At 58.4% G+C, this 89,763-nt stretch carries 76 protein-coding genes and 4 pseudogenes; 21 read left to right on the top strand and 59 right to left on the bottom strand.

Going from position 1 to position 89,763, the window contains the following annotated elements; all coding sequences use genetic code 11:
- Positions 1-407 precede the first annotated feature (407 nt).
- From SOP85_RS17260 to SOP85_RS17230, 7 genes and pseudogenes are all read right to left on the bottom strand, one after another.
- Positions 408-1,778, bottom strand: coding sequence for an ATP-binding protein (locus tag SOP85_RS17260; RefSeq protein WP_323627633.1), 1,371 nt, complete (start codon positions 1,776-1,778; stop codon positions 408-410).
- Positions 1,778-2,432 (bottom strand): annotated as a pseudogene (locus SOP85_RS17255) (response regulator). Before SOP85_RS17255 ends, SOP85_RS17260 begins: the two are co-directional and overlap by 1 nt.
- An 11-nt stretch (positions 2,433-2,443) precedes the next feature.
- Entirely contained in the window at positions 2,444-3,088 is a 645-nt protein-coding gene (locus SOP85_RS17250; RefSeq protein ID WP_323627632.1) for a tetratricopeptide repeat protein, read from the bottom strand.
- Positions 3,085-3,894 (bottom strand): SDR family oxidoreductase, encoded by an 810-nt coding sequence (locus SOP85_RS17245; RefSeq protein WP_323627631.1) that lies wholly within the window; start codon positions 3,892-3,894, stop codon positions 3,085-3,087. The genes SOP85_RS17250 and SOP85_RS17245 overlap by 4 nt, the downstream gene beginning before the upstream one ends.
- Positions 3,881-4,555, bottom strand: a complete 675-nt coding sequence (locus SOP85_RS17240) for a TenA family transcriptional regulator (RefSeq protein ID WP_323627630.1) — start codon at positions 4,553-4,555, stop codon at positions 3,881-3,883. Before SOP85_RS17240 ends, SOP85_RS17245 begins: the two co-directional genes overlap by 14 nt.
- Entirely contained in the window at positions 4,552-6,033 is a 1,482-nt protein-coding gene (locus SOP85_RS17235) for an AMP-binding protein (protein WP_323627629.1), read from the bottom strand. Before SOP85_RS17235 ends, SOP85_RS17240 begins: the two co-directional genes overlap by 4 nt.
- The gene (locus SOP85_RS17230) at positions 6,023-6,700 is read right to left on the bottom strand and encodes a thermostable hemolysin (RefSeq protein ID WP_323627628.1); all 678 of its coding nucleotides are present in this window, start codon (positions 6,698-6,700) and stop codon (positions 6,023-6,025) included. Before SOP85_RS17230 ends, SOP85_RS17235 begins: the two co-directional genes overlap by 11 nt.
- Positions 6,701-6,889: 189 nt before the next feature.
- Between SOP85_RS17230 and SOP85_RS17225 the strand changes: the two genes are divergently transcribed.
- Together SOP85_RS17225 and SOP85_RS17220 are read left to right on the top strand one after the other, a co-directional pair.
- Entirely contained in the window at positions 6,890-7,438 is a 549-nt protein-coding gene (locus SOP85_RS17225) for a cytochrome b (protein ID WP_323627627.1), read from the top strand.
- Between the two features lie 492 nt (positions 7,439-7,930).
- On the top strand, positions 7,931-8,365 hold the full coding sequence (locus SOP85_RS17220; RefSeq protein ID WP_323627625.1) for a hypothetical protein: 435 nt from the start codon (positions 7,931-7,933) through the stop codon (positions 8,363-8,365).
- On the opposite strand, the pseudogene SOP85_RS17215 reads toward SOP85_RS17220, so the two are convergent.
- A pseudogene (locus SOP85_RS17215) lies at positions 8,346-8,831 on the bottom strand (heavy metal translocating P-type ATPase); the annotation flags it as partial. The gene SOP85_RS17220 and the pseudogene SOP85_RS17215 sit on opposite strands and share 20 nt — an antisense overlap.
- A gap of 49 nt (positions 8,832-8,880) precedes the next feature.
- Complete coding sequence (locus tag SOP85_RS17210) at positions 8,881-11,253, bottom strand: phosphoketolase family protein (RefSeq protein WP_323627624.1); 2,373 nt, start codon at positions 11,251-11,253, stop codon at positions 8,881-8,883.
- A 223-nt stretch (positions 11,254-11,476) separates the two neighbouring features.
- On the opposite strand from SOP85_RS17210, the gene SOP85_RS17205 reads away from it, so the two are divergent.
- On the top strand, positions 11,477-12,223 hold the full coding sequence (locus tag SOP85_RS17205; RefSeq protein ID WP_323627623.1) for a helix-turn-helix domain-containing protein: 747 nt from the start codon (positions 11,477-11,479) through the stop codon (positions 12,221-12,223).
- A 13-nt stretch (positions 12,224-12,236) separates the two neighbouring features.
- Positions 12,237-13,219 (top strand): annotated as a pseudogene (locus tag SOP85_RS17200) (zinc-dependent alcohol dehydrogenase family protein).
- A 37-nt stretch (positions 13,220-13,256) separates the two neighbouring features.
- Here the strand turns inward: SOP85_RS17200 and SOP85_RS17195 are convergent.
- The 4 genes from SOP85_RS17195 to SOP85_RS17180 all read right to left on the bottom strand — a co-directional run bounded on the left by SOP85_RS17195 (position 13,257) and on the right by SOP85_RS17180 (position 17,119).
- The gene (locus tag SOP85_RS17195; RefSeq protein WP_323627622.1) at positions 13,257-13,781 is read right to left on the bottom strand and encodes a c-type cytochrome; all 525 of its coding nucleotides are present in this window, start codon (positions 13,779-13,781) and stop codon (positions 13,257-13,259) included.
- A gap of 343 nt (positions 13,782-14,124) precedes the next feature.
- Positions 14,125-14,640, bottom strand: coding sequence for a hypothetical protein (locus SOP85_RS17190; protein WP_323627621.1), 516 nt, complete (start codon positions 14,638-14,640; stop codon positions 14,125-14,127).
- Positions 14,641-14,714: 74 nt separating this feature from the next.
- Complete coding sequence (locus tag SOP85_RS17185) at positions 14,715-16,100, bottom strand: MBL fold metallo-hydrolase (RefSeq protein WP_323627620.1); 1,386 nt, start codon at positions 16,098-16,100, stop codon at positions 14,715-14,717.
- 98 nt (positions 16,101-16,198) lie between these two features.
- The gene (locus SOP85_RS17180) at positions 16,199-17,119 is read right to left on the bottom strand and encodes a universal stress protein (RefSeq protein ID WP_323627618.1); all 921 of its coding nucleotides are present in this window, start codon (positions 17,117-17,119) and stop codon (positions 16,199-16,201) included.
- A 299-nt stretch (positions 17,120-17,418) separates the two neighbouring features.
- Here SOP85_RS17180 and SOP85_RS17175 point away from each other — a divergent pair, with 299 nt between their 5' ends.
- Positions 17,419-17,844, top strand: a complete 426-nt coding sequence (locus SOP85_RS17175; protein ID WP_323627617.1) for a potassium channel family protein — start codon at positions 17,419-17,421, stop codon at positions 17,842-17,844.
- A gap of 99 nt (positions 17,845-17,943) precedes the next feature.
- On the opposite strand, the gene SOP85_RS17170 is transcribed toward SOP85_RS17175, so the two are convergent.
- A complete protein-coding gene (locus SOP85_RS17170) occupies positions 17,944-18,828 on the bottom strand; it encodes a universal stress protein (RefSeq protein WP_323627616.1) in 885 nt (294 codons plus the stop codon).
- A 51-nt stretch (positions 18,829-18,879) separates the two neighbouring features.
- A complete protein-coding gene (locus tag SOP85_RS17165; protein WP_323627615.1) occupies positions 18,880-19,785 on the bottom strand; it encodes a universal stress protein in 906 nt (301 codons plus the stop codon).
- 224 nt (positions 19,786-20,009) lie between these two features.
- Here SOP85_RS17165 and SOP85_RS17160 point away from each other — a divergent pair, with 224 nt between their 5' ends.
- On the top strand, positions 20,010-20,573 hold the full coding sequence (locus SOP85_RS17160; protein WP_323627614.1) for a GNAT family N-acetyltransferase: 564 nt from the start codon (positions 20,010-20,012) through the stop codon (positions 20,571-20,573).
- Positions 20,574-20,626: 53 nt separating this feature from the next.
- Here SOP85_RS17160 and SOP85_RS17155 read toward each other — a convergent pair whose 3' ends face one another.
- The 4 genes from SOP85_RS17155 to SOP85_RS17140 form a co-directional block, all read right to left on the bottom strand.
- Positions 20,627-21,550, bottom strand: coding sequence for a universal stress protein (locus SOP85_RS17155; protein WP_323627613.1), 924 nt, complete (start codon positions 21,548-21,550; stop codon positions 20,627-20,629).
- Between the two features lie 104 nt (positions 21,551-21,654).
- Positions 21,655-22,893: an MgtC/SapB family protein gene (locus tag SOP85_RS17150; RefSeq protein WP_323627612.1), complete on the bottom strand. Its 1,239-nt coding sequence runs from the start codon at positions 22,891-22,893 to the stop codon at positions 21,655-21,657.
- Positions 22,894-22,938: 45 nt separating this feature from the next.
- Positions 22,939-23,181, bottom strand: a complete 243-nt coding sequence (locus SOP85_RS17145) for a hypothetical protein (RefSeq protein WP_323607598.1) — start codon at positions 23,179-23,181, stop codon at positions 22,939-22,941.
- Positions 23,182-23,221: 40 nt separating this feature from the next.
- Positions 23,222-24,295, bottom strand: a complete 1,074-nt coding sequence (locus SOP85_RS17140; RefSeq protein WP_323627611.1) for an NAD(P)-dependent alcohol dehydrogenase — start codon at positions 24,293-24,295, stop codon at positions 23,222-23,224.
- Between the two features lie 272 nt (positions 24,296-24,567).
- Here SOP85_RS17140 and SOP85_RS17135 point away from each other — a divergent pair, with 272 nt between their 5' ends.
- The gene (locus SOP85_RS17135) at positions 24,568-25,488 is read left to right on the top strand and encodes a universal stress protein (RefSeq protein ID WP_323627636.1); all 921 of its coding nucleotides are present in this window, start codon (positions 24,568-24,570) and stop codon (positions 25,486-25,488) included.
- A gap of 1,368 nt (positions 25,489-26,856) precedes the next feature.
- Positions 26,857-28,320, top strand: a complete 1,464-nt coding sequence (locus SOP85_RS17130; protein ID WP_166619386.1) for an aldehyde dehydrogenase family protein — start codon at positions 26,857-26,859, stop codon at positions 28,318-28,320.
- 89 nt (positions 28,321-28,409) lie between these two features.
- Here SOP85_RS17130 and SOP85_RS17125 read toward each other — a convergent pair whose 3' ends face one another.
- The 6 genes from SOP85_RS17125 to gabT form a co-directional block, all read right to left on the bottom strand.
- Positions 28,410-29,753 carry an OprD family porin gene (locus tag SOP85_RS17125; RefSeq protein WP_166619385.1) on the bottom strand — a complete coding sequence of 448 codons (1,344 nt, stop codon included), beginning with the start codon at positions 29,751-29,753 and terminating at the stop codon, positions 28,410-28,412.
- A 66-nt stretch (positions 29,754-29,819) separates the two neighbouring features.
- A complete protein-coding gene (locus SOP85_RS17120) occupies positions 29,820-31,025 on the bottom strand; it encodes a DUF1624 domain-containing protein (protein WP_151143015.1) in 1,206 nt (401 codons plus the stop codon).
- Between the two features lie 26 nt (positions 31,026-31,051).
- Positions 31,052-31,822 (bottom strand): DUF4198 domain-containing protein, encoded by a 771-nt coding sequence (locus SOP85_RS17115; protein ID WP_323627610.1) that lies wholly within the window; start codon positions 31,820-31,822, stop codon positions 31,052-31,054.
- 394 nt (positions 31,823-32,216) lie between these two features.
- On the bottom strand, positions 32,217-32,705 hold the full coding sequence (locus tag SOP85_RS17110; RefSeq protein WP_027616181.1) for an Lrp/AsnC family transcriptional regulator: 489 nt from the start codon (positions 32,703-32,705) through the stop codon (positions 32,217-32,219).
- A 45-nt stretch (positions 32,706-32,750) separates the two neighbouring features.
- Positions 32,751-33,407: a 2-haloalkanoic acid dehalogenase gene (locus tag SOP85_RS17105; RefSeq protein WP_151143019.1), complete on the bottom strand. Its 657-nt coding sequence runs from the start codon at positions 33,405-33,407 to the stop codon at positions 32,751-32,753.
- 95 nt (positions 33,408-33,502) lie between these two features.
- Positions 33,503-34,795, bottom strand: coding sequence for a 4-aminobutyrate--2-oxoglutarate transaminase (gene gabT / locus SOP85_RS17100; RefSeq protein WP_323627608.1), 1,293 nt, complete (start codon positions 34,793-34,795; stop codon positions 33,503-33,505).
- Positions 34,796-35,074: 279 nt separating this feature from the next.
- Here gabT and SOP85_RS17095 point away from each other — a divergent pair, with 279 nt between their 5' ends.
- Entirely contained in the window at positions 35,075-36,001 is a 927-nt protein-coding gene (locus SOP85_RS17095) for a 2-hydroxyacid dehydrogenase (RefSeq protein ID WP_166619381.1), read from the top strand.
- Positions 36,002-36,190: 189 nt separating this feature from the next.
- On the opposite strand, the gene SOP85_RS17090 is transcribed toward SOP85_RS17095, so the two are convergent.
- The 12 genes from SOP85_RS17090 to SOP85_RS17035 all read right to left on the bottom strand — a co-directional run bounded on the left by SOP85_RS17090 (position 36,191) and on the right by SOP85_RS17035 (position 50,429).
- Positions 36,191-37,270, bottom strand: coding sequence for a tartrate dehydrogenase (locus tag SOP85_RS17090; protein WP_151143025.1), 1,080 nt, complete (start codon positions 37,268-37,270; stop codon positions 36,191-36,193).
- Positions 37,271-37,296: 26 nt separating this feature from the next.
- Entirely contained in the window at positions 37,297-38,754 is a 1,458-nt protein-coding gene (locus SOP85_RS17085) for an NAD-dependent succinate-semialdehyde dehydrogenase (RefSeq protein WP_323627607.1), read from the bottom strand.
- Positions 38,755-38,993: 239 nt separating this feature from the next.
- Entirely contained in the window at positions 38,994-40,151 is a 1,158-nt protein-coding gene (argE, locus tag SOP85_RS17080; protein ID WP_323627606.1) for an acetylornithine deacetylase, read from the bottom strand.
- Complete coding sequence (locus tag SOP85_RS17075; RefSeq protein ID WP_166619378.1) at positions 40,148-41,302, bottom strand: NAD(P)/FAD-dependent oxidoreductase; 1,155 nt, start codon at positions 41,300-41,302, stop codon at positions 40,148-40,150. Before SOP85_RS17075 ends, argE begins: the two co-directional genes overlap by 4 nt.
- On the bottom strand, positions 41,299-42,690 hold the full coding sequence (locus SOP85_RS17070) for an FAD/NAD(P)-dependent oxidoreductase (RefSeq protein ID WP_323627605.1): 1,392 nt from the start codon (positions 42,688-42,690) through the stop codon (positions 41,299-41,301). The genes SOP85_RS17075 and SOP85_RS17070 overlap by 4 nt, the downstream gene beginning before the upstream one ends.
- Entirely contained in the window at positions 42,672-42,980 is a 309-nt protein-coding gene (locus SOP85_RS17065) for a (2Fe-2S)-binding protein (RefSeq protein WP_166619376.1), read from the bottom strand. The genes SOP85_RS17070 and SOP85_RS17065 overlap by 19 nt, the downstream gene beginning before the upstream one ends.
- Positions 42,977-44,818, bottom strand: a complete 1,842-nt coding sequence (locus tag SOP85_RS17060) for an ABC transporter ATP-binding protein (RefSeq protein WP_166619375.1) — start codon at positions 44,816-44,818, stop codon at positions 42,977-42,979. Before SOP85_RS17060 ends, SOP85_RS17065 begins: the two co-directional genes overlap by 4 nt.
- A 1-nt stretch (position 44,819) precedes the next feature.
- Positions 44,820-45,695 carry an ABC transporter permease gene (locus tag SOP85_RS17055; RefSeq protein WP_166619374.1) on the bottom strand — a complete coding sequence of 292 codons (876 nt, stop codon included), beginning with the start codon at positions 45,693-45,695 and terminating at the stop codon, positions 44,820-44,822.
- Positions 45,692-46,648: an ABC transporter permease gene (locus SOP85_RS17050; RefSeq protein ID WP_166619373.1), complete on the bottom strand. Its 957-nt coding sequence runs from the start codon at positions 46,646-46,648 to the stop codon at positions 45,692-45,694. Before SOP85_RS17050 ends, SOP85_RS17055 begins: the two co-directional genes overlap by 4 nt.
- Positions 46,649-46,693: 45 nt before the next feature.
- Positions 46,694-48,331: an ABC transporter substrate-binding protein gene (locus SOP85_RS17045; RefSeq protein WP_323627604.1), complete on the bottom strand. Its 1,638-nt coding sequence runs from the start codon at positions 48,329-48,331 to the stop codon at positions 46,694-46,696.
- Positions 48,332-48,425: 94 nt separating this feature from the next.
- Positions 48,426-49,700 carry an NAD(P)/FAD-dependent oxidoreductase gene (locus tag SOP85_RS17040; RefSeq protein WP_166619371.1) on the bottom strand — a complete coding sequence of 425 codons (1,275 nt, stop codon included), beginning with the start codon at positions 49,698-49,700 and terminating at the stop codon, positions 48,426-48,428.
- A 60-nt stretch (positions 49,701-49,760) separates the two neighbouring features.
- Positions 49,761-50,429, bottom strand: coding sequence for a haloacid dehalogenase type II (locus SOP85_RS17035; RefSeq protein ID WP_151143046.1), 669 nt, complete (start codon positions 50,427-50,429; stop codon positions 49,761-49,763).
- A gap of 597 nt (positions 50,430-51,026) precedes the next feature.
- Between SOP85_RS17035 and SOP85_RS17030 the strand changes: the two genes are divergently transcribed.
- A complete protein-coding gene (locus SOP85_RS17030) occupies positions 51,027-51,881 on the top strand; it encodes a GNAT family N-acetyltransferase (protein WP_323627603.1) in 855 nt (284 codons plus the stop codon).
- A 57-nt stretch (positions 51,882-51,938) separates the two neighbouring features.
- A complete protein-coding gene (locus tag SOP85_RS17025) occupies positions 51,939-52,646 on the top strand; it encodes a cupin domain-containing protein (protein ID WP_323627602.1) in 708 nt (235 codons plus the stop codon).
- A 579-nt stretch (positions 52,647-53,225) separates the two neighbouring features.
- Here SOP85_RS17025 and SOP85_RS17020 read toward each other — a convergent pair.
- From SOP85_RS17020 to SOP85_RS16990, 7 genes are all read right to left on the bottom strand, one after another.
- Positions 53,226-54,638 (bottom strand): DUF1254 domain-containing protein, encoded by a 1,413-nt coding sequence (locus SOP85_RS17020; RefSeq protein WP_323627600.1) that lies wholly within the window; start codon positions 54,636-54,638, stop codon positions 53,226-53,228.
- A 168-nt stretch (positions 54,639-54,806) separates the two neighbouring features.
- The gene (locus SOP85_RS17015; protein WP_442967915.1) at positions 54,807-56,354 is read right to left on the bottom strand and encodes an arylsulfatase; all 1,548 of its coding nucleotides are present in this window, start codon (positions 56,352-56,354) and stop codon (positions 54,807-54,809) included.
- Between the two features lie 42 nt (positions 56,355-56,396).
- Positions 56,397-57,851 carry a DUF1254 domain-containing protein gene (locus SOP85_RS17010; protein ID WP_323627597.1) on the bottom strand — a complete coding sequence of 485 codons (1,455 nt, stop codon included), beginning with the start codon at positions 57,849-57,851 and terminating at the stop codon, positions 56,397-56,399.
- Between the two features lie 136 nt (positions 57,852-57,987).
- The gene (locus tag SOP85_RS17005) at positions 57,988-60,366 is read right to left on the bottom strand and encodes an efflux RND transporter permease subunit (protein ID WP_323627596.1); all 2,379 of its coding nucleotides are present in this window, start codon (positions 60,364-60,366) and stop codon (positions 57,988-57,990) included.
- 3 nt (positions 60,367-60,369) lie between these two features.
- Positions 60,370-61,326: a WD40/YVTN/BNR-like repeat-containing protein gene (locus SOP85_RS17000; protein ID WP_323627595.1), complete on the bottom strand. Its 957-nt coding sequence runs from the start codon at positions 61,324-61,326 to the stop codon at positions 60,370-60,372.
- A gap of 72 nt (positions 61,327-61,398) precedes the next feature.
- Positions 61,399-62,754: a DUF1329 domain-containing protein gene (locus tag SOP85_RS16995; protein WP_323627594.1), complete on the bottom strand. Its 1,356-nt coding sequence runs from the start codon at positions 62,752-62,754 to the stop codon at positions 61,399-61,401.
- 23 nt (positions 62,755-62,777) lie between these two features.
- A complete protein-coding gene (locus SOP85_RS16990; protein ID WP_323627592.1) occupies positions 62,778-64,652 on the bottom strand; it encodes a DUF1302 domain-containing protein in 1,875 nt (624 codons plus the stop codon).
- Positions 64,653-64,914: 262 nt separating this feature from the next.
- Here SOP85_RS16990 and SOP85_RS16985 point away from each other — a divergent pair, with 262 nt between their 5' ends.
- Entirely contained in the window at positions 64,915-65,967 is a 1,053-nt protein-coding gene (locus SOP85_RS16985) for an AraC family transcriptional regulator (protein WP_323627591.1), read from the top strand.
- Here the strand turns inward: SOP85_RS16985 and SOP85_RS16980 are convergent.
- The 4 genes from SOP85_RS16980 to SOP85_RS16965 all read right to left on the bottom strand — a co-directional run bounded on the left by SOP85_RS16980 (position 65,958) and on the right by SOP85_RS16965 (position 70,360).
- Positions 65,958-67,037, bottom strand: coding sequence for a zinc-binding dehydrogenase (locus SOP85_RS16980; RefSeq protein ID WP_323627589.1), 1,080 nt, complete (start codon positions 67,035-67,037; stop codon positions 65,958-65,960). The two genes, SOP85_RS16985 and SOP85_RS16980, sit on opposite strands and share 10 nt — an antisense overlap.
- 49 nt (positions 67,038-67,086) lie before the next feature.
- A complete protein-coding gene (locus tag SOP85_RS16975; RefSeq protein ID WP_323627587.1) occupies positions 67,087-68,109 on the bottom strand; it encodes an NAD-dependent epimerase/dehydratase family protein in 1,023 nt (340 codons plus the stop codon).
- Between the two features lie 57 nt (positions 68,110-68,166).
- Entirely contained in the window at positions 68,167-68,685 is a 519-nt protein-coding gene (locus tag SOP85_RS16970) for a 2,4'-dihydroxyacetophenone dioxygenase family protein (RefSeq protein WP_323627585.1), read from the bottom strand.
- Positions 68,686-68,893: 208 nt separating this feature from the next.
- Positions 68,894-70,360: a DUF1254 domain-containing protein gene (locus SOP85_RS16965; RefSeq protein ID WP_323627584.1), complete on the bottom strand. Its 1,467-nt coding sequence runs from the start codon at positions 70,358-70,360 to the stop codon at positions 68,894-68,896.
- Positions 70,361-70,651: 291 nt separating this feature from the next.
- On the opposite strand from SOP85_RS16965, the gene SOP85_RS16960 reads away from it, so the two are divergent.
- A complete protein-coding gene (locus SOP85_RS16960; RefSeq protein ID WP_323627583.1) occupies positions 70,652-70,939 on the top strand; it encodes a hypothetical protein in 288 nt (95 codons plus the stop codon).
- Between the two features lie 360 nt (positions 70,940-71,299).
- On the opposite strand, the gene leuD is transcribed toward SOP85_RS16960, so the two are convergent.
- The 3 genes from leuD to SOP85_RS16945 all read right to left on the bottom strand — a co-directional run bounded on the left by leuD (position 71,300) and on the right by SOP85_RS16945 (position 74,909).
- The gene (gene leuD / locus SOP85_RS16955) at positions 71,300-71,956 is read right to left on the bottom strand and encodes a 3-isopropylmalate dehydratase small subunit (protein WP_323627582.1); all 657 of its coding nucleotides are present in this window, start codon (positions 71,954-71,956) and stop codon (positions 71,300-71,302) included.
- An 11-nt stretch (positions 71,957-71,967) separates the two neighbouring features.
- A complete protein-coding gene (gene leuC, locus SOP85_RS16950; protein ID WP_323627581.1) occupies positions 71,968-73,386 on the bottom strand; it encodes a 3-isopropylmalate dehydratase large subunit in 1,419 nt (472 codons plus the stop codon).
- Between the two features lie 167 nt (positions 73,387-73,553).
- Positions 73,554-74,909: a dicarboxylate/amino acid:cation symporter gene (locus SOP85_RS16945; RefSeq protein ID WP_323627580.1), complete on the bottom strand. Its 1,356-nt coding sequence runs from the start codon at positions 74,907-74,909 to the stop codon at positions 73,554-73,556.
- A 484-nt stretch (positions 74,910-75,393) separates the two neighbouring features.
- Between SOP85_RS16945 and SOP85_RS16940 the strand changes: the two genes are divergently transcribed.
- Positions 75,394-76,332: a LysR family transcriptional regulator gene (locus SOP85_RS16940; RefSeq protein WP_323627579.1), complete on the top strand. Its 939-nt coding sequence runs from the start codon at positions 75,394-75,396 to the stop codon at positions 76,330-76,332.
- Positions 76,333-76,409: 77 nt separating this feature from the next.
- Here SOP85_RS16940 and SOP85_RS16935 read toward each other — a convergent pair whose 3' ends face one another.
- Positions 76,410-77,330 carry a LysR substrate-binding domain-containing protein gene (locus tag SOP85_RS16935; protein WP_323627578.1) on the bottom strand — a complete coding sequence of 307 codons (921 nt, stop codon included), beginning with the start codon at positions 77,328-77,330 and terminating at the stop codon, positions 76,410-76,412.
- Positions 77,331-77,439: 109 nt separating this feature from the next.
- Between SOP85_RS16935 and SOP85_RS16930 the strand changes: the two genes are divergently transcribed.
- Both SOP85_RS16930 and SOP85_RS16925 read left to right on the top strand, forming a co-directional pair.
- On the top strand, positions 77,440-77,880 hold the full coding sequence (locus tag SOP85_RS16930; protein WP_323627577.1) for a carboxymuconolactone decarboxylase family protein: 441 nt from the start codon (positions 77,440-77,442) through the stop codon (positions 77,878-77,880).
- Positions 77,881-77,885: 5 nt separating this feature from the next.
- The gene (locus tag SOP85_RS16925; protein ID WP_442967914.1) at positions 77,886-78,539 is read left to right on the top strand and encodes an HD domain-containing protein; all 654 of its coding nucleotides are present in this window, start codon (positions 77,886-77,888) and stop codon (positions 78,537-78,539) included.
- Between the two features lie 101 nt (positions 78,540-78,640).
- Here the strand turns inward: SOP85_RS16925 and SOP85_RS16920 are convergent, their stop codons facing one another.
- From SOP85_RS16920 to SOP85_RS16890, 7 genes are all read right to left on the bottom strand, one after another.
- The gene (locus tag SOP85_RS16920; RefSeq protein WP_116582664.1) at positions 78,641-78,970 is read right to left on the bottom strand and encodes a hypothetical protein; all 330 of its coding nucleotides are present in this window, start codon (positions 78,968-78,970) and stop codon (positions 78,641-78,643) included.
- A 20-nt stretch (positions 78,971-78,990) separates the two neighbouring features.
- Complete coding sequence (locus SOP85_RS16915) at positions 78,991-80,337, bottom strand: dihydroorotase (protein WP_323627575.1); 1,347 nt, start codon at positions 80,335-80,337, stop codon at positions 78,991-78,993.
- The gene (locus SOP85_RS16910; RefSeq protein ID WP_323627574.1) at positions 80,334-81,590 is read right to left on the bottom strand and encodes a Zn-dependent hydrolase; all 1,257 of its coding nucleotides are present in this window, start codon (positions 81,588-81,590) and stop codon (positions 80,334-80,336) included. Before SOP85_RS16910 ends, SOP85_RS16915 begins: the two co-directional genes overlap by 4 nt.
- A complete protein-coding gene (locus SOP85_RS16905; RefSeq protein ID WP_116582661.1) occupies positions 81,587-82,522 on the bottom strand; it encodes a dihydroorotate dehydrogenase in 936 nt (311 codons plus the stop codon). The genes SOP85_RS16910 and SOP85_RS16905 overlap by 4 nt, the downstream gene beginning before the upstream one ends.
- Positions 82,519-83,352 carry a dihydroorotate dehydrogenase electron transfer subunit gene (locus tag SOP85_RS16900; RefSeq protein ID WP_323627571.1) on the bottom strand — a complete coding sequence of 278 codons (834 nt, stop codon included), beginning with the start codon at positions 83,350-83,352 and terminating at the stop codon, positions 82,519-82,521. The genes SOP85_RS16905 and SOP85_RS16900 overlap by 4 nt, the downstream gene beginning before the upstream one ends.
- 210 nt (positions 83,353-83,562) lie before the next feature.
- Positions 83,563-84,825 carry an MFS transporter gene (locus tag SOP85_RS16895; RefSeq protein WP_323627569.1) on the bottom strand — a complete coding sequence of 421 codons (1,263 nt, stop codon included), beginning with the start codon at positions 84,823-84,825 and terminating at the stop codon, positions 83,563-83,565.
- A 186-nt stretch (positions 84,826-85,011) separates the two neighbouring features.
- Positions 85,012-85,872 carry a hypothetical protein gene (locus SOP85_RS16890; protein WP_323627568.1) on the bottom strand — a complete coding sequence of 287 codons (861 nt, stop codon included), beginning with the start codon at positions 85,870-85,872 and terminating at the stop codon, positions 85,012-85,014.
- Between the two features lie 460 nt (positions 85,873-86,332).
- Between SOP85_RS16890 and SOP85_RS16885 the strand changes: the two genes are divergently transcribed.
- From SOP85_RS16885 to SOP85_RS16865, 5 genes and pseudogenes are all read left to right on the top strand, one after another.
- Entirely contained in the window at positions 86,333-87,208 is an 876-nt protein-coding gene (locus tag SOP85_RS16885) for a helix-turn-helix domain-containing protein (protein ID WP_116582657.1), read from the top strand.
- 14 nt (positions 87,209-87,222) lie between these two features.
- Positions 87,223-87,374, top strand: a pseudogene (locus SOP85_RS16880) (IS5/IS1182 family transposase); the annotation flags it as partial.
- Positions 87,375-87,466: 92 nt separating this feature from the next.
- A complete protein-coding gene (locus SOP85_RS16875; protein WP_323627634.1) occupies positions 87,467-88,663 on the top strand; it encodes a patatin-like phospholipase family protein in 1,197 nt (398 codons plus the stop codon).
- 382 nt (positions 88,664-89,045) lie between these two features.
- Positions 89,046-89,498, top strand: a complete 453-nt coding sequence (locus SOP85_RS16870) for a DUF6861 domain-containing protein (protein WP_323627567.1) — start codon at positions 89,046-89,048, stop codon at positions 89,496-89,498.
- Positions 89,498-89,763: DUF3630 family protein (locus tag SOP85_RS16865; protein ID WP_323627566.1), on the top strand; the 266-nt coding region annotated here is incomplete at its 3' end. The genes SOP85_RS16870 and SOP85_RS16865, both read left to right, overlap by 1 nt.

Here is an 89,763-nt window from a genome sequence, read left to right as displayed (position 1 = left end):
TCGGTTACGAAGACGCCAATTCTTACTTCCGGGCCTTCCGGCAGTGGGAGAAGATTTCGCCAAGCGAATGGCGACGTATTAACGCATAAGGCTTACGGCACAAACGGTTGGCCCATATCGGCCAAGTCGTGACCGTCCGCTTCTGGCCGTTAGCGGTCGCTTGCAAACTTCCGCTTATGGCTGCAATCGGAATCTCGTTAGCAGCAGCGGCCGGACAAAAGAGGATTCTGGTCGCAGTCTGGTTTCGAGATAAAGTGGATGTCTTGGACAAAACGCGAAACGGCATCAAACCATTGATGGAATTCAAATTTCCCGAAAATGTTTCACAAGCCTGAATGTGGGGCCTTGCCGCCCCTTAGGATGTTTACCGACTGTGCGAAACGAAATAATCGATTGATGCTTTGCAATTATTCTCTGGCTGGAATTGATAACGTCGCCCTCAAACCTCCCTCTGCCCGGTTTACGAGTTCGATACGGCCGTTCAAGCGCAGGGCGATCGTGTTGACGATGGTTAGGCCTAACCCCGCGCCTTGCGCAGTGCCACGACTGTAGAAACGCTCAAACAATCGCTCTCGACATGACTCATCAATTCCGGGCCCGTGATCGTCCACCGTCAAATTACAGAAGCCATCAGCCTGGCTCAGTTGTACGGTGATTACCCCATTTTCGGGAGAGAAATTGGCTGCGTTGGTGATCAGGTTGTTCAGCGCGATGTCGATGGCGGCGGGGTTGGCGAATACGTGAAAGGGCTGGTCGCTGACGTCGAAGATCAGTTCAAGGTGTTTACTCAGTAACCACGGTGTTAGTTGCACGAGGCTGTTGCGCACGGTTTCGCTAAGGTCGATGCGTTGTAGCAGCGGTGGATTGGGTTTTGGCTCCAGACGCGCCATGGTCAGCAACTGGTTGACCAGTCGGCTGGTGCGATCGACGCCTGAGATGAGGAACTCCAGCGATTCGCGACGCTCCTGTTCAGTGCCTGCTTCCAGCAAATTCTGCGCGTGCACTCGCAGCACAGCCAATGGTGTACGCATTTCGTGGGCGGCGTCGGCAATGAAGCGTCGTTCGCGGCCAAGCACTTCCTGAATCTGCGCGAGCATGCGGTTGAGCGCCGCTTGCATAGGCTCAAGTTCACTGGGTAGAGGCTTTAGTTGCAAAGGCTCAAGTGAGCCGCTGTGGCGGGCCCGCAGGGTCTCAGCCATGTTCGCCAAGGGCTTGAGCCCCCAGCCGATCGCGAGCCAGACCATCGCCGCGAGCAGCAAACTGCCGACAACGTTTGGCCACAGCGTATGACGCACGATGCGGCCGACCAGATCCGCGCGCACATCATCGCGCTCGCCGACCCAGATGCGCATGCCGTTCTGCGGGTCTTCAAGGAGGAAAGCGCGCCAGTGACGCTGCTTTAAATCGACTACATCACTGAAGCCCGGCTGAGTCGGCGGATTATTGAAGGAGGGCGCGCTGGCGGTATGCACCAGCACCTCGCCGCCAGGGTTCCATACCTGAAAGGCAACCTTGCGTTCGTAAGGGTGACCATCGCCGCGCGGCACCGCTTCACTCAGTGCGGTATTGAACGCCCGGTACAGATCGGCGTGTTCTTTGCTCGCCAGTGGCATGCGCATGACGCCTTGCAACAGGCGCGCATTCTGCGCCAGTTGAGCGTCGTAAACCTCGGCGATTTCGTGATTGCTGTCGTGCAGATTGAAGAGGCTGAGCACCGCCAGACCGGCCAGCAACAGGCCGATGATCAGGGTCAGTGTGCGGCGGCGGATGGAAGTCATCAGCGTTCCTCCACTAGATAGCCCACACCCCGAATGGTGCGGATCAGCTCAGTCGAGAACTTCTTGCGCAGGTGATAGATATGCACTTCCAGAGTGTTGCTTTCCGCTTCTTCGTTCCAGCCGTAAAGCAGTTGAATCAGTTGATCACGTGTCATCACTCGGCCCGGCGGTGAGAGCAGTTCATGCATGATATTCCTTTGGCGTCAGCGCTACAGGATGGCCCTGATAGCTAACCTGCTGGGTGCCGGGGTTGAGGCTGATGCCGGCGTGTTCGATCAGCGCTTGCGCGCGGCCGGCGCTGCGCCGTAACAGGGCGCGCAGTCGCGCTTTGAGTTCAGCCAGGTCGAACGGTTTGATCAGGTAATCGTCGGCACCGGCATCAAGTCCAGCGATGCGATCTTCAGTGGCATCGCGGGCGGTGAGTATCAGCACCGGCAGGTTTGAGCCGCTGTCGCGCAGGCGTCGCAACACTTCGAGGCCGTCCATGCGCGGCAAACCGAGATCCAGTACGGCGACATCGAACGTTTCGCTGAGCAGGGCGTGTAGCGCGCTGCTGCCGTCCTGGAGCCAATCAACGGTGTAGCCCTCGCGCCCCAGCGCTTGATGAATGCCTTCACCGAGCGCCACGTCATCCTCAATCAGTAATAAACGCACGCGGACTCCTGTCAGTCGAGTTTCTTGTTGACGTCCACCAGCAGGGCGGCGATTTCTTTGCGGCGCCCGGCGTCCGCCGTTTCACGGCCGGGACGCGGCGCCGCTTGCAGGGCTTTTTGCAACGCTTCTTTTGCTTCAGCGTAGCGTTTCTGACGGTAGAGGTGATCGCCCCAGAAGTACAGGCTGTCGATGCCGTCGGGGTTGAGTTGCAGCGCCTGCTTGAGCAGTTGTTCCGCTTTATCGCTGTCGCCGAAACCGATGGGCCAGCCGGGCACCCGGTCATACAGCGCCGCCAGGCTGGTGTAGGCCGAGCCTTGCAGGGCCTTGGGGTCGAGGGTCAGCGATTTTTCCAGGTAAGCCTTGGCGTCCTTGGCTTTTCCCAGCGCTCCAAGTCCGCCTTGGGCTCCGGCCCAACTGCTGGTGACGATACCTTGCCAGATCCAGGCTTCGGCCAGCACCGGACGCTGTGACGTGAACGCCTGGGTTTCACCGGACAATTGTTCGAACGCGGCGGCGCGCTGTTTTTCCGCCACTTCATATTGGATGTGCGCCCAGCGGTGTTGGATGCTGCTGAGGCGCTGTTGGTCGGCGGCCTCCAGCGCCCAGACGCTTGGACTAAGGGCTGCGATCAACAGGCACGCGAAGATTTTTTTCATGGCTTGAGGCTCTCGTTGTCGGGTTTTTCGCTGAGGCGGCGGATCAACGGCAATTGCTTGCGCAGACCGCGATCGACCAGATGCGGGAGAAGATTGTTGAGGCGCACGAAGAAACGCTCGGGCCAGCCCAGATACAAATCGCGGCGGTCGCCGACAATCGCGTGAATCACCGCCGAGGCCACGGTTTGCGGGTCATCGACGTTGGCCTTGAGCGCATCGTTCAAGGCTTGCGCCGCCGCGCTGTTCATCGACGTGCGGGTGGCCCGAGGCGCAACGTAGAGTACGTTTACACGGGTGTCGGCCAGTTCTCGGCGCAACGCTTCGGAAAAACCGCGCAAGGCAAACTTGGACGCGCAATAGCTGGCGTAACCGGCATAGCCGATCGAACCGTAGGTCGAGCCGACGTTGACCACCATGGCGCTGTCTGCCTGGTTGAGCAGCGGCAGCAACAGCTTGGTCAGGCAGATCGGCGCGCTGATGTTCACCGCGAGCATCGCGTCGATGTCGCCGTCGTCGAGCTGTTCGAGCATGGCGAAGTGATTCACCCCGGCGGCGTTGATCAGCAGATTGACGCCGCCGATCGCTTCGGCGGCGGCGAGCACTTTGCGCCGGTCGCTGAGGAACGTCAGGTCTGCCGCGACCCAGCACAGGGAGTCGGGGTAGCGTTCGAGCATCGGGGCCAAGGCTTGCTGGTGCCGCGCGACAGCCAATACCCGAGAACCGGCGGCGCACAAAGCGTCGGTAATGGCCATGCCGATACCGCCACTGGCGCCGGTCAAAACCACCCGCGCGTCATGCAGCTGCATGTTCAGTCTCCGTGTTACGCGGCAGACCACGGAACATGTCGATGTACAGTCGATACACCACTTTAGAGGCATGAACCACCGCCGCTTGATCTTGAGGATCTTCCAGTCGATTCATCAGGCGGCGATAGGTGTGCATGTGTTCGATGTCGAGCGAACCGTGTGAACTCAGATAAGTAAAAGCGGTTTCCGGCAACGCCAGACGCTCGCGAATGCTCCCCGCAGCGTGCGTGGCCAGCGCGATGCTGGTGCCTTCAAGTACATTGACCATACCGAACAGACCGACCGGATTACCACGGGCGATCTGGTCATAAAGAAAGCTGATCATCAGCTCGATTGGCAGCGACGGCCGGCCATCGCGCACCGCATCGCGATCACCACCGCAGGCTGCAATGTCGTTGAGCACCCACTGCTCGTGGCCGTATTCGTCTTCGATGTACTCGCACACCGCTTTGCGCAGCCATTCCAGGCGCGTCGGCAAACGAGCCCCGCACGCCATCATCAACGGCACGGTGTGACGCACGTGGTAGTAGGCCTGCGCGAGAAACGCCCGATAGCCATCAAGACTGACTTTGCCGTGCAACGCATCGACGATGATTGGCAGGTTGAACAGTTCATGGCGTTCACGCTGTGTGGCTTCTTGCAGAGTGTCGAAAAAACTCATGATGCGGATTCCTCCCGGACAACGGATTCGGTCAATTGCGCGTGGTACTGCGCGACGATAGCGTCGCGACGGGGGCGACCATTGGCGGTAAGCAGCCCATTGGCGTTGGTGAAGGGACACGGCAGGCGCGTCCATTGATGCACTTGGGCGTAATCAGGCAAGGCTTTGTTGGCTTCGGCGACGGTGGCGGCCAGTTCGGCATCGGTGCAGTCAGGTCGATGTGGCCAGAGCAGGGCGAGGTTGCGCGGAAGGGCTTCGCCGTAAACGAAGGCCTGGGCGATGTGGCGGCGTTGGGTGAGTTCCGACTCGACCCATTCCGGGTTGACGTTGCGCCCGTAACTGGTGATGAACTGGTGCTTTTTGCGGCCCTTGATATAGAGAAAACCTTCCGGGTCAAATTCGCCCAGATCGCCGCTCGGCCACCATTCTTCGCTGTACGGCGTTTCCCCCAGATAGCCCAGCAGCGACGAGCCCTTGATCAGCACTTCGCCGTCATCCGCCAGGCGTACCTCAACGTGCGCAAGGGGCCGGCCGACACTGCCCGGACGCCGTGCACCAGGTCGATTGAGGCAAACCACCGAGGCGCATTCGGATAGCCCGTAACCTTCGTAAACTGGAAGCCCGACACGTTGCGCGCGTTGCAGCAAATCTTCGCTGACGCGTGCTCCGCCGACAGCGGCAAACCGCAGGGTTTGTGGATCAAAGGCTTTTTGTTCCGCTGCGCCGACCAGCAATGACAATAATTGCGGCACCAGAATCAGGCTCTGCGGCGCGCGACTGGCCAGATAACTCAGCAGGCGTGGGACGTCGACACCACTGGCGCTTTGAATGCCGAGGGTTTTCTGGCTCGGCAGACTCAGCATCGCACCGGCATACAGCGCAGCGTAACAGCCAAGGTTTTCCAGAAGAATCGCCAGCGGTAGCAACGCCAGATGATGCTGCGGGTCGGCAGGCTCGCTCGCCTGTTGCAGCTCCCGTGCGACGCGCAACAGGCTGTCGCTACTGAGGCAAACACCTTTCGGTGTGCCGGTGGTGCCGGAGGTGAAGGTCAGTTTGGCGGTGCCCATCGGCATGCGTCTTTGGTCGCTAGAGACGCGGCACCAGAACTCGCCGCGTAGCTCATAACCTGCGGCAAGCAACTCGGAGTCCAACTGCGGTTCGGCAATCACGCGTTCGGCCTGACTTTGCTCCAGGCAATGGGCGCGTTGTGCTGGGCTGAAAAACGGCGGCAGCGTTACGCAAGTCAACCCTTCGAACAATACCGCCAGATCCCAAAGCATCGCGTCGACGCCGTTGTCCAGCGCCAGGGCGACAACTTGTACTTGTTCATCACGCAGGCGTTCTTGGCGATACAGCACTTCTGCATACACAGTGGCGTAGTCGAGCTTCAGCGTGTCGCTCCACATGGCGGTCGCGTTGTCATTGCGCCTGGCATGATCGCGCAGGGTTTCTTGAAAGCGTTGCAGTTCAAGCGACATGGCAGGCTTCTTCAATCGAGGTCGGCAAGCCCAGGCGGCTGAACAGGCCGATATTGCTAAGATGGACGAACCCGGCGCGGATGTTGCCGACGTGCACCCAGGGTTTGCTTTCGTAATAACTGCCCCAGTGTTGACGCTCGTCACCCAGTCGATCCGGATCGGCGGCGCACAATGTCAACGGTTTCAAACCGAGACGATGGAAGCTGTTGACCAGTCCGATATTGCCCGTGAACGTCACCCATTGCAGGCCACCCATGGCCAGCAGATAGGTCATCGCGATGATGCTCAGGCGCGCGCTGCCGGTGTCGCTCGCTGCCAGATTGCCGACCTCGACAATGGCACTGCGGTCAACCGGATGATCAGCCGCCGTGCTGATCAACGGCTCGATCGGTTCATCAAGATACCTCTCCAGAAACAGCGGTTCTAAGTGCGCGCGACGCACGCCGGCCACTGCACATAATTGCCCGCCGCCGTTGTGCATACCGAAAAGCTCGGGCATGAAGTGGCGGATGTCGGCACCGTGAGCCTTGCGGAAACGCTGCTGGATAAACGCTTCGAACGCCCCTCGCAAGACGTTGTCCGAAAGCGCGCCGGTCAGTGTTAGCGGGGGCGTTTCGGCGGGGCCGAAGCGCAAGGGTAGCGGGATGTTCCAGTCAAAATCGGGCATGGCTCGAACGCCTCCCTCAATGGGTTTGAGCGAAGTATCCAAGCCATTTCTTAACGAAGTCTGAAGGTGAAAAAAGGTTAACCTGAGAGCCGATCTTCAGACTCTCTTAAGACAGGACGAGCAATGTGGCGCGGCCGGTTCAAGGCAACTGGATTGACCGTCGCTCACAACAACCAAAAGGCATTTTTTATGACCCGCGACACCGCTGTAACTCGTTATGGAAAACTTTCAATCACCTTGCACTGGCTGATGCTGGTGCTGTTTGTCGGCGTGTGTGCCTGCTTGGAAATCAAAGGCTACATGCCCAAAGGTAGCGAAGCGCGTGGTTTGCTCATGGGCTTCCACGGCCTGTTTGGCGCAAGTATCTTCGCCCTGGTCTGGATTCGCCTGCTCGGTCGCTTGAGCCCACGACCACCCATCATCCCTAAACCCCCGGCCTGGCAGACCGCTATCGCACATCTCACCCACCTGGCGCTGTACGCCCTGATGATCATCACGCCGATCCTGGCTTGGCTGATGCTCGCCGCAGGTGACAAGCCGTTCCCGTACTTCGGTTTTCACGTACCGGCGCCGGTGGCGATTGATCCTGACTTTGCCAAACAGCTCAAGTATTGGCATGAGCTGATCGGTACAACAGGGTATTGGCTGATTGGTCTGCACGCAGCGGCGGGGCTGTTTCATCACTTTTGGGTAAAGGACAACACGCTGGAAAGGATGTTGATTGAGCGGAACACATGAGGGACAGCTATTGGCCGGTTTCTGCCTTCCAGGACCGGCTGAAAACGGCCAGAAGCGGACATTCGAATCTACGTTCGCTGCGGGTCGTCGTAATTCGGCAACTCGATCGCATCAGACTTCGGAGGAAGGATTTTTCCGGATAAGGCCTTTAATCCTGGTGCGGTGGCCATCCTCAAACCTCGTGACCGAGCGAGATACCAAATCGCGAATGCGGCGATGCCAGTCTAGGAGCGAACTTGGGTACGCTTTGCGCCTGACCGACGTAAGGACGCATCAGTTTTTCGTAAGCCGCAAATGCGCGCGCGTGGTCGGCGTGGCGCTCAGTTCGCCAACACATAAGCGCCGCACAGTCCCAGACTTGCGCCCAAGCCGCTGATAGACGATGCACAATAGGCTGCGTCACCCACTAGCTCGATGCGCCTCCTCCAGCGCAACGAGCACGCGAGACGTATCACAGCCGGCGTCGGCAAACATCTGCTTGAGTAAGGTTTTTTGTTCGTCCTACGCGAGATTCTCGTATCCGCTCGGCGCCTGCTGAAAAGACAAAAAGGCGAGCGTGGTGCCCGAGCTATCAGGGCGCAAACAGACACAGCGGCCGCCGGGAATATTGTACCAGCGTATGACTCGGCCATCGCTCGGTTGTCAAGGCTCGGAGAAATAGGCAGTGTAGAGATTAAGAGCCCGCCGCTGGACTTCGTTGCCGAATACCTGATTGCTCGTAGTAGAGCCGATCACTTCAGCCACGATCACCAAATCGTAAATTTGCTCGCCTCTCTGCTCGAAGCTCATATGAACCTGCTCGCCATCGTCATCCATGGTGTTGGTGCTGATGTGGTTTTGACCCAACTGCTGACTTCAGCTGACCCATTGGCGGTCTATGAAGATACGAAAAAGACCATCAATTACAGAGGATGGCGGCAGCGCTGAGCAGGCGGCCGTCGACCGGCACGACTTCTCCCAAGCGTACCAGCAAGGTTTGTCGTGGCTGGATCTGGTCCACGGGGATCTCGCGTAAGCTGCCCTCTTCCTGCAACCAGGCATAACGTGGCGCGCGGTCGATGAGGGCTCGCAGTTCGCGCTCGGCGCGTTGTGTGGTAAAAAACTCCAATGTACGTCCGGATGCCAGCATCAAGGCGATCACCGCCGCCACCAGTGTCTGCTGGAACGTCAGCGCGGCGACTATCGACACCAATGCGATCAGATCTACACCCGCGTCCCCTCGAACCAGGCGCCTGGCAATCTCGACGAGCAGGATCACCGCCATCACCAGGCTTCCTGCAGCCCAGCATATCGACGCCCAGTCAGGTTTTTGCCCAAGCTGCGCAACGCCCCCAACCAGCAGCGTCAAGGCGGTGAGCAACAACAGCAGGGGGTCCAGCCATTTACCGGGCATCAAGGCAGTACCTCAAACAACGATTGGCCTCCGATCGCCCCCGCGTCAATCAAGGATGCGCTTGCGTCCATTGCCAATACAGGACCTCGGGCATGTCCTGCCCGTGCTCGATGAGATAAAGCTTGTGCCGCTCCATCGTCGACCAATATCGCGCCTTGGCGACCGGGACCTGATCCTGCAGACGAGGTACCCGTTCAATGACGTCCAGCGCCAGCTGATAACGGTCCAGATGGTTGATCACCGCCATGTCGAAGGGGGTCGTCGTCGCGCCCTCTTCCCTGAAGCCTCGCACATGGAAATTCTCATGATTGGTGCGTTTGTACAGCAAGCGATGAATCAGCGCCGGGTAGCCGTGAAAAGCAAAAATCACCGGTTTGTCCAGCGTGAATAAATCATCGAATTCTCTGTCCGGTATGCCGTGGGGATGCTGGTATGACGGCTGCAGTACCATCAGGTCCACGACATTGACCACCCTCACCCGCAAATCCGGTGCGTACTCACGCAACAAGGTGACGGCGGCCAGCGTTTCCAGGGTCGGCACATCACCGGCGCAGGCCATTACCACGTCGGGATCGTCATCATTGCGACACGCCCAGTCCCATCGACCGATACCCTTCTGGCAATGCCCAATGGCTGCATCGATATCCAGCCACTGCCATTCCAGCTGTTTGCCTGCGACGATGACATTGATGTAATTGCGGCTTCTGAGGCAGTGGTCCGCCACCGACAGCAGGCAATTGGCATCGGCAGGCAAGTAGATACGTACAATGTCCGGTTTTTTGTTGGCTACCAGATCGATGAACCCCGGATCCTGGTGGGAAAAACCGTTGTGGTCCTGACGCCAGACGTGGGATGTCAGCAAATAATTGAGCGAAGCAACGGGTTGACGCCAAGGCACTTCGGCGGCGGTCTTCAGCCATTTCGCATGCTGGTTGACCATCGAGTCGACGATATGGATGAAGGCTTCGTAACAGGACAACAAACCATGGCGTCCAGTCAGTAGATAGCCCTCGAGCCAGCCCTCGCAGACCTGCTCACTCAGAATCTCCATCACCCGACCATCGGTGGCCAGATTGAGGTCGTCCGGTTCCAGCGGCTCCATCCAGGCCTTGGCGCTGACTTCATAGACCGCATCAAGGCGGTTCGAGGCGGTTTCATCCGGGCCGAACAGGCGGAAATTACTGGCGTCAAGGTTGTTTTTCATCACGTCGCGCAAATACGAACCCATCACCCGCGTAGCCTCCGCGCGCAGGCTGCCAGGTGTTGCAAACTTCACGGCATAATCGCTGAATCGCGGTAAAATCAGGGGCCGCAACAACACACCACCATTGGCGTGGGGGTTAGCGCTCATCCGCCGGTGTCCGGTCGGTGCCAGTGCCGCAATCTCGGGCAATAACGCGCCATTTTCATCAAACAGTTCATCAGGGCGGTAGCTGTTGAGCCACTCTTCCAGTTGGTGCAGGTGCAGCGGCTGCTCGAAACCGGCCAATGGCACTTGATGCGCGCGGCACGTGCCTTCGACCCGTTGACCATCGACGAATTTCGGACCGGTCCAGCCTTTGGGGGTACGCAAGACCAACATTGGCCACAGCGGCCGTTGCGACGGCGCGGCTTGCCCCGGCCGGCGCGCGTCGAGCTGAATGTCACGAATTTTCAGAACCATCGTGTCCAGTGTCTTCGCCAGCGCCTGATGCACCTGCGACGGGTCATCGCCTTCAACGAAGTACGGATCGTAGCCATAGCCATACAGAAGCGCTGACAGCTCATCCTCACTGATTCTGGAAAGTACGGTGGGATTGGCGATTTTGTAGCCATTGAGGTGCAGGATCGGCAATACCGCTCCATCCCGCGCGGGACTGAGAAATTTGTTGGAGTGCCAACTGGCCGCCAGTGTCCCGGTTTCAGCCTCGCCGTCTCCGATCACGCAAGCGACGATCAGATCCGGATTGTCGAACGCGGCACCGTAGGCGTGGGCCAGGCTATAACCCAGTTCGCCACCTTCGTGGATTGATCCGGGAATCTGTGCCGAGACATGACTGGAGATGCCGTAGGGCCAGGAGAACTGCCGAAACAGGCGTAGCAGACCGTTTTCATTACACTCCACAGAGGGGCAGAACTCGGTGTAGGTGCCCTCTAGGTAGGTTTGGGCCACCACCGCCGGTCCCCCATGGCCGGGACCAGCAATAAATATCATGTTCAGGTCATACTGGTTGATCAATCGATTCAGATGGGTGTAGATCAGGTTCAACCCGGGCGTCGTACCCCAATGGCCCAGCAGCCGTGGCTTGATATGCGCCAGGGTCAGGGGTTGTTTGAGTAGCGGGTTGCTTTTGAGGTAAATCTGCCCGACCGCCAGATAATTGGACGCCCGCCAATAAGCATCCAGGCCCTCCAGTTGCTCAGCATTCAGGAAATCGCTCATGAACTTCTCCGCCGAAGGAACAGGCTATAGGTAGGCTTTGAACGAGTCTGGAAGTCTGGGACGCTCAAGACTTGACCTACATCAAATTCCCGCACCGGTATTCGGGTAAAAGGGTGCAAAGGGGGTCCATTCGTCTATTACACCGGTTATTCCGGGAATCCTGTGAGTCCGGGTCCCCCTGCCGCCTATCCTTAGTGAGTCATCCCTATTGACGTCACTTCTCATGCCAGACGTTCGCGCTTTGCAAGTACATGTCCTGAAGGCTGCGTGCTCGAGCTGCAGTGTGATGGAGTTGTGCCTACCCATCGGCATGACCGGCCAGGAAGTCGAGCGTCTGGACACGTTGATCGTGCAACGCTTCAAGGTCAAGAAGGGCGCGACGCTTTACCGAGCAGGCGATCCGCTACGCTCGCTGTATGCGGTGCGCATCGGTTCGTTCAAGACCAGCATTCTTTCGGTCGATGGTCGCGAGCAAGTCACGGGGTTCCAGATCCCCGGCGAAATGCTAGGTCTGGACGCTATCAGCACGGATTTGCATGCGTGCGATGCAGTTGCCCTCGAAGATAGCGAGGTCTGCCCCATTCACTTTGCTCACCTGGAAGAACTGGCCCATGAGCTGCCATCCCTGCAGCACAACCTGAACAAAGTCCTCAGCAGGGAAATCGTCCGCGATCACGACATGTTGATGATGCTGGGCAACATGAGCTCGGACGAGCGTCTGGCAGCCTTTCTGCTGAACTTGTCGCAACGTTTGAAAACCCGTGGCTATTCATCGACGGATTTCGTGTTGAAAATGCGCCGCGAGGAAATCGGCTCCTACTTGGGGCTACGCCTGGAAACCATTTGTCGTGGCATCGCCCATCTGCGGGATCAGGCACTCGTGGAGATATCCGGCCGTGACGTCAAGATCCTTGATCTGGAAGGCCTCAAGCAGTTGATTGCCGGCTGCCATCGCCCTCCTGCCTGTTGATCCCGGTCATCCTATGCGCGCCATGGTTTTACACACTCCCGGTCAGCCGCTGCAACGCGAAGAGCGGCCCGTTTCGACACCCGGTGCCAATCAACTGTTGATCAAAGTCCTCGCCTGCGGCGTCTGCCGCACCGATTTACATTTGGTAGACGGTGAATTGCCTCAAGCGGTGCTGCCCAGGGTGCCGGGGCTTGAAATCGTCGGTGAAGTCATGGCTGTGGGCAGCCATGCAGACCTCGAGCGCATCGGCCAGCGGGTGGGAGTGCCCTGGCTTGGCAGGACCTGTGGTGCGTTCGCGTTCTGTCAGTCCGACCGGGAAAACCTCTGCGATCAGGCCATGTTCACCGGATGTGATCTGGACGGTGGTTACGCCGAATAAGCCGTGGCTGACCAACGCTTCTGTTTTCCAATCCCTGAGGCCCTCTCCAATACTGAGGCCGCACCGTTGCTGTGTGCCGGGTTGATGGCTTTCGCGCCTTGCAAATGGCACAAGGCGCCAGCCACCTCGGGTTTTATGGTTTTGGGGCCGCAGCGCATCTGGCCATTCAAGTCGCACGGGGACGTGGCCAGCAGGTATACGCCTTCACTCGACCGGGCGACACTGAAGGTCAGGCGTATGCCCTATCCTTAGGCGCGAAATGGTCCAGTTCGTTGGACCAGACTCCTCCTCACCTGCTCGATGCCTGCCTGATTTTCGCTCCGGTAGGGGCGATGGTGCCGCTGGCGCTGGCCGCCACCGTCTAGGGGGGATGCTTGGTTTGCGCCGGCATTCACATGAGTGACATCCCGGCCTTTCCTTATCGGCTGCTCTGGGGCGAGCGTAGCGTGCGATCTGTGGCCAACCTGACCCGCGGCGACGGCACCGCGTTTTTTAAAGCGCTGCAACACACGCCCGTGCACTGCGATACCACTCAGTTTTCCCTCGACGATGCCAATCAGGCACTGGCGCTGTTGCGCAGCGGTCAGTTCAACGGCGCGATTGTGCTTGTGCCGTGAGACGCGTTCGGCTCCTCTCTGATCCCACCGTGCATGATCATTGCTTTGCACCGAGCGCCGCCATGTATCGGGCGACGGATTCGGCATCAGCTAGGGAAAGTGCATGCTCCATCGGCAACATCGGAGCACCGTTGGGGCGTTGCCCGGTCTGCTGAAGAACCATGATCTGATGGCTCATATAGCTGGCATGCTGGCCCGCCACCCGTGGAATCACCCCATTGCCCCCGCCGTCCTTCCCGTGGCAAGCGCTGCACGGTGGGACACCCCTTCCAGGCAAGCCCTGGCGAAAGATCACTTCACCTCGCGCATCTGGCGTCCCGGTGTCAGCCTGCATGGCTCGCTGGCTCGCAAAATAGTCGGCCAGTTCGGCAATCTGAGTCTTGGTCAAATGGGACAATCCCGCCATGTACCGGTTGTCCGTAGCAGCGCTACGTCCATGGTTTTTGAAGTCGGTCAATTGCAACTGCAAATACTCGTTTTGCTGGCCAGCCAACTTGGGAAACTTGGGCGAGACAGACTCCCCCGTCGGCCCATGGCACAGCGAACAAACGCTGTCCGCCATGGCGATCCCCGACAGGGTGGACGTTTGCTGAGGCTCCTCTTCGCTTGTACCCGTGCAACCCATAAGCGTGGCCAGGCAAAGGGCCAGAGCATGAAGTGACCGGCTATCCGTAGATCGCATCCTGGATACGTTCATGGCTGTTACTCCGGGCGTTAGCGGATCACAATCATCGCCTGCGCGATGGCGCTCTTTGTTGATAAACCTCAACCAATCCTCCTCCTTGTTCTCGACGCCGCGACAATCACCGCCATTGCCCACGCCTCCCAGACCCTGTTGAAGTCGTGGGACGGTTTGCGTGAATATCTGCCGCATGCAGCGAGGCTATGGCGCAGGTTCAAGGGCATCACCCCTTAGCCAGTTCGAAAGTGGGCAGCCCCAGAGCGCTGATGCAGGCCTCTTTGTCCTTTTCGGTAATGGGTTCAAGGGCCATCGGATCAAGCATGTGCTGGTTAAGCATGGCCAGACGCACCATGCCGTTTTTGTCGAGGAGAGAATGTGCCATGCATTCACACAACGACCGAGGCAGGGCTTGCGGAAGGGACTCCATCTCAGCATTTTCAAACTCGATCACTAAACGCGCTGTACACATATCCACCAAATCCTGCACCGCGTGAGAGGCGAAGTTAAACGCCGTTAGGTAGCCCGCCATCAGCGCCATCGAGACCGATAGCAGGAGGGTTGCCTCACGCTTCCAGGAAAGGGTGCCCGTCCAGTGCAGGTATTTGTGCGCCGCTTCCCTGCTCCCGTGCTGAACACTTTGATACAAGCTTAAAAGCTTGTGGTTTGACATGACTGGATCACTCGCCGTCTTTATCCAAAGAATGGCGTCCACTGAAAAAAGTCGTTTGATCTGGATCAAACCAGGCGCAGCTGAGTCCCGTCTTCTTGACCTGCAAGCAACCCTGCCTCAAACGGTGATGGCTTTTGGGGTGATTATGATGAACCTGCATTGAGGTCAATGCTTGAGAGTTCGACACTATCGCGGTACTCCGGCACCGACACCGACCACCCTAACTCCAGACTGATGCGCCGGCGCAGTACATCCGACGCGTTAGGTTCCCCATGGACGACAAAGGTATGTTTTGGCGGTCGTTTGAACCCACGAAGCCACTGCATGATTTCATCGGCATCGGCGTGTGCGGACAGTGTTTGCATCGGTACCACCTCGGCGCGGATCGGAACATCCTTACCGTGGATACGCACCGAAGACACTCCCGCAACAATTTGCGCGCCACGGGTGCCACCGGCTTGGAAGCCAGGCATTAGCAGCGTGTTGTTCGGATTGGGAGCCAGTGCCTTAAGGTGATGGACCACCCGCCCTCCTGTCGCCATGCCGCTGGCGGCAATAATCACCGCCGGGGTGCGTTGCTGATCAAGCGCTCTCGACTCATCGACCGTGTGTACGAATTGCGCCACATGGCACATGCCTTCGCAGTCTTCCATCGATAATCTGTGCTCGCTCCGGAAACGCTGGTACAACAGCGTGACATCAGTGGCCATCGGACTGTTGAGGTAGATTGGAATATCGGGAATCGCCCGTTTGAGCTTCAACTGATACAGGTGATACATCAGCAGTTGAGCGCGCCCAACAGCGAACGATGGCACAAGGGTAATCCCTCGGCGCAGTGCCGTGCGGGTGATGATGCCGGCCAATTGCGCCTGTGGCGCCTCGACCGGATGTTGACGATCACCGTAGGTAGACTCCACCAGCAGGTAATCCGCCTGTTCGACAGTTTCAGGAGCCAACATCACAGGATCGTCTGGCCGCCCCAAATCCCCTGAAAACACCAAGGTCTGGCCGCCAGCAATCACCTCGACCGTTGCGGCACCTAGGATATGCCCGGCGCCACGCAACAGGATGGTCATGTCCGCGGCGATTGCCACCTTGTGGTGCAACTCCACCGGCCGCAACAGTTTGAGGGCTCGCTCAGCATCTTGCTCGGTGTAAAGCGGCAGCGCCGGGCTGTGCTTTGAGAAGCCATGCCGGTTGGCGAACTCCGCTTCCTCTTCCTGCAAGCGGCCACTGTCCAACAGCAGGATTTTCACCAATTCACAGGTGGCAGGCGTTGCGTAGACCGGACCGCGATAACCATTGCGCACCAGTACGGGCAGATACCCGCTGTGATCAAGATGGGCATGGGTCAGCACAATAGCATCGAGGTCCCTGACGGGAAGCTGGAACGGGTCGCGATTGTGCAGTCGCAGTTGCTTGTAGCCCTGGAACAGTCCGCAGTCGATCAGCAGATGTTGATTGCCATGTTCCAGCAGATATTTGCTACCCGTGACCGTACCAGCGGCACCTAGAAATGTGATTCGCATGGCCGTTGCCCTTGAACATTCAGAGGAGCGTTATTGATCGCTCCTTTTGGCCCAGGGTCAGTTGATTTTTATCAACTGCTGGCTCGATGGGGCCTTGTTCAACCGAATGAGCGTAAAGGCTTGACGATCATCAAACTGCACGGGGCCCGGTTCAACAGGCTCTCGACGGTATCGCCAATAAACCGTTCAGGTGCCTGGTGATAAACCGTGCCCAGCACCACGATGTCGAAGGCATTTTGTTGGGCGAAAAGCCCGATGACCTTGTGAGGGACGCCAGTCAGTGAGTGTCGCCGCGTACTCTTGATGCAATAGCGCTCAGCCAACACATCGAAAGCCTCTTGCTGGGCATCCTCAATCGCGTCCCTCAAACTCTCATCAAGAGTGCCAGTCGGCACACTCATCGGCGCCTCGCTTATCTCTGACCAACGACAGACGTTAAGTAAGTGCAGCGAGGCACCGCAGCTGGCTGCCAGGGTCGACGCCAGATCGAGTATTCGGTCATTTAAACCCTGAGTCAGCTCCTCCAAATGGGACAGATCGATCGCGGCAAGAATTTTCAATGGTTTGGGATTTCTGGCACTGGTCACCAGGTGCAGGTGGGTTGGACACTCGCGCAGCAGGCGCCAGTCCAGGGGGCGGTGAAAGGCTCGGTCGAGTGCTGGCACGTAATGGGTGTCTTTGATCACCAGGTCCGGATGGAAGTCAGTCACGTATTCCAGCAGGTTGGTCAGGCTCGACTTGGCCCAGACCACTTCGGTGCTTACCTGCAGGTCGCCGCATCGGTACAAACGGGCCTGCTGCTCCAGCCAATGACGGTGCACTTGCAAATAGCCTTCTCGTGCCTGGGCCATCGCTTCGTGGTCCAGCAGACCGGCTACCGCCAACGCTTGAACATAATCGAACGCGACAATGTGCAACAACGCACCGGTTGCACACGCCAGGGCATGTGCACGCTCAAACGCCGGGGTATGGGTCATTTCGCTGGGGGCTATCAATAGAATGCGTTTGAGCTTGAGCATCACGTACCTCGCCTTGAGTCCTGTCTGCCAGTTGATTATTGGGTGCCATACCGAGGGGAAACCTGACTTTTGTCAACGAATCAGCCGCTGTCGACAATGGAAGGACTCGCAATCGGTTAGTCAATCCATGGTTGATTCAGCTCAACCTTCTTCTGGCTTTCAGGTGTAGAACTGGATTGACCACGGAAGCCCGTGCGCAGCTGCTGCCTGAAAAGAAATGCAGGCATCTATGTCATTCCGCTGCTCTTGCGCCATGCAGCGTGCCCCGACTACCCGCCCCTTCTCGCTGGAGCTTTGCCATGTTGGCAGTTACGCTGATCAATATGCTGGTGGTCATCATCGCGGTCGTGATCCACTACGAATGCCTGCTACGGCTGAACGATTGGCTGCCCCGGCTCAAGTTGTGGAGCCGCTTCAGGATTGTCGTTGGGGTATTCGGCGCTCTGCTGGCCCACGCAACAGAGGTCTGGTGCTTCGCGTTGGTCTACTACCTCATGGTGCACACCGGTAAATGGGGTAGCTTGACAGGCAACTTCGACGGTTCACTGATGGACTGCGTTTACTTTTCCTTCACGACCTACACGACGATCGGCTTTGGCGATATTTCACCCGTGGGCGACATCAAGTATTTGACCGGGCTGCAAGCCCTGACCGGGTTGGTGCTTATCACCTGGACCGCCTCCTTTCTGTTTCTGGAAATGCAGAAATACTGGAAACGCAAATAGTCGTTATCCCGGTCGAATCAGCCTCAACGGTCGGCTGCGCTCCGAGTGCATCGACAAGCTGTCGAGCTCATTTGTGCCATAACGCTGTACACATTCGAGCTAAACCGCCAAAACGCAGCATGGCGCCTGATACAAAATATGCTCGGTCGTGCTGCCCAGGAGTTTGTCCAAACCATGGGACTGGACCCTGCCCATCACGATCACATCCACGTTGTGTTCCTCAGCAAACTCACTCAACACCTTGACCGGGTGTCCGTCTATGAAATGTCGACGATCCGGGGGCACACCGAACCGTCCTGCTAACCGAAGGAAAGACTTTTCCAGGTCCCCGCGAAGCGCTTTAGTCAGGTCAGCGAGCGTGAGGCCGTCCATGTCCGCCAGAAAAACAGCCGAGATCTCGCAGGCAAAAAGCAAATGCAGCTCGGCATTGCACTGCATGGCAAGACTGCAAGCCTGCTTGATGATTCGGTCATTAAGTTCGTCGTCAGCTGACTCGACGTCCGATACTTCGACTGCCGCGACAACCTTACGCGGCAAGGCCAAGCCACTGCCGCCCACAAGATAAACCGGCACCGAACAGTGACGTAACAAATGCCAGTCCAAAGGCGTAAAGAAGGCCCGCTTGAGCACCGACGCATGGTCAATTTCCTTGATCAACAAGTCCGGTTGCATGTCCGTGACGTGATCGATGACGTCTTGCTTCATGTCCTCAGCCCACGTTACCTCCGAGGTCACCTCAACCCCCCGGCCACGCAGGTTCTGCGCCTGAGCCTCAAGCCAGCCGCGATGGTCCTGCAGGTATTGCTCGCGGGCCAACGTTCGATCCCCCTCTTCAAGCAGCGATAACCATTTAATCGAGGGAATCAGCGCGGCGATATGCAAACTCGCGCCGCTGGCCTTGGCAAGTGATGCTGCATGATTCACGGCTGGGGAATGACGCAGCGCCGGATTGATGATCAGTAACAGACGTTGATACTGGCTCATGATCAATCTCCAAATGACGGGAAATACGACGCAAACCGCTATGGTCAGGCGTCAGCGATTGACCCTGACTGCCAGAATGCTGCCAGGCACAGAGTACAGTGCTCGCTCCGTGTTGCTGCCGATTAGCCGGTCGACACCCGTGCGATGCACGGTGCCCATCACCACGACGTCGGCCAGGTATTGCTCGACAAACTCACTGATCACCGGCACCGGCAATCCCATGACGAAATGCCGACGTTCCGGTGGCACGCCATAGCGCTCCGCCAATGCAATAAACGCCTGGTGCAAGGATTGGCGCAGTTCCTCGATCAAGTCCACGCCCCAACCGCCACCGGCCAGTGGTGCGTCGCTATTGAAAGCGGGCGATAAATCGTAGGCGTAAAGCAGGTGTAACGGCGCATCGCATTGCAGGGCCAAGGCGTTCGCCGTCTGGATGATGGTGTCGTTCAATCCGCTGATATGTGTCGAAGGGTCGAACGGGTCGACTGCCGCGACAACCCTGTGAGGCAGGCTGTAGCGGACTTGGTTGACGAGATGCACGGGGATCGGGCACTCACGCAACAAATGGCAATCAAGTGGGGTAATAAACACCCGCTTGAGCACGGGCTCAAGGCTGACATCTTTGATCAACAGCTCGGGTTTGAGATCTTCGACTGTCCTCAGAATGTCCTGCAGCGGATGAGTGGTAAAGACGGCTTTGACCGTTACCTCAAGCCCCAGCTCGCTGAGCCGATCCAACTCTTCGACCTCCCAGCGGCGGTAGCGACGCAAGTAGCGCTGATGCTCTGCGTCGTCGACTTTTTCTTGCCATAAATGCACCACCGGCGCCGGGTCGACAAAGGCCCGCACATCCAGCACGGCCCCGGCCGTCTTAGCCAATGCGACGGCACGCAACTGGGCAGGAGACTGATGCAGGGTTGGGTCAGCGATCAGCAGAAAACGTTGATATTGCCCCATCACACACCTCCGCTCGACACCGGTCATAAATTGCCGGCATGGTTGAAGACTGCGCGTCATCCCTTCGTGCGGTTTGATTTACATCAAGCACAAGCAAATCAATGCCACCGACACCGGTGTCTGATCCAGATCAGATTCAAGCATCGACCGCGGTGTAGAAAGGATTCAAGCGTGGCTCTTTTGCCGCGAGCCAATCTTTCAAACCGCACTGGAGGAAACACCCCATGCTTACCGTCAAAGACCACAATGATCGGGCTGCAGCCGCCTACGCTGCGGTCCACGGCCAATACTGGATCGAAGCACTCAGGGACGGTCGCCATGTGCTGATTCGACCGCTGGCGGAAAAGGATCGTGACCGTGAATATGCCTTCATCAAACGACTGTCTCCCGAATCCCGACACATGCGTTTTCTCGCGCAGATCAATGAACCCGGCGCTGCGATGCTCAATCAGTTGATGGACACTGACAATAAACAGCGTGTGGCCTATATCGCCCTGGTCCATGACAACGGGCAACTGGTCGAAATCGGCGTCAGCCGTTTCGCGGCTACCCGCGAGCATGAGTGTGAATGTGCCGTCACAGTCGCCGATGAATGGACGCACCTGGGGTTGGGCACATTACTGATGGAGCATTTGATCAAGACAGCCCGCAAAAACGGCTTTCGCCAAATGTATTCAGTGGACTCGTCCAGCAATGCCCCCATGCGCGACCTGGCCAAAGCGCTCGGATTCGAAACTCACAACGATCCAGACGACAGCCGTCAGGTGATCCATCGACTTTACCTGTAGAAAGCCGCCCCGCAATGTCCCGGTCAACGGCTCATCGCGGGGCGATCAAGCCCTCACGATTGCAGCATTTTTCCCGGTTTGATCGCCAGTACACTGCACGGCGCCCGATGCAAAAGTTGTTCGGCCGTAGTGCCCAGTAGTTTGCTCAAGCCCTTGTGTTGCACCGTGCCCATAACAATGACATCCGTGCGGTACTCGGAGACAAATTCACAAATACTCGGCACGGGGGCGCCCTCTATGAAATGACGACGCTCCGGTGGCACGCCGTGGCGTTCGGCAATGGCCGCAAATGCTTCATGCTGAGCCGATCCCAACATTTCATAGATACCGGAGGCCAGAGGCAGCGCGGCAAAGCCCATGTCCTGGGCGTATATGGCCGTCCAGTCATACACATGCAGCAGTTCAAGAGTGGCACCACAGACTGCGGCCAGTTTCGTCGCCGCGTCGATAATCTGATCGTTGAACACATGGTCCTGATCCTCATTGCGCAATACATCAATGATGGCCAGTACGTTGCGCGGCCGGGCATTCAACGGAGTCGTCACCAGATGCACCGGCACAGGACAATCACGCAGCAGCTGCCAATCCAGCGGCGTGAAAAACACACGCTTGAACGACGACTCTTCCTCTGCGTCCTTGATGATCAGCGTCAGCGGCATCTCATTGATGAAGTTCAGGATCTCCTCGTAAGGATGCTGTACCCACACCACTTCGCTGCTGACCTCGACGCCATGCTTGCTCATCAATCCGGCCTGATCGGCTAGCCATTGGCGATGTGTTTGCAGATAGCCGTCCCGGGCCAGCGCGAATTGTTCCGGGGCGAACAACCCGGCCACTGCCAAGGCCTGTGAATAGTCGAACGCCACGATATGCACTGGCAATTGCATCGCCAGCGCCAACGCCGCAGCCCGGTCGAATGCCGGTGTCCGAGTCATGGCTGAAGGAGCGATCAAGAGTAAACGCTGAGATTGCGACATGGGGTACCTCGGCACTCGGCCATTTCAACTAAGGAGAAGAACCTCAGATTGATTGCTCCCTGTTCCGACCACTTGATCTTTATCAGTTAGACGCACGATCTCAATCAGAGCAAAACCATCCCCGCCCACAACGCCAGGGTCAGCATCACTTGGCCCGGGATCACGTAAGCGGCGAAGTGTCGCCCGCCGCTGACCCACGCCACCACGCATTTGCTGATGGAGTTGCTGCTGATTGCAATCAGCACAGGCCCGACAATGGCATCGAAGGGCAACTGACCGGACTTGGCCAGCGTAGCAATCGACGCCGTGGAGGCGTGCGCATCGGCAAAACCGCTGATCGTGGCCGTCAACATCACGCCCACCTGGCCGAAATGGCTGAGCATCACAGACGAAACAAAGGTGATGCCGGTCATGGTCAATGTGACGATTAGCGCCAGTTTGAGGTTGAACGCCCCACCGACTTCGATCGGCTGGTTGGTCACGGCCGCTGGTTTGGGAAACATCAGGCTTATTCCATATAACGCCGTGGCGGCGGCTCCGGACATCAATGGCCCCCACATATGGCGCAGCAAACCGGGGTCGACCGCCCCCAGGATCAGGCCAACCTGCGTAACGGTAGCCAAATTGGACAGGATCGCGGCCGCGCTCAGGATCTTGATATTGTCCGGCTGCCGGGCGACGAGATGGCCCATGGCAGCGATCGTCACGGTGCTGGAAGCGAACCCGGAGGCGATGGCGCTGATCGCATATCCATAACGGGTTCCCAAGGTTCGAACGGCGATATGCCCAACCGCTCCCACCGCCATAAGCAATACGGTCAGGCTGCAAATAGTGCGCAGATTGATCGCAGCATAGGGGCCGATAAAACGGTCAGGCACCAAAGGCAGCACGACCAGTGCAGCCGTCAAGAGGATGAGGCCGTCACCTAGCTCCGCATCAGTCAATTGGCTGCGGGCAAAGTGGTGAAGCTTCTCTCGATAAGTCAGCAGTCCCGCCAGCACCACGCCGACAGCAATCGCCAGTTCGGGGCTCGTGGCGCACAACGCACCCAGCACTAACACCGTCAACAACGCCACTTCGCTGGTGACCCCGGGATCGTCGCTCAGGCTTCGCCAATAAGCTACGGTGACGAGCAATCCCAGAGCGATGGCCACGATGCCCACCAGTAAACCACCACCGACCTGCATCGCCACATAACCCAGCAACGCCGTAATGGCGAACGTCCGTAAACCGGCACAAGCTCGGGTCTCGCCCTGCCCCTTGTGCCGTTCGCGTTCAAGACCGATGAGCATGCCAATCCCCAGCGCTGCAGCTGCACCTGTCAGCCCAATGGCTGAGTTCATTGGGTTGTCATCTGCTTGAACTGCGCCCTGAAATGGCTCACATCGTTACTCCACGGGGTCGGCGCAAACACGTTTGCCATTGGCGTTAGCCGTTTGACGGCCGGGCATCTGTCTTGCGTCATTTGCCAGACCAGCGCCACTTGGCCAGACATGGGGTGCCGCGATACGTGCCTTGAGCAGGCCCACAAATGCCTGCGCTTCTCCCAGGCTGTTGAAGTTCACTTTAAAGGCATCCATGCACACGACCCAGCAATGGCTTGCCGGTTTCTCCGCGATATCAATGATCATAGAGACCTCCGTATTGCTTCGAGAATCAGCGCGCACAGCTTCACGGCGTAATCGCGACCTTCATGACACCGTCCCGTTGGTGGGCAAACAATTCATAGGCCGCTTCAATATCATCGAGTTTGAAGCGGTGGGTCACCAGCGGCGACAGGTCCACACCACCGCTCTGCACCACCGCCATCAAGCGACGCATGCGCTCCTTCCCACCCGGGCACAGGGTAGTAACAATGCTGTAATCGCCCAACCCTGCAGCAAAGGCGCCCAGGGGAATGCGCAGATCGCTGGAGTAGACGCCGAGGCTCGAGAGTCGACCACCCGGACGCAGAACCCGCAACGCGGATTCGAACGTGCCCTGCGTACCCAGTGCCTCGATGGAAACATCGACACCACGGCCATCGGTCAGCGCCATGATTTGCTCGACCACGTCGCCGTCCTTGAAATTGACGACATGGGTTGCACCCAAACTTCGTGCGACGCTCATGCGCTCGGCCACAGTATCCACGCCAATGATCGTCGTCGCGCCTTTAAGCCGCGCACCCGCGACCGCGCAGAGTCCGATGGGCCCCAGGGCAAACACCGCAACGGTATCGCCAATATTTACCTCACCCCGCTCAGCCCCGGAAAATCCGGTGGACATGATGTCCGGGCACATCAATACCTGCTCGTCACCGAGCCCATCGGGAATGGGGCATAAATTGGCAAGTGCGTCCGGTACCAGCACGTACTCGGCCTGGCAACCGTCGATGATGTTGCCGAACTTCCAGCCACCGGTGGCGCGAAAGCCGTGGCGGGTATCTGGACCATCCTGTGAACCGCAGCCACACAGGCACGCGTAACTTTGTCCGCTGGGAGTGATGGCACCGGCGATGACCCGCTGCCCTTCGAAAAATCCGCGCACCTGCGATCCCAGCCGCTCAACAACGCCAACCGGCTCGTGGCCCACGGTCAACCCTTTGGCCACTGGATATTCACCGCGCAGGATGTGCACATCGGTTCCGCAAATCGTGGTGGTGGTAATACGGATCAATGCGTCCAGCGGCCCAACTTCAGGGACGGGTTTGTCTTCCAGCACTATCCGGTTCTTTTCAACGAAAACAGCCGCTCTCATGGTTGCCATGGTGATCCTCCTTTTCTTATGTAAGCCAAGGTCTGTAAGAGCCCAAAGACTGCGCCGGGGAGCCAGACGAAAGATTGATAATGGTCAACAATTTCGACACTGGACCAAGCCCGGACAACCGTGCGTCGGGCAACACCATCCTTTCCCCTCCCTTTGATAAAGATCAAACCCGATGCCCTGCACTGCGGCAGGCTAGGTTCAAGGCTTCACTGCCCAATAACGCCGCAGCCATTGGGGCGAGCGATTGCACCATTACCCACCGGAGGTTTGTCATGACTGATCAATCACGTTTCATGCTGGTCGCCTCGCCATTGATGGAAAACAGCCCAGCCTTCGACCGTGCCGCCGCATTGGCCAAAGCTTCGGGCGCCGCCCTGCACATTGTGGCGTTCGATTACCTTGAAGGACTGGCGACAGCCGGAATGGTCAACGAACAGGCGCTGGAGCAGATGCGACTGGGCTATGTCGAGCGTCATCGCCAGTGGCTCGAAGACCAGGCCCGCCCCTTGCGTAAGATCGGTGTGCATGTCACCACTGAAGTCGTCTGGGTCGAAAGGCCGTTGCAGGAGATCCTCATTCATCTCAAAGAACAGCCGATGGACGTATTGATCAAGGCCCTGGAGCACGAATCTCTGTTGTCACGCCTGATGTTCACGCCACTGGATATCCACCTGCTTCGCGAATGCCCGGTGCCCCTGCATTTTGTCAGTCATTTGCACAATGTCTTGCCGCGCAAGATCGTCGCCGCCGTCGACCCGTTTCATTCTGATGACGAATACCAAGGCTTCAACGACAGAATTTTGCGTGAGGCCTGCAAACTGGCGAGCACCTGTAATGCAGAACTGGACGTGATCTACGCGCATGACCTCTCAAGCATCAGTGCGGACGAATTCGGTTTCAGTAATGGCTCAGGGTTTTTCTCCTCGGGAAAAGCCAAATCCCTGTTCGACGCGCAGGCTGATGCGTTTCGAAACCTTTCTGAGCGCAACGGTATTCCGCCGGAACACCAGCACATGATCATGGGCAATCCGGCCAAAGTGCTTTCCAGTTACGCGCAGGCCTACGACATCGATGTGATTGTCATGGGACGTGTTGGACATCGAGGCATGGAGCGTTTAATTGGCAGCACGGTGGAGCATCTGCTGTACAAGTTGCCCTGCAGCGTGTGGGTGGTTTCCCCAGAAAAAATCTGAACGATGGATAAAGCCGTATAAAAAATAGGTCATGGGAGAATGAGGAATGAACGCTCAACTGACCGAACCGGCCAAATTGTTTCTTGTGTGCCTGCTGGCATTGGTGCCACGTTATGGCAGCGGAGACAGAAATACCTACTCAATCCTCCTCTAGCCAAGTTACTGCTTCGAATGAGGCGGACGCCAAGCAGGCTTTCCATCAGCGACTGATCAAAGTCCTCGATAAATTCCCTAAAACATGGGACAGGATCGAGATGCTTGATGGGGGAAAAACCGATGTGCGAACGGCGCTCTACTACTGAGAAGATGCCATGCTGACCAACTACGACGAGGTTGCCAAAGACACTAGATCTGTCGTCAGAGCGATTCTGAAAATATTGTTGGAGGACGGGCACGACCCGTCGAAAGATTACTACTTCATCGTGACCCATGCTTATCAACCGGCGGGTACTGGCGAGACAGGGAAACCATTGACGCGCAAAAGTCGAGCTATGACCGGGAGGGCGATCAGATCAAGTACCGCGATCCGACTAAATACTAGGTATCAACCGAAATTGGCCGAATTCTACCAGCGCCGACCGGCTGCAATGGGTCGATTTCGCTAAGTTTCGACAGGCAACAATCGGCCAGAAGCAGTCGTTCGCAAGCCTGTTGCGAAGCCCTGGCACTATCGTCGATTTAAATCCTTAGTTTGATCTGGTCGAGCGGCAGCTTTGCGAGATGAACTTGTGTCTGGAGGCTACTGCGCCACACACACCGACTCTCAATGCCACGGAGCTGGGCACACTGCTCTATGCAGGGATGGGCTTCGTCGACTTCGCGCGAATCCAATAGCATCAAGGTGTACCAAAAACACCGGCGTTGATCCCGTTGATCAAGGGCTCGCATTATTGCGTAATAGGCCCGGCCGATTACCCAAGGCTGATTGAATTAGCCAATGCGGTTAGTGGCCTTAACCGAACCAGGGCACCTAACAATTTTCTCCCATGGCCGAATACGTGGCCGGCATTGACGTAGGTGGACAGCTAAAAGGCACTGCTTTACACCGTCGTTTTTGACCGTGGCCACATCATTGGTCCGGATGTCGCCAAAAATCTAGAGCAGGCCAAGGGCTGACTAACCGCCTTTTGCACTTGATACCTGGCGCGTTCGTTTCGACACTCTGAGCGATTACAAAGTTAGCCCGTGAGATACAGCAGATTATCCCTTGCCGACTAAAACAACGGCATATTTTGCCTGAGCTCTTTTGCTAGTTTATTGAGATGACAGGGCCCGGGGATGTGTTGGCTGCCACAGCGCTGTCCTGACTCGCAATCTCTCCCGCTCTGCTGTTCGCAGCGCCTATTTCCGCACTAAGGAGCTAGCTGGATGACAACTCAATCTTCGAATAGCTATCGCGTTGATCCACAAACGTCTCACCAGTTTTATATCAACGGTCGCTGGTCTTCCCCGGCAAGCCCTGCGAGCTTGCCCGTGGTCAATCCGGCCAGTGAAGCCGTTGTGACAGAGGTCGCCCGAGGGACTGCCGAGGATGTTAACCGGGCAGTGGCGGCGGCCCGTGCTGCGTTTCCAGGTTGGGCTGCCACCAGCGCAGAATCGCGCGCGCTTTTTCTTGGAAAGATCTACGACCTCATCCTTGAACGCAAAGAAGAACTTGCGCAGGCGCTCTCTCTGGAAATGGGTGCGGCGATCAGTTTCTCACGGGCCATGCAAGTGCCTCTAGCGGCTGAACACGTGCGGGTCGCCCGTGATCTTCTGTCCACCTATCACTTCCAGACGGTTGAAGGCAGCACCGCGATTGCACGCGAACCCATCGGCGTCTGCGGTCTCATCACGCCGTGGAATTGGCCGCTCTATCAAATCACCGCGAAAGTAGCCCCGGCTATCGCTGCCGGATGCACAGTGGTCCTCAAACCCAGCGAACTGTCGCCACTGAGCGCCCTGCTTTTCGCGCAACTGGTGCACGATGCAGGCCTGCCCCCGGGGGTCTTCAATCTGGTGAATGGCAGTGGTCCCGAGGTCGGAGAAGCCATCGCTGCGCATCCCGATATCGATATGATTTCGATCACCGGCTCGAATCGCGCGGGCGCGCTGGTGGCGCAGGCGGCCGCCCATACAGTCAAACGCGTCACTCAAGAACTGGGAGGCAAATCGCCAAACGTGCTGCTCCCCGATGCCGACTTCGCCAAAGTCGTGCCACTGGGCGTTATGACTGCGTTTCGCAACGTAGGACAATCGTGCAGCGCACCGACCAGAATGATCGTGCCAAAGGACAGGCTGGCTGAGGTCGAAGCGCTGGCTGCCGCGACCGCCAATGCGATTATCGTGGGTGATCCCCAATCGGAACACACGGTACTCGGTCCGATTGCCAACGAGGCTCAATACAAGCGTGTGCAAGAAATGATCGAGGCGGGCCTGAATGAAGGTGCAAAACTCGTTTGCGGCGGTCCCGGTCGCGTAGCGGGCCATGAAACGGGCTTCTACGCTCGGCCGACTGTTTTCTCCGAGGTGGAATCATCCATGCGTATCGCCCAGGAAGAAATCTTTGGGCCGGTACTCTGCATCATTGCCTATGAAACGATCGATGAGGCTGTCGCTATCGCAAACGATACGGTGTATGGACTGAGCGCCCATGTTCAATCACAGAGCCTTGATCATGCACGTGCCGTAGCCTCGCGGATCCGCGCTGGACAAGTGCTGCTGAATCACCCCGCCTGGAATCCAATGGCGCCTTTCGGTGGCTACAAACGATCCGGTAATGGTCGTGAGTTTGGTGTCTACGGGTTTGAAGAGTATCTCGAAACCAAAGCCATCGTTGGCTTTGGTGAGTGAAACAAACCGCACAAAAAAGGGGGGCAGTTAGCTGTCCCCCTTTTTACTTTGCAACTACCACGATCACCTGAGCACGTTACGCATTTCTTTCAGAACTTCCCACCCAGCGGATACTCGATCGCCAGACGAATCTGATTCGCATCCAGCTCCGCCTGTGCGGCATTGCCACGATGGACCGCATGGCGCAGGTTGAATGCGAGGTTCTTTGCCACCCCCGACTGCACCACGTACCTGGCCTGTAGGTCCCGCTCCCAGTGTTTACCTCCCTGCCCGTACCCAAGCCATGTGTAACCGCCGTTGGGGTCCATGTGGCTGCCGTCGATGCCGCTGCCGCGTACATAGAGTGCACCGAAGGTCAGGCCGGGAACGCCGTATCCGGCCATGTTCAGGTCGTAACGGGCCTGCCAGGATGCTTCCTGCGGTGCATTGAAGTCGGACAGCGCGACGGCATTACTCAGGTAAATCGCACCACGGGTGACATAGTCGAAAGGCGTGTCGCCGTCGACTTTCTGATAGCCCACGCCGAAGCTGTGGGAGCCGATCCGATAAGTCGTCAGTAAACTCCAGGTGGTGTTATCGATCCGGCCGGACAAGGCTTTGCCGGTATCCTGAGTGCGATATAGATTCAGGTCAAAGGCCAGATCCTGGCCTTCCACGACCGGCTGGGTGTAGATCGCACCAAGGTACTGCTGACGCCAGGTGTCCTCGTAGAGCGCGCTGAACAAACTGGCATTGAGCCCTTTGAGCGCCGTGTTGCGCACGCCGACCAGGTCGAAGCTGTTGCCCTGCTTGCCGTTGGAGTAATTGACCACAAACCCCTGGTCGTGACTGGTGGCATTACGGTCGGTGCTTTCATTGAAGTGCCCGCCGTACAGCGTGGTAGCGGGCAGTTCGCGACTCGTCAGCAGCCAGCCGGTGGCGGTTTCGGGCAGCAAACGGCTGTCGGATGAGCCAAACACCGGGGTTTTTACCCGTTGCTCGCCGTAGCGCAATTCAGTCGAGGAAAAACGCATTTTCGCCACGGCGCCACCGCGACCGATCTCTTTCTTGGGATGGCCGTCATTGTCCACGCCGAGCAGCCGCGCCTTGCCGGCCCGCCCGCCTCCGCTGTCCAGTTCATAGCCGGAATAGGCATGGGCGTCGATGCCCAAACCTACGGTGCCACGGGTAAAACCGGAGGCGACGTCAGCCATCAGGCCATAGCCCCATTCTTCGGCGAGCTCGCTGCGTTCTGCGCGGGGCTTGAAGGCATTGCGCGCCCCGTTGCTGCGCGAGCCGTGTTCATAGTCGCGACGGTCATAGACGCTGCGATTGAGCAGGCTCCACTGACTGTCTTCGATAAAGCCTTTTGCGTTGTCTTGCTCTGATGCGCAGGCGAGCAGGGACTGCCCGCCCAATGCCAATAGCAGGGTATGCGTCGATAAGGTTTTCAAAGTGCAACTCCACAGAAATGGGGATCTGCAAGGTGTCCCGCCAGACGGGGGACACCTTTGGGCGCCTCAGAGGTATTTGAGGATCGCGATGTCGCGACGGCGCTGTTTCAGTGCGGCGAACCAGCGTGTCGGGAAGAACAGCAACACGCCGAGGATCGCACTCCACAACCACACCATGGGCAGGCCATCGAAGCCGTAGTACGCGCCCTGATTGGCACCCCAGATGGCGACTGCTACCAGGTACATGGCCTTGAGCACATACAGGTGCAGCAAGTAGAAGAACATCGGCGCCCCACCATAAATGGCCAGCGTCGAGGTGGACCAGCGATCCTGCATCTTCTCGAATAACGCCAGCAGCAGGAGACTTAAACCCAGGGTCGGCATCAGGAACATCAGCGACGGCGGGTACTTCTTGGCGCTCATGAAACTCATGAAGGTGCGCAACGAGTCACCGGTCTGCACCCAGGGTTTCTCGCCATAGACGTTCAGGTAACGGATGAACACGAAGGCCACCAGAAGACCAACGCCCAGCTTGAGCAGGCGGGACAAGCGCTCGCTCGGTTCCATGTCCTTGCCGAACCACGGCCCGATCGCCCAGCCCAGCACAATCACCCCGATCCATGGCAACACCGGGTACGTGGTGCGAGCGCGGGTGAACTCGGTGATGTCGATGAACACCCGCTGGTGCAGGATCGACCACGGCACAAAGAACGGCGACTCCGGCCCCACGGTCACGTTATCGAGCAGGTTGTGCCCGGCAACAATGGCCACACCGAGCACAATCAGCCAGCTGCGCTTGAAGTGCAGCAACCCGGCCAGCACGATCATGCAGATGCCAATGCACCAGATCACCTGCAACCAGAGGGTCTTGGGCGGAAACTCGGCGTTCCAGGCGAAACACACGAAGGTGATTTCCAGAAACACCAGGAACAAACCGCGCTTGAGCAAGAACACCGAGGTTTCACGGGCCGTATGTTTCTGGCTATAGAGCCAGGCCGACAGGCCGGTGAGGAAGATAAACGCCGGGGCGCAAATCTCGCTGAGCATTCGGGTGAAATACAGGTCCGGCGTCACGCTTAACGCGTCAATTGGATCGGTGACCTGGCGGTGCAACAGAAAGGTTTCTCGTACATGGTCAATCAGCATCAACAGCATGACAAAACCACGCAGGGCGTCGATCGCCAGCATCCGCGTGTTGGCTTTTACCTGAGTGGTGGCCAGCGCAGGGGAAATACTTCCCACCTGCCCGGCCAATCCTGAGGATTGGGACATATTGGTAACTCCTGTAGGGACGGAGGTCAGGCTTGTTTTTTCAGCCGGGCGACTTCGGAGGCTGGCAGCTGCGACGGTGCCCGTGGCAACGACGGCTTGCCTTGCACCCGATAGAACGACAGCGTGGAGCTGAAGCTCTTCAGGTCAAACGGTTCAGTCTTGCCGTCGGGACTGACACGCTCACCAGAGGTGCGATCCTTGTATTCGGCAGCCACCACATAGGTGCCCTGCCAGGGCAGATCGAAGCTGACTTTGCCTGACTTGTCGGTGCGCTGGGTAACGACTTCGCCCGAACCGGTCTCGAGCATAACCTCTTGATCTACCAATGGTTTTTTCGAATAAAAGACCTGGAACTGGGCCTTGTTGCCCTCGACCTGTCCGGTGGGCACGATGTCCAGCGTGAGTTCCGGGGTGCGCGCGCGCAAATCGCCGACCCAACGGGTGGCGGGCGTCCAGTAGGTCTTCAGTGCCTTGTCCGCCTCGTGGGAATCGAAGATCGGATAATGCGGGTCCTGGGCCAGCAGCGAATCATCGCTCTTGCCCTGATGGGCCACCGCGAAGGCCTGACGCTGCAAGGTCAAACTCAATGGCTGTGATTTGTCGCCGACTGACCAGCCCTTGAGTTGCCGGAACCGGTCCATCCCGCCCGGCGTAACCTCCAACATATTTTTGTCATACTCGCCGTAGTACAAAGATAGAGATTGCCCGGGTGGTTGTTCGTACCAGATCTGGTGCGCTTCGCTGCTGCCGGCCAACAGGAAGATGCTGTAACCCAATAGTGCTTTTGCGTTGCTCATTCGCATTTTTTGGCTCCGATTGGTGTTATTAAACGATTCGTTGCTGACGCTTCATCCTCCCGAAATCAGCGACATCACAAACCGCGTCCCTCTCTCCGTACGCATTACAACTCAGAGACTTTGGCGCTTTGCTCCGAAAATGGCGCATGCGGGGCAATCGGAAACTGTTTTTGCAGGTAGAAACAGATGTTTATGCGGCTTGCGCGAGGATGAGGCGTGTTTGCGGGTTTGAGCGGTTTGATGTCCAAACACAGTGCATCGCGCACCACAAAACAACTGTGGGAGCGGGCTTGTTAGCGATGACGTCAGCACATCCGGCATCCATGTGTCAGACGTACCGCTATCGCTAGCAGGCTAGCTCCCACAGTGGGGATTTATGTTGGTTGAGGGGATTTCAGTGCCGCAGCAATTTACGCAACGGCACGCCATCCTTGAGCACGGGGGATTTGATGACGATATAACTGAAGTACTTGGAGATGCCGATGTTCTTGTCCAGCAGGCTTTCGATCACTTCCTGATAGTGCTGGATACTGCGGGTCATGAAGCGCACCAGGTAATCGTAGCCACCGCTGATCAGATGGCATTCGAGCACTTCATCCACCAGGCGAATATTGGACTCGAACTTGGCGAAGTCTTCGCGCTTGTGGTCACTCAAGGTAATCTCGGTGAAGACCGTCACCGACTCGGTGATCTTGGCCAGGTTCAGGTGTGCCTTGTAGCTGGAAATGTACCCGGCCGATTCCAGCCGTTTGACCCGTTGCAGGCAGGGGCTGGCCGACAATCCCACGGCATCGGCCAGGCTCACATTGGTCATGCGCCCGTCCTTCTGCAACTCAACCAGGATACTGATGTCGATGCGGTCCAGTTTGACTAAACCTTCCATTGCGAACCTCTTGACTGCCATTTGTAAGACAATCTTCTAGCAAAATCAGCGCCGTAAAGACAGCTGATGTTGAGCCACCAGGTCCGCCATGCTGTTAATGCAGTAGTGCCCGGCACAAGGCGTCGGCTGTGCGACCCGCTCGCGACAGATCAGGCACACATCGACTCCCGCCTGTCGACTGGCTGAAGGCCGGGTCACTTGCAGGATCAGGGCAGGCTCAAGTTCGTTGCTCTTCAACCAATCCGCATCCTGCAACGGGTCGCTGGCCAACGAGACGAAGTCCTCGGCCATGATCCCCAGGCGCTCACAGAGCACTCCACGATCCTCGGCATCCCGATCGCCCTTCACCAGCAGCCGATAGAACTTGCGCAAGTACAACATCGCTCCCGGCGCGTCCTCGAACAACGACCAGCCAGCCACCGAACGGGCGAAACTCATGCCCTCCTCCCAACTGGCTTTCTGCCCCCAGCGCTCGGCCAACTGGCGATGGGCGAAACACAGCAGTCCACTGAAACCCAGTTCGCCAAAGCGTGGATACAGTGCCCGCACCACCTCGCGAAATTCAGCCAGCACCTGTTCCTTGTCCGGGTGTCCGCCCCGGCTGTCGAGCAGCGGTTGCAGCGCCGCCCAGACCCCCGAATCGCGATCGACCAGGACCTCATCGCAATCGATGAGCAGCGCTCGATAATCAGTCAGCCCCATGGTGTACATAGCCTCCGATGATGCATTCGATCAATCCATGCTCCATAAACGCTCACGGGCGATGCCTTGCAGCACCGCCCGGAGTCGGCAGCACGTCAGTTCAAGACCCGTGCCAAGGCCGCTTCCAGAATCTGTAGCGCTTCATCAACCTGTGCTTCGGTCGCCACCAACGGCGCGAGGAAGCGCAGCACGTTGCGGTACACGCCGCACTTGATCACCAGCAAGCCACCCTTGCGCGCTTCATCGATCAGTCGCTGGTTCAGATCGGCGTCCGGTGTGCGGGCCTCGTCGTTCTTGATCAGCTCAATGGCGAGCATGAACCCGGTGCCGCGCACATCGCCGATTTGTGGGTAACGACTCTGCAAGTCAAGCAGTCCTTGGCGCAATTGCTCGCCCAACACGTCACCGCGCGCCAGCAACTGTTCCTCTTCGTAGGCATCAATGACCGCAAGTGCCGCCGCGCAGGACAACGCGTTGCCGCCGTAGGTGCCACCCAGCCCACCTGGCAACGGCGCGTCCATGATCTTGGCCTTGCCGACCACACCGGACAGCGGCAAGCCACCGGCCAGGCTCTTGGCGACGGTCACCAGGTCTGGCTGGATGTCCGCGTGCTGGAAACCGAACCACTTGCCGGTTCGGCCGAACCCGGTCTGGATTTCATCGAGGATCAGTACGATGCCGTGTTTCTCCGTCAGCGCGCGCAGTCCCTGAAGGAACTCTTTGGGTGCCGAGAGGAAACCACCATCACCCTGCACCGCTTCGATGATGATCGCAGCGACCCGCTCCGGCGCAACCTGGGTGGCGAGCAATTCGTCCAGCGCCTTGAGCGCCATCTCGCTGGTGACGCCGCGATAGGCGTTTGGATACGGCGTATGGAACACCTCCGGCGCGAACGGCCCGAAGTTCTGTTTGTACGGCTGGCTCATGCCAGTGAGGGTGCTGCCCAGCAAAGTCCGCCCGTGGAAACCACCACGGAAGGCAATCACAGCCGAACGGTTGGTGTGAGCCCGGGCGATCTTCACCGCGTTTTCCACGGCCTCGGCGCCGGAGGTAAAGAACGCGGCTTTATAGGCCTCGTTACCGCCGATCATTTCGCACAGGCGCTGGGCCAGATCCAGGTAAGGCTTATAGGCAACCACCTGGAAGCAGGCGTGGGAGACCTTTTGCAGTTGCGCCTGAACCGCCGCAACCACTTTTGGGTGGTTGTGGCCAATGTTCAACACGCCGATGCCGCCGACAAAATCCAGGTATCGCTGGCCGTCCACATCCCACAATTGGGCACCTTGGGCGCGATCGATCACCAATGGATGAGCGGTCACCAGGCCCCGCGGCACGAACTGATCGCGCTGACGGAGCAAATGAGGGGTTTGGTCGACTTTGCTGTTCATGGCATTTCCCATCGTGAGTCCGGCAGCCCGGAGGTAATTGGTGATTTCCGATGGTGTCCAGATTAAGGCTTGCGCGGAACGAACTACGCCGAACTTGGCTTCTCAGAAATCCGGATCCACTGTTTTCACCCTGCCAAACGGCAGATTCCTTCAGTGCGCCGAATATGCTGCAGGCCTGCCGATCCGAAGGGATGCAACGCGTTTAAAGCGGTGCTTTCAACAGATCCTGCGCCAGCGTTGCGCGATGATAGGAACACCTTCACCTGTAAGGAATTGACCATGGCCTTGCTTTACAAAGCTGACCCTGTGCGCGGCGAACAGTGGAAAGCGCTGTTCGCCGAACACGCCCCGGATATCGAATGGCGCGCCTGGCCGGACATTGGCGACCCCAGGGACATCGAGTACCTGGCGGCGTGGCAGGCACCGGATGACATTGAGGCCGTGCTGCCGAATCTGAAGGTGTTGTTCGCGTTGTCCGCCGGGGTCGATCAACTGGACCTCGGTCGATTGCCCAGGGACTTGCCCGTGGTGCGCCTGTTGGACCCCGGCATCACCGCCGGCATGTGCGAGTACGCCAGCTTTGCCGTGCTCAGCCTGCACCGGGACATGTTGCGTTATCGCCAGCAGCAGGTGGCCCGTTGCTGGCAGGCGCACATGCTGCAACCGTCGGCCAAGCGTCGGGTCGGCGTGATGGGGCTGGGCACCCAGGCGCAACAGATTCTCTCGACCTTGCAACCTTTGGGGTTCAAGTTGAAAGGCTGGGCTCGCAGCGCTCATCACATCCCAGGCGTGGATTGCTATGCCGGTCGCGAGCAACTGCCGGCGTTTCTCAGTCAATGCGACATTCTGTTGTGCGTGCTGCCGCTGACCGAGCAAACCCAGGGCATTCTTGATCGTCAGTTGTTCCGACAACTGCCCCACGGCGCGGCGCTGATCAACATGGGCCGTGGCGGGCATCTGGTGGAAAGTGATCTGCTGGAGGCGCTGAACAGCGGGCAGCTCAGTGGTGCGGTGCTGGACGTTCTGCAGGAAGAGCCGGCGCCGGCGGATCATCCGTTCTGGGGCCACCCGCAGATTCTGCTGACACCGCATATCGCGGCGATGACCCAGCCTGAAAGTGCGTTTGGGGTGTTGCTGGAGAATATCCGGCGGTTCGAACGGGGTGAGTCCATGGTGGGCCAGATTGATCGCATGCAGGGTTATTGACGCAAAACACAATCCACCTGTGGGAGCTAGCCTGCTAGCGATGACATCAGCACATTCAACATCAATGTGTCAGAAACACTGCTATCGTTAGCAGGCTAGCTCCCACAGGGATATATCGGCGAACACAGAATTTGATTTCACCCAAATCAACTGTAGGAGCTAGCTGCTCCTACAGGGTTTTGTGGTGGGTTAGAGGATGTTGGCGATGGCTTTGCCGACGTCCTGTGTCGAGCCCTTCCCGCCCAGGTCCGGGGTAATCGGCCCCTCAGCGATCACCCGCTCGATCGCTTGCAAGATCCCGTCGTGCGCCGCGCGATAACGCTCGTCTCCATTGCCCAGGAAATCAAGCATCAACGCCCCGGACCAGATCATCGCAATCGGGTTGGCGATGTTTTGCCCATAGATGTCCGGCGCCGAACCGTGCACCGGTTCGAACAGCGAAGGAAACCGCCGCTCGGGATCCAGGTTGGCCGACGGCGCAATGCCGATGGTTCCGGCACACGCCGGCCCCAGGTCGGAGAGGATGTCGCCAAACAGGTTCGACGCCACCACCACATCGAACCGATCCGGTTGCAACACGAAGCGCGCACACAAGATATCGATGTGCTGCTTATCCCAGGTGATCTCAGGGTACTTGGCCGCCATCAATGCCGTGCGCTCATCCCAATACGGCATGCTGATGGAAATCCCGTTGGACTTGGTCGCTGCCGTCAATCGTTTGCGTGGCCGGGTCTGGGCCAGGTCGAAGGCGTACTTGAGAATGCGGTCCACACCACGGCGGGTGAACACGGACTCTTGCAGCACAAATTCATTTTCAGTGCCTTCGAACATTTTGCCGCCGACCGATGAATACTCGCCTTCGGTGTTCTCGCGGATCACCACGAAATCGATATCCCCCGGTTCACGCCCGGCCAACGGACACGGCACGCCGGGAAACAGCCGTACCGGGCGGATGTTCACATACTGGTCAAAGTCTCGGCGGAACTTGAGCAGTGAGCCCCACAGGGAAATATGGTCGGGCACCTTGTCCGGCCAGCCCACGGCGCCGAAGTAGATGGCGTCGAAACCCTTGAGCTGTTCGAACCAGTCCTCGGGCATCATCTGCCCCTGTTCCAGGTAGTAATCGCAGTGCGCCCAGTCGAGCACTTCGATGCTCAGGTCCAGCTGCCATTTCTTCGCCGCCTGCTCCAACACCCTCAGCCCTTCCGGCAGGACTTCCTTGCCAATGCCATCGCCAGCAATCGCGGCGATCTTGAATACCTTGTTCATCAGTTGTGGCTCCTCGTGTCTGTGAATTACAAGCCGCCGATGTGGAAGGCTTTAACTTCAAGGTATTCATCCAGGCCGTACTTACTGCCTTCACGGCCCAGGCCCGATTGCTTGATGCCGCCGAACGGCGCGACTTCCATGGAAATGATCCCGGTGTTGAGGCCAACCATGCCGAACTCCAACGCCTCGCCGAAACGCCAGGAGCGCCGAAGATCCTGAGTGAAATAATAGGCACCCAGACCGTAAGGCGTAGCGTTGGCCAGCGCGAGGGCTTCGGCTTCGTCGGTGAAGCGCATTAACGGCGCGACCGGGCCGAAGGTTTCTTCGCTGGCCAGCAGCATGCCGGCGTGGGCATCTCCGAGCACCGTAGGTTGCACGAATTGGCTGTCACCGTCGGGAATACCCCCGTACAGCAACTGCGCACCCTGGCTCAGTGCATCGTCGATGTGCCGCGCGACTTTGCTCACGGCGGCCTTGTTGATCAACGGGCCGATGGTCACGTCAGCTTCCAGGCCATTGCCAACATTGAGCTTGCCGACCTCCTCGACCAGACGCTGGGCGAAGCGCTCATAGATGCCGTCCTGCACCAGAATCCGGTTAGCGCAGACGCAGGTCTGGCCGGCGTTACGGAACTTGCTGAGCATGATCCCGGCAATCGCCTGCTCCAGATCCGCATCATCGAAGACGATGAACGGCGCGTTACCGCCCAGCTCCAGGCTCAAGCGCTTGATGTGTTCAGCACTCTGGCGCATCAACAAACGCCCCACGGCGGTGGAGCCGGTAAAGGAAATCTTGCGCACGGTCGGGTTGCCGGTCAGCTCTTCGCCAATACCGGCAGGCATGCCGCTCAACACGTTGAACACCCCTGCCGGAATGCCGACGCGTTCGGCCAGTACCGCCAACGCGAGGGCCGACAGCGGCGTCAGGTCTGAAGGCTTGACGATGATCGGGCAGCCCGCGGCCAATGCCGGCGCGCACTTGCGGGTGATCATCGCGTTGGGGAAATTCCAGGGGGTAATCGCTGCGCAGACGCCGACCGGTTGCTTGAGGGTCAACAGTCGACGGTCGCCGGTGGGAGCCGGCATGGTTTCGCCGTAGACCCGTCGGGCTTCTTCGGCGAACCATTTGACGAAGCCTGCGCCATAGTGGATTTCGCCCTTGGCTTCGTTCAGCGGCTTGCCCTGTTCACAGGTCATGATCAACGCCAGATCGTCGAGATTGTCGATCATGGCCTGATACCAACGCTCAAGCAGCAGCGCGCGTTCGGCTGCCGGACGTGCACGCCAGGCGGGCCAGGCTTTTTCTGCCGCCTCAATGGCACGCCGGGTTTCCGCGTCTTGCATCGCTGGTACGCGAGCGAGCAAATGACCGCTGGCCGGGTCGAAGACGTCCAGCGTCGCACCATCATCGGCACCAATCCACTGCCCGTCTACATAAGCGAGTTCTGCCAAAAGGCTGGGGTCTTTCAAGCGATTCTTGAGCATGGTCGAGTCCTTATCCGAGACAGATTCCAGTCTAGGGAGACGCGGCGGATGAGGATGCTGAAAGCGCTTTGCGGACAGTGTCGGATGCTGAAAATGGCGGTGGAACGGCAGATTTTTATTTGTCAGCTAAACACAATTTTCTGTGGGAGCGGGCTTGCTCGCGAAGGCGGAGTGTCAGGCGCAATCAATGCTGAATGTACTGACCCTTTCGCGAGCAAGCCCGCTCCCACATTTGTTTTCTACAGTTTGATGGAACCCAGCAATCCACCCAGAAACAGCTCCCCAGCCTCCATCTGGCTGATCTCGATAAACTCGTCCGGTTTGTGTGCCTGTTCAATGGAGCCTGGGCCACAGACCACCACTGGCACATCCAGGCGCTGATTGAATAACCCGCCCTCGGTGCCAAACGACACCTTGGCCGTACCGGTATCCGGCGCCGCGAAGTTTTTCAGAAAGCGCACCGCTTCGACGCTCGGGTGAGTGTCCAGTCCTGGGTAGACGTTGATCGTTTCGATCTCGATGGCCGCCACGCTGGAGAGCTTTTTAGCCTCGCGCACGATCACCTCGGCGCGCTCCTGCATTTGCGCCAAAATCTGCTCCAGATCATCCGCCGGCAAGTTGCGCACTTCGAAATCCAGGGTGCACAGGTTCGGCACGATGTTCAGCGCACGGCCACCGCCGATCTGCCCGACATGCACGGTGCTGTAAGGCACGTCGTAATCGGCATCCTGGGCGCCCTGCTCCTGCAGTTGCTGCTGGGTCTGGCGTAACACCCCAATGAATTCACTGGCCACGTGAATGGCATTGACCGACAGCGGCGCCAGCGAGGAATGCGCCTCCAGGCCCCGGCAGTAGGTCCGATACGAGCCCTTGCCTTTGTGCCCGAGGACGAATTGCATATTGGTCGGTTCACCGATCATGCACAAAAACGGCCGCACCGGCGCCAGGTGCAGCACGTCCAGCAAACGCCGCACGCCGACACAACCGATTTCTTCGTCATGGGACAACGCCAGTTGCAGCGGTCGGCTCAGTGAGTGATCCGCCGCATCGAGCATGGCATCGATGGCCAAGGCGATAAAACCCTTCATATCGCAACTGCCACGACCGTAAATCCTGCCGTCCTTCACCGTCGCCTCAAAGGCTGGAAAGGTCCAGGCTTGCCCTGCCGCCGGCACCACGTCGGTGTGCCCGGACAACAGAATCCCCGGCAGCTCTTTTGGGCCGGTGCTGGCGAACAGGTTGGCCTTTTTCCCGGTGGCATCCTTGACGATCAACGACTCGATGCCCTTAGTCAACAGCAAGTCGCGCACGTAATCGATCAGGGCCGTGTTCGACTCCGAAGAGACAGTGTCGAAGGCCATCAAGCGTTTGAGAATATCCAGTACACGCGGCTTCATGAGGCCTTGCTCCGTAGTTCGGCAAAATGGGCGAACCGGCGAATGGAGAACGGCTCAATCAAGGTGCTGGTGCTGCCGGTGCTGATCAGTTCAGCCATAACGTCGCCGACGCCCGGGCCGAGCTGGAAGCCGTGACCACAGAAACCGAACGCGTAATACAAGCCATCGACGGTGCCGCTGGGGCCCATGATCGGCAGGGAGTCCGGCAGGTAACTTTCGATACCACTCCAGACCCGGATGATGTTCAGGTTGCCGACGCCTGGCAGCAGGCGTTGCATTTGCGTGATCTGGTTGAGAATGCTGCGTGGCTCGACGTAGGCCCGGCGATTGAGCATGTCCGGTTTGCTGCGATAACCGCCGCCGATGACGATGTTGCCACGGGTGATCTGCCGGAAATAAATCACTTCCTCCGGGATCTTGGTGTACACGCCAATCACCGTCGGCAAGGCGTAGGGCACAGGCTCAGTCACCGCCATCTGCGGGCCATGGGTGTCCAGCGGCACCGGTTCGTCAAATTGCTCGGAGAGCTTGTGCCCCCACGCGCCGGCAGTGATCAGCAACTGGGCGGCGTTGAATTGACGACCATCGGTGGTGCTGACGTTGAACTCGCCACCGACCTTTTGCACCTCGGCCACTTCCGTCTGTTCTTCGATGCGTGCACCGAGGCGCCGTGCCGCCCGGGCAAACGCCGGGGCGGCCAGTCGCGGGTTGGCGTGACCATCATGAGGTGCGTAGGAGCCCCCCTTCACGTCCGGCCCAAGGAACGGAAAGCGTTCGTGCAACTCAGCGCCGCGATAGATTTTCAGGTCCAGTTGCGCCGCTTCCGGTGCGGCGGCGTAGGCCTCCAATTCCGCAATTTCGTCTTCGCGATAACACACACGCATGTGGCCGCTGGCGATGAACTCCAGGTCGTCGTCGATCAGTTCCGGCAAACGCTTCCACAGCGCCCAGGAGCGGTTGGCCAACTCCAGCTGCCCCAGGTAGCGCCCCTGGCGCCGGACATTGCCGAAGTTCACACCGCTGGCGTACTGACCGATCTGGTCGCGCTCCAGCAGGGTCACCGAGTGTCCACGTTTACGCAGGAAAAACGCCGACGCCGCGCCCATGATGCCGCCGCCGATAATCAGGACATCGCTTTTTTGCGGTTTCATGAGGGCTCCTCAATGATGGTCATCGGCAAGGGTTTGACCGGGGCCTGGCCCCGCTGTCGACCGACCTGTTGCACGCTGACGCCAGCGGCGGCGGCAATCACCTCGGCTCCGGCCTGGGAGCAGTAACGGCCCTGGCAGCGACCCATGCCGACCCGGCTGAACGCCTTGGCCCGGTTAACCTCGCAGGCACCCTTTTCGCTGACGGTACGGCGCAGTTCACCGGCGCTGATCATCTCGCAGCGGCAAACGATGGCGCTGTCGGGCAAGGCCTTGGCTTGTTCGGCCGGCCAGGGAAACGCCTGGGCCAGGCCAAGACGAAACTGGTCCATCACCGCCAACGCATTACGTTGTTCGTCACGCAAGCTGGCGTTCACCGGTTGCTGCAGATCTTCCAACAATGCCATCGCCACCAAGCGACCGGCATGTTCGGCAGCGTCGGCACCGCGAATCTTCGAGCCGTCACCGGCGGCATACACCCCGTTGACCGTGGTCCGGCCCTCTTCATCCACCGACAGCCACCATTGGCCCGACGCATCGTCAAAGCGCATTCGGCAACCGGCCAGATCCGCCAACTGGGTCTCCGGGCGCAAGTGATAACCGAGGGCCACGGCATCGCACTGCACATTCAACGTCTCGCCACGGGTGGTCAGTACGCGTACGCCGCTGACCCCGCTGGCCGCATCGCCCAGCACTTGCTGCGGTTTAATGCCCAGGTGCACGGGGATTTTCGCCTTATACAACTGCGCCAACAGTTTCATCCCGGTGAACAGCAATCCGGGGCGCGCCAACAACTTTGGCAACGCGCCAATACGCTTGCTCAGCGGCGAAGTGTCGAGCACCGCCGCGACGTTGGCGCCAGCCTTGAGGTACTGAGTGGCGACCAGATACAGCAATGGCCCGCTGCCCATGAACACCACGCTGTGACCAATGGACACTGCCTGAGACTTGAGCGCAATCTGCGCGCCCCCAAGGCTGTAGGTACCCGCCAACTGCCAGCCTTCAATCGGCATCAAGCGGTCGGTGGCGCCGGTGCACAGGATCAGCGCGTCGTAATCCACCGTCGAGTGGCGACTTTGATTGACGCAATGCAGCTGCCCTGGTGTCAGGTTCCACACCAGCGTGTTCGGGCGATAGTCGATACGCTCGCGCAAGCGGTCGAAACTTTCGTGAAGGTTTCGGGCCTTGGCGGCTTCGGTGCCGTACAGGGCGCTGTAGTCCCGGGTAAAACCCTCCGGCTGGCGCCGATAGATCTGCCCGCCATCGCGGCGATTTTCATCGATCAAGATTGGCTTGATGCCCGCCGCCAGCAGGGTCTCGGCGCAGCGGATACCGGCCGGCCCGGCGCCGACAATGACAACTTTCCTGGAACTCAGCCGCGCAGTGGCCATATCGCCTCCGGTTGTGTGGTGACGATATCCAGCCCCTCACGGACTTCGTTGGAGCACGCCCGCAGGCGTTCGCCAGTGCGGGTCCAGACCCAGCAATCCTGGCATGCGCCCATCAGGCAGAAACCGGCGCGCCGACCGGAATCAAACTCCGACTGACGCAAGGCATTGCCTTGGGTCAGCAGTGCCACCATCAGGGTGTCGCCTTGCAGCGCCTCGATGGGCGCGCCATCGACCTTCAAGCTGACAGTCGGCCGACCCTGCTCCGCCAGCCTCACAAAACGCCCGTTCATGCGTAGGCTCCCTGGGTCATGGTGATCAAATTCTGCTGGGTTTTGAGCAACTCGGCGCTGTCGTGGTGGCAGAGGATTTCACTGCCGCCGTCGATGATGCGTCGATTCGGGGCGGTGCGATTGCACAGGCCATCGACGCGTACCGGGCAACGATTGAGGAAGGTGCAAAGTTCCGCCACGTTGGCTTTGGGGCCAATGGGTGGTAGCTCGCAGCTAGTGGCCCCGCAGTTTTCCAGCCAGCCCTGACGCAGTTCCGGCACCGAATGGATCAGTAGATCCGTGTACGGATGGAACGGTGCCTGGATAAATGACTGCCGGCTGCCGGCTTCGATTTTGCGGCCGCTGTACATCACCACCACGTCGTCGCACAGCGCACGCACGGTGGAAATGTCATGGCTGATGAACAGGTAAGAAACCCCCAGTTGCTGACGCAGGTCGCGCAGCAGTTCGAGAATCGCCGCACCGACTACGGTATCCAGCGCGGAGGTCACCTCATCGCAGAGGATCAGATCCGGTTTGGCGGCCAGCGCCCGGGCCAGGTTGACCCGCTGTTTTTGCCCGCCGGACAGTTCGTTTGGACGGCGCTCGGCCAGTGTCCGGGGCAAACGCACCAGATCGAGCATTTCGCCGATACGCTCGCGCAACGCCGCGCCCTTGAGGCCGAAATACATCTTCAATGGCCGGCTCAAGATAGTGCTGATGCTGTGCATCGGGTTGAGCGCGGTGTCGGCGTTCTGGAAAACCATCTGGATGCGGCGGAACTGGTCGTCCGTGCGCTCGGACAGGCTGCCACCCAGTGGCTGGCCATCGAAGGTCAAGCCGCCCAACGCCGGCGTCAGCAAGCCCGCCACCACCCGCGCCAGAGTCGATTTGCCCGAGCCCGACTCACCGATCACGCCAATGGCCTGGCCACGACGCACGGTCAGGTCGATGTCTTCCAGTACGCGGATCGCCGGCATGCCTTGGGCGTTCTTGTTGCCGTAACCGGCGGTCAGGCCCTTGATGGTCAGCAGCGGTACGTCTTCAACGACGCCACAGGGAGGACGAATCGTGGTGTCCGGTCGCGCGGCCGCCAGCAGGCTGCGGGTGTATTCGTGGGCCGGGCCCTTGAGCAGCGGCGCGGTGGCGCTCTGTTCGAAAATCTGGCCACCGTTGAGCACGACGATCTGGTCAGCCATTTGCGCGACGACCGCCAGGTCGTGGGAGACGTAGACCGCTGTCGCGCCCCGCTCGCGCACCACGCGTTTGAAAGCGCGCAGCACGTCGATCTGGGTGGTCACGTCGAGGGCGGTGGTCGGTTCGTCGAGCACCACCAGCAACGGATCGCTGATCAGTGCCATGGCTGCCATTACCCGTTGCAACTGCCCGCCAGACACCTGGTGCGGGTAGCGCTGACCGATGTTGTCAGGGTCCGGCAAGGCCAGGTCGCGGAACAGTTCGATGGCCTTGGCTTCGAGCACGGCGCGGGTACCCAAGCCATGGATCAACGCCCCTTCCACCACTTGATCGATCAGCTTCTTCGCCGGGTTGAACGCTGCTGCCGCGCTTTGCGCGATGTACGACACCCGATTGCCACGCAGGCCCTGCAACTCGTGCTCACTCAGGGCGAGCATGTTGTGCTCGCCGACCTGCACCACGCCGCCGGACAACCGGCAACCACGCCGGGCATAACCGAGCAGGGCCAGGGCGATGGTGGTCTTGCCGGAGCCGGACTCACCGATCAACGCCAGCACTTCACCTTTTTCCAGGGCGAAGCTCACGCCTTTAACAATTTCCGTTTCACCGCGCTCGCCACAGGCGACCACGCGCAGGTCTTTGACTCGAATCAATTCGCTCATTTCAATGCCCTCCCGTGCGGCGACTACGTCGGGACGACAGTCTGTCGATAAACAGATTCACACCGATGGTCAGGGTGCCGATGGCCAGCGCCGGGATCACGATGGCTGGCGCGCCCTGGTTCAAGCCGCCGATGTTTTCCCGCACCAGCGAACCGAGGTCGGCATCGGGCGGTTGCACACCCAAGCCCAGAAAACTCATGCCACTGAGCAGCAACACAATGAAGCCAAAGCGCAGGCCCAGGTCAGTCAGCACCGGGTTGAGCATATTGGGCAGGATTTCCACACACGCGATGTACAGCCGGCGTTCGCCACGAGTTCGGGCGACTTGCACGTACTCCAACGCTTCAATGTTCACCGCCATGCTGCGGGCGATGCGGAACGCGCCGGGGGTGAAACTCAGCACCGCGGTGCAAACCAGCAAGGTCACCGAAGAGCCAAAGGCCGAGACCATGATCAGCGCCAGCATCTTGCTCGGGATCGAGATAAAGGCATCCATCAGGCGACTGATGACTTCGTCCAGCCACTTGGGCGACACCACCGACAGCAGCGCGCAACCGGTGCCCAGGCCACTGGCCAACACCGCCGCAATCAACGCCAGGCCAACCGTGAAGCGTGCGCCGACCAGAACGCGGCTGAGCATGTCGCGCCCCAGGTAGTCGGTGCCGAACGGGTAAAGGGCGCTGATGCTGTCAAAGACATTGTCAGAGACCACTTCGCCTACCGGGTGTGGCGCCAGCCACGGCCCGAGAAACGCCACCAGCAGCCAGATGACGCACATTGCAGCCCCGATCAGGCCCAGCCACGCCGGGCCATGAGACACCTTGCCCGCCGACAGGTCGGGCGCTGCAGGCGTCGATTTCACAATGAGATTGTTCATTGGTTTCTCAGCCTCGGATTGGACAGAATCGCGCACAGGTCGGCAATCAGCACCAACCCCAGGTACGCCGCGCAAAACAGCATGGTGCAGGCCTGGACCAGCGCCATGTCACGGTTGGTCACGGCATCGACCATCAAACTGGCGATGCCGGGATAGTTGAAGATCGTCTCGACGATCACCACCCCACCCAACAGGTACGACAGGCTCAGGGCGATCGCGTTGGCAATCGGCCCGATGGCGTTGGGCAACGCATGGGTCAGCACGATGCGCATTGGGCCTACGCCTTTGAGCCGGGCCATTTCCACATACGGGCTGTCGAGTTGATCGATCACTGCGGCCCGGGTCATGCGGGCCATTTGCGCGACGATGACACAGCACAAAGTCATCACCGGCAAGGCGTAGGTGCGCATGAATTGCCAGGGTGAAGTGATGTCGCTGGCGTAGGACAGCGCCGACAACCAGCCCAGGTTCACCGCAAAGATCAGCACCGCCAGGGTGGCCACCAGAAACTCCGGGACGGCGACCATGGCCAGGGTGAAGAAGCTCAGGAAACTATCGATGCGCCCGCCGCGGCCCATGGCCGAACCGATGCCCAGAATCAGCGCCACCGGCACCGATACCAGCGCCGTGGCCGCCGCCAGCATCAGGGTGTTGGGCACCCGGCCAGCCATCAACTCCCCGACCGGCATGGCGTTGGACACCGACTGGCCCATGTCCCCGCTGAGCAGGTTCATCAACCAGTGCAGGTAACGCACCACACCGGGCTGATCGAGCCCCAGTTTCAGGCGCAGTGCCGCCACCTGTTCCGGCGTGGCGAACTGCCCGAGCGATTGCTGCGCCGCGTCCCCGGGAAGGACTGCCGTGATCGCGAACACGACCATCGACACGATCAACAAAGTCACGATCGCGGCGCCCAGACGCCGGCCGATCAACCACAGTGTGTTGCTATTCATCGCCTACCCTCCTGCACTGTCCCTGACGTACTACTCAGATCACCATCAAGCGTCCAGCCAGATCTGCTCGGCGAACATGTAACCCATGAAGCCACCCAGCGGGTTGCTGCCGTAGCCCTTGATGCGCTGGTCCACACCGTCGATATTGCTGATGAACACCGGCACGCCGATACCGCTGTGGTCATGCACCAGAGTCTGCATGTCCGCGTACATTTTGCTGCGCTTGGCATCGTCGGTTTCAGCACGGGCGAGCATCAGCAGCTGGTCGAACTGATCGTTCTGCCAACCGGATTCGTTCCATGGCGCCTTCGACTGGAAGAACTGCGAGAACATCACGTCGGCGTTCGGCCGCGGGTTGATGTTGCCGAAGCTAAGCGGGTGCTTCATCCAGTGGTTGGACCAGTAGCCGTCGCTCGGCAAGCGGTTGACGTCCAGCTTGAGGCCGGCCTGCTTCGCCGATTGCTGCAGCAGCACGGCGATGTCCACCGATCCGGTGGCGGCTGGCGAAGCGACCAGCGGCATGCTGATGCTTTCCATGCCGGCCTTCTTCAGCAGGAACTTGGCTTTTTCCGGGTCATAGACTCGTTGCGGCAAATCGGCGTTGTAGTAGCGCGAGCCGGGAGCAATCGGATGGTCGTTACCGACGACGGCAAAGCCACGGAATACGGCGGATTTAACCTGCTCGCGGTCCAGCAGGTACTTCATGGCCTGGGTGAATTCGGCGCTTTTGCCCGGCATCTGATCCTGACGGATAATCAAGTCGGTGTAGTTGCCCGACGGTGCATCCACGACCCGGTGCTTGGCGCTGGCCTTGATCCGGTTGGTGGAACGCGGGTTGACCTCGTTGATCATATGCACGTCGCCGGACAGCAACGCGTTGACTCGCGACGGTTCGTCGCCAATGGCGATGAACTCGATCTCGTCGAGGTACGGCAGACCTGGCTTCCAGTAGCCGGTGTTGCGCTCGGCAATCGAACGTACGCCCGGTTTGAATTCCTTGACCTTGAACGGCCCGGTGCCGATGCCCTGGTTGAAGTCAGTGGTGCCTTCGGGAACGATCAGCAAGTGCGACACGGCGAGGATCGACGGCAGCTCGGCGTTCGGAGCGCTCAGACGGATCTTAACCTCGTTGGTGCCGGTAGCCTTGATTTCGGCGAACTGTTCCATCAGCGGCATGACCTTGGAGCCGGTCAGCGGATCCTTGTGGCGCGTCAACGAAAACACCACGTCGGCGGCGCTCAGGGTTTTGCCGTTGTGGAAGGTCACATCCTTGCGAAGGGTGATGGTCCACAGCGTGGCATCGGTGTTGTCGATGCGCTCGGCCAACTCCAGTTGCGGCACCAGGTGCGCATCGAAACGGGTCAGCCCGTTGTAGAACATGAAGTGGCGTACATAGTCGGTGGACAGCGCGCCTCTGGCTGGGTCGAGGGTGTCGGCGGTGGAGCTGGACATGCCAGCGACACGAATCCGCCCGCCTGGCTTGCCTTTGCCGGGGGCCGCGGCTTCGTCAGCGAACAGTTTGCCAGCGGCGCCAAACAGGCTGCCTGCGCCCGCTGCGGCGACACCCGCCACACCGAGCATTTGCAGCGCACTGCGACGCGACATGCCGCGATTGAGACCTTCGAATACTCGCAGGCTTTCCTGGCCGGAGATCAGCTTGGAGTCGTTATTGTTGTCTGTCATATCGGTTGTACCTGTCGAAAATAAGAAGGCTCGAGTGTCCCGGTTGACCGGAACGTCCTGGAAACGCAAACGACGGTGACGCCACAACATCAACTCAATGCAAATAGTCCTGGAAGCGGTAATAGGCGCCCACGAACGGCAGGAACCATGGCTTGCCGAAATGTCCGGGGATCGCCGGCCAGTCGAGTTCCCGCCAGGGGTTCGCCTCGACCTTCCCGGCCATCACGTCGGCCATGACCTGGCCCATGTGCACCGACATCTGCACGCCATGGCCGCTGTAGCCCATGGAGTGATAAACACCGCCGTGCTGGCCGGCCCGAGGCAAGCGATCGGACGTCATGTCCACCAACCCTCCCCAGCAATAATCGATTTTGACGTTGGCCAATTGCGGGAACATCTGCACCATCGCCGCCTGCAGCACTTTGCCGCTCTTGGCATCGTTGACGCTGTCCGACATGGCAAACCGCGCACGACCGCCGAACAGCAGACGGTTGTCCGGCGTCAGACGGAAATAGTTGCCAATCATCCTGCTGGTGACATAGGCACGATGACCGGGCAGCAACTGATCAATCAGCGCTTGAGGCAGCACTTCGGTTGCAATCACGAAACTGCCCACCGGGACGATCCGCCGCCGATACCAACCCAAGCCGCCGTGCTGACAGGCACCGGTCGCCAGCAATACTTGCCCGGCGTGCAGCGAACCCTTGCTGGTGTTGACCTGATAACCGCCGGCCCGGGCTTTCCAGTCCAGCACCGAAGTGCCTTGGTGGATCAGCGCGCCGTGACGCACCGCCGCCTCGGCCAGGCCGACGCCGAAACGCCCGACGTGCATCTGCACGCCGTTGCGCTGCAGCAAGCCACCGTGGAACTGCACCGAATTCACTTCAGCGCGGGTCTGCTCGGCGGATAGCAACTCGACATCGGCATCGACTTCACGGCGAATCAATTCGCACGTCCGCGCCAGGCCTTCGTAGTGCATCGGCTTAGCGGCCAGCTTCAACTTGCCGTTGCGGATCAGATCGCAAGCGATACGCTCCTGCTCCACCAGCGACACCACACTCTGCACCGCGCTTTCGTAGGCCTGGTAATAGGCCCGCGCCTTGTCGGCACCGAGGCTGGCACTGAGGCCGACGTAGTCCTGAGCGACCCCGGTGTTGCACTGACCACCATTGCGGCCGGAGGCCTCACCGATCACCCGCCCGGCTTCCAGCACCACGACACTGGCGCCCTTGAGGGCCAGCGCCCGAGCCGCCGCCAACCCGGTGAAACCGCCACCGACGATGGCCACGTCGACTTGCCCGGGCAATCCGCCGAGCTGTGCACCGGTGAAAGCCGGTGCGGTGTCGAGCCAGTAGGACTCACTGCCCATGTTCAATCCGCCTATACCAAGAAGACTCTGCCAATAAACCTATGCCAATGAAGAGTGCCGTTACAGACCAACCAATCCAGCCAGACCACCGATGTCCGGGATCTGGTGGTAGCTGTAGAAGGCATTGCCCGGTACTTCGTGGCCGCGAGCGACGAAGGCCTTGTTCTTGATCTTCATGTCGTGTGCCGGCATCAGGTCGTAACGGAAGCTGGAAGATACATGCAAGATGTCTTCCGGGCCGCAGTTGAGGTTGTCGAGCATGAACTCGAACGCCGCCAGACGCGGTTTGTAGGCCTGGGCCTGTTCGGCGGTAAAGACCTTATGGAATGGTGCGCCGAGCTTGTCGACGTTGGACATGATCTGGCTGTCACTGGCGTTGGAGAAAATCACCAGCGGGATCTTGTCGGCGATTTTCGACAGGCCGGCCGGTACATCCGGGTGCGGGCCCCAGGTTGGCACGGCGTCGTAATAGAGTTGACCTTCTTCGCGGTAGGCAATTCCCCAGCGCTTGCAAGTGCGTGCCAGGGCCGTCTTGAGAATTTCGTCATAAGGCCTCCAGTCACCCATGACCTGGTCCAGGCGATAGGCCGAGAAATCCTTGACGAACTGATCCATTTGCTCCGCTGGAACGCGGTCAGCGAACAACTCGCGCGTCATCGTGCCCATGTGGAAATTGGTCAGCGTACCGTAGCAGTCGAACGTAATGAATTTGGGGCGAAGAAAGCTCATTGAGTGCGTTCCTGAAGTTCGTTGAGGTCATTGGCGCGACAAGCATTTGCCTGGTTTGCGAGGCAGCGATGTAACGCTGCAGCACACCGCCATTACAACACTGTGAAATCAGCAGATGGCGTTAAAAGCGATCGTCGTTCGATACAAATCACCGTTTTAGCCGTTTCCCTCAGCAGACTTTGCGGTGCGCACAAGCCTTGGGCAAAGCCCCTGTTTATGCGCTCTTATGGACCTTTATCAGCCTGCGCGGGCTGCTGGCACCGACTTTTCCCGCAGAAACTGCGCCCCTGTGCAGGATCCGCGTCAGTTCATGCGGCACTCGCCAATCTCCCGCCGGATTCAAGCAATTGATGGCACATTCCAACCCTATGTCGACGCGTCTCAGCGTGAACCTTTTATAGGGTAAAAAGCCCCAAGCATTTGCTGCCGGCCTCAGGCGGCAATTAAGTAGTAAGTGTGGTCTTGGGGCCCGTGCCTCGCGGAATCTGCCGAATATTCCCTCCCCCCTTGCCAGGCTTTCACACAGATGGGATACAGGCGTCAACACGCCGGAAAACCCGTCGCTCGCGCACACTCTTTCTTTATCGGAGATTCGCCATGCCCGCCCCGCTCCCTTCCTACGTCTATCGCCCGATGACCCCCGCCGACCTGCCTGCGGCCCATGCACTGTCCGTGCAATTGAAGTGGCCCCATCGGCTCGACGACTGGGCCATGCTGCAACGGGTCAGCCACGGCTTTGTCGTGCTCGATGGCGAGCGCCTGATCGGTACGGCGTTCGCTTGCCCGCAAGGTGACTTCACCACCATTGGCCTGGTGATCGTCAGCGACGATTACCAGGGCAAGGGCATCGGTCGCAAACTCATGGAGCAAGCGCTTGGTGCCTGCCAGTCAAGCACTGCGATGTTGAACGCAACCCTGGCCGGTGCGCCACTATATGCCAGCCAAGGTTTTGTCGAATTCGGCTGGATTCAACAGCACCAGGGCCAGGCACAAGCGCCGCTGCCCGTGCCATTGGCAGACGGTGAAGAATGCCGCCCGCTGCGCGAAGCGGATCAGGCGCTGGTGCTGGAACTCGCCAACGCCGGCAGCGGGCTGGACAGGCAAGCAGTACTCAGTGATCTATTCGCTGTCATCGAGCATTCGGTGGGCATTGTGCGCGACAGTCAGTTGCACGCTTTCGCCCTGCTGCGCCCGTTCGGTCGCGGACGTTGCATCGGCCCGGTGATCGCCGAAAACCTCGAGCAGGCCCAGCACATGATTGCCACATTGCTGGCCCAGGTACCGGACGCTTTTGTGCGCATCGATATTCCAGCCAATTGTGGTTTGGCAGATTGGCTGGAAGCGACCGGCCTAAAAAAGGTCGACACCGTGGCCCAAATGGCCCGCGGCACAGCGCCACAATCGACCAACGGCGTTCGGCAGTTTGCCCTGGTCACTCAAGCCATCGGCTAATCATCAGGACTGCGTCTGTCACTACCCTACTCCCCTATACACATGGAGCGACACCCTATGTCCGAACCTACCATTGTGCTGTTGGCTCGCGCCAATGGCAGCCGCGTCGACACACCTTTCAAACAACAGCCATTGAACGCTGCGGATCCATTCACAAATGGACGCCAGATCGCCTGGTCAGGGACTGACGGTGTGTCTGCGGGCATCGTCGAAGCAGGCAAAATCCTTGATATCGAGGACTTCCCGCACACCGAAGTGATCGTGGTTCACACTGGGCACGTGACGTTGAAAACCCAGGAGCAGACGCTGGAACTGTCTGTCGGCGCCAGCGTTGTGATCGGTCGGGGCACAGCCCTGCGGATCGAAGCACAGACCGGAACCCAGTGGGCGTTTTGCGCCATGACCACCGAAGTAACAACGCCTGGCCTGACTTGGCTCGATCCGCTGGCGATCCTGTCTCCCTCAGCAGCGCCAGAGCAACAGATACTGATCGGTCCAACGCCGCAATGCCGGTCACGTAATGCCTTCGAAGATGCCACAACCGATCTGCGCGTCGGCGTGTGGGACTCGACGCCATACGAACGTCACGGCCGAGCGCACAAACTCAATGAGTTGATGTATTTGATCGAAGGCACCGTGACTTTGCTGGCACCTGACGGATCGAGCATGACCGTTGGCACCGGGGACAGTGTATTCGTGCCGCAAGGTGCACAGTGCGCATGGAAAAGCACGCGCTATGTACGCAAAGTGTATGCCGTTAAGTAGCCTAGATTGATCACTGAAGATCAACTGCATCGCGGACTGCTGAGCAGGCAATATGTAGCTCAACGGTCCGGATACCGGTGGCAATGTGTCGAACCTAAACCGAGTCATAAGTCCAAGCTGATCGACCGAACTCCTTGCTGGCCAACCCGGCTGAGGTGATCCCACTCACCTGCCGTGTCTATTTGATGGTGCTTGACTGACTCGTTGATAGTTCACCAAAGTGGCACACCTGCACCGAGAAAGGTTAGTCACCGGCCTCTGGCTAGTGACTCAACGAGTCTTTAACGTTTTCACACCGCGTGGGTCCTTAGCAGCCTGTCGCGACCGGCAGCTATCGGCCGATTGTGTTGAAAAAGTCGGTCCTTCCAGATCGCCTGCGTACAGGCTGCTGAAAGCGTCTTTTTTGCGCGCAGCTACGCGAAATCTGAGCTCGGAATCCTCTGCACAAAGTAAAGATTTCAATCTCAAGCGCGTACTTTTCTGCCTCGGAAACCATGGCCGACTTTTTCAACAGAATCGGCCAATAGCGGACATTGCGTCAAAGCCATTGGCCAATGAATCCATGTCAACTTCCTGCGCTCAATTGACCTTGTTCAGCTGGGGAAGCTGCCACTTGCCCGAGAGCGCATCCTCTGAAGGTTGGTACAAGCGTAACATCACGTAGAAACCGCCTTCGGGTGCTGGGAGCCAGTTGGCGGCATTCTCTCCCTCCGGTTTTTTGTGGGAAATGGGAATGGTGATCGACCCGTCTGCCGCGACTTTCAACCCCTTCGTATCGGGGCCGACCTTGTAGCGACCGATCTCGTTATCGACCAGCATTTTGTCGCTGGCGTCATACATGGTCAGCGACCAAAAGGCATTCACCGGCGGGGCCGAAGCCAGTTTTATTTCGTATTGATTGGCCCCAGCGAGCGGTTGGTTTTTGCTGTCGGTGAAGCGCAGTGGATACATCGCTTCATGCTCACCCTGACCGCCCAAATAGGGCCCGGCCACCATGGCACGCAGCGGGTAGTTGTAGCCAAAACTGTCAAGACCGGTCACCCAGTTCCAGCCATTGCGCACTTCCGAGGTGCTGGCCAGCGACGCAATCGCAACGAAGGGCGCAGCTTTCAAACCTTCCTCCAGGCCTTTGCGCGTGGCTGGATTAAGCTTATCGGGTGAAAAACCCTTTTCCGTCAGGCCGATGCGGGCGAACTGGGCAAACAAGGCAGCGTCAGCCGGTTTGACCGGATTGTCCTTGAGCGCCGAAGCCAGTTCGGTGAAGAAACCCAGCGGGTCGTCGCCGGTCTGCGGCAACGCAGGCAAGGTTTCATCCTTATTGGTTTTACCACTCAAGGGCACGACACTGAACTGTTTCTGCAACGCGAGGATCGGTGCCACATCTTCACCCTGCTTGACGTGAATGCGCCCCCACAGCCAGATTTTTTTGGTCGAGACGTCAAGACGCTTGGCATCCTTTGGCAGTTCGCCCTTCCAGCCCGGCGGCACCAATACATATTTTCCGGCCTTGGTGCCTGTCGTACGCCGCCCCACATAGTGTTCAAGTTCCTGCCACATGTTGAACACATCGACGACGTAATAACGGTCATGGGTGTCGGGCACGGTCAATACGTAGGGCTCGGTCAGATCCAGCACCGCGCTCATGTAGTAGGTGTCATTGTTGGCAGTGGGCATGTCCTTGGCGGACGGTGACGCCAGCGAAGTGGCCCAGCCGATCTGGTTCAGGCCTGCGCGGTAGCTGGTGTCGGGCTTGGGTGAGGGTACCTTGGTGTATTCACGCGCCACTCGTTCCATGCGAACCAGCGGATAACCCCAGTTGTAGGCCGAGATCGCCAGGCTGTAGCCATCGGCCTGCATGCCCTTCTCTACTGCATCGGGCGTCGCCGGAGTGGACAGCAATAAATCCGGTGTAGCGGCTTGGGCGTGCATGACGCTGCCGAGCGCGGCACACAGGGGCAGAATACAAAACAGGAACTTGCGTGATGAAGCCATATCGAGCGTCCTTTCAAAAGGGAGTGCGGTGGGCGCACCCCGTATCAACTGCCAGTCTGACGACTGAATGTTTGCAAGAACCCTAGGCACAGGGTTCCGGCTCGTCAAACCGGCATGGGAAAATTTGCAATCGATGGCCGCAGACTGATGCCTGCGGCCACCCGCGCTTCACTGGGTCTGGTAATGCATGAACTTCTCGACCATCTGGTCTGCGGTGAAGGTGGCCGGACGTTGGCGCGGCGCAAATTGCTGGAAGGTGCCGAGGAATTGCTGGACCCGCACCAGCGCCGGCATGGCGACGATGCCGACTTTCCTGTCCCACCACTGGTTGTAGTTGTTGGAGTCAGTGTCCGCGCGCTCGAACGGATCGCGTCGCAGGTTGAAGACCTTGGGGATGCGCAGCTCGACAAAGGGATCACGCCACACATCGAACTGGTGTGCCCGCTGTTCGGCGAACACCAGTTTCCAGTCACCGTCTCGCACACCGAGCAATTTGCCATCGTCGCTGAAGTAGTAGAAATCGGTGCGCGGGCCCTTGTCCTCCTGGCCTTGCAGATACGGCAGGAAGTTGTAGCCATCCAAATGCACCTTGAAGGTCTTCACGCCGGCCTTGTAGCCCTTGAGCAACTGTTCCTTGACGTCGTTGACCCCGGCCGCAGCCAGCAGCGTCGGCATCCAGTCCTGATGCGACATGATCTGGTTGGAAATGGTGTCGGGCCTGATGTGGTTCGGCCAGCGAACGATGGCCGGCACGCGGAATCCGCCTTCCCAGTTGGTATTCTTCTCGCCGCGGAACGGGGTGATGCCTGCGTCCGGCCACTGATTGAAGTGCACACCGTTGTCAGTGGAATAAATGACGATGGTGTTATCGGCGACGCCCAGCTCATCGAGCTTTTTCAGTAACTGGCCTACCTGGTCATCGTGTTCGAGCATGCCGTCGTTGTACTCGCCCTGCCCCGACCTGCCGGCGACCTTGTCGCTAATGTGGGTGTAGTAGTGCATGCGCGTGGAGTTGAACCAGACAAAGAAGGGCTTGTCCGCCTTGACCGCCTTGTCCATGAAGTTGGTCGAGGCTGCGAGGAATTCTTCGTCGATGGTCTCCATGCGTTTTTTCGTCAGGGCGCCGAGGTCCTCGATCTTGCCGTCCACCGTGCTGTGAATCACGCCGCGGGGACGGAACAGCTTGTCCATCGCCGGGTTCCTGGTCCAGTCCGGGTCTTCAGGGCCTTCTTCGGCATTGAGGTGGTAGAGGTTGCCGAAGAACTCGTCGAAACCGTGGTTGGTCGGCAGGTACTCATCGCGGTCACCCAGATGGTTCTTGCCGAACTGCCCGGTGGCGTAACCCAAAGGCTTGAGCAGCTCGGCAATGGTTGGGTCTTCAGGCTTCAAGCCCACGCTGGCACCGGGAATGCCAACCTTGGTCAGGCCGGTGCGCACCGGATGCTGGCCGGTGATGAAGGCCGCACGCCCCGCCGTGCAGCTCTGCTCGCCGTAATAGTCGGTGAACATCACGCCTTCCCTGGCCAAGCGGTCGATATTGGGCGTCTGATAGCCCATCAGGCCGTTGCTGTAGCGGCTGATGTTGGTGATGCCGATGTCATCACCGAAAATCACCAGAATATTCGGTTTGTCCGCGGCCATGGCCTGCGACGAAACGCCGGCCGCGAGCAATGCGATCGCACTGCACCAGCGCTTGAGCCTGGAGCTCGAATTCATCATCCCTTTCTCCTGATTTGTAATTGTTCAATGGGGTATCTGTCAGTCCTGGCGAACAGCGCCCGGTGGCGTCCATTCGCCGCTGAGCACCTCGGCCTTGGGCCAATAGGTGCGGATGGTCACCTCAAATTCGCTCTCGGGCGCCGGGAGCCAGTTGGCTTCCTTGTCCTCGCCGGGGGAGTCGTGCTGCACATACAGGGTCAGCGAGCCGTCGGCGTTGTACTTCATGCTTTTGCTGTTTTTAGTTCCGAGGGAATAACGGTCAAGGCCGTTGGGGGCGAAGAAGTGCTGAGGGTCGTACATCGTCAGCGACCAGAAGCCGTCCGCCGGCGGCGTCTTGCCTTTGGGGAAGGTCAGCGTGTAACGATGATCGCCCTGCAGACGCCGGCCCTTGTCGTCCACCTCAAGGAAGAAGTAGCGGGTTTCTTCGGGTTGATTGGTGTACATGTTCGACTTGGCGGTGGCCGTGCGCGTGACGTAGTCATTGCCCCAGCGCGCCACGTTGGTCGGCGAGTTCCAGCCATGGGGCAGCCGCGAGCCATTGGTCTGGAACGAGAACAGCGGCGACACGACCTTTTCCTCAGTGTCGATGGCCGCCTTGACGATGGCGTTCTTGACCGCCGGGTCCTTGGCGGCGGCATCAAGTAGCGCCTGCATCATCGCGTAGCGGCTTTCTTCCCCGGCAAGCGCTGGAACCTTGGCGAGCACTTCAGGCAACTGATCGAAGAATGTCTGGGGATTCACCCAGCGCACCTCCGCAGACGTTTTTGGGGGTGCAGGGAAATGCGGCGTGGCTTTCCAGTCCTTGGTGACCGTCTTGCCGGTGTACTGGCTCAGGGGGTAAACCACCACCTGATTGAGGACGGGCTGAATGGCCTGGCGGTCTTCGGCACTGTCGTCCAGAAAGATGCGCGGGCCGACGGCGACCAGTTCGGTCGGCGACTGGATGACCTGGGTGATGCCCTCGGGCACGCTGCCCTTCCAGTTCGGCCCTACCACCAGATAGTTGCCGGGTTGGGTGCCGTACTGTTTGCCCAGCCGGGAGAACTCTTCGCTACGGGCATCGTAAAGCGCGTACACCCAGTAACGATCAGCGAAGTCGGGCACCTGCAAGACCATCGGCTCGTCGTCGGTGGCGCCGTAACCAAAGCCGTACACCACGTCCTGGTTGGGATGCGCGATCCAGTGTTGCTCCGGCGTTATGTAGTCGGTGAGCATGCTGATATACCCGGTCGGCGCCGCCGGCAGGATGCCGCCTACCAACCCCGGTTCCGGTGCGCGGGAGAAGGACGCCCGGCGGTTGAAGGCATTGACGATCGGCCAGCCCCACAGGTAGGCGTCCTGGGCGATGACCGTGGCGCTGGCGGGTGTGATGACGGTGTCGGTCGGGACGCCCGGAATTGCGTTGGCTGGTTTGCCGACATCAGCCTGGGCGCCGCCTGCCAGCACAACGACCATGGCAAGGGCCAGCAAGGAGTAGCTGAAGGTGTTCCTCATTGGATTAACGCTCCTTTTGGATGAAAAAAACCTGACTCAACAGTGAGCCAGGTATCTCGGCAATGACTCCGACAAGCGTCGATTAGAGACGTCAACGATGACGCGGGCTGCCTGAATGCCCGCGTTGTCAGGGGGATCAGATTCGGCGGGGCAGCAGCCAGGCCGCCAGCGCCGGCAGCAGAAGGATGGCGCCGAGCATGTTCACCAGGAACATGAAGGCCAGCAGGATGCCCATGTCCGCCTGAAACTTGAGGTTCGAAAAAGCCCAGGTGGCGATCGACAGGGTCATGGTCACGGCGGTGAACACCGACGCAGTGCCCCGCTGCTTGAGGGCTTCCACGAAGGCCTCGCGCAGGTCCAGTCCGCCCTCGTGCATCTCGTGCTTGATGCGCTCGAACAAGTAAATCCCGTAGTCCACGCCAACCCCCACGCCCAGCGCCACCACCGGCAAGGTGTTGACCTTGACGCCGATGCCCAGCAGCGCCATCAGTGCATTGCACAGCACCGTGACCAGCGCCAGCGGGATGATCACGCAGAGGGTGATGCGCCAGGAGCGGAACATCCACAGGCACAGCAAGGTCACCGAGGCAAACAGTGCGCTGTTCACCAGCCGGTCGCCGGCGTGCACCACTTCATTGGTGGCCGCCATGACCCCGACGTTGCCCGACGCCAGCTGGAAGGTGACCTGGTCGTTGTCATAGGCCGCCTTGAAGGCCTTGATCCGGCTCATCAGGCCATTGATGGTCTCGGCCTGGTGGTCCTTGGTGTAGATCGACACCGGGATCGCATTGCACGCGCTGTTCATGTATTCGGTGCCGACCCGGGTCGCGAAGCCCACACCTTGGGCGATCTGCGCAGTGGGTTCGGGCAACACGCGCCACTTCAGGTCGGTTTCGGCGTAGGCCTGGGTGATGTTGCCGACAAAACTGGCGAGGCTGCGCACCGACGACACGCCGTCGTCCTGGCGCAAATACAGTTCCAGCTCGCTGATCGGGTCGAGCACCTCGCGTTTGACGCAGGGGGTTTCATCGCCCTGGGCCTTGACGATTACCTGCAGCAAGTCGACGCCGATGGCGAAGTCCCGGGTGATGACCGCCACGTCCTGGTTGTAGCGCGAATCGGGACGCAACTCGGGCACACCGGCGCCGATATCGCCGACATGCAGGTGCCGCGCCTCGAACAAGCCCCACCCCAGCAACAGCGCCGCACACAGCAACGCCCAGGCGGCACCGCGACGGGTCGCCAGCACACCCAGGCGCTCCCACAGTCCCGCGCCGAGGGTTTCCTTGCCCCGCAGTTTCTGCGCGTCAGCCGCCGACAGGCGCATGAAAGACAGCAGGATCGGCAACAACATCTTGTTGGTGACGATCATTACCGACACCCCCAGGGTCGCGGTGATCGCCAGTTCGCGCACCATCTCGATGTCGACCAGGGCGATGACGATAAAGCCCAGGGCGTTGGCCAGCAGCGCCACGGCGCCGGGCACGAAGAGTTTCTGGAAGCAGTTGCGCGAAGCGGTGACGCCGTCGGCGCCGTTCAGGGTCTCCAGTTTCCAGGCGTTGGTCATCTGCACCGCGTGGGACACGCCGATGGAGAAGATCAGGAACGGCACGAGGATCGACATCGGGTCGAGGGTCAGCTTCAGCAACGGTAGCAGCCCGAGCAGCCAGACCACCGGCACCATGGCGCAAATCAATGCCCAGCCCGTCAACATCAGCGAGCCGCAATACCAGTACAACAGCAGCGCACTGATGACGAAGGCGATGATGAAGAACACCAGCACGCCGGAAGCGCCCTCGGCGATGTCGCCGATGGATTTGGCGAAGCCGATGATGTGGATGCTGATATCGGGGTTCTGGTTGTCCTGGCGAATCTTCTCCAGGGTGTTCGCCACTTGCTGCAGGTCCAGGCGCTTGCCGGTGCTCGGGTCGGTCTCCTGCAGGTTGGCCACGACCATGGCCGAACTCAGGTCGTTGGAGACAATGCGCCCGACCCAGTCGGACTTGAGCGTGCGCTCACGGGCCTGGGCGACCTGCTGCGGGGTGCCGGCATAACTGGAGTCCACCAGGTTGCCACCGGTAAAACCGTCCTCGACCACCTCGGTGTAGCGCACGTTGGAGGTGAATAGTGAAGTCACCGAACTGCGCTCCACGCCGTTGATGAAGAACACCTCATCGGACACCTTGCGCAGGATCGCCATGGCTTCGGGGGTAAAGATCTCTCCCTTATTGCTCTTGACCGCCACCAGCACCTTGTTGGCGCCACCGAAGTCCTTCTGGTAGTCGAGGAAGGTTTTCATGTATTCGTGGTGCAGCGGGATCATCTTGAAGAAACCGGCCTCGACCTTGAGGTGCGTGGCGCTGTAGCCCAGGGCCACGGTGATCAAGATAAACAGCGCCAGCAGCGCTTTACGCTGGTGGAAGATCCAGTAGGAGACTTTGCCGACCATGCCTTGGGCAAAGTCCTTGCGCGCGAGTCCTTCGCCATCGGTCACGTATTTTTCCTGAATGCTCATGGCTTACTCCTGACGCTCGGTCACGTTGGCGCCGAGCGCCGTGACACCCCGGTCGCCGACCGTGAGCAATTGGCCGTCGGCCAATTGCAGCGCCTTGGCCAGGCTGGTGTGGGTGGAAGGCTGGGTCTGGAAATTGCGTCCCTGATCGTCGCTGGCCAACATAAGCCCGCTGTTGCCGAAGACCAGGACGCGTCCGGATTTGAGCTGCACCGCGCCGTTGAAGGCGAAGGTGGTGGCGGTGTCACGCTTGGTCCAGGTCTGGCCGTCGTCACTGGACAGCCACAGGTTGCCGCGCATGCCGTAGACCAGCAGATCGCCGTTGTGCAGTTGCAGGGCGCCGAACAGGCTGCCGGCATAAGGGCTTTGCATGGCCTGCCAAGTCTCGCCGTGGTCCCGGGAGCGGGCCAGCGTGCCGCTCTCGCCGACCATCAGGCAATCGCCGCCCGCCAGTACCCTGATCTGGGAAATGTGTCGGTCGAAATCGTTGTCCAGCACCGGCAAACGCACCCAGCTGGCGCCGTTGTCCTTCGACAACAGGTACAGGCCGAACGCGCCCCAGGCGGCCATGCGCCCTTCCCCCAGCGCCGCGACGCCGAGCAAGGAGTCACCGTTGGCCTCAGTCTCCACAGACGTCCAGTGACTGCCGCCATCTTCGGTGCGGATCAGCGTGCCGCCGTGGCCGACCGCGACACCGATTTCGGCACTGGCAAAGGCCACGCCGGAGAGGGTTCGTGTGGTGTCCGAGCGCACCGAGCGCCACTCCCGCGAGCGCTCGTCGGCAATCATCACCACCCCGCGCTCGCCGACAGCGACCAGATGCTTGCCGCTGTCGGCGATGTTGAGCAGGAACACGTGATTGGCGCTGATCTGATAGTCGAGCTTGGGCGGCTCGGCGCGCAGTGAGGTGGCGAGCAGGCACAGGCCGACGCCCGCCAGCAATTCCAGATGGCGTAGGGACATAAAAGTATTCCGGTGAGTCTGCGAACCACTCGGGGGCGGCTCGCAGCGGGGTTCAGGAAAAACGCGGTTCGATCACTTGCCCATGCGACGCAATGCGTCGGGTTGGAAGTCGACGAAGCGCCCTTTGATCCCGAACTTCCACGGTTGCTGCTCTTCGTTGGCGAGACCTGCGAGGTAGTAGCCGCCGTTGCTCAGGTCATGCCAGATGTTGGCGCGGTACCACGGCACTTGCGCGTCGTAATACTGGATAAGCGGATGCACGCCCACGCGCCACAAGGTGCCACGGGTGTCGTAGGCATCGCTGGCCAGGACGGTCCAGGAGTCCTCGTCGAGGTACATCACGCGCTTGCCGTAGACATGCTTGGCGTCCGGGCGCAGCGTCCCTTCCACCACCCAGACTCGGTGCAGCTCATAACGCATCAGATCCGTGTTGGGGGTATTGGCGGTGAGGATGTCCTTGTACTTGACCTGCCTGGAGCCGAGCTTGTAGTCGTTGTACGGCACAAACATTTCGCGCTTGCCCAGCAGCTTCCAGTCGTAGCGGTCGGGCGCGCCGTTGTAGCCGTCGAAGTCATCGGTCACCCGCAGGCCTTCGGTGCCATCGTTGACGTTGTCATAGGCGAGGTCGGGGGCACGGCGCACGCGACGCTGGCCGACGTTGTAGATCCAGGCAGAACGCACTTCCTTGACCTGGTCGATCGGCTCCTGCACCAGTTGCACGGTACCGGCCAGGGTGGCCGGTGAGATAAAACGCGCCGAGTAGTTGAGCAGGCGGTTGTCCGACTGTTTGTCCATGTTGGTGTCGAAGACGCGGTTTTCCTCGATGCGCAAGGTGTAGTAATCACCCCCACCGCGAACCGGGAAGGAGGCATAGGTGCGCTGCAGACCGCCGCCGAGGTAACGCACGTTGTGGTTCCAGATCGCTTCGAGGCCGTTTTTCGGAATCGGGAAAGGCGTGGTCGAACCGTTCAGGTTATTCACGCCGAAGCCGTTGAGCTCGACGTGCGGCGCTTCCTGCTTGACTTTGTCGGCGACTGTCGCCGGCACCATGGCGGTGCGATGGGTCGGGTAGACCGGCATCGAATAGCTCGGGTACTTGGCCAGCAATGCCTGCATGCCAGGGGTGATTTTATCCTTGTATTGCGCCATGTTCGCCGCAGTGATGGTGAACAGCGGTTTCTCGCTGGCGAACGGGTCGATGTAGCCCTGCTCCGGGCTCCAGCCGGCCGGTGGTTGGGCCAGGCCGCCGGTGTAGGCGGGAATGGAACCGTCGGCATTGCCGGCCATTTCGCCACCCAGCGGCGTCAGGTCCTTGCCCAGGCGGGCGGCTTGATCGGCAGTGATCTGGGCATGCGCCGTGCTGCTCAGGGCGAGCAGCAAGGCAGACGCCATGCCGCCCAGGCGCGCGGCATGAAAAATCGTGTTCATCGGACTTACCTCTTATTGTTCTGTCAGAAGCTGTAGCTGTAGTTGGCGGAGTAGAAATCGCGGTCGTGCAGCGGGTCGTATTCGGCGCTGTTGTCGAAACTCACGTAGCTGAAATCGAGCTTGTGCTGCTTGTTGTAATCGAAGGTGATGCCCAGGGCGCTGGTGATCCGCCCTTCGTTGAACTGGCCGTCCATCGAAACCCCGTCGACGTCCTGCCCCACGAACGCGTAAGGCGATGCCGTGACGCTGGTGCCAAGGAAGTTGTTGTAATCGAGCTGGCCACGCAGGCGATAACCCCAGGCGAAGTCGGTGACGTAACCATCGTTCTTGCAGCCGGCCGGGCTGGAGTTGACCAGGCTTGGCACCGGACTGGTACAGGTGTTGCCACCGGCGGGAATGGTCGGTGAGGAACCCAGGCCGTAGATAAAGCCACGACCGTAGCGGCGGTCATCGTCATCCTGTGGAATGTTGTTCCACTGGAAGCCGACCTCGGCGACTACCGTCAGGTTCTCGGCCTTGAGCACGTTGGGGAACACGTTCACGCCATTGACCTGGAACTGGGTTTTTTCATAACGATCCCAGCCGGCGGTAAACGACTGGCTTTGCACTTTGACCAGCTGTAGCAGGTCGGCCGCCGGGCCGACACCGGCCAGGGCACCGTTGAGCAAATCGCCGCCATTGATCTGCGCCGGCTGGTTAGGCGAGTAGCTCAGTTCCGAGCCGATCGACCATCCGCCCAGGGTCGTGGTGAAGCTCAGGCCGTACAGGCGAATGTCTTCCGGGTATTCCCAGCTGGGTCCGACGAACTGGCCTTGAGCGTTGCGTGCCACCGCTCCCGGTACACCGGCATTGGGAAATTCCGTCTGCGCTGCGCTGCCGGTACTGCGCAAGCCCAGGTACGGCGTGCGCGAGTGATAGTTGAGGTAGTACAGGCCCAGCTCACCGTCGAGGGCATCGAGCGGGAAGCGAAACGCCACGCCCCACTGGCCGCTGTCGTGGGGCTCCTTGCCCTTGATCTCGGGCAAGTAGGCGCCGGCGGCAATCTTGGTCGGCGACGACGGATTGGTGCCACCGAGGAAGGTTCCCAGCTGGCAATCACCAAAGTCCTGGCCGATCGCGCTCTCGGTGACCGACCAGTAATGCCCGCAACCTTCGATGGCGGTGGCTTCGTACTTGAGCTGGTAGAACGCCTCCATGGAAATCCCGGCCGGCAGGCCGATGTTCATGTAGCCCATCCACACGGGGATCAGGGCTTCCTTGAGTTCCGTGCCAGGACGGCGCAGGGCCGGCACGTCGAGCGGGTTGATCTGGTTGATGCCCTGGATGTAGGCGCTCTCGCCCCAGTTCACCACCTGGCGGCCGAGGCGCACCTGGACCGGTGTCTCATCGAAGTAGTACGTGTTGTAAGCGTAGGCATCGAGCAGATAGACCCCGCTGAATTTCTGCAGATCGGCATAGCCGTCGTCGTTCAGCGGCCTCTTGCGATAGCCGTTGGACGCACTGCCGAAGTTGACGTCTTCGTCTTTCAGCGCCTCGTCATACCAGCCCTTGACCCGGACCAGGCCGCCCATGTCGCCATTGCGCAGAGAAAGGTCGGTGACGAACTTGGCGATGGTCGAGACGCGGTCGCCCTTGTCGTAATTGAGGTTGCCGGCGTCTACCGATCCTGCGGTGCCGCCGGATTTTCCGAGCAATGCGCCGTTGGCCGCGCTGTAGAGATCGTGGTCCTGATCCTCCGCACGCCATTGCGAACCTACCGACAGCGTGGTGTTCCACTCCCCTTCCCAGCCGTTATCGAGCTGAAATGGCAGTGCTTGCGCCGCGCCCGCAGACGCCAGCGAAACGGCCACGGCCAGGGGTTTGACCAAGGATCGAACATCGTAATTCTTGTTGTGCATGCAGATCTCCGCCACCGCCCTTACCGTGCGGAGTCGGTGTTGACCCCGCGGCTGAGCGTTCTTGTTTGTTTGCGCAAGCATGCAGAGAGGGACCGGAAAATCCTTTGTCATTTAACGTCAGTTGTTTGTCATTTGCCGTCACCAGTCGAATTGAACTGTTCGATCATGGAAAATGCAGAGACGATGGCATGGCCCGCATGAAAGGGGAAAATACGACCCGGCAAGGCGCCCGTATCAAAAACACGAGCCAGGAACCGCGACCATGACTGCCTTGATCAAAACCGCTTCGCTGACGGGTTTCCCCGAGCTCGTACGGGACCTGGGCGGCAACCCCGAGGACCTGCTGCGCCAGTTGCAGATTGACCCCAGGCAGCTGGACAACGGTTCGGCAGTGATTCCGTACCGGACGATGATCAACCTGCTCGAATCAAGCGCGGAACAGCTTCAATGCATCGACTTCGGCCTGCGCCTGGGGGAGCGGCAAAGCATCCAGGTCCTTGGTCCGTTGGCGGTGATCGCGCAAAACGCGCGCAACGTCGGCGAAGCGCTGTCGGAGGTCACCCGATACCTGCACACCTATAGCCCGGGCGTGCAGGTGACCCTGGACACTGAAATCGACGCCGTTCATCCGTACCTGATTTATGAGTTACGTCTGCGCCCTGCGCCTCGTCAACGGCAGATCATCGAGCTGACGCTTGGGGTCATGTTCAAAACCTTGCAGATGCTCTACGGGCCGGGATTCCGTCCGCATTCAGTGCTATCGCGCACCGAAGCGCGATTGCCGCAGAGTCGCTATCAGCGCTTCTTCGGTGCCCGCACGTACTTCGGCCAGGCGCATAACGCCCTGGTGCTGTTGCCGGATTGTCTGAGCAAGCCCATCGACCAGCACAATATCCAGCTGCACGACACCATGATGGATTACGTCATCAACATGGGTGTGGCCAACCCACTGGAGATCGGCAGCCAGGTCGAAACCTCGATCCGCCGCTTGTTGCCCACCCAACGCTGCGCCCTGCCGTTGATCGCCGAACAACTTGGCCTGCGCGAACGCTCGCTGCAACGGCGCCTGGCGGAAAGTGATCTGGTCTTTGAAGAGATGGTCGAGCAAGCACGCCAAGAGCTGGCCGAGCTGTATCTGGCGGAAGCGAACATGCCCATGGCACAGATTGCCGGCCTGCTGGGCTATGCAGAACAAAGCTCGTTCAACCGCGCCTGCAAACGCTGGTACGGTGTGCCGCCGCGGGTACGACGTGCGCAATTGCGCGCCGCCTCGAAGGCCGACGCGCTGCCCAGGGCGATGACAACTCAGTCGTAGGTGATGATGATTTTCGCGTGCTCGTCGGGCTGGGCCAGGTCGGTGAAGGCACCGGCCACCTGGTCCAGCGACACGCGACCGGTGATCATCGGCGCGCCATCGAGCGTGCCGTCGGCCAAGGCGTGCAAGGTCTGGGCGAACTCTTCCCCGGTGTAGCCGAAGGAAAAATGCACATTCATTTCCTTGCTGATGCCCATCAGCGGTTCGATCCGGTCGCTCTCCATGCACACCCCGACCACGATCAGGCGCGAGCGCGGCGGCGCATTCTGCAGCACCTGCTGAATCAGCCCGGGAATACCGACGCATTCGAAGACCACGCACGGCCTGGGCTGCGGGCCGAGACCCAGCAGCGCCATCGGGCCGTTGATGTCATAGCCTTGCGGCGCTGCCACTTGCAGCCAGGACTGGTAAGGCGACTGCTCGGCCGGATTGACCACCACATCGGCGCCCATTTTCTCCGCCAAGGCGCGGCGCCCCGCGGAAAAATCCGACGCCACTATCGGTCCGATACCACGGGACTTCAGCACCGCGATCAACGCCAGGCCGATGGGGCCGCAACCAATCACCACCGGCACTTCGCTGCCATCAAGGCCCGCCCGATTCACAGCATGTGCGGCCACGGTCAAGGGTTCAGTCAGCGCCGCGATATCCGGCGGCAAATCTCCCGGTACGGGCATCAACATTTGTTCGGCCAGCACCATCTGCTCGCCATAACCACCCGGATAATGGTTGGAGAATCCGATGTGGTGAAAGTGCTGCGCGGTGATCACGAGCGGCAATGAACACACCCGTGTCCCCACCTTCAACTTCTTGTCGCTGCCTGGGCCGTGGTCGAGGATCTCGGCACAGTATTCGTGACCGAATACCACGTCCTGTCGATCATCGAACGCGATCGGAATGTGCCCGCGTTTAAAATTGGCCAGCACATGCTCGCAATGATGGAACATGTGCAGGTCCGAACCGCAGATACCGCAGGCCAGTGTCTTGACCAGCACCTCACCCTGCCCCGGCGTCGGAGCAGCAATAGAATCCACCAGCAGTTGCTTGTCACGCATGACAACGGCTTTCATGAAAAATCCCCTTTCAGATCAGGCTGCCGCAACCGGCCGCCCGTAGCTATCAGCTCAATTGCCCGACTTCGCGCAGCCAGGCTTCGGAGCGACGCAATCCCTCATCAAGACTCACCTTCGGCGCGTAACCGAGCATTCGCCGAGCCTTGTCGATGGAAATACCGCCGGTGCGCGAGAACATGTACATGGTGTCGGGCGTGACTTCATCCTGGCGGCGCAACAGTCGATTGACGTTCCAGATCAGCCCTGTCAGCGTCACCGCCAGCCCCAACGGCAGGCTGCGCGGTGAACCGGTGCGCCCCGCCCAATGCCAGTGATGACTGAAGAACTCGCGGCAACTGACCGACTCGCTCGAACTGACGTGGAAGATCTGTCCAATGGCCTGTGGCAATCCGGCGGCCAGCATCACGCCATCAAGCAGGTCATCGATGTACACCGGTGTCCAACGACCTCTGCCGCCATTGGGCAGGATCAGCGCGCCGGCCTTGGCCATCTTCAGCGGTTCGCTGAGCCAGGCCCGAGAGCCCGGGCCGTACACGTCACCCGGCCGCACCACGGTGCAGTCGATCTCACCCGCCGCATGCGCCGCCAGCACCACGTGCTCGCTCGCGCCTTTGGCCACGCCGTAACGATAATGCTCACCGATGACCACATCGCAGCGTTCGTCCGCCTGCTCGGGGTATTCCCAGCCAAGGGCGGCGATGGAGGAAAACTGCACGAAGCGTCGGGCACCGCTTTTGATCGCGACGTCCAGGCAATTGCGCACCCCGCGAACCGACACCTCGCGGTACTGCTTCCACGGTGCGGCCAGGGACACGACCGCAGCGGTGTTGATGAACAACTCGCAACCGCGGGCATGATCAGCCCAGTGCTGCGGGCTAGTCAGGTCGCCGGCGACCACGCCGTTGGCCGCGTCGGCGCGCAAGTCCATACCGCGAACCTCGACCCCCAGTGCCCGATAACGACGGGCCAGGGCCTGACCGATAAAACCATTGGCACCGGTGATGAACACCGAACACGGCACGTCAGGCGTCTGCCCTTCGATACCGGTCGGCATGGCAGGATGGCTCATTGAGCACTCTCCGAAAATGACTGGATTGACGGACGCCATTGCGTGCGTCGCGAGTGCTCAGCCGACGGTGTAACCGGCGTTGCCGGGACGGATATAGCGGGCTGGTTCCAGGCCACGCTCCTTCACCAGGCGATCGATCATCTGCATGATGTCGGTGGCATCCATGATGTTCACGAAGTTGCCGTTCTGGTCGAAGTTCACATTGGCGCCGTGCACCACCATGAAGGTATCGGTAGGCTCGGTGTTGTCTTCGGGGACCATGAAGGTATGGATCGAGCCGCCCGGCTCGTAGAGGTAGCAGCCAGCAGTCTGCGGCTGATCCGGGTACTCGACGTAGTGCCACTTGCCCGACATCGTGAACAGATGAACCGGGCCGGTGTGGTAGTGGCAAGGCAGGCGCACGCCTGGCTGAAAAATCACCCGCAACGTCCAGATTCCCAGGTTCGGATCTAGGTAGAGCGGCTGCACATCGACGCCCGGAAAATGAGGTGCCATGACGTCTTTGTAGATCGGCAGCTCGTTGGTATTAAGGGTCAGCAGTTCCTTGTGATCGAAGTACGGCACAGGCATTGGCATTATTGTTTTCCTCATGCAGGCGACAGGTATGGGTTACTACGTCCTCCCATACTGCTGTTGTTACTGGCTGAAGAATTGTCATTTCCCGTCAGGCGTTTAGCATTTGCTGCCATCCCGCCGGGCAGCCGCTTGCGCGAACAACCGCTTGATACCCGGGCGCGAACGGCATGCTTACCGATCGCGACCGAGGTACGTTTCAGGGAGTTGTTCACTCAACCCGTTCGAAATCCGGCAGCTTGAAGCTCTTATCGTTCAATGCCTCAGTGCCGCCATAAAAGCGCATGGCCGGTAGCGGCCTCTTTCCGGCGGTGGGAATCCAATTGCTGTCCAGTCCGGCGGGCGCTTTGGGGCCGATATAAATCGTGACGCCACCGTCGGCATTCTTCTTCATTGCATCCAGATCGTAGGACGACAACGTCGTGCGATTGGTATCGCTGTAGATGAACGACATGGTGTCACGGTTATAAACGGTCAACGCCCAGAACTGCTTGACCGGCATCTTCGCGGGTACCTCGATCTTGTAATTCTGGCCGGCTTCGAGGGGCTTGCCGTTTTTATCCGCCATGGCCATCAGGTATTGGGTGGCCGGTGAGTCGCTCAACTCCTTCGGCATATAGGTACACCAGAAGTACTCCGCCGCCCGCCCGATCAGGTCAATGCTGTCAGGGTATTCAAAAGAAAAACGCTTGTTTTCGTCGGTCATCAGCAGCGAGGCATAGTGGCGATCGGGCCAATAGAACTTGTCTTTCGGCAAGTTATCGAACCAGTGTTGCAGGTAGAACCAAGCGTCAATCGCAGCCTGGCGCATGGCTTTTTTGGTCACCTCGTCCGGGGCAAACGGCTTGCCTTTCTCGATGCCGAGTGAACGCAACATGCCCAGCATCACCTTGTCCTGTGGACGTGCGGGTTCGGTGCTCATTACTGCATACATGTCATCGAAGTGTCGCTCGTCATAGAAAGGCAGCGTCGGGTAAACCTTGTCGATCGGGTCTATAAAGCGCTGCTGCGGAGGATTGCGGGCCTCTGCCAGGTAATACATGCGTAGTTTTTTTGCATACCGATAGGCGTCAGCATCGGTTTTACTAGGGGCGCGTACGGAGCGGAATGCGAGGGCGATTCGGTAATTGGGTGACGGAACGTGAATGTAGCCAGCGGGGACTTCGCCGCTATAACCGGGCGGCGTGAACAGCAATTTCCCGCCCTTGCCCTTGTCCAGACCCGATGGACCAACGTCGGCGATGGTCAGTTGCCACGCATCCACCACCTGGCCGTAGACGCTACCCTCCTCGCCGGCAGCGGGTAATTCGAGGACGACTGGCCCTTTCTGCAGGTCGGTGAATGCCGTGATGTAGGGTGTGCTGCTGTTGGCCGTAATCGCTTCCAGTTTCGGCGTCGCCGGCGCCGAATAGGCGATGATGTCATTGTCCTTGACCCCCAGGCTGTCAAAGGCTGCGCGCCTGAAACTATAGATGGCGATCGCCGGCATATTCCACAGCACAGCTTCGAACGCGCGCTGATACTTGATCTGGTAGTCGAAGTCCTGAATGGAACTGCGCGACCCTGCAGGCGGTTGCCCTCCCTGAGTTTCCATTCCAGCCTGTGCGAGACTGGCATGAGGATTCGCCAGCACCGCAAAGGCCAGCACGCTGACAATGAACACCCTGTTTTTGCGCATCGATTATATTCCCGCAATTGATCCCTGATTGGCAGGTAGCCGACAAACACTATAGTCAAAGGATTAAACATTACGGTTGTAGCGGGGGAGTTACTCGAAATGAGCATTGGGCTGTAGCGAGAGGTGGCCGGTGAGGCCGAAGACGCTTCGCGAAAGAGATGTGAGGGCAGTAACTTCGAGGGATATACCACGAATAAACCGTAACAGCCTAAACCGTGGCCTGCCTCTGGCTGTCATTAGAAGTGTTAATCATGGATCAACGGTCTTCACCAACGAACCAGAGACTTTCACATGATAGTGATGAACCGAATAATTCACGCCACCACAGCCCTGGCGCTCGTGACGATCTTCAGCTTCCTGAGCGGACCGGCACAAGCCGGCCTGGAGGAAGGCGTCACGGCCTATCAAACCGGTGACTTGCCGCTGGCAATCAAGGAATTCAGCACCGTTGCGGACACAGGCAACGCCGATGGCCATCATTGGCTGACGGCAGGGGGCGCAAAGCCGATGTCAGCTATGGGCTCGGTCACGGCCCTTCGCGATAGGCAACTACCGGCCAAAAGCGGCCCGTGGCATTGACGATAAAATCGCAAGACTCCTACGTATTTTTACTGGACTTTGGGAGGCACCGCCTCCGGGAATCAGCTTCAATCGAAGCCAAGGACTAAGGATCGATTCTATACAAGAGCAGAGGTAATTAAGTTTTCGCACGAAAAACGTGGTGTTGTCGGGGCTCTATCTCATATCGATTATCGCACTGGGGTATTAAAAATAATGGGTTCCCTCTCCATCTGAAAGCTGACCAAGAAGCAGCGATGCGTGGTCGTCCGCTTGGTTCGCTCTAAAACCAGAGCGAGAGGGCATATCAGCCTCTTTCGAAACGAACGTGGCATCACCAAGACATTAGTGATGCCACGGCCACGTGCATTTCTCCAGCGATTACATCAATTCATCAGAGTCCCTGAACAACCAAGGCTGGCTGGCACGGTGCTTGACCTCAAATGCTGCAATCGCATCACCGTCTTGCAACGTCAGGCCGATATCGTCCAGCCCCTTAAGCAGGCAGTGTTTGCGGAAGGCGTCTATCTCGAAACTCAACACTTTGCCATCCGGACGGGTCACGGTCTGGGCCTGCAGATCGATTTGCAGCTGGTAGCCCGTATCGGCCTCGACCTGCTGGAACAGCTCGTCGACTTCAGCGTCGTTCAAGATGATCGGCAGCAAGCCGTTCTTGAAACTGTTGTTGAAGAAGATGTCGGCGTAGCTCGGCGCGATGATGCTGCGAAAACCGTATTCTTCCAGCGCCCAAGGGGCATGCTCGCGACTGGAGCCGCAACCGAAGTTCTCCCGGGCCAGCAATACGCTGGTGCCTTGATAACGCTCTGCGTTGAGAACGAAATCCTTGTTCAGCGGCCGCTTGGAGTTGTCCTGGTACGGCTGCCCCTCATCCAGGTAGCGCCATTCGTCGAACAGGTTCGGGCCGAAACCGGTTCGGTAAATCGACTTCAAGAACTGCTTGGGAATGATCTGGTCGGTGTCGACATTGGCACGATCCAGAGGCGCGACAAGTCCAGTGTGCTGGGTAAATGCTTTCATGCTGCGCTCCTTTAGATCAATTGACGGACGTCGACGAAACGACCGTTCACCGCGGCGGCGGCGGCCATGGCCGGGCTGACCAGGTGGGTACGACCGCCGGCCCCCTGACGCCCCGCAAAGTTACGGTTGGAAGTTGAAGCGCAATGCTCGCCGGACTCCAAACGGTCCGGGTTCATCGCCAGGCACATTGAGCAGCCCGGCTCGCGCCATTCGAAACCGGCTTCGAGGAAAATCTTGTCCAGGCCTTCCGATTCAGCCTGGGCCTTCACCAGGCCCGAACCCGGCACGACGATGGCCTGCTTGATGGTCGAGGCCACTTTGCGGCCCTTGGCAATCACGGCCGCAGCGCGCAGGTCTTCGATCCGCGAGTTGGTGCAGGAACCGATGAATACGCGGTCGAGGTGAATGTCGGTGATCGCCTGATTGGCGGTCAAACCCATGTATTTCAAGGCGCGTTCGATGGAACCGCGCTTGACCAGGTCCATTTCCTTCGCAGGATCGGGAACGTTCTGATCGACAGCCAACACCATTTCCGGCGAAGTGCCCCAGCTGACTTGTGGCTTGATCTGCGTGGCGTCGAGCTCGATTACGGTATCGAACCGGGCGTCGGTGTCAGACACCAGATCCTTCCAGGCTTCGACGGCCAAATCCCACTCCACGCCTTTCGGGGCGAATGGACGGCCCTTGACGTAAGCCACGGTTTTTTCATCGGCTGCTACCAGGCCAACACGGGCACCAGCCTCGATTGCCATGTTGCAGATGGTCATGCGGCCTTCGACGGACAACGCACGAATTGCGCTGCCAGCGAACTCAATGGCGTGGCCGTTACCACCGGCGGTGCCGATCTTGCCGATCACCGCGAGGATAATGTCCTTGGCGGTCACGCCGAACGGCAATTGGCCTTCGACCCGTACCAGCATGTTCTTCATTTTCTTGGCGACTAGGCACTGGGTGGCGAGTACATGCTCGACCTCGGAGGTGCCGATACCATGCGCCAGTGCACCGAAGGCACCATGGGTGGCGGTGTGGGAGTCGCCGCAGACCACGGTCATACCTGGCAGGGTCGCCCCCTGTTCCGGAGCGATGACATGAACGATGCCGTGGCGGACGTCGTTCATCTTGAATTCGGTGATGCCATACTCGTCGCAGTTGTCGTCGAGGGTCTGCACTTGCAAACGCGATACCGGGTCGGCAATGGCTGCGATGCCACCCTTGCGCTCCGGCGTCGTCGGTACGTTGTGGTCCGGGGTCGCGATGTTGGCATCGATGCGCCAAGGCTTACGCCCAGCCAGACGCAAGCCTTCGAAGGCTTGCGGCGAGGTCACTTCGTGAATGATGTGACGGTCGATATAGATCAGCGCCGACCCGTCGTCGCGCTGCTTCACCAAATGCGAATCCCAGAGTTTGTCGTAAAGCGTTTTGCTAACCATCACACTATCCTCATTTGAGTTTTTATATGCCAAAAAAACCTGGCTCGTGCGTCGACTCGAATAGCTAAAACTTTTTTCTATTAGTTACGTCTGCATACGAATCTTCAATTCGAGCACACACCGAAGCGATCCCGCTCAGTCAAAGACAACAGAATATGGATTAACATTTAAGAGGCCCGGTTAGTTATATCGGTTAGTTGCACAATAGTGTCAGCCGATGGCGTCGCCGATTTGGAGGCTTCGGGTCGCACAGAGTTACGCACTTCCTCCAGTTCCTCGCCATTGAGCGCTTTATTCATCTTGAACGTGTCCAATGCGCCAACCCATTTAGCTATGGCCATCGTGCCTACACCATTGCCAATCGTATTCGTAATTCCTCGCGCCTCAGACATAAAGCGATCCACACCTAACAGCAAAACCATGCCAGCCACTGGGATGGTGTCAAGCGATGCCAGGGTAGCCGTCAGGATAATGAAGCCTGCCCCCGCCACGCCTGCGGAACCCTTGGATGTAAACATCAGAACTGTCAGCACAATCAACTGATCGGTCAATGTCAGCGGAGTATTCGTCGCTTGGGCGATGAATATAGCTGCAATGGTGTAGTAGATGGCTTGCCCATCGGGATTGAAGGTCAATCCGGAAGGAATTACGAGCCCTGCCACTGGCTTGGATACGCCAGCCTTTTCCATTTTTGAGATCATTTGCGGCAACACCGATTCGGATGAACAAGTACCCAACACGGTGAACAGCTCTTCTTTGATGTACTTCAAGAACTTCCAGAGGCTGAAGCCACTGTATCGGCAGATCGGCCCCAACACGAAGATCACAAAGATCGTGCAGGTCAGATAGACACAAGCCACGAGCTTACCCAACGAAAATAGGGAGCCGAATCCGTATTTTCCGATGGTGAATGCGATCGCACCGAAGGCACCGATTGGCGCCAGGCGCATTACCATGCTAACGATCCGAAACATGCCTTGCGTCAAGCTTTCGAGCATGTCCACGAATAGTTTTGCACGTGGCCCGGCATTAGCCAGGGCTACCCCTAGCAAAACTGAAAACAATAGAATCTGCAGCACATTGCCTTTAGCGAAAGCATCGACGATCGTCTCGGGAATGATACTCATCAAAAAGTCCATAGCCGATGTGTGCTTTGCTGCTGTGGTGTAACTGCTAAGACTTGACGTATCCAGAGAGGCGATATCGACATTCATCCCGGCGCCGGGTTTAAATACGTTGACGACCACTAAACCAACAATAAGCGCCAATGTGGAAACCACTTCGAAATAGATTAAGGCGCGGAAGCCAACCCGCCCAAGATCTTTCATGTTTTCCATGCCTGCGATTCCCGTCACTACCGTTAGGAATATGACAGGCGCCAAAAGCATTTTTATGAGTTTGATGAATGCATCACCTAAAGGTTTCAGCGCTGCACCTGTTTCAGGAACTAGCACGCCGACGACAGCACCAATTATCACAGCGATTAGTACCTGTACGTATAGTTTTCCGAGCATTTTTTTCATTATAAAACCCTGAATTTTTATTTTTGTCAGGAGACATCGAGTAACCGGCTTTTGACCGACCTCGGGATATACGGAATTATCACTTGACGCAATTAAAAGCTGTCAGCGATTAATCAACGCCAGCAATGCGTTCGTCTAATGCCCATGTAGTCTTTGTGCTTTCATGTAGGAGCAAACCGGGTGCAAATATCTCCTCGAGTGAAGTCAAAGGCCTGATGTGAACCAATTTAACAGGGCAAAATTCGACGCCGAATTTCTTCGACAGCGTGTGCAAACCTTTTACGCCCGCGGCATCGTTTTCACGCCATTACACTCGCCTGAAACTTTAGCAATTTTTGTTCGCCTTATAATTGGATCCACCCGGCTCGCCGGTTTGTGATCCTGCTGGCTCCAGGCTGTTCAGCAGAGTGTGATCGGAGTATATATAGTGATCTCTACCCTGTGAGTTCTTTGAAATTACTACTTAATTAACTTTGAGTTACTAATGAGCCAAACCCTCGATCTATCTTTTTTTCATCTCCTGGCCGAGAAAGGCAGCCTGGCAGCAACAGCCCGTGAACTGGGGGTAACGCCACCTGCGGTGAGCAAGCGTCTAAGCGCGCTTGAAGCACGCTTGGGCATTCGATTGGTCAACCGCACAACCCGCTCCATGAGCCTGACGGCTGAAGGTGAGATGTATTTCAGCCACGCCGAGCGCATCCTCACTCAGATCAATGAGGTGGAGCAGATGGTCAGCAGCTGCCGCGCCACACCCAAAGGCCTGATACGGGTCAATGCGACATTGGGTTTTGGCCGACGCTATATCGGCCCGGCTCTCGCTGCATTTCACACTCGTTATCCGGAAGTCAAGGTGCAGCTTGAAATCAGCGATCACCCTTTGGATCTTGCTACCAATGGTTTCGACTTAGCCATCCGGATCGGCAATCTGCCCGATGCAGCTTTCCATGCACGCAAGATAGCTTCCAATCGCCGACTGCTATGTGCCTCCCCTCTGTATTTGGAAAAACATGGCATCCCCACCCGGCTCGCAGACCTGCAAAACCATAGCTGCATTTTCCTGCGGCAGAATGAAGCGACGTACGGCGTCTGGAATTTCAATAAAGGCGGGCGAACTGAGAACATCAAAGTCCAAGGTGCACTGAGCTGTAACGACGGTGAAGTTGCCATGGACTGGGCATTGGAAGGGTATGGGATTCTGCAGCGTTCCGAGTGGGATCTCGCTCGCTATGTACGCAGCGGTCGCCTGAGGCTCGTATTGGAGGACCACACTGAGCAAGCGGATATTTACGCGGTTTACCCGCAACAATTGCATCTTTCGGCCAGAGTGCGCAGCCTGATCGACTTTCTAGTCGAGCGTTTTTCCAACATAAACAGTATGGGTGAAGACATAGGCCATCCTGATGTTGCGACGCTGAAAAACTGACGGGCACTGCTCGAAATGATCATCAAGCGAATGGCGAACGGTTAACGGCATAGCAATTTTTTACATAATGGACCTGGTTAGGAGTTCAACTTCCAATTTGAATCGTTAGCCATCAGCGCTGCTGCCCAGTCGACGAAGACCCGTACCCGAGCAGACAAATGCCGTGAATAGGGATAGACGAGACTGATTGGCATGCTGCCCAAGGTCCAGTCCGGCAGCACCTCCACCAACCTCCCGGACCGAAGGTGCGGATTGGCTTCAGCCAGAGGCACTGAAACGATGCCAAGCCCTGTGAGTCCGGCTGTGATGTACGCGCCACCATGGTTAAAGCGCATTGCCGGCACCTGATCGATCGCGAAGCTTTTATCGCCGTTCTGGAGCACGGCAGTCAGCTGTTTGCCTGACCCTGGAAATGTGAAACCGAGATACCGGTGTTCCAATAAGTCGCCGGGTTTGAGTATAGGGTTGATATTGCTCAAGTAAGCTGGTGAAGCGCAAAGGCAAAAATGCATCTGTCCAACCGAACGGCAAACCAGTTCTTGGTCCGTTACCGGCCCGCCCCGAAACGCACAATCAATGCCCTCCTGCACAAGATCAACCACGCGTTCACTACAACCAATGTCCAGTTGGATGTTCGGGTGCAATGCCGAAAAATCAGAAAGCGATGGAATGATGAGGCAAGTCCCAACCGGCGACGGCATATCCACCCGCACTCTGCCTCGCGCCTCGCTACGAACTTGCGAAACCGACATTTCCAACTCGTCTATATCTTCGAGCACTGCGCGGGCCCGCTGATAGTAAGCGGCACCATCGGTGGTGGGAGTCACCCTTCTTGTGGTTCTGTGCAGCAGTTTAACTGACAGCAGCGATTCAAGGCCCTGTATCTGCCCTGAAATTGTGGTCTTCGCCACGTTCAACGAATGCGCTGCCCGAGTAAAACTTCCCACCTCGACAATACGGCAAAATGCTCGCATCGCTTCTAATCGATCAAAAGCCATTACTATCCGAGTTCTCGCACAATGAAGCCGAAATCACCAAGTTTATCCAGAATTCCACAGCCAATATAGTCACTTCAAGACCGAAGCCTTCGGCTGCCTGGAGAGAGACATGAATTCAAAACGCCTCAACTATTACGCCGCCGCCCCTGTAGCGATGAACGCCATGATGGGACTTGAAAAAGCCGCTTCTGACTCAGTGCTCCCACGCTCCCTGCGCGAACTGGTCCGCATCCGGGCGTCTCAAATAAACGGCTGTGCTTACTGTATTGACATGCATACCACTGATGCTACCCATCAGGGTGAAACCCTACGTCGCCTGGCGGCTTTGAGTGCCTGGAAGGAGACACCGTTTTTCAACGAGCAGGAGCGCGCGGCTCTGCTTTGGACCGAGACGCTGACGCTGGTTGCAGCCACTCATGCACCGGATGATATCTACGAAAAGGTCGCCGCCGTTTTCAACGATCAGGAGCTCGCTGAATTGACCTTTGTCATTGCTGTAATCAATGCATGGAATCGCTTTGGCGTGGGCTTTGCGATGCAACCGGAGTGAACGCCATGAAGCTGCCAATCAATACCAGTGTCGACGTCAGCATTCCCGACAGCCAATTAGCGCGCGAAGCGACGCAACTCATTCGCGACACCGAAAGCGAGTTGCTGTTTTCGCATTCGACCCGGGTCTATTTCTGGGCCGCCCTGATGGGTCAACGCAAGGGATTGGTCTTCAATCCGGAGCTTCTATACGTGGCCTCAATGTTCCATGACATCGGCCTGACCTCGAAGTACCAGAAGAGTCAGATTCGCTTCGAAGTCGACGGCGCGAATGCCGCACGTGAATTTCTACGCAGTCATGGCATCGGCGAGGATGATGTAGCGAAGGTCTGGAATGCCATTGCTTTGCATACGACACCGGGCATACCGGAACACATGCATCCAGAGATCGCCCTGGTGCAGGCCGGTGCCGGGATGGACGTGGCTGGACGTGGCTTCGAGCAGTTCAGCGAACAACAACGTGAAGCGGTGATCGCTGCATATCCACGCGAACCCGGTTTCGCTCACAAGATGATTGACGAGTTTTACCGCGGGATGAAAAACAGGCCGGACAGCACATTCGGTACCTTCAACGATGACTTCCTTGCCTTCAAGGATCCGGGTTTCAAGCGAAAAGATCTTTGCAGCATTATTTTGTGCTCACACTGGGAGCATCGTTAAAGCTCTCAACGTCCGCACTTTCTGCCCGATAAATCCTTCCTCCGGGCCATGAGTGCAAGGTCAGTGACCTGGCACTCATGGGGTAGCCATCAGACGCAAATTCATATCAGACCGCGGCTGCCTGCGTAGTCGGCTACCACTTGATTCAATGCAGCGCTCATTGCGCGCTCATCTTCGCTTGTCAGCGCCATTTCAAGGCAGTCCATGTACCCCAGCAATTGTGCCTTGACCCGATGGGCGAATTCCGGACTCACTTCCTGGTCCTCATAGAACAGCACATACGCACGACAGAACTCGCCAATAACGAAACACATCGTCGCGTGTTCGGGAACATTGCGGATGATCTGCTCACACTGCACGCGCACGCGTTTGAAGGCGTCCGTGCCGGGCAAGGCTTGGCGAAATTCCTGGACTGCGGTGGAAAAATTCATGACTGACTCCTTGGACGTAATTAACGATCGAATGCCAGGCGCTGGCCGTGCTGGCCCGACAGGATTGCCGTTCCATCCCAGACTCTTTGCCCATTGACGAAGGTGCTGACAATGCTCGAAGAAAAGGTGTTGCCCTCGAACGGACTCCAGCCGCATTTGGATAAGACCTCGGCGCGCTGGACGGTGTGCTGCCGACAGGGATCGACCAATACCAGGTCAGCGGCATAACCTTCACGCAAGAAGCCTCGATCTTTGACTTCAAATAATCTTGCAGGGGCATGACTGACTGCCTCGACCACCCGTTCGAGAGTCAATTCACCCGCGAACACCCGCTCCAGCGCCACTTGCAGGGCAAACTGCACCAATGGGACGCCTGACGGGGCTTTCTGGTAAGGGGCGTTTTTCTCTTCGAGCAAATGAGGTGCATGGTCAGTGGCCAGCACATCAATGAGCCCTACAGCCAACGCCCGGACAATCGCCACTCGATCGCGCTCGGTCTTGACCGCCGGATTGCATTTGAGCCGCATCCCCAAACGCTGGTAATCGCCGTCATTGAAGTGCAGGAAATGCACACAGGTTTCCGCAGTAATGCGCTTGCTCGCCAACGGCCCGAGCTCGAAAAGCTCCAGTTCCTCGGAAGTGGAAATGTGCAACACATGCAGACGCGCGTTGTGTTTACGCGCCAGTTCGATCGCTAGCCGGGTGGACTTGATACACGCCTCGCGCGAACGAATCAGTGGGTGCAGGTGCGCGGGTATGCCTTCGCCGTAACTGCGCAGGGCCTTTTGCAGGTTGTCCTCAATCATCGGCGAGTCTTCGCAGTGGGTGATGATCGTCACGGGCGAATCGCGGAAGATGCCGTTCAACACCTCGGGGTCATCCACCAACATGTTGCCAGTAGACGCACCCATGAATACCTTGACCCCCGGCGTACTTTTTGGATCGATCGCGCGAATAGCCTCCAGATTGTCGTTGCTCGCACCCATGTAAAAGGCGTAATTGACAACCGAGGATTGCGCCGCGATTGCGTATTTGGCTTCCAGAGAATCGCGATCCAGTGCCGGCGGCCGGGTGTTGGGCATTTCCATGAAACTGGTGATGCCACCGGCTGCGCAGGCCCGGGATTCGCTGGCGATGTCGGCCTTGTGAGTCAAGCCCGGTTCACGAAAGTGCACCTGATCGTCGATCATTCCCGGCAACAACCAAAGCCCCGTGGCATCAATTACCCAATCGTCCCTACGCGGCTCAATGGAAGGGGCAATCTGCGCAATCCGACCGCCCTCAATGCGCAGGTCGCTGCAAAAGCGCTGACCTTCATTGACCAGTGTTGCTTGGCGAATGAGCCAGGATTGTGGTGAGCGTTTCATAGCGTCAGTTCCTGTGTGGTGTGGTAAAGCACCTCGGTGGCCTCGATGAAATCATCCAGCACCATTGCCTCATGAGGGTTGTGCGAACCGTGCTGGTTACGGATGAAGAGCATGGCGCTGGGGATCCCGGCGTTGGCGAAAACCGCAGCGTCATGCCCTGCACCACTCGGTGTCAGGACGCCCTCCCAGCCATGCTCGCGGGTCGTGCGCACAAAGGCTTCGACCCAGGGTTCATGCATGGCCGCCGGTTGCGTATCGATGCGTTTATCGAACTTGAACCGCACCTGACGGTGCTCCTCGATCTGTCGGACTTCATCCAGGATCAAGGCATGGAAGGCCTCCAGCGTAGGTTGATGCAGACTGCGGATTTCCAGGCTGAAGTTGACTTCGCCGGGTATCCGCGAGACTGCGTGATGCGCGGCGTTAGTGCCCAGGGTCCCGACCGTGACCACCAGATCGCGGTCGTCATTGAGCCACTCGCCCCACAACTGATCGATGCGCGCCACCAGTTCGCTGACGGCAAAGACCGAGTCATGGCGGTCCTCACGGGACACCGCGCCGGAGTGCCCGTCCTCGCCCAGGCATCGCACCAGGTTGTGTCGCAGATTGCCGCGAATACCGGGTACTACGCCTATCGCTTGGCCCATTTTTTCCAGGGACTCGGCCTGTTCGATGTGCACTTCCAGATAACCGGCGAACTGCTGGCGGTCGATCAGCCATTGCTGACTGCGAATTGCATCCAGATCAGCGCCGACCGCCTGCATGGCCTCGCCCAGGGTCCTCTTACTGAAGCGGTTGACCAATGCCAGGTCGTTAGACGTGAGCCCCCCCATCAACGCTCGTGAGCCCATATAGGATTTACCAAACCAGGCGCTCTCTTCACCGCGCAGGCCCAGCACGCGAATCGGACGCTGGGTCCGAACCGCTTGCTGATCCAGTCGACACAAGCACAACAGCCCCGCGACTACACCCGCCAGACCATCGTAATTACCACCCTGGGGCACTGAGTCCAAATGTGAGCCAATCCAGATTGCTGGTTGCCCGTCGTCATCGGCCCGTTGAAAAAACACGTTGCCAGCAGGGTCGGTGAGAACCCGCAAACCATTGTCACGAGCGAACTGCGACAGGTAGGCAATCGCAGCGTTTTCGCCAGCACCATAGCTCTCACGGGTAATGCCGATTTCCGGGTCACGGGACAGTTCACTGATTTCGCTGAACATGCGCCGCGCTTGTTGTTTCCAGAGAATGCTCATGGCAAGGCTCCAAAGGCTGCGGCCGGTGAATCGTCGAGGCTGCCGACCAGTGCGCTCAAATGGCTGATGCCCTTGCGCCGGCAATACACTTCCAGTTCATTGACCATCAGGTTCATGGTCTTTGGATGAATGAAGGTAGCGGTACCGACCTGCACCGCACTGGCACCGGCATAGATGAACTCCAGCGCGTCATCGGCAGTGGCAATGCCGCCGCAGCCGATCACTGGAATCTGCAAGGCCTTGGCGCACTGATAGGTCAATCGCACCATCAGCGGCTTGATCATTGCGCCGGAGATCCCGCCCATAAAATTACCCAGCCGTGCCCGACCTTTTTCGATGTCGATCGACAGCCCGAGCAAGGTGTTGCCAACCACCACAGCGTCCGCGCCTTCATCCTGCGCGGACAATGCGATGTCGACGATTTCGCCTGCGTTGGGGGTCAACTTGACCCACAGCGGCAACGAGGTACTGGCGCGCATCAACTTGATGACCTGCCGCGTGGTATCGGCGTGCATACCAAACGACGCGCCGTGGGCTTCAATATTGGGGCATGAGATATTCGCTTCGATACCGGCCACGCCTGGCACATCGCTCAGGCGTGCTGCCAGTTCGGCAAAACCCTGGGCGGTCGGTGCCGAAATGCTGACGATCAGTGGCGAATCAAAATTGCGGTAGAACGGCACCACCTTCTCGATGAATAGATCGGCACCTTTGCTCGGGATCCCGATGGCATTCATCATGCCGTCGGCCAGTTCACACACCCGCGGCATGGGGTTGCCGGTGCGTTTTTCGCTAGTAATGGTCTTGGTGACCAAGGCGCCCAGATTGTTGAAGTCCAGCAGGTGGGTGAGCTCTTCGGCGAAGGTGCCGGATGCCGGCATCACCGGGTTCTTCAGGCGCAGGCCGCCGATGTTTACGCTGAGATCAATCATTCCAACACCTCCGCCAGGTCGAATACCGGGCCTTCCAGACAGACACGTTTGCCGATTTTCAAACCATCGACTTCGAAGACATCGACGCAGCATTGGCACATGCCAAGACCGCAGACCATTTGCTGTTCCAGCGCGACCTGGCCAGCGAGGCCCAACTCGTTCGACAAGCGTTTGAGCAGGCGAGTCAGGCGTTTGGAGCCACAGGTGAACAAGGCGTTGCTGCCCTCGTGGGCAATCACCTGGCGTAACAACGCTTCAATATTTTCCAGCGAACTGCTGCCATCCTCGTCGAGTGCGCAAATGACTTCGGCGCCCAGGGAGGCAAAGCGCTCGCGTGATAACAGGCTTTTTTCACTGCGGGCGCTGAGCACTGCGGTCAGCTTGATCCCCAAGGCATGGGCTGCTTCGGCCAACGGCGCCAGGGTCGCCAAGCCGACACCACGGGCAACGATGGTCATATGTCGCCAGTTCGGATCAAGGTCGAAGCCCTTGCCCAAGGGGCCGAGGATTTCCAGGGTTTGCCGCTCACTGAGGGTTTCCAGACCGAAGGTGCCCTTGCCGGTGACCTTGTACAGAAACTCAACCTGGCCAGTGACCGGGTCGGCCTTGTAGGTGCTCATCGGCCGGCGGAAGAAAGGTTTGTGTTCGCCTTCGCTGGGGCACAGCAAGTTGAAAAATTGCCCAGGCTGCGAATGGCACGCGGCGCCATCGGCTTGCAGGATCAGACGTTTGTATTCGTCGTTGACCCATTCGTTGGACAGCACCACCGCCAGCGTATCGTTAGGCGGGGTGACGGCGATGGCCTGGCAGCAGGTCGAAATTCCGGTCATTTTGAAAGCCCTCTTTGTTCTTGTTTAAGCGCTTTGTCTAATTTTTGATACTGTCGAGTGAAAAGAGAAGCAACGCCGCCTAAATCATTCGGCAGCGTCGCGACTTTCACTACATCTCTGGGTTTACTTTACGCCTTTGAAAAAGGCTCGTCTAATTTTTGATACAATTTTTGCAATAATTTTTCAGCATCAACCGTTCGTTTCAAATGCCTATTTTTGCTGCGCTGACAGCGGGTTCGCCAACCGAGCTTCACCGCTGTGGCCTTGACTGCGTGGCAGCAGGAACAGCGTGGCGGCCATCGCCAACAAGTAGATTGAGGCGAGCAGCATGATTGCCGCCGAAAACGAATACGCCAGGGCTATCGCTCCGACCACCAGTGGCCCGAATCCACCGACCCCGCGTCCGACGTTGAACAGTACGTTTTGCGCGGTGGCCCGGACTTGAGCGGGATAGAGATCCGAGATCAACGCGCCGTAGCCACCGATCATGCCATTGACAAATATGCCCATCACCACGCCAGCGAACAGCATGCTGATGGGGTTACTCAGGTTGGCATAAACCAACACCATCCCCGCTGCGCTGGCCTGATACAGCAAAAAGATCCGCCAGCGGCCGAAGCGGTCCGCCAGTTGCCCGAACAACCAGATGCCGAAGGCCATCCCTACTACCGTGGCAGCGGTCCAGGTGCCGGACGCGGTCAGCGAGAAACCGAACTGGCGCGACAGGTAACTGGGCATCCAGATCATGATTCCGTAATAACCGAAGTTCTGCACCGAGGTCAGTACCATCACGCCGATACTGGCTTTGGTGGTTGGCACATCCTTGAACAGTTGGCCAAAGCGCTGGGTAAAGGAGATAGGGTTGACCGTGGCTTTGATAAACTCCTCCGGCTCGCCCATGGTGTGGCGGATCACGAAGGACAACAACGCCGGCACCAGTCCGACCAGAAACATTCCGCGCCAACCGATATGTGGCAACAGCAGCGGAGTCAACAGTGCAGCTGCCAGTACACCAGCCTGCCATCCCATGCCGACGTAGGATGATGCGCGGTTGCGCTTGTTGGCCGGCCAGGTCTCGGCGATCAGCGCCATGCCGATACCGAACTCGCCGCCCAGGCCAAATCCGGCCAGGGTTCGGTAAGTCAGCAAGTCCCAGTAACCCTGGGCCAGCGAGCACAAACCGGTGAAAACTGAAAACACCAGAATGCACACGCTGAGCATCTTCACCCGGCCATAACGATCGCTGAGTTGGCCGAAGATCAAGCCGCCCGCCACAGCACCGAGCAACGTCCAGGTGACCAGCGAACCTGCTTCGGAGGTGGTCAGCCCCAGGCCGAGGGTGATGGCCGGCAACATGAAGCCGAGGATCAGCAAATCGAACCCATCCATGGCGTAGCCGGTCACGCTGGCGATCAACGCCTTGCGCGGTGACGCATCCGCCTTGACGGCGCTTGAGTCGTTATGAGTTTTCACAATCATTACCTCTTATTGTTATCTCTGGTTGACGGGTGAGCCGGGATCGGGGTCACCGCCTGACTCGTCCCTGGAAGGAAAAGCGCCGTCCTTCTTTCGCCGGAGCGATGCGCTGAGTCTACGAACAAATGAGACGCCTTGTCTAATTTTTGATACGGCACCGGCGAAAAATTAAGACTCCGCTTTTTACAGGTGCCACTCCAGGTTGATCGATAGCGCATCGACATCCGTACCCGGCCCCTTCTCATTGCCGAACTTGTTGCGCCAGTACTCGTATCCAGGCCCGATCCACAGCACGTTTTTTTCGCCCCAACCCAACTGCCCGACATCCAGCATCAACGAAGTGCGCATCAACTGTTCAGCGGCTGTGGGCCGGTTCTGATAGTCGTCACCCTTCTTGCTGCTGTAGGTGTAAAAGCCCTGAAATTTGAGTGGCAGCGGGCCCGCCATGAACGGCACGCCCCACGTGAGGTTGAACTGAAAGAACGGATCAAACAGTAGATCGTTGTGATTACCGGGCTTACCGCACACGTCCAGACCGCAGTGATTCCATTCTCGGGCGTAGAGCACGCTGGCGTCGAGAAAACCCGCGGGCAAGGCAAACTTCAGCGTCGGACCAAGCACCAACAGGCGTTTTTCAGAAGCGAACTCATTGTTCTTGGTGTTGTAGTCAAAGCCGGCGGTCAAGGCCACGTCCTTGACCGGGCCGAACGCCAGCGGCTTGTCGAATACCTTGCCGTACTGCAACTGGTTGCGATATGTCAGGTAAAACTCGGTAGCACCGGTGCCTCCGCCCTTGGCTGGGTCGGTACTGTCTGACTTGAACACATCCAGGTTAATGAAGTTTTGCCCCAGCCTGTAGCTGCTGACATGGGTAATTTGCAGAATGTTTTTCGCCACATCCTTGGTTTTGCCGGGATCGCTGTAATGATCGCTATAGCGGTAGCCAATCAAAGTGTCGCTGTAGCCAGGCGCCGCCAGCGCGCAAGGCGTCACGACAGCCAGTGAAATCGCCAGCAATGACGGTAAGCCTATTGAATGGTCCATTGTTGTGCTCCGTATTTTTATTGATTTAGGGGCGAATCAGGTCGCGCAATCAGAGTTATCTGTTCACGGCCTCACGTTTTGTTTGCGGTGCGACAAGGTCAAGGGTTCAGGTCGATGAGGTTCTCCGGGACTGGTTTTCAGGCATGACAAACCCAGTGCGCCTCAATAAAGGCGACGGGATTCAGGGTTCTACATCAGTGAGAAAGGGACCGCTCGCCAGGGATCATCCTGGAGCCAGGCTCGGCACAGGAATCTGGGGTGGGATATTCATGGACATGGCCGCACCATTTTTGTATTTTTTAGACAAACAAGTATTGCCCGTCTAAATATTGATACAGCGAAGTCGTGAAGAGGTCAACAATTTCCTTGTTCGAACCGCATGAACGGCAGGCATCGTCCGCGCAGAAAATGGTTGGCGCAACGTGTTCCGCCCCATTTAAATTAGCAATTCGGAGTTTTAGTGAGCCAGATCGACTACCAGGCAATCGGTGAGCGCCTTCGGGCCTACCGCATCGGCCGCCAATTGAACGCCGACCAGGTGGCCGAGAAACTCGATATTTCCCGTGCAGCGGTGTATCGCCTGGAACTGGGAAAAATCGTCAAGCTCGAGACCCTGGATCGCCTGGCACAGTTGCTCAAGGTTTCCCTGACCAGCCTGTTGGGTTCCGACACCGAATACTTCGACAATGCCCTGGGTTACTTCGAGCGCATGCGTCAGCTGGAAGCGCGCTCGTTGAGCATCCAGTCGTACTTCGACCCCTTTTCCTATCTATTGACCTCCCCTGCTTATTCCGAACTGTTCAAGACCATGCTCGACGAAGCACGGCCGAAGAATTTCGACGCAAACCAAGCGGCGATGCAGGCGCAGATTCTCGAGATTCTCAACGAACGTAAAGCGACGTTTTCCAAACAAAAGTTCGAGGTTCAATCAATCATCAGCCTGCGCCAGATCGAGCGCTACCTGCATATCGGTCTGGTCGGTCGCCTCGACCTACCACCAAGCGTCAGGATGGAGCGCTCACTGCTGGCGCGGCGCGAAGTCGAAAACCTGATTGACCAGATCGGTAGCGAAGGCTCGCGATTCAATATCTACCTCATCGACGAAACCCTGCCCAGCGCCACCTTCCAGATTTTCGAGCAACAGCACACGAGCTATGTGGCCGTCAGCCCCTACCGTCTCGGAGAACTGCCCAATATTCATACCGGCATTGCCAGCGTGAGCTCGTCACCCGAAGCCGTCGAAATGTACAGGAGCATGACCCGCGGGTTACTTGAGCGCGCGCATTCAGGTGAGGCGGCAAAACGGGAGCTGAGCAGGTTGTTGGCCAAACTCTGAGAAGTCGCGTTGTTTCGCCAGAGATGATGCGAGTTTGAAACGGCCTATTGAGCATCCCTTCGGGACATTCGAACAATGGATGGGTGAGGCGCACTTCATGACGCGAAAGCTGGTCGGGGTGATTACGCAGATAAGCTTGAATGTGCTCGCCTACAACTCACGTTAAGATGGCGGTAATCATCTAAGCACCATGAGTCAGGACTTTCTTGTTCACGATGAGCGCGTTTGCTGTCGACCGGCAAGGCCGGAGGAGGCGATGTGAGACCATTCCCGCTCAGACCTGGCGCCTCTTTGGACATGTTTCTTCAAGCGTGCCTGCCACGCAGAGACGCGGTTCCTCCAAACTTGACGGAAAAAGCCATCATCCCGGGCATCTCGAATGCTCGCTACAGGCTGTACCACGATCAGACTCCTTACATTGAGGATGCAGTTCAGTCCAACAAACGTGAAAGCCAGGTGCTCGCCGAGGCTGGAAAGCCGAACCATATCTTGCCGCTGGCACACATGCTGGCAGTTTCCGGCGGTGGCGATGCGGGCGCATTCGCAGCGGGACTGATTGCGGGATGGACCACGCATGGGACCCGCCCCGTATTCAAGGTCGTCACGGGTATTAGCGCGGGTGCCCTGGTAGCCCCATTCGCTTACCTGGGATCTGAGTACGACGGCGTGATTCGTTATGTCTCCAACGCAATCGGTCCAAAAGACATTTTTCATTCGCGAAACGTGTTAACACGTTTTGCCAGCGACGGTATTGCGGACAGCAAGCCACTGTCGCGGCTCATCGCAAAATACATCACTGCAGAGATTCTTGCGGCGATTGCGTTGGAGCACTCCAAAGGACGAAATCTGCTGATCGGCACAACTGACCTTGATTCAGGGCGGCCAGTCACCTGGAACATGGGCGCCATCGCCTCCAGCCAGGCACCGGGAGCGCTCGAACTCTTTCGCAGCATCATGCTCGCTTCAATGAGTATTCCCGGTGCAGTCTCACCCGTCATGATCGATGTGGAGGTTGACGGTAAACAGTTCCAGGAAATGCACGTGGACGGAGGTGTCATCACTCAAGTGTTTCTTTACCCACCCAGCACTGTGATGGCGCTAAGCAAAGCCACAGGAACTCCTCTGCGCCTCGAGCGTAATTTTTATGTAATCCGTAACGGGACACTAGAGCCACAATGGTCTGGAACCAAGCGCCGTACATTGAACATCGGCGGTCGAGCCATCAGTGCATTGATTCAAACTCAAGGTATTAGTGACCTAGAGCGAATTTATCGTATGGCACAGCAGGATGGCGCGGATTTCAATCTTGCGTACATTGGCTCCGATTTCAACTTTCCACACAATCGAAAATTCGATGGCGAGTACATGAAGCGTCTATTCGACTACGCCTTTCAACTCAGCGTAAAAGGTTATCCGTGGCGTAAATCGCCGTACCCGGAAAACACTAAACTATAAAGACCCGCTAAAAGATTGAGGCAATCTGGCGCCTCGATCAGTTGAGCCTGCAGTCGATTGCAATCTGCGTGATGGGCAGCTATCGGCCAAAAGCGGTCATCGAAAACCATCAAAAGCTTCATCAGCGAGTAATCGGGCCATTGAGCAGCCAAGCTGAGGTGCCCAGGAAATCAGGGTCATTTTTGTCCCGGCCTCAGTCGGTTTCATATTGGTCGACATGCATGCACCTCTCCAACTTTCGCCGCCGAACACAAAAGTTATGCGCAGTCCTGGCACAAGAGTGAAAACGATTCTTGATAAGCGTGCCCAAGCCTTGAGTGATTGGGCTTAAATGCCTTAGGCTGCCATTCAGTCATACCTATACCTTTGGGAATGTACAAAAATGGATCTTTTAGCCAATGTCCCAAATTGGGATGAGATTGAGCGAAACCTCGATTACAAGTTTGGCGAACTTAATCAAAGTATCAGTCAGGGCTGGCAAAACGCTCAGGATGGGTGGGACGGCTTCACTCGACGCGTTAACACCCAATTTGACCGTACCTATGGTCAACTGGGTGGAGATAGGATTAACGCTGTTCGAGAGGCGCTATACCGGGCAGACCCCATCATCTTGATGAATCTTAAGCAACGCTGGGCATCCATCGAAATCGATCAAGTTCTTGACGTGCTGCGACAGTTGGTCAAAGAAGTCTCGATGATATTAGGCGGCAGCATCGCTATAGGTTCAATCATTGGCGGTGCTGTTGGCGCAGCAGCATTTGGGGCCAGCAAAGGAAAATCTTTCGAACAAATCATCGAAAGCGCAACCAGAGCTGGTGGTGGAGATATATTCTGATGAAAAACAAAATAATGCCAAGTGAACTGACTATTGAAAAAATGCACTCCGGCCGATCGTGTCTGAACCTGACATCGAGTGTCGATTGGGAGTGTTTTCCTGATTATGCAGAGTTTATTCTTGGACTACTTGGGGGGTCGATCATCAGCAAGTCTGACGGAGCTGATGTGCGTATTTGGGAGGTGCTAATAGACAACGAGTACTTCTTCCTCGCATTTGACGATTTCCCAGTAATGATTACGCTAGAATCGAAGAGTCTGCAGGG

The organism is Pseudomonas sp. YuFO20 (assembly GCF_035064975.1).
Lineage (GTDB): Bacteria > Pseudomonadota > Gammaproteobacteria > Pseudomonadales > Pseudomonadaceae > Aquipseudomonas > Aquipseudomonas putida_AE.
Note: the sequence above shows the minus strand (reverse complement) of the source record. Positions and strands in the feature narration are given on the sequence as shown.

Coding starts and splice junctions, on each gene's coding strand:
- SOP85_RS17260 (WP_323627633.1), bottom strand. CDS start 1,778: ATGACTTCCATCCGCCGCCGCACACTGACCCTGATCATCGGCCTGTTG.
- SOP85_RS17250 (WP_323627632.1), bottom strand. CDS start 3,088: ATGAAAAAAATCTTCGCGTGCCTGTTGATCGCAGCCCTTAGTCCAAGC.
- SOP85_RS17245 (WP_323627631.1), bottom strand. CDS start 3,894: ATGCAGCTGCATGACGCGCGGGTGGTTTTGACCGGCGCCAGTGGCGGT.
- SOP85_RS17240 (WP_323627630.1), bottom strand. CDS start 4,555: ATGAGTTTTTTCGACACTCTGCAAGAAGCCACACAGCGTGAACGCCAT.
- SOP85_RS17235 (WP_323627629.1), bottom strand. CDS start 6,033: ATGTCGCTTGAACTGCAACGCTTTCAAGAAACCCTGCGCGATCATGCC.
- SOP85_RS17230 (WP_323627628.1), bottom strand. CDS start 6,700: ATGCCCGATTTTGACTGGAACATCCCGCTACCCTTGCGCTTCGGCCCC.
- SOP85_RS17225 (WP_323627627.1), top strand. CDS start 6,890: ATGACCCGCGACACCGCTGTAACTCGTTATGGAAAACTTTCAATCACC.
- SOP85_RS17210 (WP_323627624.1), bottom strand. CDS start 11,253: ATGAGCGATTTCCTGAATGCTGAGCAACTGGAGGGCCTGGATGCTTAT.
- SOP85_RS17205 (WP_323627623.1), top strand. CDS start 11,477: ATGCCAGACGTTCGCGCTTTGCAAGTACATGTCCTGAAGGCTGCGTGC.
- SOP85_RS17195 (WP_323627622.1), bottom strand. CDS start 13,781: ATGGCGGACAGCGTTTGTTCGCTGTGCCATGGGCCGACGGGGGAGTCT.
- SOP85_RS17185 (WP_323627620.1), bottom strand. CDS start 16,100: ATGCGAATCACATTTCTAGGTGCCGCTGGTACGGTCACGGGTAGCAAA.
- SOP85_RS17180 (WP_323627618.1), bottom strand. CDS start 17,119: ATGCTCAAGCTCAAACGCATTCTATTGATAGCCCCCAGCGAAATGACC.
- SOP85_RS17175 (WP_323627617.1), top strand. CDS start 17,419: ATGTTGGCAGTTACGCTGATCAATATGCTGGTGGTCATCATCGCGGTC.
- SOP85_RS17170 (WP_323627616.1), bottom strand. CDS start 18,828: ATGAGCCAGTATCAACGTCTGTTACTGATCATCAATCCGGCGCTGCGT.
- SOP85_RS17165 (WP_323627615.1), bottom strand. CDS start 19,785: ATGGGGCAATATCAACGTTTTCTGCTGATCGCTGACCCAACCCTGCAT.
- SOP85_RS17160 (WP_323627614.1), top strand. CDS start 20,010: ATGCTTACCGTCAAAGACCACAATGATCGGGCTGCAGCCGCCTACGCT.
- SOP85_RS17155 (WP_323627613.1), bottom strand. CDS start 21,550: ATGTCGCAATCTCAGCGTTTACTCTTGATCGCTCCTTCAGCCATGACT.
- SOP85_RS17150 (WP_323627612.1), bottom strand. CDS start 22,893: ATGAACTCAGCCATTGGGCTGACAGGTGCAGCTGCAGCGCTGGGGATT.
- SOP85_RS17145 (WP_323607598.1), bottom strand. CDS start 23,181: ATGATCATTGATATCGCGGAGAAACCGGCAAGCCATTGCTGGGTCGTG.
- SOP85_RS17140 (WP_323627611.1), bottom strand. CDS start 24,295: ATGGCAACCATGAGAGCGGCTGTTTTCGTTGAAAAGAACCGGATAGTG.
- SOP85_RS17135 (WP_323627636.1), top strand. CDS start 24,568: ATGACTGATCAATCACGTTTCATGCTGGTCGCCTCGCCATTGATGGAA.
- SOP85_RS17130 (WP_166619386.1), top strand. CDS start 26,857: ATGACAACTCAATCTTCGAATAGCTATCGCGTTGATCCACAAACGTCT.
- SOP85_RS17120 (WP_151143015.1), bottom strand. CDS start 31,025: ATGTCCCAATCCTCAGGATTGGCCGGGCAGGTGGGAAGTATTTCCCCT.
- SOP85_RS17115 (WP_323627610.1), bottom strand. CDS start 31,822: ATGAGCAACGCAAAAGCACTATTGGGTTACAGCATCTTCCTGTTGGCC.
- SOP85_RS17110 (WP_027616181.1), bottom strand. CDS start 32,705: ATGGAAGGTTTAGTCAAACTGGACCGCATCGACATCAGTATCCTGGTT.
- SOP85_RS17105 (WP_151143019.1), bottom strand. CDS start 33,407: ATGGGGCTGACTGATTATCGAGCGCTGCTCATCGATTGCGATGAGGTC.
- gabT (WP_323627608.1), bottom strand. CDS start 34,795: ATGAACAGCAAAGTCGACCAAACCCCTCATTTGCTCCGTCAGCGCGAT.
- SOP85_RS17095 (WP_166619381.1), top strand. CDS start 35,075: ATGGCCTTGCTTTACAAAGCTGACCCTGTGCGCGGCGAACAGTGGAAA.
- SOP85_RS17090 (WP_151143025.1), bottom strand. CDS start 37,270: ATGAACAAGGTATTCAAGATCGCCGCGATTGCTGGCGATGGCATTGGC.
- SOP85_RS17085 (WP_323627607.1), bottom strand. CDS start 38,754: ATGCTCAAGAATCGCTTGAAAGACCCCAGCCTTTTGGCAGAACTCGCT.
- argE (WP_323627606.1), bottom strand. CDS start 40,151: ATGAAGCCGCGTGTACTGGATATTCTCAAACGCTTGATGGCCTTCGAC.
- SOP85_RS17075 (WP_166619378.1), bottom strand. CDS start 41,302: ATGAAACCGCAAAAAAGCGATGTCCTGATTATCGGCGGCGGCATCATG.
- SOP85_RS17070 (WP_323627605.1), bottom strand. CDS start 42,690: ATGGCCACTGCGCGGCTGAGTTCCAGGAAAGTTGTCATTGTCGGCGCC.
- SOP85_RS17065 (WP_166619376.1), bottom strand. CDS start 42,980: ATGAACGGGCGTTTTGTGAGGCTGGCGGAGCAGGGTCGGCCGACTGTC.
- SOP85_RS17060 (WP_166619375.1), bottom strand. CDS start 44,818: ATGAGCGAATTGATTCGAGTCAAAGACCTGCGCGTGGTCGCCTGTGGC.
- SOP85_RS17055 (WP_166619374.1), bottom strand. CDS start 45,695: ATGAACAATCTCATTGTGAAATCGACGCCTGCAGCGCCCGACCTGTCG.
- SOP85_RS17050 (WP_166619373.1), bottom strand. CDS start 46,648: ATGAATAGCAACACACTGTGGTTGATCGGCCGGCGTCTGGGCGCCGCG.
- SOP85_RS17045 (WP_323627604.1), bottom strand. CDS start 48,331: ATGACAGACAACAATAACGACTCCAAGCTGATCTCCGGCCAGGAAAGC.
- SOP85_RS17040 (WP_166619371.1), bottom strand. CDS start 49,700: ATGGGCAGTGAGTCCTACTGGCTCGACACCGCACCGGCTTTCACCGGT.
- SOP85_RS17035 (WP_151143046.1), bottom strand. CDS start 50,429: ATGAGCTTTCTTCGCCCCAAATTCATTACGTTCGACTGCTACGGTACG.
- SOP85_RS17030 (WP_323627603.1), top strand. CDS start 51,027: ATGCCCGCCCCGCTCCCTTCCTACGTCTATCGCCCGATGACCCCCGCC.
- SOP85_RS17025 (WP_323627602.1), top strand. CDS start 51,939: ATGTCCGAACCTACCATTGTGCTGTTGGCTCGCGCCAATGGCAGCCGC.
- SOP85_RS17020 (WP_323627600.1), bottom strand. CDS start 54,638: ATGGCTTCATCACGCAAGTTCCTGTTTTGTATTCTGCCCCTGTGTGCC.
- SOP85_RS17015 (WP_442967915.1), bottom strand. CDS start 56,354: ATGAATTCGAGCTCCAGGCTCAAGCGCTGGTGCAGTGCGATCGCATTG.
- SOP85_RS17010 (WP_323627597.1), bottom strand. CDS start 57,851: ATGAGGAACACCTTCAGCTACTCCTTGCTGGCCCTTGCCATGGTCGTT.
- SOP85_RS17005 (WP_323627596.1), bottom strand. CDS start 60,366: ATGAGCATTCAGGAAAAATACGTGACCGATGGCGAAGGACTCGCGCGC.
- SOP85_RS17000 (WP_323627595.1), bottom strand. CDS start 61,326: ATGTCCCTACGCCATCTGGAATTGCTGGCGGGCGTCGGCCTGTGCCTG.
- SOP85_RS16995 (WP_323627594.1), bottom strand. CDS start 62,754: ATGAACACGATTTTTCATGCCGCGCGCCTGGGCGGCATGGCGTCTGCC.
- SOP85_RS16990 (WP_323627592.1), bottom strand. CDS start 64,652: ATGCACAACAAGAATTACGATGTTCGATCCTTGGTCAAACCCCTGGCC.
- SOP85_RS16985 (WP_323627591.1), top strand. CDS start 64,915: ATGACTGCCTTGATCAAAACCGCTTCGCTGACGGGTTTCCCCGAGCTC.
- SOP85_RS16980 (WP_323627589.1), bottom strand. CDS start 67,037: ATGAAAGCCGTTGTCATGCGTGACAAGCAACTGCTGGTGGATTCTATT.
- SOP85_RS16975 (WP_323627587.1), bottom strand. CDS start 68,109: ATGAGCCATCCTGCCATGCCGACCGGTATCGAAGGGCAGACGCCTGAC.
- SOP85_RS16970 (WP_323627585.1), bottom strand. CDS start 68,685: ATGCCAATGCCTGTGCCGTACTTCGATCACAAGGAACTGCTGACCCTT.
- SOP85_RS16965 (WP_323627584.1), bottom strand. CDS start 70,360: ATGCGCAAAAACAGGGTGTTCATTGTCAGCGTGCTGGCCTTTGCGGTG.
- SOP85_RS16960 (WP_323627583.1), top strand. CDS start 70,652: ATGATAGTGATGAACCGAATAATTCACGCCACCACAGCCCTGGCGCTC.
- leuD (WP_323627582.1), bottom strand. CDS start 71,956: ATGAAAGCATTTACCCAGCACACTGGACTTGTCGCGCCTCTGGATCGT.
- leuC (WP_323627581.1), bottom strand. CDS start 73,386: ATGGTTAGCAAAACGCTTTACGACAAACTCTGGGATTCGCATTTGGTG.
- SOP85_RS16945 (WP_323627580.1), bottom strand. CDS start 74,909: ATGAAAAAAATGCTCGGAAAACTATACGTACAGGTACTAATCGCTGTG.
- SOP85_RS16940 (WP_323627579.1), top strand. CDS start 75,394: ATGAGCCAAACCCTCGATCTATCTTTTTTTCATCTCCTGGCCGAGAAA.
- SOP85_RS16935 (WP_323627578.1), bottom strand. CDS start 77,330: ATGGCTTTTGATCGATTAGAAGCGATGCGAGCATTTTGCCGTATTGTC.
- SOP85_RS16930 (WP_323627577.1), top strand. CDS start 77,440: ATGAATTCAAAACGCCTCAACTATTACGCCGCCGCCCCTGTAGCGATG.
- SOP85_RS16925 (WP_442967914.1), top strand. CDS start 77,886: ATGAAGCTGCCAATCAATACCAGTGTCGACGTCAGCATTCCCGACAGC.
- SOP85_RS16920 (WP_116582664.1), bottom strand. CDS start 78,970: ATGAATTTTTCCACCGCAGTCCAGGAATTTCGCCAAGCCTTGCCCGGC.
- SOP85_RS16915 (WP_323627575.1), bottom strand. CDS start 80,337: ATGAAACGCTCACCACAATCCTGGCTCATTCGCCAAGCAACACTGGTC.
- SOP85_RS16910 (WP_323627574.1), bottom strand. CDS start 81,590: ATGAGCATTCTCTGGAAACAACAAGCGCGGCGCATGTTCAGCGAAATC.
- SOP85_RS16905 (WP_116582661.1), bottom strand. CDS start 82,522: ATGATTGATCTCAGCGTAAACATCGGCGGCCTGCGCCTGAAGAACCCG.
- SOP85_RS16900 (WP_323627571.1), bottom strand. CDS start 83,352: ATGACCGGAATTTCGACCTGCTGCCAGGCCATCGCCGTCACCCCGCCT.
- SOP85_RS16890 (WP_323627568.1), bottom strand. CDS start 85,872: ATGGACCATTCAATAGGCTTACCGTCATTGCTGGCGATTTCACTGGCT.
- SOP85_RS16870 (WP_323627567.1), top strand. CDS start 89,046: ATGGATCTTTTAGCCAATGTCCCAAATTGGGATGAGATTGAGCGAAAC.